This is a genomic window from Acetobacter orleanensis (assembly GCF_001581005.1).
GTDB lineage: Bacteria > Pseudomonadota > Alphaproteobacteria > Acetobacterales > Acetobacteraceae > Acetobacter > Acetobacter orleanensis.
This window is the reverse complement of sequence record NZ_LHZV01000067.1, coordinates 114,028-229,370: the sequence shown is the minus strand read 5'-3', so window position 1 is coordinate 229,370 and position 115,343 is coordinate 114,028. Positions and strand designations below refer to the sequence as shown.

100 protein-coding genes and 1 pseudogene (1 of these 101 running past the window's edge) are annotated in these 115,343 nt (G+C 57.6%); 46 read left to right on the top strand and 55 right to left on the bottom strand.

All coding sequences use genetic code 11. The features are described 5' to 3' along the window. Positions 1-123: 123 nt before the first annotated feature. Together carB and carA are read right to left on the bottom strand one after the other, a co-directional pair. The gene (gene carB / locus AD949_RS12900) at positions 124-3,378 is read right to left on the bottom strand and encodes a carbamoyl-phosphate synthase large subunit (RefSeq protein ID WP_048834641.1); all 3,255 of its coding nucleotides are present in this window, start codon (positions 3,376-3,378) and stop codon (positions 124-126) included. 6 nt (positions 3,379-3,384) lie between these two features. Continuing rightward, a complete protein-coding gene (gene carA, locus AD949_RS12895; RefSeq protein ID WP_048834642.1) occupies positions 3,385-4,809 on the bottom strand; it encodes a glutamine-hydrolyzing carbamoyl-phosphate synthase small subunit in 1,425 nt (474 codons plus the stop codon). Between the two features lie 180 nt (positions 4,810-4,989). On the opposite strand from carA, the gene AD949_RS12890 reads away from it, so the two are divergent. The 8 genes from AD949_RS12890 to AD949_RS12850 all read left to right on the top strand — a co-directional run bounded on the left by AD949_RS12890 (position 4,990) and on the right by AD949_RS12850 (position 13,214). After that, positions 4,990-5,445 (top strand): GatB/YqeY domain-containing protein, encoded by a 456-nt coding sequence (locus tag AD949_RS12890; protein WP_048834643.1) that lies wholly within the window; start codon positions 4,990-4,992, stop codon positions 5,443-5,445. 357 nt (positions 5,446-5,802) lie between these two features. After that, complete coding sequence (dnaG, locus tag AD949_RS12880; RefSeq protein ID WP_048834645.1) at positions 5,803-7,635, top strand: DNA primase; 1,833 nt, start codon at positions 5,803-5,805, stop codon at positions 7,633-7,635. A gap of 157 nt (positions 7,636-7,792) precedes the next feature. Further along, on the top strand, positions 7,793-9,775 hold the full coding sequence (rpoD, locus tag AD949_RS12875; RefSeq protein ID WP_048834646.1) for an RNA polymerase sigma factor RpoD: 1,983 nt from the start codon (positions 7,793-7,795) through the stop codon (positions 9,773-9,775). After that, entirely contained in the window at positions 9,765-10,349 is a 585-nt protein-coding gene (locus tag AD949_RS12870; protein WP_048834647.1) for a GNAT family N-acetyltransferase, read from the top strand. Before rpoD ends, AD949_RS12870 begins: the two co-directional genes overlap by 11 nt. 156 nt (positions 10,350-10,505) lie before the next feature. After that, positions 10,506-10,982 (top strand): 30S ribosomal protein S6, encoded by a 477-nt coding sequence (gene rpsF, locus AD949_RS12865; RefSeq protein ID WP_048834648.1) that lies wholly within the window; start codon positions 10,506-10,508, stop codon positions 10,980-10,982. Between the two features lie 5 nt (positions 10,983-10,987). Continuing rightward, positions 10,988-11,263 carry a 30S ribosomal protein S18 gene (gene rpsR, locus AD949_RS12860; RefSeq protein WP_048834649.1) on the top strand — a complete coding sequence of 92 codons (276 nt, stop codon included), beginning with the start codon at positions 10,988-10,990 and terminating at the stop codon, positions 11,261-11,263. Positions 11,264-11,273: 10 nt separating this feature from the next. Beyond that, positions 11,274-11,873 carry a 50S ribosomal protein L9 gene (gene rplI / locus AD949_RS12855; RefSeq protein WP_048834650.1) on the top strand — a complete coding sequence of 200 codons (600 nt, stop codon included), beginning with the start codon at positions 11,274-11,276 and terminating at the stop codon, positions 11,871-11,873. A 123-nt stretch (positions 11,874-11,996) separates the two neighbouring features. After that, positions 11,997-13,214 (top strand): SAM-dependent methyltransferase, encoded by a 1,218-nt coding sequence (locus AD949_RS12850; RefSeq protein WP_048834651.1) that lies wholly within the window; start codon positions 11,997-11,999, stop codon positions 13,212-13,214. A gap of 80 nt (positions 13,215-13,294) precedes the next feature. Here the strand turns inward: AD949_RS12850 and AD949_RS12845 are convergent, their stop codons facing one another. The 9 genes from AD949_RS12845 to cysG all read right to left on the bottom strand — a co-directional run bounded on the left by AD949_RS12845 (position 13,295) and on the right by cysG (position 25,851). After that, positions 13,295-14,173: a prohibitin family protein gene (locus AD949_RS12845; protein ID WP_158319944.1), complete on the bottom strand. Its 879-nt coding sequence runs from the start codon at positions 14,171-14,173 to the stop codon at positions 13,295-13,297. Positions 14,174-14,298: 125 nt separating this feature from the next. Beyond that, the gene (gene rsmA / locus AD949_RS12840) at positions 14,299-15,159 is read right to left on the bottom strand and encodes a 16S rRNA (adenine(1518)-N(6)/adenine(1519)-N(6))-dimethyltransferase RsmA (protein ID WP_048834653.1); all 861 of its coding nucleotides are present in this window, start codon (positions 15,157-15,159) and stop codon (positions 14,299-14,301) included. Further along, on the bottom strand, positions 15,156-16,505 hold the full coding sequence (locus AD949_RS12835) for a peptidylprolyl isomerase (RefSeq protein WP_048834722.1): 1,350 nt from the start codon (positions 16,503-16,505) through the stop codon (positions 15,156-15,158). The genes rsmA and AD949_RS12835 overlap by 4 nt, the downstream gene beginning before the upstream one ends. 80 nt (positions 16,506-16,585) lie before the next feature. Then, complete coding sequence (locus AD949_RS12830; RefSeq protein WP_174766743.1) at positions 16,586-18,913, bottom strand: LPS-assembly protein LptD; 2,328 nt, start codon at positions 18,911-18,913, stop codon at positions 16,586-16,588. Positions 18,914-18,919: 6 nt separating this feature from the next. Beyond that, complete coding sequence (gene lptG, locus AD949_RS12825; RefSeq protein ID WP_048834654.1) at positions 18,920-20,032, bottom strand: LPS export ABC transporter permease LptG; 1,113 nt, start codon at positions 20,030-20,032, stop codon at positions 18,920-18,922. Between the two features lie 17 nt (positions 20,033-20,049). Further along, a complete protein-coding gene (gene lptF, locus AD949_RS12820; RefSeq protein ID WP_048834655.1) occupies positions 20,050-21,195 on the bottom strand; it encodes an LPS export ABC transporter permease LptF in 1,146 nt (381 codons plus the stop codon). Positions 21,196-21,371: 176 nt separating this feature from the next. Beyond that, positions 21,372-22,199, bottom strand: coding sequence for an aldo/keto reductase (locus tag AD949_RS12815; protein WP_048834724.1), 828 nt, complete (start codon positions 22,197-22,199; stop codon positions 21,372-21,374). 140 nt (positions 22,200-22,339) lie between these two features. Continuing rightward, on the bottom strand, positions 22,340-24,010 hold the full coding sequence (locus AD949_RS12810) for a porin family protein (RefSeq protein WP_048834656.1): 1,671 nt from the start codon (positions 24,008-24,010) through the stop codon (positions 22,340-22,342). A 440-nt stretch (positions 24,011-24,450) separates the two neighbouring features. Further along, a complete protein-coding gene (cysG, locus tag AD949_RS12805) occupies positions 24,451-25,851 on the bottom strand; it encodes a siroheme synthase CysG (protein ID WP_048834725.1) in 1,401 nt (466 codons plus the stop codon). A 235-nt stretch (positions 25,852-26,086) separates the two neighbouring features. Here cysG and AD949_RS12800 point away from each other — a divergent pair, with 235 nt between their 5' ends. Beyond that, positions 26,087-27,907 carry an ABC transporter ATP-binding protein gene (locus AD949_RS12800; protein ID WP_048834657.1) on the top strand — a complete coding sequence of 607 codons (1,821 nt, stop codon included), beginning with the start codon at positions 26,087-26,089 and terminating at the stop codon, positions 27,905-27,907. Then, the gene (locus tag AD949_RS12795) at positions 27,894-28,586 is read left to right on the top strand and encodes a GntR family transcriptional regulator (RefSeq protein WP_096430243.1); all 693 of its coding nucleotides are present in this window, start codon (positions 27,894-27,896) and stop codon (positions 28,584-28,586) included. The genes AD949_RS12800 and AD949_RS12795 overlap by 14 nt, the downstream gene beginning before the upstream one ends. 84 nt (positions 28,587-28,670) lie before the next feature. Here the strand turns inward: AD949_RS12795 and minE are convergent, their stop codons facing one another. The 3 genes and pseudogenes from minE to minC all read right to left on the bottom strand — a co-directional run bounded on the left by minE (position 28,671) and on the right by minC (position 30,632). Next, positions 28,671-28,982, bottom strand: coding sequence for a cell division topological specificity factor MinE (gene minE, locus AD949_RS12790; protein WP_048834658.1), 312 nt, complete (start codon positions 28,980-28,982; stop codon positions 28,671-28,673). Beyond that, positions 28,979-29,794: a septum site-determining protein MinD gene (minD, locus tag AD949_RS12785; RefSeq protein WP_048834659.1), complete on the bottom strand. Its 816-nt coding sequence runs from the start codon at positions 29,792-29,794 to the stop codon at positions 28,979-28,981. Before minD ends, minE begins: the two co-directional genes overlap by 4 nt. Positions 29,795-29,934: 140 nt before the next feature. Continuing rightward, positions 29,935-30,632, bottom strand: a pseudogene (gene minC, locus AD949_RS12780) (septum site-determining protein MinC). A 188-nt stretch (positions 30,633-30,820) separates the two neighbouring features. Here minC and AD949_RS12775 point away from each other — a divergent pair. Then, positions 30,821-31,489: a glutathione S-transferase family protein gene (locus tag AD949_RS12775; protein WP_048834727.1), complete on the top strand. Its 669-nt coding sequence runs from the start codon at positions 30,821-30,823 to the stop codon at positions 31,487-31,489. A gap of 5 nt (positions 31,490-31,494) precedes the next feature. Further along, complete coding sequence (locus AD949_RS12770; RefSeq protein WP_048834660.1) at positions 31,495-32,721, top strand: BaiN/RdsA family NAD(P)/FAD-dependent oxidoreductase; 1,227 nt, start codon at positions 31,495-31,497, stop codon at positions 32,719-32,721. A gap of 233 nt (positions 32,722-32,954) precedes the next feature. Here AD949_RS12770 and rsmI read toward each other — a convergent pair whose 3' ends face one another. Continuing rightward, entirely contained in the window at positions 32,955-33,959 is a 1,005-nt protein-coding gene (gene rsmI / locus AD949_RS12765; RefSeq protein ID WP_048834728.1) for a 16S rRNA (cytidine(1402)-2'-O)-methyltransferase, read from the bottom strand. Here rsmI and AD949_RS12760 point away from each other — a divergent pair. After that, a complete protein-coding gene (locus AD949_RS12760) occupies positions 33,947-35,368 on the top strand; it encodes a penicillin-binding protein activator (RefSeq protein WP_048834729.1) in 1,422 nt (473 codons plus the stop codon). The genes rsmI and AD949_RS12760 overlap by 13 nt on opposite strands. Before the next feature lie 198 nt (positions 35,369-35,566). After that, positions 35,567-36,040, top strand: a complete 474-nt coding sequence (locus tag AD949_RS12755) for a hypothetical protein (RefSeq protein ID WP_244463267.1) — start codon at positions 35,567-35,569, stop codon at positions 36,038-36,040. Between the two features lie 14 nt (positions 36,041-36,054). On the opposite strand, the gene AD949_RS12750 is transcribed toward AD949_RS12755, so the two are convergent. The 3 genes from AD949_RS12750 to AD949_RS12740 form a co-directional block, all read right to left on the bottom strand. Next, positions 36,055-37,665 (bottom strand): tetratricopeptide repeat protein, encoded by a 1,611-nt coding sequence (locus tag AD949_RS12750; protein ID WP_048834661.1) that lies wholly within the window; start codon positions 37,663-37,665, stop codon positions 36,055-36,057. Between the two features lie 119 nt (positions 37,666-37,784). Further along, positions 37,785-38,375, bottom strand: coding sequence for a CarD family transcriptional regulator (locus AD949_RS12745; protein WP_043552352.1), 591 nt, complete (start codon positions 38,373-38,375; stop codon positions 37,785-37,787). A 92-nt stretch (positions 38,376-38,467) separates the two neighbouring features. Continuing rightward, positions 38,468-39,343 (bottom strand): bestrophin family protein, encoded by an 876-nt coding sequence (locus AD949_RS12740; protein ID WP_048834662.1) that lies wholly within the window; start codon positions 39,341-39,343, stop codon positions 38,468-38,470. 317 nt (positions 39,344-39,660) lie between these two features. On the opposite strand from AD949_RS12740, the gene fghA reads away from it, so the two are divergent. The 4 genes from fghA to AD949_RS12720 all read left to right on the top strand — a co-directional run bounded on the left by fghA (position 39,661) and on the right by AD949_RS12720 (position 43,298). Beyond that, the gene (fghA, locus tag AD949_RS12735; RefSeq protein WP_048834663.1) at positions 39,661-40,524 is read left to right on the top strand and encodes an S-formylglutathione hydrolase; all 864 of its coding nucleotides are present in this window, start codon (positions 39,661-39,663) and stop codon (positions 40,522-40,524) included. A gap of 192 nt (positions 40,525-40,716) precedes the next feature. Continuing rightward, positions 40,717-41,598 (top strand): AraC family transcriptional regulator, encoded by an 882-nt coding sequence (locus tag AD949_RS12730; RefSeq protein ID WP_174766742.1) that lies wholly within the window; start codon positions 40,717-40,719, stop codon positions 41,596-41,598. Between the two features lie 204 nt (positions 41,599-41,802). After that, positions 41,803-42,801, top strand: a complete 999-nt coding sequence (locus AD949_RS12725; RefSeq protein WP_209421622.1) for an alpha/beta hydrolase — start codon at positions 41,803-41,805, stop codon at positions 42,799-42,801. A gap of 146 nt (positions 42,802-42,947) precedes the next feature. Then, positions 42,948-43,298, top strand: coding sequence for a protease inhibitor I42 family protein (locus tag AD949_RS12720; RefSeq protein WP_052944499.1), 351 nt, complete (start codon positions 42,948-42,950; stop codon positions 43,296-43,298). 372 nt (positions 43,299-43,670) lie between these two features. Here the strand turns inward: AD949_RS12720 and AD949_RS12715 are convergent, their stop codons facing one another. Then, positions 43,671-44,129: a MarR family winged helix-turn-helix transcriptional regulator gene (locus tag AD949_RS12715; RefSeq protein WP_048834664.1), complete on the bottom strand. Its 459-nt coding sequence runs from the start codon at positions 44,127-44,129 to the stop codon at positions 43,671-43,673. A gap of 47 nt (positions 44,130-44,176) precedes the next feature. Here AD949_RS12715 and AD949_RS12710 point away from each other — a divergent pair, with 47 nt between their 5' ends. Next, positions 44,177-44,617, top strand: coding sequence for a hypothetical protein (locus AD949_RS12710; protein WP_244463268.1), 441 nt, complete (start codon positions 44,177-44,179; stop codon positions 44,615-44,617). A gap of 147 nt (positions 44,618-44,764) precedes the next feature. On the opposite strand, the gene AD949_RS12705 is transcribed toward AD949_RS12710, so the two are convergent. From AD949_RS12705 to AD949_RS12695, 3 genes are read right to left on the bottom strand one after another with little or no spacing between them, the layout of a single operon-like run. Then, on the bottom strand, positions 44,765-45,388 hold the full coding sequence (locus AD949_RS12705) for a YdcF family protein (protein ID WP_048834665.1): 624 nt from the start codon (positions 45,386-45,388) through the stop codon (positions 44,765-44,767). Beyond that, complete coding sequence (locus AD949_RS12700) at positions 45,385-46,335, bottom strand: cell division protein FtsX (protein ID WP_048834666.1); 951 nt, start codon at positions 46,333-46,335, stop codon at positions 45,385-45,387. The genes AD949_RS12705 and AD949_RS12700 overlap by 4 nt, the downstream gene beginning before the upstream one ends. Before the next feature lie 3 nt (positions 46,336-46,338). Beyond that, a complete protein-coding gene (locus AD949_RS12695; RefSeq protein ID WP_048834667.1) occupies positions 46,339-47,010 on the bottom strand; it encodes a cell division ATP-binding protein FtsE in 672 nt (223 codons plus the stop codon). Between the two features lie 391 nt (positions 47,011-47,401). On the opposite strand from AD949_RS12695, the gene AD949_RS14190 reads away from it, so the two are divergent. Next, positions 47,402-47,563 carry a hypothetical protein gene (locus AD949_RS14190; protein WP_156475933.1) on the top strand — a complete coding sequence of 54 codons (162 nt, stop codon included), beginning with the start codon at positions 47,402-47,404 and terminating at the stop codon, positions 47,561-47,563. Positions 47,564-47,622: 59 nt separating this feature from the next. Here the strand turns inward: AD949_RS14190 and AD949_RS12690 are convergent, their stop codons facing one another. Continuing rightward, positions 47,623-48,036, bottom strand: coding sequence for a hypothetical protein (locus AD949_RS12690; protein ID WP_052944500.1), 414 nt, complete (start codon positions 48,034-48,036; stop codon positions 47,623-47,625). Positions 48,037-48,422: 386 nt separating this feature from the next. On the opposite strand from AD949_RS12690, the gene AD949_RS12685 reads away from it, so the two are divergent. The 5 genes from AD949_RS12685 to AD949_RS12665 all read left to right on the top strand — a co-directional run bounded on the left by AD949_RS12685 (position 48,423) and on the right by AD949_RS12665 (position 54,609). Further along, on the top strand, positions 48,423-50,207 hold the full coding sequence (locus AD949_RS12685) for an ATP-binding protein (protein ID WP_082064560.1): 1,785 nt from the start codon (positions 48,423-48,425) through the stop codon (positions 50,205-50,207). Beyond that, complete coding sequence (locus AD949_RS12680) at positions 50,197-52,194, top strand: response regulator (RefSeq protein ID WP_048834668.1); 1,998 nt, start codon at positions 50,197-50,199, stop codon at positions 52,192-52,194. The genes AD949_RS12685 and AD949_RS12680 overlap by 11 nt, the downstream gene beginning before the upstream one ends. Before the next feature lie 62 nt (positions 52,195-52,256). Further along, the gene (gene hslV / locus AD949_RS12675) at positions 52,257-52,862 is read left to right on the top strand and encodes an ATP-dependent protease subunit HslV (protein WP_048834669.1); all 606 of its coding nucleotides are present in this window, start codon (positions 52,257-52,259) and stop codon (positions 52,860-52,862) included. Further along, positions 52,862-54,175 (top strand): ATP-dependent protease ATPase subunit HslU, encoded by a 1,314-nt coding sequence (gene hslU / locus AD949_RS12670; protein WP_048834670.1) that lies wholly within the window; start codon positions 52,862-52,864, stop codon positions 54,173-54,175. Before hslV ends, hslU begins: the two co-directional genes overlap by 1 nt. After that, positions 54,175-54,609: a SufE family protein gene (locus AD949_RS12665; protein WP_048834671.1), complete on the top strand. Its 435-nt coding sequence runs from the start codon at positions 54,175-54,177 to the stop codon at positions 54,607-54,609. The genes hslU and AD949_RS12665 overlap by 1 nt, the downstream gene beginning before the upstream one ends. Before the next feature lie 431 nt (positions 54,610-55,040). Here AD949_RS12665 and AD949_RS12660 read toward each other — a convergent pair whose 3' ends face one another. The 5 genes from AD949_RS12660 to AD949_RS12640 form a co-directional block, all read right to left on the bottom strand. Further along, the gene (locus AD949_RS12660) at positions 55,041-56,393 is read right to left on the bottom strand and encodes a DUF2142 domain-containing protein (protein WP_082064562.1); all 1,353 of its coding nucleotides are present in this window, start codon (positions 56,391-56,393) and stop codon (positions 55,041-55,043) included. Between the two features lie 439 nt (positions 56,394-56,832). Next, complete coding sequence (locus tag AD949_RS12655; RefSeq protein WP_048834673.1) at positions 56,833-59,157, bottom strand: xanthine dehydrogenase family protein molybdopterin-binding subunit; 2,325 nt, start codon at positions 59,155-59,157, stop codon at positions 56,833-56,835. After that, positions 59,150-59,623, bottom strand: coding sequence for a (2Fe-2S)-binding protein (locus AD949_RS12650; protein WP_048834674.1), 474 nt, complete (start codon positions 59,621-59,623; stop codon positions 59,150-59,152). The genes AD949_RS12655 and AD949_RS12650 overlap by 8 nt, the downstream gene beginning before the upstream one ends. Positions 59,624-59,643: 20 nt before the next feature. Then, positions 59,644-60,975 carry a cytochrome c gene (locus AD949_RS12645; protein ID WP_048834675.1) on the bottom strand — a complete coding sequence of 444 codons (1,332 nt, stop codon included), beginning with the start codon at positions 60,973-60,975 and terminating at the stop codon, positions 59,644-59,646. A gap of 413 nt (positions 60,976-61,388) precedes the next feature. Continuing rightward, the gene (locus AD949_RS12640; RefSeq protein ID WP_048834737.1) at positions 61,389-62,861 is read right to left on the bottom strand and encodes a mannitol dehydrogenase family protein; all 1,473 of its coding nucleotides are present in this window, start codon (positions 62,859-62,861) and stop codon (positions 61,389-61,391) included. Between the two features lie 412 nt (positions 62,862-63,273). Here AD949_RS12640 and rpmI point away from each other — a divergent pair, with 412 nt between their 5' ends. The 5 genes from rpmI (at position 63,274) to pstS (ending at position 68,630) form a co-directional block, all read left to right on the top strand. Then, a complete protein-coding gene (rpmI, locus tag AD949_RS12635; RefSeq protein ID WP_006557067.1) occupies positions 63,274-63,477 on the top strand; it encodes a 50S ribosomal protein L35 in 204 nt (67 codons plus the stop codon). 14 nt (positions 63,478-63,491) lie between these two features. After that, positions 63,492-63,851, top strand: a complete 360-nt coding sequence (rplT, locus tag AD949_RS12630) for a 50S ribosomal protein L20 (protein ID WP_025825489.1) — start codon at positions 63,492-63,494, stop codon at positions 63,849-63,851. A gap of 148 nt (positions 63,852-63,999) precedes the next feature. Further along, positions 64,000-65,070 carry a phenylalanine--tRNA ligase subunit alpha gene (pheS, locus tag AD949_RS12625; RefSeq protein WP_048834676.1) on the top strand — a complete coding sequence of 357 codons (1,071 nt, stop codon included), beginning with the start codon at positions 64,000-64,002 and terminating at the stop codon, positions 65,068-65,070. Between the two features lie 3 nt (positions 65,071-65,073). After that, complete coding sequence (pheT, locus tag AD949_RS12620; protein WP_048834677.1) at positions 65,074-67,533, top strand: phenylalanine--tRNA ligase subunit beta; 2,460 nt, start codon at positions 65,074-65,076, stop codon at positions 67,531-67,533. A 44-nt stretch (positions 67,534-67,577) separates the two neighbouring features. Continuing rightward, positions 67,578-68,630: a phosphate ABC transporter substrate-binding protein PstS gene (gene pstS, locus AD949_RS12615; protein ID WP_052944501.1), complete on the top strand. Its 1,053-nt coding sequence runs from the start codon at positions 67,578-67,580 to the stop codon at positions 68,628-68,630. Positions 68,631-69,050: 420 nt separating this feature from the next. On the opposite strand, the gene AD949_RS12610 is transcribed toward pstS, so the two are convergent. From AD949_RS12610 to fumC, 4 genes are all read right to left on the bottom strand, one after another. Then, positions 69,051-70,706 (bottom strand): ABC transporter substrate-binding protein, encoded by a 1,656-nt coding sequence (locus AD949_RS12610; protein ID WP_048834739.1) that lies wholly within the window; start codon positions 70,704-70,706, stop codon positions 69,051-69,053. Positions 70,707-70,803: 97 nt separating this feature from the next. Further along, positions 70,804-70,968 carry a hypothetical protein gene (locus AD949_RS14185; protein ID WP_156475932.1) on the bottom strand — a complete coding sequence of 55 codons (165 nt, stop codon included), beginning with the start codon at positions 70,966-70,968 and terminating at the stop codon, positions 70,804-70,806. Positions 70,969-70,981: 13 nt separating this feature from the next. Next, positions 70,982-71,155 (bottom strand): hypothetical protein, encoded by a 174-nt coding sequence (locus AD949_RS14180; RefSeq protein ID WP_156475931.1) that lies wholly within the window; start codon positions 71,153-71,155, stop codon positions 70,982-70,984. Positions 71,156-71,201: 46 nt separating this feature from the next. Beyond that, positions 71,202-72,650, bottom strand: coding sequence for a class II fumarate hydratase (fumC, locus tag AD949_RS12600; protein WP_048834679.1), 1,449 nt, complete (start codon positions 72,648-72,650; stop codon positions 71,202-71,204). Between the two features lie 301 nt (positions 72,651-72,951). Between fumC and AD949_RS12595 the strand changes: the two genes are divergently transcribed. Continuing rightward, the gene (locus AD949_RS12595) at positions 72,952-75,609 is read left to right on the top strand and encodes a cation:proton antiporter (protein WP_048834680.1); all 2,658 of its coding nucleotides are present in this window, start codon (positions 72,952-72,954) and stop codon (positions 75,607-75,609) included. A gap of 551 nt (positions 75,610-76,160) precedes the next feature. Further along, the gene (locus AD949_RS12590; RefSeq protein WP_082064563.1) at positions 76,161-78,173 is read left to right on the top strand and encodes a Hint domain-containing protein; all 2,013 of its coding nucleotides are present in this window, start codon (positions 76,161-76,163) and stop codon (positions 78,171-78,173) included. 242 nt (positions 78,174-78,415) lie between these two features. On the opposite strand, the gene AD949_RS12585 is transcribed toward AD949_RS12590, so the two are convergent. After that, on the bottom strand, positions 78,416-78,952 hold the full coding sequence (locus AD949_RS12585; RefSeq protein WP_048834681.1) for an HdeD family acid-resistance protein: 537 nt from the start codon (positions 78,950-78,952) through the stop codon (positions 78,416-78,418). A gap of 368 nt (positions 78,953-79,320) precedes the next feature. Between AD949_RS12585 and rpsD the strand changes: the two genes are divergently transcribed. After that, positions 79,321-79,938, top strand: coding sequence for a 30S ribosomal protein S4 (gene rpsD / locus AD949_RS12580; protein WP_048834682.1), 618 nt, complete (start codon positions 79,321-79,323; stop codon positions 79,936-79,938). Positions 79,939-80,039: 101 nt separating this feature from the next. Beyond that, positions 80,040-81,587, top strand: a complete 1,548-nt coding sequence (locus AD949_RS12575; RefSeq protein ID WP_048834683.1) for a peptide chain release factor 3 — start codon at positions 80,040-80,042, stop codon at positions 81,585-81,587. Positions 81,588-81,656: 69 nt separating this feature from the next. On the opposite strand, the gene AD949_RS12570 is transcribed toward AD949_RS12575, so the two are convergent. The 6 genes from AD949_RS12570 to AD949_RS12545 all read right to left on the bottom strand — a co-directional run bounded on the left by AD949_RS12570 (position 81,657) and on the right by AD949_RS12545 (position 89,813). After that, complete coding sequence (locus tag AD949_RS12570) at positions 81,657-82,922, bottom strand: MFS transporter (RefSeq protein ID WP_244463269.1); 1,266 nt, start codon at positions 82,920-82,922, stop codon at positions 81,657-81,659. Beyond that, positions 82,859-83,575, bottom strand: coding sequence for an NUDIX hydrolase (locus tag AD949_RS12565; RefSeq protein WP_048834685.1), 717 nt, complete (start codon positions 83,573-83,575; stop codon positions 82,859-82,861). The genes AD949_RS12570 and AD949_RS12565 overlap by 64 nt, the downstream gene beginning before the upstream one ends. A 120-nt stretch (positions 83,576-83,695) precedes the next feature. Beyond that, positions 83,696-84,727 carry an isocitrate/isopropylmalate dehydrogenase family protein gene (locus AD949_RS12560; protein WP_048834686.1) on the bottom strand — a complete coding sequence of 344 codons (1,032 nt, stop codon included), beginning with the start codon at positions 84,725-84,727 and terminating at the stop codon, positions 83,696-83,698. Between the two features lie 95 nt (positions 84,728-84,822). Next, the gene (locus tag AD949_RS12555) at positions 84,823-86,601 is read right to left on the bottom strand and encodes an aminopeptidase P family protein (protein WP_048834687.1); all 1,779 of its coding nucleotides are present in this window, start codon (positions 86,599-86,601) and stop codon (positions 84,823-84,825) included. A 78-nt stretch (positions 86,602-86,679) separates the two neighbouring features. Beyond that, positions 86,680-87,591, bottom strand: coding sequence for a 50S ribosomal protein L11 methyltransferase (locus AD949_RS12550; RefSeq protein ID WP_048834688.1), 912 nt, complete (start codon positions 87,589-87,591; stop codon positions 86,680-86,682). Further along, entirely contained in the window at positions 87,591-89,813 is a 2,223-nt protein-coding gene (locus tag AD949_RS12545) for an ATP-dependent helicase (RefSeq protein WP_048834689.1), read from the bottom strand. Before AD949_RS12545 ends, AD949_RS12550 begins: the two co-directional genes overlap by 1 nt. A gap of 54 nt (positions 89,814-89,867) precedes the next feature. On the opposite strand from AD949_RS12545, the gene AD949_RS12540 reads away from it, so the two are divergent. Together AD949_RS12540 and AD949_RS12535 are read left to right on the top strand one after the other, a co-directional pair. After that, a complete protein-coding gene (locus AD949_RS12540; protein WP_052944502.1) occupies positions 89,868-90,647 on the top strand; it encodes a JAB domain-containing protein in 780 nt (259 codons plus the stop codon). 50 nt (positions 90,648-90,697) lie between these two features. Then, positions 90,698-91,411, top strand: coding sequence for a JAB domain-containing protein (locus tag AD949_RS12535; protein ID WP_082064571.1), 714 nt, complete (start codon positions 90,698-90,700; stop codon positions 91,409-91,411). 100 nt (positions 91,412-91,511) lie between these two features. Here the strand turns inward: AD949_RS12535 and AD949_RS12530 are convergent, their stop codons facing one another. The 3 genes from AD949_RS12530 to AD949_RS12520 are packed head-to-tail and all read right to left on the bottom strand — an operon-like array spanning position 91,512 to position 93,462. Beyond that, positions 91,512-92,684, bottom strand: a complete 1,173-nt coding sequence (locus AD949_RS12530; protein WP_048834690.1) for a 5-(carboxyamino)imidazole ribonucleotide synthase — start codon at positions 92,682-92,684, stop codon at positions 91,512-91,514. Further along, positions 92,684-93,223 (bottom strand): 5-(carboxyamino)imidazole ribonucleotide mutase, encoded by a 540-nt coding sequence (purE, locus tag AD949_RS12525; RefSeq protein WP_082064572.1) that lies wholly within the window; start codon positions 93,221-93,223, stop codon positions 92,684-92,686. Before purE ends, AD949_RS12530 begins: the two co-directional genes overlap by 1 nt. Positions 93,224-93,255: 32 nt before the next feature. Continuing rightward, complete coding sequence (locus AD949_RS12520) at positions 93,256-93,462, bottom strand: DUF465 domain-containing protein (RefSeq protein ID WP_048834691.1); 207 nt, start codon at positions 93,460-93,462, stop codon at positions 93,256-93,258. A gap of 235 nt (positions 93,463-93,697) precedes the next feature. Between AD949_RS12520 and AD949_RS13885 the strand changes: the two genes are divergently transcribed. Next, entirely contained in the window at positions 93,698-93,862 is a 165-nt protein-coding gene (locus tag AD949_RS13885; RefSeq protein ID WP_082064564.1) for a YdcH family protein, read from the top strand. A 148-nt stretch (positions 93,863-94,010) separates the two neighbouring features. On the opposite strand, the gene AD949_RS12515 is transcribed toward AD949_RS13885, so the two are convergent. The 3 genes from AD949_RS12515 to rpmE all read right to left on the bottom strand — a co-directional run bounded on the left by AD949_RS12515 (position 94,011) and on the right by rpmE (position 95,775). Further along, a complete protein-coding gene (locus tag AD949_RS12515) occupies positions 94,011-94,610 on the bottom strand; it encodes a DUF1013 domain-containing protein (RefSeq protein WP_048834692.1) in 600 nt (199 codons plus the stop codon). 209 nt (positions 94,611-94,819) lie between these two features. After that, positions 94,820-95,347 carry an Hsp20 family protein gene (locus tag AD949_RS12510; protein ID WP_048834693.1) on the bottom strand — a complete coding sequence of 176 codons (528 nt, stop codon included), beginning with the start codon at positions 95,345-95,347 and terminating at the stop codon, positions 94,820-94,822. Positions 95,348-95,544: 197 nt separating this feature from the next. Continuing rightward, on the bottom strand, positions 95,545-95,775 hold the full coding sequence (gene rpmE / locus AD949_RS12505) for a 50S ribosomal protein L31 (RefSeq protein ID WP_048834694.1): 231 nt from the start codon (positions 95,773-95,775) through the stop codon (positions 95,545-95,547). Positions 95,776-96,047: 272 nt separating this feature from the next. On the opposite strand from rpmE, the gene mscL reads away from it, so the two are divergent. Beyond that, entirely contained in the window at positions 96,048-96,518 is a 471-nt protein-coding gene (gene mscL, locus AD949_RS12500) for a large conductance mechanosensitive channel protein MscL (RefSeq protein WP_048834695.1), read from the top strand. Positions 96,519-96,603: 85 nt separating this feature from the next. Next, entirely contained in the window at positions 96,604-96,969 is a 366-nt protein-coding gene (locus AD949_RS12495) for a hypothetical protein (protein ID WP_048834696.1), read from the top strand. A gap of 87 nt (positions 96,970-97,056) precedes the next feature. Here the strand turns inward: AD949_RS12495 and secF are convergent, their stop codons facing one another. Together secF and secD are read right to left on the bottom strand one after the other, a co-directional pair. Further along, on the bottom strand, positions 97,057-98,001 hold the full coding sequence (gene secF, locus AD949_RS12490; protein ID WP_048834697.1) for a protein translocase subunit SecF: 945 nt from the start codon (positions 97,999-98,001) through the stop codon (positions 97,057-97,059). Positions 98,002-98,013: 12 nt separating this feature from the next. Beyond that, complete coding sequence (gene secD, locus AD949_RS12485; protein WP_174766748.1) at positions 98,014-99,579, bottom strand: protein translocase subunit SecD; 1,566 nt, start codon at positions 99,577-99,579, stop codon at positions 98,014-98,016. A gap of 606 nt (positions 99,580-100,185) precedes the next feature. Between secD and AD949_RS12475 the strand changes: the two genes are divergently transcribed. The 3 genes from AD949_RS12475 (at position 100,186) to AD949_RS12465 (ending at position 104,407) form a co-directional block, all read left to right on the top strand. Next, positions 100,186-101,166: a Gfo/Idh/MocA family protein gene (locus AD949_RS12475; RefSeq protein WP_048834700.1), complete on the top strand. Its 981-nt coding sequence runs from the start codon at positions 100,186-100,188 to the stop codon at positions 101,164-101,166. Between the two features lie 224 nt (positions 101,167-101,390). After that, positions 101,391-103,331, top strand: a complete 1,941-nt coding sequence (locus tag AD949_RS12470) for a ribonucleoside-diphosphate reductase subunit alpha (RefSeq protein WP_048834701.1) — start codon at positions 101,391-101,393, stop codon at positions 103,329-103,331. A gap of 59 nt (positions 103,332-103,390) precedes the next feature. Continuing rightward, entirely contained in the window at positions 103,391-104,407 is a 1,017-nt protein-coding gene (locus tag AD949_RS12465) for a ribonucleotide-diphosphate reductase subunit beta (RefSeq protein ID WP_048834702.1), read from the top strand. Between the two features lie 166 nt (positions 104,408-104,573). Here the strand turns inward: AD949_RS12465 and AD949_RS12460 are convergent, their stop codons facing one another. After that, the gene (locus AD949_RS12460; protein ID WP_048834703.1) at positions 104,574-105,311 is read right to left on the bottom strand and encodes a tRNA1(Val) (adenine(37)-N6)-methyltransferase; all 738 of its coding nucleotides are present in this window, start codon (positions 105,309-105,311) and stop codon (positions 104,574-104,576) included. Between the two features lie 117 nt (positions 105,312-105,428). On the opposite strand from AD949_RS12460, the gene AD949_RS12455 reads away from it, so the two are divergent. Then, a complete protein-coding gene (locus AD949_RS12455) occupies positions 105,429-106,499 on the top strand; it encodes a polyprenyl synthetase family protein (RefSeq protein WP_048834704.1) in 1,071 nt (356 codons plus the stop codon). Positions 106,500-106,697: 198 nt separating this feature from the next. Here the strand turns inward: AD949_RS12455 and AD949_RS12450 are convergent, their stop codons facing one another. Continuing rightward, complete coding sequence (locus AD949_RS12450) at positions 106,698-107,531, bottom strand: glutamate racemase (RefSeq protein WP_048834705.1); 834 nt, start codon at positions 107,529-107,531, stop codon at positions 106,698-106,700. Positions 107,532-107,543: 12 nt separating this feature from the next. Continuing rightward, positions 107,544-108,305, bottom strand: a complete 762-nt coding sequence (locus AD949_RS12445) for an orotate phosphoribosyltransferase (RefSeq protein WP_048834706.1) — start codon at positions 108,303-108,305, stop codon at positions 107,544-107,546. Positions 108,306-108,407: 102 nt separating this feature from the next. On the opposite strand from AD949_RS12445, the gene AD949_RS12440 reads away from it, so the two are divergent. Beyond that, a complete protein-coding gene (locus tag AD949_RS12440; RefSeq protein WP_048834707.1) occupies positions 108,408-109,331 on the top strand; it encodes an ELM1/GtrOC1 family putative glycosyltransferase in 924 nt (307 codons plus the stop codon). Between the two features lie 135 nt (positions 109,332-109,466). After that, the gene (locus AD949_RS13880; RefSeq protein WP_082064566.1) at positions 109,467-109,712 is read left to right on the top strand and encodes a hypothetical protein; all 246 of its coding nucleotides are present in this window, start codon (positions 109,467-109,469) and stop codon (positions 109,710-109,712) included. Between the two features lie 277 nt (positions 109,713-109,989). Here AD949_RS13880 and gltA read toward each other — a convergent pair whose 3' ends face one another. The 4 genes from gltA to AD949_RS12420 form a co-directional block, all read right to left on the bottom strand. Next, positions 109,990-111,300: a citrate synthase gene (gltA, locus tag AD949_RS12435; protein ID WP_048834708.1), complete on the bottom strand. Its 1,311-nt coding sequence runs from the start codon at positions 111,298-111,300 to the stop codon at positions 109,990-109,992. A 163-nt stretch (positions 111,301-111,463) separates the two neighbouring features. Continuing rightward, on the bottom strand, positions 111,464-111,991 hold the full coding sequence (locus AD949_RS12430) for a SixA phosphatase family protein (protein WP_048834709.1): 528 nt from the start codon (positions 111,989-111,991) through the stop codon (positions 111,464-111,466). After that, on the bottom strand, positions 111,988-112,305 hold the full coding sequence (locus AD949_RS12425) for a chorismate mutase (protein ID WP_174766740.1): 318 nt from the start codon (positions 112,303-112,305) through the stop codon (positions 111,988-111,990). Before AD949_RS12425 ends, AD949_RS12430 begins: the two co-directional genes overlap by 4 nt. Positions 112,306-112,363: 58 nt before the next feature. Continuing rightward, entirely contained in the window at positions 112,364-113,110 is a 747-nt protein-coding gene (locus AD949_RS12420) for a metallophosphoesterase (RefSeq protein WP_048834711.1), read from the bottom strand. Between the two features lie 266 nt (positions 113,111-113,376). Between AD949_RS12420 and AD949_RS12415 the strand changes: the two genes are divergently transcribed. After that, positions 113,377-114,894 carry a succinate CoA transferase gene (locus tag AD949_RS12415; protein ID WP_048834712.1) on the top strand — a complete coding sequence of 506 codons (1,518 nt, stop codon included), beginning with the start codon at positions 113,377-113,379 and terminating at the stop codon, positions 114,892-114,894. 56 nt (positions 114,895-114,950) lie between these two features. On the opposite strand, the gene AD949_RS12410 is transcribed toward AD949_RS12415, so the two are convergent. Next, positions 114,951-115,343, bottom strand: partial view of a hypothetical protein gene (locus tag AD949_RS12410; protein WP_048834713.1) — the 3' portion only. The gene runs 369 nt beyond the window's last position; the window shows 393 of its 762 coding nt (coding positions 370-762); the start codon falls outside the window, past its right edge; its stop codon occupies positions 114,951-114,953.

Sequence of the window (115,343 nt, the reverse complement as noted above, 5' to 3'; positions counted from 1 at the left end):
TCTGCCGGACGATCAGACCGGCATGGAAGTTACAAAAAACACGGGTACAGGCGGCCAAGCCTTTCGGCATGGTCGCTTGCCCCGTGGAACGTGGAAGGCAGACCGGACAGTCAGCCGCCCTGTTCAGAACGATCCACTAAAGTATGACTGAAGTGGCGCAACTTCAAGCGGTCCTTCACGCATTGCCGCAATTGCGTAGGTTGCGGCGCGCGCGCCCGCCATGGTGGTGTAGTGCGGAATGCCCAGCACGAGGGCCGAGCGGCGGATGTCAAAACTGTCCGCCACGGACTGCGCGCCACGGGCGGTGTTGATGACCATCTGCACTTCACCGGAGCGGATGGCGTCCACACAATGCGGGCGGCCTTCCAGCACCTTGTTGACCACATCAACCTCAATCCCGGCATCGCGCAGCTTTTTGGCTGTGCCGCGCGTGGCCAGAATTTTCAGGCCCATGCTGGCCAACTGGCGGCCAAGGGCGGGGAGATGCGCCTTGTCACTCTCCCGCACGGACAGAAAGACCGTGCCGGACGTGGGCAGGCGCACACCCGCGCCAAGCTGGGATTTGGCAAAGGCGCGCTCAAAAGAGGTATCCAACCCCATGACCTCACCCGTGGAGCGCATTTCCGGCCCCAGAATGATGTCCACTTCCGCAAAGCGGTTGAAGGGGAAAACGGCTTCCTTCACCGCGACATGCGGCACCACAGCGCGGTCATCCAGATTGAAGCTGGCGAGCTTGGCTCCGGCCATGACGCGCGCGCCGATTTTGGCCACCGGAACACCCGTGGCCTTCGCCACGAACGGTACGGTGCGGGAGGCACGGGGGTTGACCTCAAGGACGAAGATTTCCTGATCCTTGATGGCGTATTGCACGTTCATCAGCCCGACAATGCCTAGCTCACGCGCCATGGCTTCGGTCTGGGCTTTCAGCTCCGTTACAATGGCGGGGGAGAGCGTATAAGGCGGCAGAGCGCAGGCGCTGTCACCCGAATGGATGCCCGCTTCCTCAATATGTTCCATTACCCCGGCCACATAAACATCCGTGCCGTCTGCAATGCAGTCCACGTCCGCCTCGATGGCTTCGTTCAGGTAATGGTCAATCAGCACCGGGCCGGAGGCGATGTCATGCCCGGCAAGCTGAAGTGCTCCGCGCATGTAGCGCTGGAGACCGGCGCGGTCATACACGATTTCCATGGCCCGACCGCCCAGAACATAGGACGGACGCACCACAACCGGGTAGCCGATACGTTCCGCAATATCCTCAGCTTCCGCCGGGGAGCGTGCAATGCCATTATCCGGCTGGCGCAGGCCGAGCTTGTGCAGCAGCGCCTGAAAGCGTTCACGGTCTTCCGCGCGGTCAATGGCGTCCGCCGGGGTGCCCAGAAGCGGGATACCGGCATTTTCCAGCGCGCGGGATAGCTTAAGCGGCGTCTGGCCGCCGTACTGCACGATGCAGCCTTTGACAGTGCCGTTCTGCTGCTCCTTGCGGATCAGCGCGACGACATCTTCCGCCGTCAGCGGCTCAAAATACAGGCGGTCGGAGGTGTCATAATCCGTGGAGACCGTCTCCGGGTTGCAGTTGACCATAATGGTCTCAAACCCGGCTTCCCGCAGTGCGTAGGCGGCGTGAACACAGCAGTAATCGAACTCGATGCCCTGACCGATCCGGTTAGGGCCACCGCCGAGAATGATGATCTTCTCGCGGTCGGTCGGGTTGGATTCACAGGCTGGTGGCGCAAACACCCCTTCATAGGTGGAATACATATAGGGCGTGCTGGAGGCGAACTCACCCGCGCAGGTATCAATGCGCTTATAGACGGCATTGACGCCTACCTGATGGCGCAGGGCGGCAACTTCCTCTTCCTGCGTGCCAGACAGACGGGCAAGCTGGATGTCAGAAAAGCCCATGGCTTTCAGGCGGCGCAGGCCTTGGGCGTCACGCGGCAGGCCATGGTTCTGGATGGCGCGTTCCGCGTGAACAATTTTTTCCAACTCCCGCAGGAACCACGGTTCAAACCGGCAGGCCTCGTTGACATCCTCAACGGACAGACCAGAACGGAGTGCCTGAGCGGCCATCAGAATCCGTTCGGGGCGCGGCTGGGAGAGGGCTGCGCGGAAGGCATCTTCCCCGCCGTCACCGGGCACTTCCACCGGGTCCAGCCCATGCAGGCCGGTTTCCATGGAGCGCAGGCCTTTTTGCAGAGCTTCCGTAAAGGAGCGACCAATGGCCATGGCCTCGCCAACGGACTTCATGGAGGTGGAGAGCAGGGCAGGCGCGCCGGGGAATTTTTCAAACGTAAAGCGCGGAATTTTGACAACCACATAGTCAATGGTCGGCTCGAAGGACGCCGGGGTGGATCCGGTAATGTCGTTCTTCAGCTCATCCAGCGTGTAGCCCACAGCCAGCTTGGCGGCGATCTTGGCAATCGGGAAGCCGGTCGCCTTGGACGCCAGCGCAGAGGAGCGGGACACGCGGGGGTTCATTTCAATCACCACCATGCGCCCGTCTGCCGGGTTCACGCCGAACTGCACGTTCGAGCCCCCCGTTTCCACGCCAATGGCGCGCAGGCAGGCAATGGAGGCGTCCCGCATCCGCTGGAATTCTTTGTCCGTCAGCGTCAGGGAGGGGGCGACTGTGATGGAGTCCCCGGTATGCACACCCATCGGGTCAATATTTTCAATGGAGCAGACGATAATGCAGTTGTCCGCCGTATCGCGCACAACTTCCATTTCATACTCTTTCCACCCGAGCAGAGATTCTTCAATCAGCACTTCCGTGGTGGGGGAGGCATCCAGACCGGAGGCCACAATCTGCTCAAACTCTTCCCGGTTATAGGCAATGCCGCCGCCGGAGCCACCCATGGTGAAGGAGGGGCGGATGATGGTGGGGAAGCCGATTTTCTTGAACGCTTCCCGCGCTTCTTCCATCGTGTGAGCAATGAAGCTGCGGGGGCTTTCAATGCCGATGGCATCCATGGCTTCCCGGAATTTCTGACGGTCTTCCGCGCGGTCAATCACGTCGGCCTTCGCGCCAATCAGTTCCACGCCATGCTTTTGCAGGAAGCCGGAGGCATCCAGCGCCATGGCAGTATTGAGAGCCGTCTGGCCGCCCATGGTGGGCAGAATGGCGTCGGGCTTTTCCTTGAGAATGATGCGCTCAACAAAATCCGGCGTAATGGGCTCCACATAGGTGGCGTCCGCAAGGCCGGGGTCCGTCATAATGGTGGCGGGGTTGGAGTTCACCAGAATGACCCGGTAGCCTTCTTCCCGCAGAGCCTTGCAGGCTTGTGCGCCGGAATAGTCGAACTCGCAGGCCTGCCCGATGACAATGGGACCAGCGCCAATAATCAGGATGGAGCGGATATCTGTCCGTTTTGGCATGATGCGTTAGTCCTTGCTGCCGTGCGCATCAATCAGCGCGACAAACCGTTCAAAAAGATAGAAGCTGTCAGACGGGCCGGGGCTGGCTTCCGGGTGATACTGCACGGAAAAGGCTGGGAAGCGATCAGACGCCAGACCTTCATTGGAGCCATCAAACAGGCTGACATGCGTAACGTGCGCGTCCGCCGGAAGACTGTCCGCATCCACGGCAAAACCGTGGTTCTGGCTGGTGATTTCCACGCGGCCTGTAGCCAGATCCTTCACCGGCTGGTTCGCGCCGCGATGGCCACGGGCCAGCTTGTAGGTTCTGCCCCCCAGAGCAAGGGCCAGAAGCTGGTGGCCAAGGCAGATGCCAAACAGCGGCAGGCCAGCGTTCAGCACACCCTGAATGGCGGGCACGGCGTACTCTGCCGTGGCTGCCGGGTCTCCGGGGCCGTTGGACAGGAACACACCGGCTGGCTTGAGGGCGAGAATCTCGTCCGCTGTCGCCGTGGCGGGCACAACTGTTACGTCACAGCCTGCCGCAACCAGACAGCGGAGGATATTGCGTTTCGCGCCGTAATCCACCGCCACAACCCTGCGGCGGTTTTCCGGGGCAGGGCGGGTGGTTTTCGGCCATTCCCACACGCTCTCGCTCCATGTGTAAGGGGCTTTGCAGGTGACGGCCTTTGCCAGATCCATCCCTTCCAGCCCCGGCCATGCACGGGTGGCGTCCAGCAGGGCGGCCAGATCAAACTGCCCGTTTTGCGGGAAATACAGGGCCGCCGTCTGTGCGCCGTGGTCGCGGATTTTCAGGGTGAGGGAGCGCGTATCAACGCCCGCAATGCCCGGAATACCCTGCGCTTTCAGCCATGCATCCAGACTTTCCGTGGCGCGCCAGTTGGCCGGCTCCGTCAGGTCTTCCTTGGTAACAAGGCCGAGGGCTGCGCTGCGCTGGGCTTCATCATCTTCGGGCGTGGTGCCGACATTCCCGATGTGTGGGAAGGTGAAGGTGATGATCTGGCCTGCAAAGGAGGGGTCCGTCAGCGTTTCCTGATAGCCGGTCATGCCGGTGGAAAAGCAGATTTCGCCAAGAGCAGGCGTCTGCGTGAAGGCACCAAAGCCTTTCCCCCACAGAATGCTTCCGTCTGCAAGAACAAGGGCGGCGGTTGCGCCGTCCGGGCGGGCGTCGGGCATGGGTATTCCTGTTATGCTGCCTCCCGGCACCGGGGAGGATGGGGCAAGAGGGGATGGGTCAGGAGATGTGGGGCTTGCGGGGTCCAGATCTGTCAGCGAAAGACCTGTGGCCCGGGCTATGACGGGCCAGTGGCGGGACGGAATGGCCTGAGCCTGCCGCCATTTGCGGATGGCTTCTGTGCCAACGCCGGTCAGGCGGGCAGTTGCGTCCGGCCCGCCAAGTCGGGCAATGATGGTATCGATTGAAATAGGCATAAGGTAAGACTGTGCCTCCCGTGTAGGGTTTCTAGCAGTCTGCGGAACGGGTGGGAAGAAATTTCCCACTGCGCTATGCTGGTTTTGGTGTGGGGTGGGAAATTTCTTCCCATCTGATGATTTTATGCCACGCTTCCGCCGTGTGGCCTCTGACAGACATGATATGGAGTAGGAGTGGTTATGTCCCTGCGTGAACGCCTGATGGCTGATCTCAAGACGGCAATGAAAGCCGGAGAAAGTGCGCGTGTGGGCACGATCCGCATGATAACGGCCAAACTCAAGGATGTTGAGATTGCGGGCCGCGCCAAGGGCGGTGAAGGGCTGAGTGAGGAAGAGGGTCTGTCCGCGCTGCGCGGCATGATCAAGACCCGCACCGATTCGGTCACCCTCTATCGGGATGCCGCTCGCCCGGAACTGGCTGAAAAGGAAGAAGCGGAAATCGAGGTAATCCGTGGTTACCTGCCGCCGGAAATGGATGATGCCGCACTGGAAGCCGCTGTGAAAGACGCCGTGGCCGCCACGGGGGCGGAAACCATGAAGGACATGGGCAAGGTCATGGCTGCGCTGAAAGCCAAATTCGGGGCCGGGCTTGATATGGGCCGCGCCAATGCGGTGGTGAAGGCCAGCCTGAGTTGAGAGGCTGTTTTTAAAAGCCACAGTTTTAATAGTCTCGGCCACCCCGTATTTCTGAATTTCTGAGGTGGTGGCATCCGGCTAATTACCAGCGTGTGTTGGCCGGATGCTGGGATAGGGCGTCCCTGTTTCCGGGTTTTTGGCTTTCGGATGGTGTCTCTGTCAAAAGACCTTGCGTATGTGGGGGCGCACAGCGGGCTGCGAAATTTTTTTATCAGTCCGGCGGGCATGATCCGTTTCTGAAGTCAGCCCGCCTGTCCAGTAAAAAACGGGAAACCATCGGGCGTGTCCTGTGTGCGCAGGCTATGCGGCGCGCCGGAGGCTGGTGCACGGTCTGAGGCAAAATGATAACAGGCCGATATGGCAATTGAGTCAGGCTTTCTGGATGAACTGCGTGCCCGCACACCGCTGTTTTCAGTGGTGGGGCGGCGCGTCAAGCTCGCCCGCTCGGGACGGAACTGGAAAGGGTGCTGCCCTTTCCATGGGGAAAAAACACCCTCTTTTTACGTCTATGACGATCACTTCCATTGCTTTGGCTGCGGTGTGCATGGGGATGTTATCTCCTTTGTCATGCAGATGGAGGGAAAAAGCTTTCCGGAGGCAGTGGAAGAGCTGGCCTCTGCGGCGGGGCTGGATGTGCCCAAAGACACCCGGCGTTCTCAGGAAGAGGTGGCGCATACCCGTTCTCTGGGAGATGTGCTGGATCTCGTGCAGGAAATCTGGGCCGCCGCCCTTTACACCTCAGCCGGTCGCGCCGGGCTGGACTACCTACTGGGGCGCGGGTTGACGCATGACACCATCCGGTCTTTCGGGCTGGGCTGGGCCGGAGATGGGCGTGGGAGTCTGACGACGGCGCTGGCGGCCAAAGGGGTCACGCCGCACATGATGGCGGAAGCCGGGCTGATGCGGCTGGATGAGGATGGTCAGCCTAAGGGTGAACTGTTCTGGGGGCGCGTGACCTTCCCGATTCGGGACCGGAAAGGGCGTCTGGTGTCCTTCGGCGGGCGTATTCTGGGCGATGGTCAGCCCAAATATCTGAATGGGCCGGAAACAGCACTGTTTTCCAAGCGTCGCCTGTTGTTCGGGCTGGACAGGGCGCGGGCGGCGGTGCGGGCGCCCCGGCCAAAAGGCGCGCCTGTGACCGATTTGGTGGTGGTTGAGGGCTATATGGACGTCATCGCCCTGCATCAGGCTGGATTTGGTGGTGCGGTGGCCCCGCTGGGCACAGCTCTGACACCGGAGCAGCTTGATGTTCTGTGGCAGGTCGATCGTGCGCCGGTACTGTGTTTTGATGGCGATTCCGCAGGGCGTCGGGCTGCGGCGCGCGCGGCGGAAACGGCTCTGCCGTTACTGAAGGACGAGCGTTCGCTGCGCCTCTGCTTGCTGCCGGACGGGGAAGACCCGGACAGTCTGGTGCGCACACGTGGTGCGCAGGCGGTGGCGGATCTGTTTGCCTCGGCCAGCCCGCTTTCCGATGTGTTGTTTGACCTGCTGGCCGGAGGGATCAGCAATCCGGGGCCGGAGGAACGGGCCGCCTTGCGGCGCAAGCTGGTGGAAGCGGCTGCGTTGATACCGGAAAAGACACTGGGCGCGGAATATCGCTCCACGTTGCTGGACCGGTTTTTTGAAACCTTCCGGCGGAAAAAAGGTGCGGGCTTTGGTGGCAAGCCGTCTTTGGGTGGGGGGGGTAGTAGCCGCGTTCCGCAGAACACTCAGTCTTCCCACGTGGACCCTGTCCGGGAGCGGCAGCGTATCCTGCTGGCCCTCCTGCTGCGTTACCCCGAGCTTGTACAGGAGGCAGAGGAGGCCCTCTGCCGACTGAGCTTACCAGATGATTATTCCGATCTGCGGGCCATGCTGCTGGACCTGTCCGCTGAGGGTCTGCTGCCGGAAGATGGCAAGACGCTGCTGGACGTATTGGCCGGGCGGGAGGAGGAGGCTCTGGCGCATTCTGTGCTCACAGAAGGTCCTTTGCCGTTGAATCTGGAAGAAAAAGATACGTCACTGGCTGTGGCCATAAGAACACAATGGTGGCATTTTTACGGATTGCTGAATTTTGGCCAGTTTCAAAAAGAAGTGGAACAAGAGGTTGCGCGTTTCGCACAGGATGGGGCAGATATGGCGGAATGGAAGCGGCTACAGCCAAGACTAGAAGCTTTGGCTGCGTTGAGGCGTGGGGAGACGGGCGAGTGATTTTCAGGCGGCGTGGGGGAATGTTCGCCCCGCGTTCCCCTTGACTTAGGGGGCAGTATATCCCACGTCCTGCCCGCCCTGAGAAACTGAACAATTTGTGTTGAGCTGGTCGTTCTGCATCTTGTCAGAATGCAGGCGGGGGAGGAGCAGGTCAGGCATGGCGACAAAGACAGCATCGGGTAACGGAGCGCACTCAGCGGAACAGGATGGTGACACCACCACTCTGGATACGCAGTCTACAGCGGTCAAAAAACTGGTCGCGAAGGGGCGTGAGCGCGGATACATCACGTTTGACGAGCTGAATGCCGTGCTGCCTCAGGACAAGATGTCCTCCGAGCAGATTGAGGACATCATGGCGATGCTGTCCGAAATGGGGATTCAGGTTGTCGAGAACGAAGAGAACGACGACTCCGAAACCCAGAAAGCAGACAAGGCTGAGGACGAAGAGGCCGAGGACGAGGTCGAAGAGTCTGAAACCGAGACTGTATCTGGAAATGTGAACGCAGAAAATCTCGGCCGCACGGATGACCCCGTGCGTATGTATCTGCGCGAAATGGGCACGGTGGAACTGCTCTCCCGTGAGGGCGAGATTGCCATTGCCAAGCGCATTGAGGCTGGCCGAGATGAAATGATCGGCGGCTTGTGTGAAAGCCCGCTGACCTTCCGCGCTATCATCTCTTGGCACGAGAAGATCCGCACCAATGAAATGCTGCTGCGTGACATTGTGGATCTGGAAGCCATGCAGGCTGCCACGAACCCGATGGGGGTGGATGGCACTGGTGATGCGTTTGAAAATGCCGAAGGCGAGGGTGAAGACGCCGACGAACCGGAAAACGAAGCCGAGGGAGAGGTTGAGGGAGAGGGCAGCGGTCTGTCTCTCTCCGCGCTGGAAGAAAAGCTGAAACCGGAAATTCTCGCGCATTTTGAAGAAATTGAGCCGCTATACGAAAAGCTGCGCAAGCTTCAGGTCAAGCGCATTGATGTGCTGACCACTGGTGAGGAAGTGCTTGATAAGTCCGAGCAGGTTTATGCTGCTCTGCGTGACGAACTGGTGGGCAAGGTTGAGCAGGTGCATCTGCACAATAACCGGATTGAAGATCTGGTTATCCAGCTCAAGGAATTGTTCCGCACGCTGAACGTGCTGGAAGGCCGGATGCTACGTCTGGCGGAAAGCTGCCGCGTCTCACGCGAAGATTTTCTGATTAAATATCGTGGGCGTGAGCTGGACCCGGCATGGATGGAAATGGTTTCCGCTCTGCCGGGGAAATCTTGGAAGAACTTTGTCGCCAAACATTCGGACGCTGTGATCGCCCTGCGTAATCAGGTGGCGGAACTGGCGCAGGATACGGGGCTGCCGATCGGTGAGTTCCGCCGCGTTTACGCCACCGTGGCACGTGGTGAGCGGGATTCCGCGCGCGCCAAGAAGGAAATGATCGAGGCCAATCTGCGTCTGGTGATTTCCATTGCCAAGAAATATACCAACCGTGGTCTGCAATTCCTTGACCTGATTCAGGAAGGCAATATCGGCCTGATGAAGGCCGTGGATAAATTTGAATATCGCCGTGGCTACAAATTCTCCACCTATGCGACATGGTGGATCCGGCAGGCCATTACCCGCTCCATTGCGGATCAGGCACGGACCATCCGTATCCCGGTCCACATGATTGAAACCATCAACAAGCTGGTGCGCACGTCGCGCCAGATGTTGCATGAAATTGGGCGGGAACCGGCACCGGAAGAACTGGCTGAAAAGCTGGGTATGCCGCTGGAAAAAGTACGCAAAGTGCTCAAAATCGCCAAAGAGCCGATTTCTCTGGAAACCCCGATCGGGGATGAGGAAGACAGCCATCTGGGTGACTTCATTGAGGATAAGACGGCCATCATTCCGCTGGATGCCGCTATTCAGACCAACCTGCGTGAAGCCACGACCCGCGTTCTGGCCTCGCTCACCCCGCGTGAAGAGCGCGTACTGCGGATGCGCTTTGGTATTGGCATGAATACGGACCACACGCTGGAAGAAGTTGGCCAGCAGTTTAACGTGACCCGTGAACGTATCCGTCAGATTGAAGCCAAGGCTCTGCGCAAGCTCAAGCACCCCAGCCGCAGCCGCAAGCTTCGGTCCTTTCTGGATGATAACTGAGGTTCGCATCCGGGAGGCTGAGCCTGCCACACGCATGAAGGTGGATGTCACCTTCATGCGCATGCTCCGGGCTCCGCAGGGTAAGCCACTTACCCTGCCGGAAGGCTGGTCCATTGAGACCAATGTGCGGCCCGATGTGCCCACATACCGCATGTTGCAGGACAGGGTGGGGCGGCCTTATTGCTGGTGGATGCGTCAGGCTAAGTCTGACCGCGCCTTGGCTAATTTTCTGGAAAATGCACCCGCCAGTATTGCCCTGCTGAAGCAGGGTGAGGCTGTTCGCGGGTTTTATGAACTCGACCTCGCCAACCCGCAGGATATCAATTTGTCCTATTTCGGGCTGTTCCCGGATACTGTGGGGCATGGGGTAGGGCGCGCCTTTCTGGATAACGCTCTGCGGCACGCATGGTCCTTTGGGCCGCTGTGTGTGCGGGTGAATACCTGCACGGCGGATCACCCACGTGCTTTACCGCTTTATAAGCAGATGGGCTTTGAGCCTGTCAGCACGGTGGAAGAGGTGTGGGACGTACCGGACAGGCTTGGTCTGACGATTCCTGAGAGATTTCTGGCCTGACCCCTTGCCTTCGGGCTGAAAATGTGGTTGACACGCCATCTTCCCTGCCGGGTGCGCGGCATCGCTCCGGCTATACCCATTGCTCTGCCTGTGCAGGGCGCTGTTTGCCGGAACGGTCTGGCGCAGTCGGGTTGATACGATCCGAAGGGAGTACCCATGCCACTTTACGAGACCGTGCTTATTGCACGTAATGATATTTCCCAGCAGCAGGTTGATGCCATCATTGATGGTGTGATTGCTCAGGTCGAAGCTGATGGCGGTTCCGTCAAAAAGCGCGAATACTGGGGTCTGCGCACGCTCGCTTACCGTATCAAGAAAAACCGCAAGGGCCATTACGTCCTTCTGGGTCTTGAAATGAAAGCCGAGATGCTCAAGGAAATCGAGCGTCAGCTCTCCATCAATGAAGACGTTCTGCGCCTGCTGGCGCTGCGCGTTGAAGAAATTGATGAAGCACCGTCCCCCGTTCTGTCCCGCAAGGGTGATGACCGTGGCGAACGCGGTGGTTTCCGTGGCCCGAAGCCGGCCGGACGCTTTGAAAGCGGCCGTGGCGGCCGTCGTTCTTCCGAAGATCGTGAAGAATATCGCGCCCGTGATGAAAAGCCGGCTGAATTTGCCGACAGCGAAGCGGAGTGAGCAGCATGTCTGAAGCGACCGAAATCAATCCCGCCGCACGCCGCCCCGCAGTTGGTGCTCGTCGTCCGTTCTACCGTCGTCGTAAATCCTGCCCGTTCTCCGGCCCGAATGCGCCGAAGATCGACTATAAGGATGTACGTCTGCTGAGCCGTTTCCTGTCCGAACGGGGCAAGATCGTGCCGAGCCGTATTACGGCGGTTTCCGCAAAGAAGCAGCGTGAGCTGGCGCAGGCTATCAAGCGCGCCCGCTTCCTTGCTCTGCTTCCCTACGTGATGAGCTGAGAGGGCGATCATGGCTGCTACAGAAGTAATTCTGCTTCAGCGCGTTGAACATCTGGGTCAGATGGGCGATGTGGTGAAGGTTCGTCCGGGTTATGCCCGTAACTTCCTGCTGCCGCAGGGCAAGGCTATTCGTGCAAACGAAGCCAACCGTTCACGGTTTGACCGTGAACGCGCCCAGCTTGAGGCACAGAACATCAAACGTCGTGAAGAAGCCGAGCGTCTCTCCGAGCGCATGGACGGTCTGGCTGTTGTGCTGATCCGTCAGGCTGGTGACAGCGGCAGCCTCTATGGCTCCGTGTCCACCCGGGACGTTGCTCAGATCGTGACAGAAGCTGGTTTCACCATCTCCCGTCAGCAGGTCTTCCTCGCTCATCCGATCAAGTCTCTTGGTCTGTATGAAGTCAAGGTTGCTCTGCATCCGGAAGTTGTGGTGCCGGTTATCGTCAACGTCGCCCGTTCTGCTGAAGAAGCTGAGCGTCAGGCACGCGGTGAAGCCGTGAGCATTGAAGCAGAAGCAGAAATGGCTGGGGATGACGCCGTGATTGAAGGCGAAATTGTCGCCGACGATGCGGAAGCACCGGCAGCGGAAGAAAACAAAACCGACGCATAATCGTCGTCTTTTTTTCTCCATGCTTTAAAAAGGGTCCGGAAAATATTTCCGGGCCCTTTTTTTGTGTTTTATTATTTTGTGCTTTATTATCAGGTGTTTTCATGGCCATGACGGAGTAAGTGCATGAACCGCATTCTGGACCAGATATTACGGCACTTTATTTCTTCGGGCCGATTGCATGTTGCTTGGCCCGACGGAAGCCTGACGCACTACAGCGGCAGTAAGCCGGGGCCGGAAGCGGGTATGAAGCTGCTGGATAATGCCAGCGCACGGGCTCTGGCAATGAATCCCGGCCTTGGCTTTGGGGAAGGCTACATGAACGGCGGTATCCAGCCAATGGACTGCACGCTGTATCAGTTGCTGGACCTGCTGATGCTTAATGCCATGTCTCCCGGCCATTTGCCGGAACAGATTGCCAGCACGGTCCGTTATGTCTGCCGGAACTGGATTCAGTTCAATCCCGTCAAGCGGTCCCGCCAGAATGTCGCGCATCACTATGATCTGGACAGCCGTTTGTATGACCTGTTTCTGGACAAGGACCGGCAATATTCCTGCGCGTATTTCCGCCGAGGGGATGAAACACTGGATGAGGCGCAGGAAGCCAAGAAAAAGCATATTGCCGCCAAGCTTTTGCTGACTAAACCGGGGCTGGAAGTGCTGGATATTGGCTGCGGCTGGGGCGGCATGGCCCTCACGCTGGCGCGGGATTACGGGGCTATTGTGACCGGCATTACGCTTTCAGAAGAGCAACTGACTATTGCCCGCCGCCGTGCGCAGGAAGAAGGGCTTGAAGGACGTGTGCGCTTTGAAATGCTGGATTACCGGAATCTGACGCGGAAATTTGACCGAATTGTTTCCGTCGGCATGTTCGAGCATGTGGGTGTGCATCATTATCATCAGTTTTTTGAGGTGCTTAAAAATAGCCTGACGGATGACGGGGTTGCCCTGCTGCATTCCATTGGCCGTAATGATGGTCCCGGCACCACTAATCCATGGATTAACAAATACATCTTCCCCGGTGGTTACTCACCGTCCCTGAGTGAAACATTTGCCGCCGTGGAGCGGTCTGGCCTGTGGGTGACAGATTGTGAAATCCTGCGCCTGCATTACGCGAAAACCATTGCGCTCTGGCGGGAGCGGTTTGCCGCCAACCGTGCCAAGGCCGTGGCACTGTATGATGAACGGTTTGCGCGCATGTTCGAGTTCTATCTGGATGCCGCGGAGCTTTCGTTCCGTGTACAGGGGCACATGAACTTCCAGATGCAGATGACCCGCTCGATTGATGCTGTGCCGCTCACGCGGGATTATATGGCGGAAGCGGAAGGTCCGGCGTCTAACTGATAAAAAAAGCCCTGCCGGGTGAGTTCCCGGCAGGGCTTGGTGTTGATGGTTCGGCTGTTTCAGAGCGTAACCATATTGATCTATTTTTCCTGTAGCATCGCATTGCCGATGAACGGCAGAGGCGCGCCCGCACTGAGATAGACGGGCATTGTCCCATTCCACCGATCGAGCGCTTTTTGCTGAAGAAGTGTTGAGGTCAGCGATTGTGAAACAACACTATTCGCCTTTGCCTGCGCCTGCGATGTCACCAGAAGCGCCTGAGCCTGCCCCTGAGCGGTTGCAATGGCGGCGTCGGCCTGTGCTCTGGCCTGCACAACCTGCTGTTGTGCCGAAATCTGGGTTTGCTGGAGAGTATATTGCGCCTGCAAAGCCTGTTGCTGCGCGACCTGTTTGGCTTCAATAGCTTGAGAATAGGCGTGAGAAAACGCGAAGTTCGCGGTGTTTACGGCTTCAATATTCAGGTGATAGGGCAAGAGGGATTTGATGATCAGATCTTTGATCTGCTCATCTACGATATCTCTTTTTGTAATGAGTTCCTCGGCATTGTAATTGGCCGTAATGGCTTTGACGTCATTCGAGACGGTTGGCCCGATAATGCGGTGCCCAAGCGTTTCGAGAGTGCGGAAATCCCGGTAGAACCCCGGAGCATCCGCTGGCGCGATATGGAACGTGACAGAAACGGTTGTGTGGACATCCTGTAGGTCGTGCGTTGCAGCCCGTTCTTCCGACGCCATGGTCTGGGGTTGGGTCGAAACAGGTATAATCCGTTGATAAACCGGCATGGCAAAATGCAGGCCGGGCTCAAGCGCTACGGGCTGTACGGAGCCAAAATTGAGGCGGATGCCACAATATCCTGAGGCAATCTGGTAAAATGGGTTGATAAACAACAGGGTGATCAAGCCAATGACCACGATCCCGGCCCATTTGATACTGACCGTTGGAAGGAATGGGATTTTCACAAAACACTCCATAATAATCTGAGCGATAATACCCTGATTAATTGCAGAATGGTTCTGATTTTGGAATGGAGAGTTATCTTGTCATAAAGTGCCCGACCCGGCTCACAGGTCGGGGCGAGAGCAGGTCAGGCCTTAGCGTTTGATTTCTGGCCTTCGGCGGACACAGCCAGATGAGCACGGGCGAGGTTGTCAAACTCTGCAATCGTCAGCGTTTCAGCGCGCCGTGTGCCGTCAATGCCCGTTTCGGCTAGAAGCCGTTCGCCGTGCAGGCCTTTCAGGGAGCCACGGAGCATTTTTCGGCGTTGCCCAAAGGCCGCGGCCGTAACCCGTTCCATGGCTTTGAACAGGGCAGGGGTTGGCTGGTCAGCGTGCGGGGTTATGCTGACAACAGCAGACCAGACTGCGGGCGGGGGAGAAAAGGCCCCCGGCGGCAATTTCATCACAATGGCACATTGCGCGCACCATTGTGCCAGAACACCCAGCCGCCCGTAATGGGAGGAGTCCGGCTGCGCGCAGATTCGCTCGACAACCTCAAGCTGGAACATCAGCGTCAGGCGTTCCCACGCATTGCCCTGACGCAACCAACCCACCAGCAGAGGGGTCGCAACATTATAGGGCAGGTTGGCAACAATATGCCGCGGCGCAGGGCACAGGGTTGTCAGGTCCTGCTTGAGCGCGTCCGCTTCCACCAGTTTCAGACGATCCGGATAAAAAGCCATGAGTTCCCGGATAATCTCTGCGGCGCGCGGGTCCACTTCCACAGCGGTAACGGAGGCTGCCTTCGTGCTGAGAAGTGAGCGCGTCAGACCACCGGGGCCGGGACCCACTTCCACCACATGCCGCCCGTCCAGCGTGCCTGCCAAGGCGGCAATGCGGCCGGTAATATCCGGGTCCAGCAGGAAGTGCTGACCAAGCGCCTTACGAGCATCCAGCCCGTGGCGGCTGATAACGTCTTTTAAGCTTTCAAGGCCGACAGGAGAGGTCATACGCCCTTCAGCTTGATACGCATGTCGATCATGGCTTTGCGGTGCAGGTCACTATCCAACTGGCGGGCGGTCTGTTCCACACGCTCGTTCATCAACTGGTCCGCAATTTCGCTGGGGGAGCGGTCAGCAAAGTTCTTTTCTTTTTTGGAGCAGACCATGATCAGGTCTATCCCATCCGTTGAAACCAGCGGGCGGGAGACTTTGTTGAGCGGCAGGCCCTCCAGCAGGGAGCGCATCTGCGGATTCATGCGTTCCAACTGCAATTCACCGGGGTCAGAAGGGCGCTTTTCCCCGTTCTGCTGGTTAATGGCCGCAACAGCCTCACAGGAATTGACAGTCTGCGCGATTTTGACAGCTTTTTGCAGGGTCTGCTGCTGCTGGGGCGTGACATGTTCCGGGTTAAGGGGGGCATCAAACGGCAGGAAAGCCTGACGAATGGTAATGACATGCCCCGGCTGATGGCCGATAACCCGCTTGCCATTGACCGTAATAATCACAAAACCACCGGGCACCTTGATGGGATTGGAAATAGCGCCCGCACCAACAGGCATCTGTTTAACCATGCTGATCACAGCCGGGTCCAACTCATCTTCCTGCACCCAGCCCATGGAACCCCCATCCAGCGCGGTTTGGCTCTGGGAGAACTGGGCCGCGACAATGGGGAAGGGCGCGCCCTTGCGCAGTTCCTGAATAATCGTGTTGGTAAAGGAGAGCTCATCTTCCGAGTGGCGGGGGTCTTCCACTTTCACGAAAATTTCGCTCAGATTATATTCTGTCCGGCCATCCTGCCGTTTCAACGCATCTTCACGCTGGGCAATTTCCTTGGCGGAAACGCGGCCACGCGCACCCAATTCCTGCCGCAGCACTTGCACCCAGCCAATCTGGACACGGATCTGGTCGATCAGTGTTGTCAGCGAGACACCGTCCTGCGCCAGCCGATCACGCAGGGCGTTTTGCGGCATACCGTTGCGACGCTCAATGCCAGCAATGGCGGCGGCAATCTGTTCTGGCGGCGTGTTGATATGGCGGGAGAGGATTTCCTGTGTGCGCAGGCGTTCATCAATCAACTGCCGGATAATCTGCGGGCGCAGACGGTCCATCAGTTCACCGCTCACAGGCAGACCTGTTGAGAGAGCAAACAGCTTGCCACGATTTTCGACATCCCGCGTCGTCAGCGGAATGCTGTTGACGACGGCAATAATCGTGTCATCCGGACGAGGCTTTTTGTCTGCGGCAGAGGCAGCGGTTGTGGCGTCACGGTGTCCACTATGAGGGGCCGCGTGAGCAACAGGGCCCAGTGTCAGAGCCGTGAGGGAGCAGGCCAGAGTAAGAGAGCGCAGACGCATGCAGGTCAGTCTTTCAGCTTTCCGCCGGAGAACAGGAACAAGAATGAATACCGGAGATGACTGGTTTTTCAAAGCCGCGATCATTTGAGACCAAACGCTCCCAGCGTTTTGAAGCTGACAGTGAACAGATAGGTCGAGTTACGCTGCTGGCCACCAATGGAGGTGTATTGTTTGAGATACATGAAATCAAGGCCGAAGCAGTCATTGCTATACCCGATATCTCCACCCAGAGAGACAAACTCCTTGCGCGCCAGACTGCGGCGGGCAAAACCGGACAGGTGCCAGTTGGCCCAGTCGGTCGAGAAACCGCCGCTCAGCTCGCTCGTGCGCGCATAGTAAAGCTGTGTGGGGCCGGAGGAACGATAATCGGTAGCGTAATAATAGTAAGGCGTAACCGGTTCATAAATATAGCCGCCGCGAATGCGGAAATGCGGCACCCCGGCACTGAACAGCGCATCCCCGAAGTCAAATTTTGACGTGTAGGGGTTCAGGCGCATACGGGCTGTGAAGTCAAAATACTGGTTGGGCGCAACGCGCGCGCGGGCGACGATATCCGACACATGATGATCCAGCCCCGAATAGGGAATGCGGTCATGCGTGATATGTTCCTGAAAGCTGCTGCCTGCCAGCAGGTCGACTTCATGCCCGTCCCATGTCCAGTTGGCATGAACTCCCACGTTGGCGCGCAGGCCGCCATCTAACCTGTCCGTGCCCTGATAGCGGTTAAGTGAGAACAGGGTTGAGTCCGTGAACTCGTAAGCCAAACTGTCTTCGTTCGGGATGTTGTCGTTTATGCCAGCCCCGGAATTGGGAGCGTAAATGGCCTGAACGATGGGCTCGAGAATCTGCGTACCATGACCATGCTCAAACGTGCGGATGAACGGCCAGTTGGTTTTGAGCGCGATGGTCGGCAGAACCTGTCCGCTGACAGCGGTGATGCCGGTTTTATAGAAATTGGGCTGCTGGTAGAGCTTGCGCGCCCGATAGACCATGGAATCCAGATGCAGGGTCAGCAGGAATTTCTGGCCCAGACGGTTGGTGAACGGGCGGTCCCAGTTCAGTGCAAGCTGGCCGCGCATGTCGGACGTACCGTTTTGACGCCGCACGTTGAAGTCGGTGGTGGAAACACCAAATCGACCACCCCATGCGTCAGGCTGGCCGAGGAAGCTGTAGGTATAGCGCGGCAGCACAAACGGCAGGTCCGAGTTGCGGATAACACCTTGGTTCAGGCCCTGATAATATTGGGCATCGATTCGGCTATAAGCGCCTGTTCCAAAGCCTTCCAGATAGGCGTTGGAGTTCAGGGTGTCCGAGCCGTAGCCCTGCACACGGTAGTCGCGCATGTAGTCTGCGGATGTTGCCAGATTGACGTTGGCCCCAGCACGCCAGTGCTTGTTGATGGAGAACTGGCCATTGGCAAAAATATAGCCCTGCATGCCATGGCCGTTGCCTCGTCCAACCGGCTCCCCAAAGTTGTTGGTGTAGCTGTCGGAGCGGTGGGTATCATAGGCAATCCCCCCCTGCACATTCAGCATGCCGAAGTTGAAGAGCTTTCTGTACTGCGCGCTAAGCTGTGGCCCGGTCTTGGACGAGAATAGTGCCTGCACAGTGACGTCCGAACTATCGTCCAGCACCCAGTAATAGGGGATAGTCACATAGGTGCCCAGATAGCGGTCATGCGGGGTGATGCCGGGCATGAGAAAGCCGCTATGCCGTTTGGAGGACGGGTCCGTCATGGAAAAATAGGGCAGATAGAGCACCGGGATACCGAGGATATCGATAAATGTATCCCTGAAATCAATCCGCTCATGTTCCAGATCCTGCGTGGCGTCATAAGCGCGGAACTGCCAGAACGGCGCGCGGGTCTTGTCTTTTTGGCAGATTTCGCACGCCGTATAGACCGCACGGCTCATGACGTTCACCTTACCACCCGTGCGGCGCATGCCGTTGGCGGCAAGCTTTGCATTTTCTGGCAGGCGCGCGTGGACATGCAGCATGATGCCGTCTCGCATATTGCCCGTCAGTTCCGCATAATTGGCGTACATGACCGAGCCGTCCGGCTGGATGGTGGCCACGTTGCCACGGGCAGCGACAATGCCGGTATCCCGGTCATAAACAATTTTGTCAGCCCGCAGAACGTGGTCGCCCTGCCAGACCTGCACGTTGCCGGTCCATGTAACGGTGTTGGCGTGGTCATCATAGTCCACGCTGTCGGCTTGAAAGGTTGCCGGTTCATCCGGCGAGGTCTTGCTGCCGGTATTCAGGTGCATGGGCTGAGGCCTGAACTGGGCATGCGCCGCCTTGGGCGGTGCGACCAGAATGCACGCGGTCATGCCGCCCAGCGCCGTAGCGGTGGCAAGCATACCCCGGCGGTGCAGAAGCCGGATGCGGGAAGGCCGAGAGGCCACGGTCAATCAGCCATCCTCCAGATGAAGAAGCAGGGAAATAGCGAGGCAAAGTCCGGCAACCGTAGGTGCCCACGCCGCCAGAACAGGGGGAAGGGCACCGGAGTTACCAAACTGCTCCGCAACTTTTGATACTGTGAAAAGCAGAAATCCCGCCGCAACGCCAGACCCGATCATCTGGGCCACACCGCCGCGCCGTGTAGGACGCATGGAAAAGCCTGCTGCCACCAGTGCCATTGTGCCCGCTAGCATAGGCAGAGCGAGCAGAGACTGGAAGTGAATCCGGTGCCGGATGGAAGAAAATCCAGAGCGATCCAGCAGTGCGATAAAGCTGGGGAGAGCCCAGACCGAGAGCGTTTCAGGCGAGGAAAAACTTTCCTGCACACGCGCGACGGTCAAATCGGTTGGCAGATTCATCTGCCCGATAGGGTGAAGAAGTTCGTTGGGGCGAACAGTCTGGGCGTTTTCCAGCTCCCAGATGTGGTCTCCCAGTATGCCGTCCGGGGATTCGATTCGCATTACGAGCTTGGCGTCACGGTCCAGCCGGAAGACGCTGACATCATGAATGTGGAGAACACCCGCCTTTAACTCCACCCCGCGCGCATGCAGAATAGCGACCCCTTTAGGGTCATACTGGCTATCGGCCTGCCGCAGCCACAGTGAGCCGCTGGACAGGCTGAGCGGGCCGCCGCCAGTGCGTAGATAGCGCTGGTCCAACTCTTCCGCCCGCCGATACATGGAGGAGGAAAGCGGGGAGATAAGTGTGGTGGCAATTCCGCCAATTAGCATGGCGCAGGCCAGCGGACCGGCCAGAAACTGCCATGCGGATATACCCGCGGCACGGGCGACAATCAGTTCCGAGGAACGTGTCAGCCGCCAGAAGCAGATAATCCCGCCGAGCAGGATGCCAAAGGGCAGGATTTCCACAGCAAAATAAGGAACGTGCAGGGCTGCGATTTCCGTCACCACGTTGGTGGAAACGTCAGGCCGGGTCGCAACGCGGCGTAACAGGTCGATAAAATCGAACAGACAGACAATGCCAGTCAGGGACGCAATCATGGCCAGCACGGAAAAAACAAACTGGCGCGCGATGTAGAGTGAGAGCGTAACGGAGACAACCATAAGCGGTGTGTTCTTCCTCAAACCGTGCGGGTGGCGGACCGCTGGCGCAGTTCCGGCACAAACAGGATGGCCGCACACACCAGACCGGGCAACAGGGCCACCAGCGGAATGAGCGGAATAAGCGCCATGTTCCGGCTGGCGAGATTTTGCAGCAGCAGGTTGATGGCCAAGAGCCCCACCACGCTCAGGACTGCGGCCAGCGGGCGCTTGATGTTGCCATGCCGCGAGAACACCCCGCGCAGCACGGCAAACAGGCCGACCATAGCGAAGGAGAAGCAGGTGAGCGGGGAGGTCAGCCTGCGCCAGCCTTCCACCTTGAACTTGCCCGTGTCACGCGGAGCTACTTCCTTGGGGTCCGGGTTCAGCAATTCATGCAGGGACATTTCAGCCGCATCGCGGAAGTGGGCATCTTCCTGATGCGTGGAGGACAGGTCCATGGAATCCTGTTGGAACACCAGCATGTCCAGACGTCCGGTTTTATGGTCAATCACCTGACGCGAGCCGTCATACAGAATAACGCGCGGGGTATCGTTAACAATCATCATGGTGCCGCGATTGGCCAGAATGGTGGCGCGGCTGTTTGGCTGGCGGTCATCTTCCACCACAATGCCGTGCAGGGTGCCGTCATGGCTCCGCTCACGGATATAAACCGTCATCACATCAGACACTTTGGTGAAGACGCCTTCCTGCAACATGAAGGCGGCCATCTTGTTGCGGATCTGAAATTCAAACTGCCGGAAATGATGGTAGGAAACCGGCACAATCCACAGGTTGAGCAGAAAACCGACGATTGTCGCCATCAGGGCGCAACTCAGGCCGGGTCGGGCCAGAGCGATAGGGGAAAGCCCTGCGGCGCGCATAACGGTGAGTTCACGGTCCCCTGCCAGCCGTTGATAAACAAACAGGCTTACGACAAAGGTGGTAATGGGCAGCACGACCGCGACGAATGAGGGAATGAGCAGGCTTGTCAGTTCAATAAAGACCCGTAGCGACAGGCCGCGATCCACCACCAGAGACACAAATCGAAGGGATTGCATCAGCCAGATCAGTGCTGCCAGCCCCCCAGTAGAGGCCAGCAGCGCTATCAGAAGCTGGTGAAACACGTATCGATCCAGTGTGGAGATACGGGCTTTCAGCCGGGATGGAAGTGAACGGACGATCATATCTGTCTTATCTACCCCCTCCCTCTCTCAGAGCAACACCCCTCTGTTCAGAATAATAGGGCGGATGGGGGAGGATGTATCCGGCATAAGGCTTTATGAGGGCAGAAGCTCTCAAGACACGTCAGATTATGCCGCTCCGGCTGGCGGAAAAATGCCAGCCGGACGTATTTTAAAAATTATTCTTCGACATGTGTATCCGGGTCACCGCCTAGACGGTTTCCGGCTTCCAGCTTGGCGATGGCCGAGAGGTCACTCTCATCCAGCGTGAAGTTGAAAATATCAAGGTTGGCGCGCATCCGGTCCGGATTGCTGGATTTGGGGATGGGGATAACGTCGTTCTGGGCAAACCAGCGCAGGGCGATCTGGGCTGGGGTGCGGTTATGCTTTTCCGCCAGTTCCACAAGCACAGGGTTGTCCATCAGGCCTTTGCCCAGCGGGCTCCATCCTTCTGTCAGAATACCGTGCTGCGCGTTGACGCGGCGCATATCGGCCTGCTGGAAATCCGCATGAATTTCAATCTGGTTGACGGCAGGCACGACGCCTGTTTCCTGAATGAGACGGTCTAGATGCGCGGGCTTGAAGTTGGAGACGCCGATGGAGCGGATTTTGCCGTCCTTCTGCGCGGCAATCATCGCCTTCCAGCTTTCAACATACAGGTCTTTGCCCGGCAGCGGCCAGTGGATGAGGTAGAGGTCCACATAGTCCACATTCAGCCGTTGCAGGCTGCCATCCAGCCCCTTCAGGGCTGCATCATACCCCTGATCGGCCCCACGGAGCTTGGTGGTGAGAAAGATGTCTTTTCTTTCAACATCAGACTCTTGTAGCGCATGGCCTACACCGGTTTCGTTGCCGTAACTGGCGGCGGTATCAATCAGGCGATACCCGGTGAGCAGGGCAGCCTGCACGGCAGCTTCAACCTCCTGATCATTCATCGGGTATGTGCCAAACCCCATAGCGGGGATTTTGTGACCGTCATTGAGGGTAAGAAGCGGGGCTGAGGGCATAGTTGCGCAATCCTTGAGGGTTATCAGAAGATTGGATGTGCTCAGTCGGCCATCAGGCAGCACAAAGGCCTGATGGCAAAGCACGGCTCCCTTTTTCAACGCTTCGGGGACGAAAAAGGTTCGAAAAAAACCGTCCTGCGTTAGAACAGAAGGATAACACCGCCAGATGCAGTGTTGTCGCTTTCCTTGTTCGGGCCGTGAGCCGCGGATTCCGTATGGGCATATTCGGCGACAAGGTTCAGCCAGTCGGTCAGGCTGTAGAAGGCCGCCCCTACTTCAGACTGATTGCGGCGGACGAGCAGTGGGCTGTCTTCCCCCGCAGCCTGATAGAGATTACTCACACCATAACTGCCGACCAGCTTGAACTTCTTGGTGAAGTTATACATGGCCTGCACGTAATAGCCTTCCGATGCCCGTTTGCGGCCATTATTGGCAACGCCATCAAAGAACAGGCCGGTGGTGCCAAGACCGCTGCCCCGGTAATAATAGGCAACGCCCTGAAAGCCTTTGTAGGTAATCTTGGTGCCAATTTCCCCAGCTTCCACCATGGCGCTCCGTCGGCTGCTGGCCTCAAGATCAGGACTGGTGAGCGCCTGTTGATGCTGCACGAGGAAGCTGGCCCAGATACGGGCCTGAACGCCGCCGCCAATCGTGAAATCATACGTGCCCTTGCCCTGCACCATGGGGGAGGAATGTTGGGAGGAGGAGGCAGAGAGCGGACGGCCTGACGCATCTCCCCCGGCAAAATTGAACTCATCCAGCGGCTGGAAGACGCCAACCGACCCCTGTAGGCCGTGATAGGTGGGAGAAACGTAGGAAATCTGCGGAATCCAGTCCGCATAGACATAGCCTACGCCGATACGGCCCAGCGAGGTGTTGCCCGGTGCCGCGTTGCTGCCGGTTGAGCCGACACTGAGCAGGGTGGCGTCGTTCAGAATGGCGTCGCTGCCGAAAATGGCGAGGTCTCGGCCAAACTTGAAAGTGCCGACCTCTTTGGTGCCAACGGTCACGTAAACCTGACGCAGATCGATCCCGGCGGTGCCAAGTCCGACTGGGCTACCGCCAGTATTGGCGTTAAACGCGCCGTTTTTGGCGTTGTCCACGCCCGGATACATGCCGAGCACGGCGGACATATCAATGCCAGACTGCGTGGTGCTGAGCTTGAGGATAAAGCCTGCGGGCAGCAGGCCGTTACGTACGGAGGAGGAGTCAAAACCGCTGGAACCCGAGGACACGCCGCCCGCAACCGGGCGACCGCCAGCCGGACTGTTATAGGTGTAAAACCCATTCACAAAGCCGGAGAAATTAATGTCGATCGGCCCGGCTTTGAAGGTCAGCCCCTTGCCGGGAACATATTTGGCAACACGGACAATGCTGTTGCTGTTCAGGGCCTCGTTGGTGGAGCGCATTGCGTCCTGCGCGGAGCGGGCGCTGGCTTCGGCGCGGTCAGCGGCCAGTTCCGCACGGCTGGAGGCCGCGCCCGGATCAAACCGGATTCCGTCTTCATACCCTGAATTAAGCGCATGACCGGCCTGCGCGGCGTGGCGCGCACCGGCAGCACTCGCCGTGCGGACAGGGTGTGCGGTGGCGCGGGAGGCGGGCGCGGCGTGAGACGCGGCAGACGCCGTATGGCTGAGATGCTTGGCCAGAAGCGTATCATGCTCGTGTTTGGTCAGGCTGCCTTTAAGCTGCAGGATGTCCAGCAGGTCACTATAATCGTCAGCCAGAGCAGAGGGGGCAGTCATGAATGGCGTACAGGCAATAGATGTTGCCATAACAGGTAGAAGTAGTGCCCGTTTTTTCGATGCCATAAAAATCCGCTCCCTCACGTCGTTTGCTATCTCTGAGAGATTGGCCTCCCTTCCGTCAACACCCTCTAGTGAGGGCTTTTTTGCGTTCCGAATGGTCTGGAGGGCTTGAAGCCCGAGGATGCAACGCGCGGCCAAAAGGCTCAGACTGTTTGGAGGCCTCGGATTTTTGAGGGGGCTCTCATGCACACCAAGCGGAGAGTATTTTGCTGAAATAGGAGGTTTTTTCTTTGTTATCAGGCCGTTACAATATTTTATTCCAGACCCGGAAAGGAATCTAAGTCGATATAAATGTCGGACAGAGGCACACCTTCACCCGCTTCTGGCGGAGGGGAGCTATACCGGAATAAGGGTTGCCGTGTATGTGCGAATGAAAACCTCCTGATGTTATAACGAAAAACGCTCAGAGAATACTGCTAGAAATCACGAAATTGTTATGTCTCTTATGGTGCGGGCTGCACCCGATGCCGCACAACTTCGCCAATAATAATTAGGGCTGGGCTGGTCACTTTTTCCGCAATAGCCTGTGCGGGCAGGGTAGAAAGCGTGCCGGTTATGACCCGCTGCTGCGGCGTGGTGCCGCGTTCCACGAGGGCCGCTGGCCATTCCGCGGGCAGACCATGGGCGATAAGCTGTGAGCAGAGCTGCGGCAGCATGATCAGGCCCATATAGATCACCACGGTCTGGCTGCGCAGGGCAATGGTTTCCCATGCCAGATCAAGCATCCCATCGGCTTTGGCGTGGCCGGTTATAAACAGACAGGCTTGCGCGCAATCCCGGTGGGTAAGGGGAATCCCGGCATAAGCCGCGCAGCCATTGGCGGCGGAAATACCGGGGATAATACGGAAGGGCACCCCGGCCTGCGTGAGTGTTTCAATCTCCTCCCCGCCACGACCGAAAATGAAGGGATCTCCGCCTTTCAGGCGCAACACACGCTCGCCGGCTTTGGCGCGGCGGACGAGTTCAGCATTGATCCCCTCCTGCGGGAGTGTGTGGCGGCTGCGTTGCTTGCCCACAAAAATCAGCTCGGCATCGCGCCGCACATAATTGAGAATGTCTGGGCCGATCAAACTGTCATACAAAACGGTATCCGCATCCTGCATCAGGCGCAGGGCGGCGAGGGTCAGCAAATTCGGGTCTCCGGGGCCAGCGCCCACCAGCCAGACTTCGCCCTGCCGGGTGTGGCCGTCCAGCAGCGTGTCCAGTTCCCGCTTTGCCGCGTCTGTCTGCCCACTCATGGCGAGAGCACTGCCAGCGCCATCCAAAAATCGTTCCCACACCTGCCTTCTGTCGGATGGGTCTGGCAGGCGTTCCCGGAGTGGTTGGCGGGCATTCTGCATGAATTCCGCCAGCAGATGCAGGCCAGCAGGCAGGATTTCTTCAATTTTGGCGCGCAGGCGGCGGGCAAGCACCGGGGCCGCGCCCCCTGTGGATACGGCGACCTGAACCGCGCCCCGCGTGCTGAGTGCGGGGGTAATAAAGCTGGAATTGCCGGGGTCATCCACCGCGCAGACCGGCACGTTCGCTTGCTGACATAAGGCGGCCAGAGCACGGTTCAGCGTGGTGTCGTTCGTGGCGAGATAGACCAGACGGCAACCGGACAAGCGGCTTTGCATGTTTTCCGCTGAAGCCCGGCAGGGCACATGCGTCAGAACATCGTCTTCTGCTAGACGCTGCAATTCCGGGCACAGAGTTGGGGAGAGAAGTTCAATCCGCGCGCCGGTCGGCACCAGAAGCCGCACCTTGTTGGCGGCAATATTCCCACCGCCAATAACAAGGACACGCGCCCCGTCGAGGCGCAGCATGATGGGAAACCAACTGGTTTTTTCAGAAGACGACTGCATAATATCCTCAGCAAGCAATCTTGTGTGCGGGGCGCAAGGACGGGAACGCGCCGGGCGCACAAAAAAGCTTTTTACTCTTTGTGCCGTTTCATAGCGTGTTGCCATGATAGCGCCGTCTTCCCAAGAGACAGCACACAGAAAAATGGAGCCATGCAGGCTCCCGCAGAGCATAGAGGGCAGAATGGCAGGAACCGTCACACACGCTGACGCACGGCACACGCAGGCGGACATAAGGATGTCAGAGTCAGGCATCGGGGAGAAGGACCAGACCAGCGTGGTGCCAGACCGTGACCTGCATGTTTACGCCGGGCGACCTCTGGCGTTTCTGCTGCGCTATATGCGCAACCGGATGATGGCGCATGTCATGGTTTTCGGCTCGGTCGGGCTGGCTATTGGCTGTGCGGTTCTGTCCTCCTACGCTATCCGGCATCTGGTGGATGTCATGACGGCCACAGCGCATGATGGCCCTGTGCAGGCTGTCTGGATGGCGGTGGCCGTTCTGGCGGGCCTGATTGCTCTGGACAATCTGGGTTGGCGGATTGCAGGCTGGTTTGCGTCCCGCACCTTTATTGAAATGACAGGTGACATCCGGCGTGATCTGTTCCGGTTTTTGACCGGCCATTCCCCCGCCTATTTCGCCGAGCGGATGCCGACCTCTCTCGCTGCGCGGATCGCGACAGCAGGCAATGTCTGCTTCACCATTGAAAATCTTCTGGCATGGAGCGTGTTGCCGCCTGCGCTGCATGTGCTGCTTTCTGTCACGCTTATGCTTACGGTCAGTTGGCTGATGGGCGGCGTGACCGTGATTCTGGCGGCCGCATTATGTTTGTTGATGTTCCGTCTGGCGGTCCGTGGACGGAAACTGCACGGGGACTATGCCGCCGCTGCTGCCGGGCTTGAGGGTGAAACGCTGGATGTAATGGGGAATATCGCTCTGGTGCGGGCCTTTGGGATGCGCCGACAAGAGTTGATGCGCTTCAACACCATGGCGGGCAAGGAAATGGGCCAGCGGCTGCGCTCCCAACGCTACATGGAAAAGCTGCGGATGCTGCATGGCGCTCTGACGGCGTTGCTGACAGTGGGGCTGCTTTTCTGGACCGTTATGCTCTGGCAGTATGGCAAGGCAAGCGTGGGGGAGGTGGTCATGGTCATCACCCTTGGTTTTGCCATCCTCTACGGCACGCGGGATCTGGCGTTGGCTCTGGTGGAGACTGTCCAGTATAACGCCCGACTTTCTGAGGTTCTCTCAGCGCTGCTGGTGCCGCATGATATGCCGGACAAGGAGGACGCAGTGCCGCACCCCGGCCCGGTACGGGGCGAGATTGTGTTTGAAAATGTCGGCTTTGCGTATCCGGGCGCGGGCAATGTGCTGGATGGCTTTAACCTGCTTATTGCCGCAGGGACGCGGGTTGGGCTGGTCGGGCGTTCTGGCTCTGGCAAGAGTACGGTTCTGGCCCTCTTGCAACGGCTGCGGTTTGTGCAGGCCGGCCGTATTCTGATTGATGGGGAAGATATTTGCAGCCTGACGGATGACGGCCTGCGCGCCTGCCTTTCCATTGTGCCGCAGGATGTGTCTCTGCTGCACCGGACTGTGCTGGAGAATATTCGCTATGGTCGGCCAGAGGCGACGGATGACGCCGTACGGGCCGCAGCGGAAGCCGCAGGCTGTGCGGAGTTTATTGAAGCCATGCCCGAAGGATTTCAGACACTGGTGGGAGATCGCGGGGTGAAGCTCTCTGGCGGCCAGCGGCAACGCATTGCCATTGCCCGCGCGTTTTTACGCAATGCGCCCATCCTGATTCTGGATGAAGCGACCAGTGCGCTGGATACGGAAAGTGAAGCGCATGTGCAAAAGGCGCTGGAACGGCTAATGGTAGGGCGTACGGTCATTGCCGTAGCCCATCGCCTTTCAACATTGCGGAACTTTGATAGAATTGTTGTCATGCAGAACGGCAGGATTGTGGAGGATGGTGCTCCCGCCCTGCTGGAGCAGCAGGATGGCCCGTATAAACATTTTCTGAACCAGCAGGTAACCCATACGAATGATGTTGCATGATGATGCGCCCGCTCTGGATACTGATCGTCCGGGGGCAGCCAAAGGGGCTCTTGCCGCTTACGCTTATCAGCAGATCAGAGAACGACTGATTTTTAGTGAATATAAGGGCGGGGAGCGGCTGGTGCTGCGCCCGCTGGCGGCGTCTCTCAAGCTGAGCCCGACGCCGGTGCGGGAAGCGCTCCTGCGCCTTGTATCGGAACAGGCGCTTGAACTGGACGAGCGCAATACGGCGCGCGTCCCAGAACTCTCGCGCGAGATTTTTCAGGAGGTCCACCCCCTGCGTGCGGATCTGGAAGAGCGGCTGACACGGAACGTCGCAACGCGGATCACGCCAGAACAGATTGCCGAACTGGAAGCCTGCCACCAGTCTTTTGTTGAGGGATATCTGGCGGGCGATCCGCATCGCTCCGCCGTGGGAAATGCGGCGTTTCACAGTGCGATTGCGGGTTTTTCCAGCATGAGCATTACCGCTGGCATCATGCAGCGCCTATGGGCGCGGATTGGTCCGTTTTATGCTGGAACCAATGGTCTACCGCCAGCCAACCCTGTGGAAGAAAACCATCCGCACATGCGGGTGCTAGCGGCTTTTCGCGCGCAGGATGCGGAGGCCGCTGTGGCAGCAATCAGGCAGGATTTTGTGCAAGCCCGCACATGGCTGGAGCCGCTTCTGCCAGCCTGAACTGCTCTGGGTTTCCGGGCAAAGAAAAACCCGGTCCGCTACCAGAGCGGGCCGGGTTTCTTTATGCCGATCTTACCAGACCCGTCAGGCTTTTTTAGCCTGTGGTGCGGCAACGGTGGGCTTTGCGCCCGGTGCTACGTCCGTCAGGCCGGGTACTTCCACGTCAATTTCCAACGTGGAGCAATGAGCCCCACGGTCCAGCTTGATCTGGACCTTGTCCTGATCCACAGCGACGTGCCGTTTGATGACCTCCATAATTTCCCGGTGTAGTTGGGCCAGCAGGTCATCCTTGCCGTCCCCGCCGGAAATCCGTTCATGAGCTAGGAGGATTTGCAAGCGGTCCCGTGCGACAGGCGCGGAGGAGCGGCGCTTGAACATGTTGGAGAGGAAGGTCATGAGACTCTCCGTTTAAACAGCCAGTCAAACAGGCCTTTACGTTCCGTGGGAATGGTGACTTCCAGCTTCTCGCCAGCTAGACGGCGCGCAGCATCCATATAGGCGCGGGCGGCGGCACTTTCAGGCTCAGCTATCGTAACCGGGGCTCCCACGTTTGAGGCCCGCAGCACGTCGCCGCTTTCAGGGATAATACCCAGAAGCGGAATGGAGAGGATTTCCAGCACGTCGTCTGTCCCCAGCATATCGCCACGGGAGGCGCGCTGCGGGTCATACCGGGTGAGGAGCAGGTGCTTTTCCAGCTTCTCACCTTTTTTGGCTTTTTCCGTCGTGCTGTCCAGCATGCCGATAATGCGGTCACTGTCACGCACGGAAGAGACTTCCGGGTTGGTGACAATCACGGCCATATCCGCGTGATACATCGCCATCTGTGCGCCGCGCTCAATTCCGGCTGGGCTATCACAGATCACCCAGTCAAACTTCTTGCGCAGTTCCTCAATCACCTTGGCGACACCCTCAGATGTCAGGGCGTCCTTATCCCGCGTCTGGGAGGCGGGCAGCAGGGAGAGGGACGGGACGCGCTTATCCTTGATAAGCGCCTGCGCCAGATTGGCATCGCCCTGAATAACGTTGATCAGGTCAAACACCACGCGGCGTTCCGCGCCCATTACCAGATCAAGGTTCCGCAGGCCGACATCGAAATCAACCAGCACAACGCTTTGGCCGTTTTGTGCCAGCGCTGCGCCTAAGGCTGCGGTGGTGGTGGTCTTGCCCACGCCACCCTTGCCGGACGTGACGACCAGAACCTTTGACATCCGTGTTATTCCTCTTTGGTCTTAAAGCTGCTTTGCCATCATATCAGCGTGACAGCCATGCATGGAAAGCACCTTACAATTTGTCGTCAAAAATGAAACGCAGAATATTGGTTTCAGACGAATTCTTTTGCGCGAAAGAGTTACGCGAGAGGAAGAAAGGTGAGTGTTTCCCCAGAAAGCGCAACCTGAGCCGGTTTACTTGTGTGCTCGGCATCCATTTCTTCCGCTGTTGCGTAGAAACCGTCAATCGCCACCAGTTCCGCTTCCAGCGCACGGGTGAAAATGCGGGCGTCCGCATTGCCGCCAATACCCGCAATGGCCCGCCCGCGCAGGGGGCCATAAATATGGATGGACCCACCAGCCGAGACTTCCGCGCCGGAGGCCACGGACCCAAGAATGATGACATCCCCATCCGGCCAGACAACCTGCTGGCCAGAGCGGACAGGGGTTTCAAGAATAAGCGTGCGCGAGCCGGGGGGGCTGGCACATCATCTTCCGGAATATCCATTTCCGCAGAAGCGCGGCCGCCTGCAAAACTTTCCGGCCACTCCCACGCCGCCAGCGCAGGCCAGTTGCGGTCTCCGCCCTCAATGCCAATCACGCGGATGCCACGGTCCTTTAGGGCAGAGAGCAGGCCCGCCAGATGTTCTGTTTCGGCATCCAGCATGCCGAGGTCGAGAATGATGGGCTTGCCAGCAAAGAACCCGGCGGAGCGGGTAATCTGGTGGTCCAGCGCGCTCAGCCAGTCTTCCAAAGGGGCTTCCGGCGTAAGCGTGAGGGCTAGAAAGGAGCGGCCGGAAATACGGATGCGGGGCAGGGGAGATGTCGTGGCGGACAAGGACGTAGGTTCTCGCTAACGTAGGATCGGGCAGGTAAAGATCAGCAAAAGATCAGCACTGGTACACGCTGTAAGGGCGGTCTGTCGAGCATCTGTGCAGGCAATGCAGGGGCTGTGTGCGTATTTTGATGCGCGCAGGCCCGATTACCCTCTGGCGCGTTGGCAGACAATGTCATAAATCTTTTCGCATGCGCACCCTGTATCATCTCCCCCTCTCCCCTTACTGCCGGAAAATCCGGCTTGTGCTGGGTGAAAAACGTCTGCCGTTTGAAGCCATTGTGGAACGGGTGTGGGAAGAACGCCCGGAGTTCCATGCCATGAACCCGGCGGGTGAAGTGCCGGTACTGGTGGAAGATAACGGGCTGGTTGTGCCGGATTCCTCAGTGATCTGCGAGTATCTGGAAGAAGCCTATTCCGATACGCCGCTGCTGGGCCGCACACTGGCAGAGCGCGTGGAAGTGCGCCGTCTGGTGGCGTGGTTTGATCAGAGCTTTGCGCGGGATGTCTCCCGCCGCTTTATTGGTGAGCGGGTGATGAAGCGCATTAGTGGCCGAGGCAACCCGGATGGCACTGTGCTGCGCGAAGGTTATGCGGCCATGAAGCCGTATATGAAATACATCAATTTTCTGGCGGAAAATCGCAACTGGCTGGCTGGCAATTTCCTGTCTCTGGCGGATTTTACGGCGGCGGCCCACCTCTCCAGCCTCGATTTTATTGGCGATATTGACTGGTCCAAGGCGCCGGCGGTGCGGGACTGGTACGCCCGCATGAAATCCCGCCCCTGTTTCCGGCCTCTGCTGGGGGATCGCGTTTCCGGCATTACGCCGCCGGACTATTACGCCAATCTGGATTTCTGAAGCGCGTGGCGTTTCATACTGGCGGCGAGGCCTCCCGTCGCTCGCCCGATGTGCTGATTATTGGTGCTGGCGCTGCCGGACTGATGGCAGCCTTTACCGCGGCCCGACGTGGGCGGCGGGTTGTGGTGCTGGACCATGCGCCGGAAGTTGGGCGTAAAATCCTGATTTCTGGTGGTGGGCGCTGCAATTTTACCAATACAGAAATGCGCGCCGAACGCTTTATTTCTCAAAATAGACATTTCGCCCGCTCGGCCTTGAGCCGTTACACACCATCGCAGTTTCTGGAATTACTCGCGGCCCATAAAATTCCTTGGCATGAGAAAAAGCTGGGGCAGTTGTTCTGCGATAATTCCGCGCGGGATATTGTGCAGATGCTGCTGGCGGAATGTGCTGCCGCGCATGTGACCATTCTGACGGATGTGCGCATTACAGAGGTCACAAAGCCGCAGGATTTCCGGGTGCAGACATCGGCCGGGACTTTCACCAGCAAGGCACTCGTGCTGGCCACGGGTGGTCTGTCTATTCCCAAGCTGGGCGCAACCAGCTTCAGCTATAATATAGCGCGGTATTTTGGTCTGTCAGTTATCTCTCCGGAGCCTGCTCTGGTGCCGCTGGTGTTTGGCAAGCCTGAGGAAAGCTGGGTGCAGTCACTGGCCGGGGTTTCTCTGCCAGTGCGGGCGTCCTGCGGGAAAACGGGCTTTGATGAAGCGTTGCTGTTCACGCATCGCGGGCTGTCCGGCCCCGCGCTGTTGCAGATTTCGTCTTATTGGGAGGCGAACCAGCCAGTGCGAATTGATCTGCTGCCGGGGCAGGACATGACGGCGCATCTGGCCGCACTGAAAAAAGCCAAAAGCCAGATGAAAGGCCCGGCAGCGTTAAGCCGCTGGCTGCCGCATCGTCTGGCGCAGGAACTGGCGCGCCAGAGCGCACCGGAAGAGCGCCCTGTGGTGGAATGGTCGGACCGCACGCTCCGTGCTCTGGGGGAGCGGATCCATCGGCTGGATTTGCACCCCACCGGCACGGAAGGTTTCGCCAAAGCGGAAGTCACGCGCGGTGGGGTTGATACGCGCAAGCTGTCATCCAAAACCATGGAAGCGCAGACTGTCCCTAATCTCTATGTGATTGGGGAAGCCGTGGACGTAACCGGCTGGCTCGGTGGCTATAATTTCCACTGGGCATGGGCGAGCGGGTACGTCGCAGGGGAAGCGCTTGGGGAAAGTGCTGCGGCCTGATGTCTGTCAGGCCGTGCCGGTCTTGATCTTCTGGTGTTCTCAATAAAAAACCAGTCAGATTTCGTCTTTTTCGTGCTCTGATAAGCTGTTTGACGAAAACTGAAAAAGCGGTTCGGGCTTAAAGAGCAAGAGCAAGAGCAAGAGCAAGAGCAAGAGCAAGTGACTGGATGGCGTGTGTTCTGCCCGCAGATTTCGGAAAGCTCCTTATTTACAGAGAACTTTCCGGTTAGTCTTTAGTCTGCGCTTTTCTTCTGCTCAGCGGCCAGTTCCAGTGCGCGCGCATAGACCGTGCGGCGGGGGAGGCCGATGGCAGTGGCGGCGAGGGCTGCTGCATCTTTCACAGAATGTGTGCTGAGCAGGGTGCGGAGGGTGGTGTCCAGATCATCCTTGCTGCTTTCCTCGGCTTCAGCCGGGCCGAGGAGTAGGGTGATTTCGCCACGCGGTGGCGTTTCAGCGTAGAAGGCCGCGAGGGTGCCGACTGGCCCGCGTTTGACTTCCTCAAAGCGTTTTGTCAGTTCCCGCGCGACGGCGCAGGCGCGGCTTTCTCCAAAAATCTCGGTCATGTCGGCCAGAGTTTCGGCCAGACGGTGTGGGGCTTCATGCCAGATCAGGGTGGCGCTCAGGCCCGCCCGTTCTGCTGCGCGGAGTTGGGCGAAGGCTTCTTTGCGGGCGGCGGAACGCGGCGGCGGGAAGCCGATAAACATAAAAGGATGCGGCGGCAGGCCGGAAAGCACCAGAGCCGTCAGCGCGGCATTGGGGCCGGGAATGACGGTGAGCGGGAGATCCGCCTCAATCACCGCCTGCACCAGCCGGAAGCCGGGGTCGGACATCAGCGGCATACCAGCGTCGGACACCAGCGCCATGCGGGTGCCATTCTGCATCCGTTCGATCAGGGCGGGAACGCGCTGGCGTTCATTATGTTCATGCAGGGCTTCGGTGCGGGTGGAGATGTTCCGGTCAGACAGCAGGCGGGCTGTCATACGGGTGTCTTCACACAGAATAAGGTCCGCATCTGAGAGGGCTTCAGCGCCACGAAGGCTGAAGTCGCCCAGATTTCCTATGGGTGTGGCAACAAGAGTGAGGCCAGCGGCACCGCTGGAGGAAGAGCCGGAGGAAGAGCCAGAGGAAGAGAAGGCATGACGCGGCGCCTTTCCTTCGCTATGGAGAGGATCAGTCCGGCCATTAGCTTCATCAGGCCGGTTGTTTGCGGAGGACGATCTGGATGATGACGCGCACATATTCTTTCCTGTCAAAGGCCTCCACGCGAGGTCTGGCTGGAAATGGCGCAGGACGCAAGACCGGAATGGTGGTTTTAGGCGCAGTCGGTCTGGCAATGGCCGGATGTGCGGACCAGTCCGGCACGGGAACACTGCCTGCACCCACCGAGCCCAAGGCGGCCACCAGCCATAAAATTGGCGTTCTGCTCCCGCTGACGGGGCCAAATGCGGCCCTCGGGCATGAACTTCTGGCCGGGGCGCAACTCGCCCTTGCGGAAAACGGCACGGCCTCCACACCGGGGCAGACGTCTGCCCTGCAAATGGATGTGCATGATACCGCAGCCGCTGGCGGTGCCTCCGCTGCCGCAACGGCGGCGGCGCAAGCTGGCGACGGTATTATTCTCGGCCCGCTGACGGCGGTGGATACGGCTGCCGCAGCCTCCGCCGCGCAGGCTGCCAGCCTGCCGGTTCTGGCCTTTACCAGTGATGTCAATCAGGCCCGCGATGGTGTGTGGGTGATGGGTATCACGCCGGAAGATCAGGTTGAGCGACTAGTTGCCACGGCGCGGAAGGAAGGGCGGCAGCGCTTTGCGGCGTTCCTGCCGGATAACCCCCTCGGCCATGCGCTGGGTAATGGTTTGCTGGCTTCCTGCCGTGATCAAGGCCTGTCAACACCAGCCATTGTTTATCATACCTCATCGCCTGCCAGCATTACGCAGATGATGCGGGAGTTGTCTTCCTACGACACGCGCCGGGCTGATGCGCAGCCGGGCGGCAACGCAACCGCTTCAGCCAGCACACCTGCGACCACCGCTGACGGGACTGGAACTGCCCCGGAGAAAGACCTGCCTTCCGATCTGGCGGCGGCCCTCAAGGACGGGTCTGACAAGCCTGCTGCGGTTTCCGCCGATGGCGCGACCCAAACCTCTGCGACGCAGAAACTGTCCCCGCCGCCGTTTGATGCGCTGCTGCTGGGGGATACCGGCCTCGGCCTGAAAAACGTGATTGGTGCGCTTGCCGAAAGTCATGTGTCTTCAGACTCTGTGCGGATTATGGGGCCGGGCCTGTGGGCTGCTTTTGCAACCAAGCTGGGTGCGCTGAAAGGCGCGTGGTATGCCGCGCCGGACCCGTCTTCCCGCCAGAGTTTTGTCACGCGCTTTATGGCACGTAACCACCATATGCCACGCCCGCTGGCTGATCTGTCCTATGATGCCGCGACCGTTGCAACCACGGTTGCCCACGCGACATCCAAGGGCTACCCGACGAGTGCGCTCACTCGTCAGGAGGGGTTTGCCGGGGTGGATGGTCCGTTTACGCTGCTGCCGGATGGCCGGACCCGCCGTGCGCTTGGCGTGTTTGAAGTTCTGGGGAATGGCGGCGGTGCGAAGCTGCTGGTGCCTGCCACAACAAAAGCCGCCGTTTCCGGCTAAACGTTCCCGCGAGGCAGGCTCGTTCTGGATGGGGAAGTGCCTGCCTCGCTTGTCGTATTCTGGTGTAGGGCAGCATGACAGGGAGTGCATGCTGACGGCCTGCGTTGCTTTGCGCGGCACTCCGTCATGCGTGTTTTGACATCGCCCCCCGGCCTTGTAAGCTTTTCCTGAAATCAGGGGCTGAAAAGGTGTGCTGCGATGTTTCCCATTTTCTCCGGCCGGTCAGGCAGGATTGCCATGCTCTCCTTCACCATTGTGCTGTTAGGCGGCTGTGTCAGCCCTGCCGAACGCATTGCCAATAAGGAAGACCATCTGGCGGCTGCGGGGTTTGCGTTTCGCCCGGCGGATACGGCTCAACGGCAAGCAATGCTCAACAAACTGCCGCCGCATCGTTTTGTGCGTCGTGTGCATGGGGATCAGGTTTTCTATGTCTATGCAGACCCGACAATTTGCGACTGTCTGTACGTAGGTGACCAGAAAGCCTATGGCGCGTATCAGCAGTACCGGCAGCAACAGGCTATTGCGGATGAGCAGCAGGAAGCGGCTCAGGATTATCAGGACGCCTCATGGAACTGGGGCGGCTGGGGCATGATGGGGCCCGGCTGGACGGGCTGGAACCCGGCATGGGGCAACTGGGACCCCGGGATGGGGTATTACGGGTACGGCTGGTAAAACGTGCGGGCGGCTTACGCGCGGTAAGCCGCCATTGTGCGGAGGCGGTGCGCTACTTTCTGCACAACATCATCCCATCTACGGGGTGTGGTCTGGCGGACAATATGCATGGCCGGGTACCACAGGCTGGTGCTCTGGCCGTGCAGCCAGCGCCAGCAATTATCATACCGATCCATCATGATAACCGGCTTGCCCAATGCTCCGGCCAGATGCACGGATGAGGTATCGACCGACACAATCACGTCCAGAGACATCATGAGGGCGGCGGTATCATCCATGGTGTGGAGATCATCCGTGGGGTCATACAGTGTCATGTCCCGTGGCGGGTCCAGCATCTGGTCTGCGTAGGGGCCTTTTTGCAGGCTGATGAGGTTGATGCCGGGAATAAAGCTGAGTGGTTCCAGCGTTTGCAGGCTCATGGAGCGTCTGCGGTCCACCATATGCGGGCCAATCAGGTTGGGGCGCGGCGCGCCACCCCAGATCAGCCCGATGTTCAACTTATGGTTGTCAGGTAGGAGTTTGGCAAACGCCTGCACTTTCTCCGGGTCAGCTTTCAGATACGGGACAGGCGCGCCCATGGCGTCTGGCGTAGCGGCAAAAGCGCGGGGCAGGCTGATAAAGGGGCAATGCCAGTCATAGGGTGGCACATCGCCCCCGACCTGCACGGTGCCCACGCCCTCAATCCGCTGGCAGAGGGCTTCCAGCGTATCCGGCACCCACAGGTGAACATACGCACCTCGGCGGACCAGCGGTTCCACATAGCGCAGATACATCAGCGTATCGCCCAGACCTTCTTCCTGTGTTACCAGAATACGCTGGCCTGTCAGGTCCGTATCCGGGCCGAGGGATGGCAACAGGCGGTCCTGCGGCAGGCTGCTATGGCCGGGGAGCTGGAGCCGCCATTCATGCTCGGCCCAGCCTTGCGCGTAGCGTCCCGCCTTGAGCAGGGTGATGGAGTGATTCAGGCGGATCTGCGCATCGGTCGGGCGATAGAAAATGGCGCGGCGGTAGGCATCCAGAGCCTCTTCAAACCGGCCTTCTCCCGCCAGAATACAGCCCATGTTGGAGAGGCTGCCTGCGTGGTCCGGGTTTTCAGCCAGAACGCCTTCCAGCACAGTCAGGGCTTCCGCCATATCACCGCGCTCTGTCAGCGCCATGGCCAGAAGGTTATAGGAATAGGTGGCGTTGGGCCGCAGAGTAATGGACTGGCGGAGGGTCTCAACGGCGTCGTCAAACAGGCCCATCTGCGTCAGCACGCTGCCCAGCACGTCATAAATCCGTGCGTCTTGCGGGGTTAGGGCAAGTGCTGCGCGGCAGGCGGCAATAGCCGCTGGCCTGCGGTCAAGTGCCGCCATGATGTCGCTCAGGTCCTGCAACGGATGCACGGCTGTTGGTGTATCCTGCGCGACACGGCAGAGAATTTCTGCTGCCTGTTCCGGCTTTCCGATTCCAGCCAGACAAAAGGCGCGCAGAAGTTCGACCGATTTTTCCCCGCTGCCAGCATGGGGGGCAAGGGCATGCAGCGTGGTTTCAAAGTGCCCGGCTTTGATTTCACTCAGCGCCCGGCGCAGAGTAGCAGAATCAGGGGCCGCGGAAGGTGCGGGGGAGGAAGCTTTGCGCGTCATAGGCTCTATCTCTACATGGCCTCATGCAAGCCTGAAAAGGAAAACAGGCCCGGTTAACAAAAAACCCGGTCAGGCACAGGGCCGAACCGGGTTTTTGCATCTGTTCCAGACTGGAAAACTCAGGCGGCTTTCATGACAGCCGTGAGGGAGTCCAGAACTTCTGTGGGGTCTTTTTTCTCAAGAACAGCGACTTCCGCCACAAACCGTTCCTGAGCAGCTTCAAACAGCTTCCGTTCACTAAAGCTGCCGTCCAGACTGTCCACATTGCGGCGCAGGTCACGCAGCACTTCGGCAATCTGGACCAGATCACCCGAGTTGATCTTTTCCTGATAGGCCACGGCGCGGCGGGCCCACATGCCTTTGCTGACATGCGGCTTGCCTTTGATAATGGCCATGGCTTTATCCACAATCTCGCGCGAGACGATTTTGCGCAGACCGGCCTTGCGGGCCTTGGTAAGCGGGATGCGCAGGGTCATCTGATTGCCGGGGAAGGAAATCTGAATCACTTCCAGCTTGGTTCCGGCAATCTCGTCAACACCGATGCGATCTACGCGGCCCACGCCATGGGCGGCATAGACAATGGCATCGCCTTCTTGGAAGGGGTCGTCATCTTTAATTTTGGTTTTGGCCTGCGCTGCGGTTGTTGCGGCGGCAGTGCGTGCCATTGCGTCTGTCACGCCGCCTTTCGGAGTTGTTCTGAATGTGCTCATAACCAAACCTTATACCACAATTTCAGTAGTCTGTCTTCCAAAACGGCAGACAGACTCCGTATGGCAGCCCATAGGGAAGATGAAGCTGGGTATCAGGGCTGAATGCCATCCACTGCGGTAATGGGGGGTGGCACCGGGCGCCCTGTGGGCTGGACCACATCAATCTCAATCGTGCGGGCCATGGTCGCCATGGGCAGCGCATGAGGTGTGTCGGCAAATGGCTCTTGCAGGTCATTCGCACTTTTATCAAGTACCAGAAACAGAATACCCACGAGGGACGAGCCAAGAGGGGTAATCCATTCCAGAGTCTGGACCATGGAAAGCGGCAGAACAATGCAGAACACGTTTACCAGCGCACGGGGCAGGGCGGAAAACTGCATGGGTAGGGGCGTGTTACGAATGCGCTCAAGCCCGCCCTGCGCATTGGCAAGGTCCGACAGGATACGGTCAATCTGACCATGGACCGCGCCATCAATGCCCTTTTTGGCGACTTCATCACTCACACCCAGTCCAAGCTGGTAGAGAATGGCGTTGGGCTGGTTGCGCCAGCCAGCAATGGCACGGGCCATCTCTGGCGGAAGCAGGCGGTTGACGTCTGCGGAAACATCCACATTCCCCAGTGCGCCGCGCAGGGCATACGGGTAGGCCGCCATGGCCAGCATCAGATCTGGCCGGTCCTTGAGCAAGGACCCAACTTGCCGCCCGAAGGAGCGGCTGTTGTTGGTAATGGCCCCCCACAGGGTACGGGCCTCCCACCAGCGGGCATAGGCGCTATTGCTGCGAAAGCCCATGAAAAGGGCGAGGGCCGAGCCAATAAGGGAGGTGGGCAGGCTGGGCTGCTCCATCCATTCCTGATGAAAGACCTGAAACAGGATGACGACGATGAAATCCCAAGCTGTCATAAGCATAATGACGCCGAAAATTTCTTTACCGATGATGCGCAGGCCGATCCTCTGGTCAACGATCATCCCTTAAATCTCCGTTCTGTGTGATGTCCGAGCCGTGGCCAGACGGTAAAATCGAGAGAGCTAAACAGCGTAGAAGCCCAAGGGTTTCTTCGCGTGCAATGCTGTGTCGCGTTGGGCGGGAGGATAGCACGCCCCGGCAGCGATGTGGGATGGCCCTGCCTGCGATTTTAAAAAAAATATTATAATTCACTTTTGGCATGTTTGAGATGCGTGCTCTGGCTTGCCGGAGAGAAAGCAGCCTATCCTGAGTCCACATGGCTAAACGCCAGAAGCGAGCCAGTTTCCCAGTTTCTGGACGATGAAGGAAAGACAGGCGGATGACATCTTCCTCTATGCTGAAAACCAGATCGGAACATCTCTGCCACGGTGGCCGAGTTGGTTTTTATAGCCATCCGTCTGAAGCGTTGGGGCTGGAAGCCCGCTTTGCCGTGTTTGTGCCGCCGGGTGTCACCGCCGCGCGGCCTGCGCCAGTGGTGCATGTTCTGGCGGGCCTGACCTGCACGGAAGAAACATTTTTTATCAAAGCCCATGCTCTGGCCGAAGCGGCTCGGCTGGGGCTGGCTCTGGTGGCGACAGATACGTCTCCGCGCGGCGCAAATGTGCCGGGGGAGGAAGAAAGCTGGGATTTTGGCACAGGCGCCGGGTTCTATCTGGATGCAACGCAGGCTCCATGGAGCCGCCATTATCGCATGGGCAGCTATATCGCGCGGGAACTGCCTGCGGTGACAGAGCAACTTTTTCCGCTGGATGGCGCGCGGCGTGGCATCATGGGCCATTCCATGGGTGGGCATGGCGCGTTGGTGCATGCGTTGCATGCGCCAGAGTTCTGGAAATCTGTCTCAGCCTTCGCGCCGATAGCCCACCCGTCAGCAGTGCCGTGGGGCGAGAAGGCTTTTACGGGATATCTGGGGCCAGATCGCCAGACATGGCGGGCGCATGATGCGGTCTGCCTGCTGGAAGATGGCTACCGTCATCCGACCGATATCCTGATTGATCAGGGTGAGGCCGACCAGTTTCTGGAACGCGAACTGAAACCGGATCTACTGGAAGACGCAGCCTGCAAGGCTGGACAATCCCTCCGTATCCGCCGCCACGCCGGATATGATCATTCTTACTGGTTTGTGCAGAGCTTTGCCGCAGACCATATCCGGCACCATGCTGAGGTGTTGGGTCGGGTGTGATGAGACGCTGAGAGGCAAAACCGAGAGGGCGTTTTTGCCTCAACCCGGCCGCTCCCCCTCTATATTAGGCTCATTAACAACTAGCAGTTGCTAAGCCAAAGCGTATCTCGTGACCTCATATAGAATCGCAAGATCGGTCGAGCGGTCTTTATGGCGATGTGTCTAGATACCGTCACTACGATGGAGCCGATAGTGACGCGAGTACTTCAAACCTACCATGCCAGAATGCAGCGAGCGCTTGATCATGTCGACAGGCATCTGGATGATCAACTGGACCTCGAAACGCTCAGTGAGGTCGCTGCGTTCTCAAAGTTCCATTTTCATCGTCAGTTCACGGCGATTTTCGGTCTTTCAGTGCATCGTTACATTCAGCTGAGCCGCATGAAGCGCGCTTCGTTTCGGTTGGCCTATCGTGAAGACCAGAGCGTCACGGAGATCGCCATGGATGCTGGTTACAGCACACCTGACGCTTTTGCCCGCGCCTTCCGGAAACGGTTTGGGCAGTCGCCGTCGTCATTCCGAAAATCTCCTGATTGGGAACCGTGGCTTACGGCCTTCGGACCTTTCATCACTGCGAGGAATAAGCTCATGCAACGAGTTTTCAATACAACTGATGTGACCATTAAAGAGGTGCCACCCATTCGGGTGGCGATCATGGAGCATCGCGGGCCTCCAGCCACAATCGGGACGACTATTCAACGCTTCATCAGATGGCGAAAGGCGGTCGGGCTTGTGCCGCGGAATAGCAAGACGTTCAATATATTCCGGTGTGACCCGCGGACCACAAAACCGAGCGATTACAGGCTGGATTTATGCGTCGAGACTGAGCGGGTCTTCGAAGCAGGCAATGAGGACATTGCGTCCAGCACCATTCCGGGCGGGAGATGTGCCGTCTTGCGGGTCGTAGGTCATACCGACGATCTGGAAACCGCTGCTCTTTATCTCTACCGCGATTGGCTCCCGCAAAGCGGGGAGGAAGCCCGTGACTTTCCACTCTACTGCCAGCGTATCGCATTTTTTCCAGAGGTGCCCGAGCACGAAGCGGTTGTAGACCTTTTTCTGCCGCTCAGATAAAAAATTGGAATAGCCGCCCGCATTTTCGGGAATGGAGCAGATAGGCGGTAGTCGCCTCCTGAAACTTGCGAGCGTTCGTGACGTGTCCTTGAGGCAATAAGAACGAATTCAGGCAGGAAGCTGGTCAATGCGAACGAGTGTCTCGTCACCGCGTTGATGGTCCTGACTGCATGAGCAGATCAACAATTGTTGGAGTATGGGCTAATGGACCTGCGTTTTTACGCGAAAAGTGGTCTTGTGGTGGTAGCAGGGGGCGCTTCAGTCACCCTCGGATTGGCAATTCTAGCGCGGCGCCAGCGCATGAGTAAGTCACTTCTTGCGACAAAGATGCTGCTTGGTCTTAAGGCTAAGTCGTTCGCTGATGCAGGTAAATTGTATAGAGACGTTCATACGCGTTCATACCCGCAGGAGGCTCCACTCTCACGGGCGCTGCGCCAACGCTGTCAGGTAAAAGAATGGACATATGCGAACCAGAAGGTGGTAACTCTTATCCCCCGAAAAGGCCGCACTAATCTGCATATTCTTTATTTGCATGGTGGCGCGTACATCCATCCTTTGATCGATGCACATTGGCGTATTATACGCGCGCTCATTGATGCAACGGGCGCAAGTGTCACTATCCCTTTCTACGCGCTTGCTCCTGAATCTGACCACATTCCCGGAACGACTCTTGTCGATGCTGTCTATGATCATATCGTAACAAGCTACCCCAATGAGCGGATTATTGTGGCTGGTGATAGCGCCGGGGGGAATTTTGCACTCTCATTAGCTCTTCGTCGCCGAGACGCGGGATTATCGCTTCCCCATCATCTGATTTTGTTTTCTCCATGGCTTGATCTGATGTTGCGTGATGAGAGAATGAGAGACTTGGAAAATAGCGATGTTATTTTGAGCATTGATGGATTGCGTGAATGCGGCAAGTGGTGGGCGGGCAAGACTGATCCTGCCTCACCGTATATGAGTCCTTTGTATGCTGACATTACCGGACTGCCCGCGATGACTTTGTTCCAAGGTGCTCAGGACGTTTTTGTAGTGGATGCCAGAACGTTTGCCAAATCTGCAAAGGCTCTGTGCAAATATCACGAATATCCCGGTGCTTTTCACGTCTTTATGGGAGCGACCTTTACACCAGAAGCTAAGGACGTTTTTCGACATATACGAGCACGGGTTAATGCCTTACGTGAACCATTACGAGATGGCTAAGGCAGCAACTCTGCTCTCCAGTGTGAGTTTTCTGGCCATGACACTACCAATGGGTTATAGTTTTGATGTGGGTGGAAAGTAATTTTTTACTCTTCTGTCTATAGGGTTAATAGATATTCACCTAAAAAATTAATGGAGTACAATAAATGAAGAAATTAATTGTTTTTCTGGCAATCATGATCCCGAACATTGCCTTTGCGGATGATGGGGCTATTACCTCAAAGGTTAATGATACATTTAATTTTGAACTCAAGAGCAATCCATCAACGGGTTATGGCTGGATGATAAAAAAAATTCCAGATAATGTCGTGTTGTTTTCGATGTCTTATATTCCATCTAAAGATTGCGAAAATGGAATGGCTGGCTGTGGAGGCGTAGAGAGATTTTATTTTAAATCAATCAAGGCAGGAAGCGGCAAGATTGAATTAAAATATGGAAGAGCATTTGAAAGCCTCCCTAAAGAATCAACATTTAAATATGTGAATGTCACAAAATAAGATTCAGTCTGTCGTTTCTTGCCGTCAGATGAAAATTGCTGGAAGGCGTGGCCGATTTTGAAAGAAAAGTCACGGCCACGACCGTCTGGCACCGTCTCCAGACGCTGAGTTATGCCGCTGTGTTCCGACAGTTCATATGTAGCCTTAGAGGCTTTTAATCCGGCATAGCGCCCTGAGCGACGATGCCAGTTCAACGCGACACTCGGTCGCCTGCTGAATGATCTGTCCAGTGGGCAGGTTTCTGCCCGGTCCTCCTTGTCTGTCGGCGCGACGTGCTGGCCGGAAGATGTTTCAGAGAGGCAGAACCGCCATGGGGAGCTTCGCTCCGTTCTTTGCGCGATGACCGACATTCAGCCTTCCCCCAATAAATCATCATTCATCATCTGTCAGACCGCTGATGACCTGTCGAAGCAGATCAAGGAGTTGTTCACCGTCCTCTGTCGATAAATGAAGACGGCTTTTGGTATTGATTGACGCGACAGCCGCAGCAATGTCTGGCAGTTTTTTTTCGGCTGAAGAGGTCAGCGAGATCAATGTGCTGCGCCGATCATTTGGGTCTGCGCTGCGCTGGATCAGTCCGTCCCGTTCCATACGTGAGAGGGTCTTGGCCATAGTGGATTGCTCTACTGCGGCAAGGCGCACCAGTTCACGCTGCGGTTGAGGCTCCCCATCCGCAAGGGCGAAAAACACAGGGAGTTGTCCAGACGTGAGACCAAAGGGGCGCAGGGCATCGTCCATCTCGCGCGCGAAGAGCCGAGCTGCCCAGTTGACCATATAACCAAGGGAATGGTCTCGAGAGCGCCATTTATATGGCTTGCTATTGTTATTCATGGCTAGCTATATAAATCCTGTGGTTCCATTCACGCAAGGACAGTTCAATGCAAAGGCTTCTTTACCGTATCCATCCGCTGGCAGGAGGCTTGGCCATTCTATGCATAGCCAGTTTTATGGTCAGCACCATCATTGCGGAACTATCCGGAAATTTTCAAACTATTGCAGCCACTAAACATGCTATCGTCTGGGGGTTGCTTGTTCTTGTCCCTTGTCTCGCTTTTACGGGTTTATCTGGTTACCAGATAGCTGGAAAAAAGCCGCAAGGTTTAGCACTCACGAAATTCAAGCGTATGCGCGTTATCGGAATTAACGGACTTTGCATCCTTGTTCCCTGTGCATTTTTTCTTGCATTCCGGGTCTCTGACTTAAAATTCGATTGGTTGTTTTATAGCGTCCAGTTTCTTGAACTCGTGACAGGGTCAATCAATTTACTGTTTCTTGGAATGAATTTTCGCGACGGACTACGCATGTCCCGGTCGCGATAAAAACAAGATGGATGTCTTTGTGTCGCTATATCCGGGCTGATCCCAGCAATGAGATTAGCCTGATTGTGATGTCAGGAGTTTATCGTGGTCGATTCAGAACATGATATTCTGATCCCTCCTTACCGGCCCTGACCCAGTTTCTTTCACCTAACCTGTGACACGCACCGGGGTATGTTCAAATCCGGCCAATGCACCAAGCCATTTTGCAAATTCGCGCAGAAGGAGGTGCAGGGTGGAGGGCTCGAAAGGGTGAGCCAGCGCAGGTGGAATAACCGGGTAAGGGTAGAGGGTCACGCCCGGTAGTGTGCGGCGTAATTCCACCAGAGCGCGGCGCATGTGGTATCCCGCCGTTACAACGGTAAGGGTATGGATATGGTTGTCCGCTACCCATGCTGCGGTCTCGCTGGCATTTTCAATGGTGGAGCGGGCCAGATAACCTAGCGTGATGCGGTCTTTCACACTGTCAGGAAGGTGGGGCGGCAGGAGGTCCTGCTGCGTGGCTTGTGGGTCCACTCCTGAAATCAGCAGTTTATCGCCCCTATTTTGCATGAGCAGTCGTAAAGATGTGTCCACACGGCCTTGGCCGCCTGTCAGTGCGACAATGCCATCGGTATGCGGCATTGTGTCGGGTGCTGGGCGGAGCGCATCATAAACAAACCATCCAAACGCGCCGCAGAGTGCCAGACCGGCTAGCAGCCCCCATTTCAACGCCCAGAGAATAAAGCGGGCGAGACGGGATGGGCGAGGGGAACGGATAGCCTCACGCCTCATGGCATCCGTCGCAGCCAGATACGGACCATAACCTGCGTGGTCGCCCAGCCAATAAAGGCGGCGACAAAGGGGAGGGCTGCAAGGCCTGTCAGCATGTCTCCCGGTAGCAGGTCCGGCAGAGTGCGCCAGTCCGGCATGGCGGGAGTGGCGGCCTGAAGCGTGGAGGCTGAAAAGGGGGCTGCCATTCTGAACAGCAGCAGAAGCGGTGCCATGGCCAGCAACGTGCCAAGCAGACCGCCACCAAGAGCCAGACCGCCGGTGCGACCCGCAAAACGCCCGGCAATGTAGCTGTCAGTCGCACCCAGACCATGCAGGATTTCAATAATATCGCGCCGGGTGGAGAGGCCCGCTTTTGTGGCCAGCGCCGTAATCATGGTGGCAATACCCCCCACAGTGACGAGGGCAAGCGCCGCACACGCCAGCAGACTCTGGGCCAGAGCGCGCAGGCGGGTGCTCCACTCCGCATTATGTTCCACGACCGTGCCGGGAACGTGAGTATCAAGCGTCTTTTCCAGATCAGTCGGGGCTTCCTGCCCTTCGGCCAGCCGTACCTCAATGACAGCGGGGAGGGGAAGCGCGGTTTTGCCCGCATCTCCAAGCCATGGAGTGAGCAGGCGGGCGAGTTCTTCCTGCGTCAGACGATGAACCTGTGTTCCGACAGGAAGTGTTGCGAGGTCTGCCAGAACGGCATCGGCCCGGCTTTTCTGCGCGTTTTTCTCGGCTTTGGCGGTTCCGGCCAAGGGCTGGTCCGGGTCCGAGACCTGAATGGTGAGCAGTTGCGCGGCCCCGCCCGCCCAGCGGGAGGACAATGTGCGGGCTCCTGTGGCTCCTGTCAGCGTAAGGGCGGCCAGAAAGCTCATCATGGCGACCAGAATAAACAGGCTTCTGTCTGGCAGCGCTTCGGAAAGGGAGAGGCCGTCTTTACGGCCAGAAAAGGGAAGGGCCACGGCTCAGGTTCCGTCCTGCACAAGGCGGCCGCGTTCCAGCACCAGTGCCGGACGGGGCAGGCGGCGGACCAGTGCCTCATTATGGGTGGCAACAATGACCGTGGTGCCCATGCTGCTCAGTTCACTGAACATATCCAGCAGTTTGTGGGCCTGCGGTTCCTCCAGCGCATTGGTCGGCTCATCGGCCAGAATCAGGCCGGGGCGATGCACAATGGCGCGGGCAATGGCGGTTCTCTGCTGCTCACCACCGGACAGGCGGGAGGCGCGGGCATCAAGCCTGTCGCCAAGACCAACCCATTTCAGAATGGCCTGAACCTCATCCGTAATCTCATCCTCCGGCCTATATTGCAGGCGCAGGGGGAGGGCGACGTTATCAGCCACGGACAGCCCCGGCATGAGCCGGAAATTCTGATGCACCATGCCGATTCTCTGCCGCAGGCGGACCAGAACAGAGCGGGGTGTCTGGGCTGTAACGTCCTTGTCCAGCAGGCATAGCGTGCCGTCGGAGGGAAGGTTTTCCACATGCAGCAGGCTGAGCAGGCTGGTTTTGCCTGCGCCGGATGGCCCGAGCAGCCAACGAAAGCCTCCCTGCGGAACGCTGAAGGACAGGTTGGAGAGCACGGGCGCGTTTGCCTTACGCTCCCTGCGCCATGAGACATTGCTAAGACGAATCATGAGGGCAGCACGGGTCTGCCGGTGGGCAGCAGGCAGGAAGGGCGGGGCTTTCGCATAAATCTGAGTGTAACGGAGGGAGGGCTGTGCTGTCGATCAGAAGCAGCAGGACGAGCGCCGGGAATGCCCCAAAATCTGGACGGGTGGTGTCAAAAAACACACATAATCCGTTGTGTGAGATTGGAGGATGGGTAAGTCCCGCTCAGGCGTCATCAAAAGAAGAAGGCGATGCGCGCTTTAAGGCGAGGGCTCGCCTGCTCGTTTCGATTCGAGTTTTGAAGCAAATCAGGATTTAATGCGGTAGGTTGCGGTCAGGGTGGCCGAGCGGCAAGGCATGACTGTAACTTGTGTTTTCGCAGGGCCAACTGCCCAACCAATCAGGAGCAAGGTGCTTATGGTAAATTTGCGAGAGCGAATGCTGACAGAGGCCTTCTGGCGGTGGGCATGGGGTGCCAGTCTGGCGTTGGCTCTGCTGGTGCTAGCGGGTATCTGCTATAATTGGGACGAGATTGTGCGGGTCTGGCCCGCTGCGGCCCGGCTGCATCTGCCGGGCTAAAGGTTGCCGCCCATCAGGTTAAAGATGGGCGTTGCGGTGCGGCAAAACCCCGCGCTTTCTTACATGTTGCGTCCGGCCAGTGTTGCCAGAGTGGCGCCAGCAGCGGCCAGACCCATCAGCAAAATGCCGTCCCAGATCATGCCGCTGGCTGTCAGCGTATGGCCCGCCAGTGTAATCTGTTCCGGGATGGCTGCGGCCACATTGGCAATCGCGTCCCGTGCCTGTGGGTCAGCCGAGGCACTGACGTGCGAGACCGCGCCAATCAGAACAGGCAGCGCCTTCCACGCAACACCGGCAATCAGCAGCAGCGGGGCAAAGAGTTCAGCAAGCTGCTGTATGAAATAGAACGCAAAATAGCAGAGGGACCATACGCCCGCGCGGGCGAGCTTCAGCCCGATTGGGGTGGACGCTTGCGTAGTGGACAAAAAAGACAGGGGCCGATGAGCGTCAGCCTGATTGCGGGTGTGGTCCATGAGTGTGGTATTTCCTCAGCCAGTAAAAGCAGGATGCCGCATGTCTGGAAACCAGCAGGCGCGCACAGATTGGACTGGATTATACACAAGAGCCTTCCGAGCACACACCAGCTTCCTGCAAAAGACGGGCACCGTGGCTTTCAGGTGATAGGTCTCCCGTAACGTCCGGGCAGAGAAGACTATTTTCTGGCTCTGGTAACGCATTCGCGAGCAGACGGGCTCATCGGGATTTGGTTAGATCAGTCACGCCATGAACGCGTAGCCTTTGTGGTCGTCAGGCATGGGCGTGATGTAGATGAAGATAACAGCAGAAAGCAGGACACCTGAAAACGTCCTGAAAGCGTGATGTACGCTCCAGAACAACAGGTGTGGGACACAGGATTGAGATGACCGTTCGTTCGGGTAACATTTTACTGATAGGGCTGAACGGAACGGGGGCTGAAGAATTTTCCGTCCTGCTGAGCCAACGTGGCTTGCAGGTGGCACATGCGGCCAGTGGTCGCGAGGCGTTCACGGGGTTTGAAGCCCATTTGCCAGACCTGCTGGTGGTGCCCGCGACCTTGCCGGATATGTCTGCGGCTCAACTGTGCCAGCGGTTACGGCTGAACGCCGTCACGCGTGGAATTCCTGTGCTGGTGCTGGTTGAAACACAGGATGCGGAGCAGGAACGCTTAATTCTGGAGCAGGGGGCGGATGCCTGCCTGAGCCGCAAGACAGACCCTGCTTTCCTGATGTTCCGTATCTGCGCGCTGCTGCGGGAATATGATGAAGAGCCCCTCTCTCGCACGGGCGGAACATTCCGCCAGCCTTGCGTGGCGGTGGTGACGGCTCCGGGCGGTTTGCTGTGGTCATGGCACGGCGGAGGCCATGAGACACAGCCTGTCCTACTGGACCTTTTACAGCGCAACGGGGCCAGTGTTTTGCTGGTTGATGACCCGACTGATTTTAACATGACAAACTGGCCTGCTGGAAAGGATCAACCGGATTGTCTGGTGGTTGATCTCGGGTGCCCGGTGTTTGACGGGCTTTCTTTTGCCCGCACGGTGGTGGCGCTCCGCCGCCGGACGCGGCAGTGCGTGCGTGTGCTGGGTATGGTGGATGCTGGCCAGCTTTCCGGCCAGATGGCGACACTGGCCTTTAGTGCCGGGGTGGATGATCTGGTCGATGCGGATATTGCCCCCGGCCTGCTGGGGGCGCGTGTGGGGAGCCTTGTGCGCCGCAAGATGGTGCAGGACGAAACCCGGCGCGAAGAAACACATATTGAAAGTGCCCGAGCCCGTATGGCGCTGGCAGATGCTCTGCGGCGCGTGAATGCAGACCTTGCCGCCGCCAACCGCAAGCTGATTGAGGCGCAGGCCAAGCTGGTACAGTCCGCCAAAATGGCGTCTCTGGGGGAACTGGCAGCGGGCATTGCGCATGAGTTCAATAACCCGCTGGCGTTTGTTCTGGCGCATGAAAACACGGTAAACCGCAGCATTACGTCCGCGCTGAACGCCGTGCGGGCGGGGGATCAGGCAACAGCCGAGCAGGCATTGGCCAAGAGTAGTGAACGTCTGGCGGCCTCGCTGGTCGGGCTTTCCCGCATGCGGGATCTGGTTGTCAGCCTGCGTCGGTTTTCTCGGCTGGAAGAGGGGGAGTTTGCGCGTCTGGATGTGCCAGAGGCAATCAAGATGGTGCTGACCCTGCTTGCCCCCAAACTGGGACAGACTATTCGTGTTGTCTGTGCGCTGGATGCACCGCCGGACCTGTTCTGTCAGGCGGCTCTGGTTAATCAGGTTGTCATGAATATTGTCAGCAACGCTGCCGATGCCATTATAGAAAAGCAGCATGAGCAAGAGGTTGCCGGGCATCAGGCCGAGGGGGAAGACCGGATTGAAATTACCTCCTCGCTGGAGCCTGCCACGTCCCACACCGGACAGGATTACGTGATCAGGATCAGTGATACCGGGCCGGGCGTGCCGAAAGATCTTCAGGAACGCGTTTTTGAACCATTTTTTACAACAAAACCTGTAGGCTCAGGGACTGGTCTGGGTTTGGCGACAGCTTATGGCGTTGTTCAGGCCCATGACGGGAGTATTGTTGTGACAGATGCGCGTGAAAGTGGCGGTGCCTGCTTTACGCTGCGCGTGCCCTACCGGGCTGAAGAGGAAAGGCGGACACATGCTGCCTGAACCCAATAAGCGGTCTGTTGTTCTGGTTGTGGATGATGAACCGGAGATACTGGTCGCCCTGACTGATCTGCTGGAAGAAACGTATGACGTTCTTTCAGCTTCTTCGGGTGAGCGCGGATTGGCCCTTTTGCAGGACCATGCGGACGTAGCGGTGATCGTGTCCGACCAGCGGATGCCGGGCATGACGGGGGATGTTTTTCTGGCGCGCGCCAGAGATATTTCCGCTGCTGGGGCCATTCTGCTGACGGGCTATGCGGATATCGCCGCGGTGGAAGCGGCTTTGAATCAGGGCCAGATTTCCTTTTTTGCGTACAAGCCGTGGGATGATGAAACGCTGCTGTCCATGGTCGCGCAGGCGGCATCGCGCTACCATCTGGAGCGGGAACTGCAATGTGAACAGCTCCTGCTGCGTGGTCTGCTGGATAACCTGCCGTTTGGTCTGGGGTTCAAGGAGCAGTCCGGTCGTTTTATCCGCCTGAATAACCAGATGGCGGAGCAGTTCGGGCGGAGTGTGGAGGCCTGCATTGGCCACACGGAAGAAGAACTGGTGGATACCACCCGTCTGGAAAGCCTGAAAGAGGCGCAGAGCGCTCTGGACTCCTCCGGGCGGGATCAGCAGGTCTTGCAGATTAAAGGGCAGGATGGGCAAGCCCGCTGGCATGATCTGACACGTGTGCGGCTGGATGGTGCGCCGGGTGGTGCTGTGTCTGGCTGTGTCTCCGGGCTTGAAAACTATTCCATCCTGATAGACCGGGATGTGACGGACCTTCTGGCTATGGAGCAGCGGCTGCGTCAGGCCGAAAAAATGCAGGCCATCGGCACGCTGGCGGGCGGCATTGCGCATGATTTCAATAACCTGCTGACGGCTATTCTGGGTTCTCTGGAACTAGTGATGGATCTGGAGCCGCCCAAAGACCCGGGCGTGTCCCGCCTGTTCCATAATGCGCTGGAAGCCGCGCGGCGCGGGGGCGCGCTGACACAGAAACTTCTGGATTTCAGCAGGCCGCGCCATCTGGTGTGCCAGCAGGTTGATTTGCGGAGCCTGATGGCGTCCCTGCAAAGCTTTATGTCTCAGGGCAAGGTGCCGGATGAAATTCAGGCGGTGCTTGGGGCTCCGCCCGTAACCCCCAGCAGTCGCATTAGCACGGTGCAGTTTGATATTCCGCAGACATCACTCCCCGTTGTGTGGACGGATGCCACGCAACTGGAACTGGCGGTGTTCAACCTGTGCGTCAACGCTCTGGATGCGCAGCCGGAGGGTGGGGCGACCACAGTTTCCGTCCGTCAGGCTGTTCGGCCTCTCGGCTTGGCAGGCAACGCTGCCCACGGGGATGTTTGGGTCGTGGTGCAGGTGATGGACCGTGGCGTGGGGATGACGGAAGAAATACAGGCCCGTATTTTTGACCCGTTCTTTACCACCAAGGGGATCGGGCAGGGGACGGGGCTTGGCCTGTCCATGATCTACGGTTTTATCAGCCATTGCGGTGGAGAAGTGCGGGTGGAGAGCGTGCCCGGCGGTGGCACGTCCATTGAACTCTGGCTGCCTGCCATGGCGGAAGACCGCGCGACAGTGGCGTCCATAACCCCTGTAAAAACGATGCCGATCGCACCGCCGCCCAAGCTCCAGCCCGTCGAGCATGGCGAGACCATTCTGGTGGTGGATGATGAACCCGGTGTCCGGGCTGTTACCGCCGGTTTTCTCCGCCGGGCCGGATATAATGTGCTGGAATCCGCCAGCGGTGCGGAAGCATTGAGTGTCATTGCCGAAAAGCCAGAGATTGCACTGGTGGTCATGGACGTGATGATGCCGGGTATGAATGGGGATGAAGTGGCCCGCCGTCTGCACACTGTGCGACCGGAACTGCCGGTGCTGTTTGTGACCGGCTATGCCGATTTCGCAATGTTACCCGAAGGAGTTACGGTTTTGCATAAACCCTACACGCGGGATGCCCTGCTGGGGGATGTCAGGGCCTTGCTGGTCGCATAACCACGGCTTTCCTGTCGGCTGGCCTCTTGTGCTGGCCGCAGGAACGCTTATTTCTTGTGACTATGCAAAGCTTTCATTCAGCCACCTCCTCGCATGACCCCGTCGGCTGGCACGGGACAACAATCCTCTGTGTCCGGCGCGGCCCGACTGTAGCCATGGCCGGGGATGGTCAGGTCACGCTTGGCCAGACCGTTATCAAAGGCAACGCGCGCAAAGTGCGGCGTATCGGTCCATCCGGCTCCATTCTGGCCGGGTTTGCCGGGGCTACGGCGGACGCCTTCACCCTGCTTGAGCGGCTGGAAGCCAAGCTGGAACGCTACCCTAACCAGCTTGAGCGGGCCTGTGTAGAATTGGCTAAAGACTGGCGGACAGACCGTTATTTGCGCCGTCTGGAAGCCATGATGGCTGTGGCCGATGCTCAACATTCCTATACGCTGACAGGCAATGGTGACGTGCTGGAGCCGGACGACGGTATTATCGCCATTGGTTCTGGGGGTAACTTCGCTCTGTCTGCTGCGCGGGCGTTGCTGACGGTTGATGGGCTGGATGCGGAGGATATTGTCAGGCGGTCCATGAAAGTGGCCGGGGATATCTGCGTTTATACCAATCATTCTGTCAGGGTTGAAACGCTGACGACTACTCCTTCAACCGATGAGGTTTCTTCCTGATGGACGCACCGACGTTTTCTCCGAGGGAAATTGTCTCGGAGCTTGATCGTTTTATTATCGGGCAGGCGGATGCCAAGCGTGCTGTCGCCATTGCGCTCCGCAACCGCTGGCGGCGGGCGCAGTTGGCCGAAGGGCTGCGTGAAGAAGTTGTGCCCAAAAACATCCTGATGATTGGCCCGACCGGCTGCGGTAAAACCGAAATTGCCCGCAGACTGGCAAAGCTCGCGCAGGCGCCGTTTTTGAAAGTGGAGGCCACCAAGTTTACGGAAGTCGGCTATGTGGGGCGCGATGTAGAAAGCATTGTGCGCGACTTGGTGGAAGCGTCCATCACCATGCTGCGGGACGTTAAACGCAAGGACGTAGCAACCCGCGCCGCACAGGCGGCGGAAGACCGTCTGGTGGAAGCGCTGGTCGGCGCGAGTGCTTCGGCAGAGACCAAAAACAAGTTCCGCGCTATGCTGCGGGATGGTCAGCTTGAAGAGAAGGACATCGATATCGCCGTGGTGGAAGCCGCTCCCGCTGGCGGTGGTGAGATGCCGGGGATGGTGCCCGGTCAGGTCATCAATTTTAGCGAGATGATGAAAAACTTCATGAGCAAGACGCCTCAGCAGCGCCGCCTGAAAGTGGCCGCCGCGCGGGAGTATCTGGAGCGTGAAGAAGCGGACAAGATGCTGGATAATGAGGCGCTGACGCGGGAAGCTGTCGCCCACGCGCAGGAAAACGGTATTGTCTTTCTGGATGAGATCGACAAAGTTTGCGGGCGCGCGGCCGATGGTGGCGGGCGGAGCGGCGATGTCTCGCGCGAAGGCGTACAGCGTGACCTGTTACCGCTGATTGAAGGCACCACGGTTTCCACCAAATATGGGCCTGTGAAAACCGACCATATTCTATTTATTGCCTCGGGCGCGTTCCATCTGGCCAAACCGTCTGACCTGCTGCCGGAATTGCAGGGCCGTCTGCCTATCCGGGTTGAACTCCAGCCGCTGACCCGTGAGGATTTACGTCATATTCTGACAGACCCTGAACATTCTCTGCTCAAGCAATATACAGCCCTGCTCAGCACGGAAAATGTGACCCTGACCTTCTCTGACGGCGCGGTAGAAGCCTTGGCCGAACTGGCTGCGGATATTAATGACCGTGTGGAAAATATCGGCGCCCGACGTTTAGCCACGGTGCTGGAAAAGCTGCTGGAGGAAATTTCCTTCACAGCATCTGACCGGAAAGGCGAGGTTATTCACGTTGAAGCCTCTCTGGTTCAGAAAAAAGTTGCTCCTCTGGCCCGCAAGGGTGATCTCAGCCGGTTTATTCTGTAATGAACGCACCTTTTGTTTTGCCGGAGGAAGACACAGCTTCCGAAGCGATTGACGCTATCCGTGAGGAACTCGAGGTTTTTGATGACTGGATGGAACGCTACCAGTACATCATAGAAATGGGCCGTAAACTGCCGCCCTTTCCGCCGGAATGGTGCAATGACGAACACCGCGTACCCGGTTGCCAGAGCCAAGTGTGGCTGGAAGCACGGGAAGACGGCGGCAAGCTTTACTTTGCGGGGCTTTCCGATGCTGCCATTGTTTGCGGGTTGGTGGCCCTGCTGCTGCGTGTCTATTCAGGGCGATCCCGTGAGGAAATCATGGCCACAGACCCGCATTTCCTGCGGGATTTAGGGCTGGTGCAGGCGTTGTCCACCAATCGGGGTAACGGGGTGGAAGCCATGGCGCGGGCGATCCGGTTGGCTGCTGCCCGATAGGTGTGTCACGGGATGGACGTTATGTCAAAATTAGCACAATGAAATTGCAATTTTTTTGACATCTGAAGCGGCAATGGCGGTGACTGAAAAAGAGCATTGCCCGCTATCTGCTTGCAGAATGACGAGCCTCCCTTTTTGTTGCCACTCCAAAGGAGAATTTCCAGTTTTTGTGGTTTAAGGTTGATGGAGATGGCAAGGGTCTCGAAGGCATTCCTCGAGCCCCTTGTCTGGCGCCTGATCCGGTGTTCTGCTAGCCCGTTGGGAATGTAGACGCACCGTATTGTAGTCCTGCCGCCAGCCAGTCAGACTCTGGCAAATCTGTTAAAACTGGGGATGCCCTGTGCAATCGTAATGGCCTCATTATAGCATAGAATTAGAATAACAATATTTTGGTCTGTAAGATCTATACAATCACGATGTATAAAATTACCTTACCAATATCTCTGGGAAAGAGTTTTACATAAGACGATATAACAGAACAGCATAAAAACAAATATAAGAGAGTTTATAGCAACGTCAGTTAAAACAATTTGGACCGCTTTCAGTTGGGAATTATCTGGTTCTTCGTATTTTTTAAATATAAATGGGCAAAGTGTGCCAAGCATCAGAATGGGCAAAAAATATCTGCCTTGTACACCTTCGACGATGTCTTTTCCAACAGGTGTCCATGTAGCATAAAGAGCTGCAAAAATACAGAATAAAGAGATGGTCGTAATTAGAAGAAAACCAGTCAAGCGTAAAAAATACTCTTCACGTATTTTGAATCGGCAAAAGTATAAGAATGACGTGGAAAAAGTAATAATTAGAAATGTGTAGGAAATTATGTATGTCATTAATGTGAATGGTGTATCTAACCACCCGAGTACGCCAATGATTTGAGTTATAAAGCCCTGCCAGTTTATTTTTAGTGTATTGCAAACAGCCCATAAAAATTGTCCTGGATGATGGAGGCCAAATACAACCTGTTGCGCCGCAGAAACACCTGGTGGTGCTAGTTTTGTCATAACGGGACGCAGTCCAAAAAATATCCATATGGAAAAAACACTCAAACCACTGCAACAACTCGTAATAATAAGTCTAATATTCTGCCTGTTTACCAATAGAACTGGTGTAAACACCATCATGAGATAGGGAGTTTTCGCGGCGGCTACGCAGCCAAAGGCGATACCTGCTCCAGAGGCGAGAAGAAATTGTTTCCAACTTGGCATCGTCAGCAAACAGCGGAGAAAGCACCCAATACCCAAGCTTGTAAGTGCTAACATCATGCCATCTTGAGAGCATGAGGCCATGAGGCTTATATTCATGGGTAATAGTAGGATAGAGAGCATAAAAATGCTGATTTCTGGAATGAGAAATAGTGCAAGCGCACTTATTGCTACATTGGCAAGTAAATTTCCAACTCTGGCTAAGTAAAATGTACCTAATATGCTGGAATGTAGAAAGCGTCCCCATAAAATGCCGCTAGCTGCCCCTAAATATGAACTGGGGGGATAAAGAACCGTACTAAAGCCTACAAATACTGTCTCTGACGACCAAGGCACAGTCATGGCCTGGGTTATCATATTCGGGGTTACTTTTTCCTGCGGTGCAGACTTTAATTTATCAAATGAAGCTGTCACGATCGGTACAGATTGTGGTAACATACCACCACTTTCCAGTGGAGAGCGTCGAATACCTACCAATCCACCATTAGCAATTTGCATCGCACGCATAAAATGATTTGGCTCATCTGCGACCTGAAAGGGTGGCGTCAGAATAATGCAGAAGAAGCCAGTTACGAGCATAAACAGGATGTATAAGCTTGTTAGGATACCCCTGCGTGATATGCAGGATGGAACTAATAAAATTTTGGCTTTCAAGAAGCAGGATTCCAAGCTGAGGTGATGGATGGAAGAGAGTAATTTCCTTTCTGTCTCGATACCATTAGTTTTTAGATGCTGTCTATGCTCAGAACTTCCTTTTGACCCGAAGGTCTATCGCTGGGCTTGAAGAGCGTTTTTATGACTGAGCAGGCGGCTTTTAAATCAGCTTCTTAGATTCAGGAGTAGAGTGAAAAACCTCAGAAAGTGGCTATCAACATTCGACTTTGGGCCAGAAATAAGTTTTGCGAAGCGTCATGACACGGTTCCCGTAATTCCTCTGTCGGGCACCAAAAAACCGGCGGCTGAAAACAGCGCGCCGGTTTTTTTGGAGTGACTTTATGGCTTCAGGAAAAAGCCTGCGTTAGGCCGACTTTTTCTCGGAAAGGCCTTTCAGAACATCCGCCGGGCGGATGGGCTGATGGCGCAGACGCACACCCACGGCGTTAAATACACCGTTGGCAATGGCTGCGCCGATGGTCGTCACACCCGGTTCACCCAGACCCATGGGTTTTTCCGTGCTGGCCACAAATTCGATATCCATTTCGGGAATGTCGGTAATGCGGAGCGGGGTGTAGGTGTTCAGGTTACGGTCCCGCACGTTGCCGTTTTCAATTTCGGTGTTCTCAAACAGCGCCATGCTCAGGCCCCACAGAGCACCGCCTTCCGTCTGGGCCATGGCGCCATCCGGGTCAATAATGGTTCCGGCATCCAGAACCAGCCAGATTTTCTGGCAGGTGACAGCACCGGTTTTGCGGTCCACATGCACCTGCACAGCCCCAGCGGTCCATGTCGGCATGGCGCGTTCCTGCCCGAAGGTGGTGGCAATGCCGATGGCCGTATCAGGCGGCAGTTGGACTTTACCGTAGCCGCATTTCTCGACGAGACGCTTGAGCACATTGGCCTGCCGCTTAGCACCGCCGACGGAATCCGGTGCCGAGCCTGCATTGCGCCCTTTGGCGGTCAGCAGGGAGAGGCGGAAATCCACCGGGTCATGCCCGAGTTCATGCGCCAGTTCATCCACAAAGGCTTCATGTGCCCATGGCGTCCAGCCGGAGCTAACGGAGCGCAGCCAGCCGGGGCGGAAGGTCGCGTCTGCCAGATCATTATCCAGCGCGCGGACCCGCATGGGGCCGACATCGTACCAGTGGTCAGCGCCTGCAATGGCGAACTGATCGTATGGTTTACCATCATCGCCTTTTGCCATGAAGGCCGAAGCCATCACGCGGGTCGGCCAGCCTGCGGAGGCATGGTGCTGCCAGCCTTTGAGGTTTTTCTGGTCGTCCAGCGCCACGCGCACCGTCTGGATGGATGGGGAGCGGAAGGAGTCAAACTGCATATCATCTGAACGGGTCAGAATCAGTTTGACCGGCTTGCCGTCCATCGCCTTGGACAGCAGCGCCGCGGGCACCGCGTAGTCACCATTCAGGCGTCGGCCAAAGCCGCCGCCCAGCATGTAGCTGCGCATCACAACGTCGGTTTCTTTAACCTGCAACGCCTTGGCAATAACCGGTAGGAACAGGGATTGCCACTGGTTACCGCAATGGATTTCCCATTTGCCGTCCTGCAAGCGGGCCACAGCGTTCATCGGCTCAAGCTGATAATGCAGCACGGAGGCGCAGGTGTAAGTGCGTTCAAAAACCTGTTTGGCAGCGGAGAAGGCTTCATCCACGCCGTTATCATTGAACACGCAGGTGCCGCCGGTTTTGTCCGCAATCTGCTTGCGGCCATGCTCGATAATGTCTTTTTCCGAGACATTGGCCGTCTTGCCCGGTGTCCACGTGACCTTCAGCGCGTCAGTTGCGCGAATGGCTGCGGGGTAGGTGGAAGCAATAACAGCAACCCAGCCCGGAACAGTCTCGGACGGATCTTCCAGAACGATGTAGCGGAGATAGCCTTTGACCTTTTTGGCCTCACTATCATCCACGGACACAACTTTGGAGCCATAGCGCGTGGGCGGTAGTTTGGGCCGCGCATACACCATACCGTCCAACTTGGCGTCGATACCATAAATGGCGGCACCCGTGGTTTTGGACGGAATGTCCAGAGCCTTGACCTCTTTGCCAATCAGGCGGCGCTCAGAGGCGTGTTTAAGCGGCAGCTTTGCCATCTCATCCGGGGAGAAGGACCGAGTGGGGCGGGCGTGGCTGACAATGTCCCCAAAGGAGACGGAGCGGCTGCCTGCAACCACCCGGCCATTGCGCGCAATGCAGTTGGCGGGGGAAGTGCCGAGCAGTTTAGCACCTTCTTCCACCAGCACGGTGCGGGCGGCGGCCCCGGCCTGACGGAAGACATCCCATGTCATCCATACGGACCATGAACCACCCGTGACCATCAGGCCCCATTTCGGGTCTGTATCCACATAGGTAATGCGGACTTTGTCCCAGTCGGCTTCCATTTCGTCCGCAATAATGCGGGCGAGGGCGGTGCCGACATGCTGGCCCATTTCCGCGCGGATGATGTTCACGTTCACCACGCCATCTTGGCCGATAGAGCACCAGATCGTGGGTTCAAACGCGCCATTGCCGGGCATGCTGGCGTTCTGCGGGTAAGTCTGGGCTGCACCCGCTTCCCGCGCGAAACCGAACATGAAGGCTGAGCCAAGACCTGTCAGCAGTACGCCGCGGCGGGTGGGGCCACGCCCTGCCTCACGGTCCTGCCGGGCTGCAATGCGTTCAAGTTTACCCATTAGACTTCTCCTCACGCAGGGCGGCAGCGGCTTTTTTGATAGCCTTGCGAATGCGGATATAGGTCATGCAGCGGCACAGGCTGCCGCCCATCACGCCATCAATTTCCTCATCCGTCGGGTCCGGATAGTCTTTCAGCAAGCTTGCGGCCTGCATGATCTGGCCGGACTGGCAGTAACCGCACTGCGGAACCTGAATGTCCCGCCATGCCACCTGCACAGGGTGCTCACCCTCGGGGTGCAGCCCTTCAATGGTGGTGATTTCAGCACCTTCAATGGAGCTGACCGGCGTAATGCAGGAGCGGGTGGCGCGGCCCCCCACATGCACGGTGCACGCACCGCACTGGCCCACACCACAGCCAAATTTTGTGCCTGTCTGGTCCAGCTCATCACGCAGGGCCCAGAGCAGGGGGGTATCTTCCGGCACATCGACGGAAACGTCACGGCCATTGAGTTTGAACTTAATCATGAGTGGCTCCGTGTGCCGCCTTAGTGAGAAGAATTAACGGGAATGGTTTTAACGGTCTTGCGAATGTCCGCAGCTTTCTTCTCAAGGTCTGTCCAAGGCGGCAGCGTGGTGCGGGTGCGGCGCAGATAGGCGGCAATGCGGGCCATATCTGTGTCGGACAGAGCGTTATAGAAACTGGGCATTGCAATGCCGGACTGACCTTCTTCCGCAGTCAGACCGTGCAGCATGACCTGATACAGGTTGGTCGGCTCATCCAGCCACAGGGCGTTGTTCAGCGCCAGTTCCGGGCGGCCTAGCACGGGCATGGGGGCGGCGTTGTAATGGCAGGCACCACATGCGCCCTGATACAGGCGGGCATCCGCGTCCAGCGTGTTCGGGCCGATCAGATCTTTTTTGGACTCTTCCATAGCGTGGGCAAGAGCGGCCTTGTCATGGCCCTGACGTTCCGCCGCGTGGTCCACATCCGCAAAGTAATGCGCAAGGGCATGGACGTCGTATTCCGGCACCTGAGAGAGGAAGCGGTGCGGGATGGGGGACATCGGGCCACCAGCCGGGCCGTGCAGCGGGGCTACGCCAAAGCGCAGATACTGGTACAGCTCGTCTTCCGTCCATGTGGTCGGGGTGGGGTTCTTGTCGTTCAGCGGGGGGGCAATCCATGCATCAACAACTGCGCCGTCATACATAGAGCCTTTCTTTTCCGCGCCCATCAGGTTGCGGGGCGTGTGGCAGGCGCCGCAATGGGCATTGCCTTCGGCCAGATAGGCACCACGGTTCCACAGTGCGTCATGGCTGGGGTCGGGCTTGTAGACGCCGGGGGTGAAGAACATCAGCTTCCAGCCAGCCTGAAAAATACGCAGGCTGAGGGGGAAGGGCAGCTCATTCGGGCGGCGGGCCATATGCACGGCGGGGCGTGTCATCAGGAAGGCATACAGATCAGAAATATCCTGATCCGTCATTTTGGTGAAATGATCATACGGGAAAGCCGGGATCAGATGCACACCCTGACGGGAGACGCCATAACGCAGGGAGCGGCGCAGAGCCTCTTCCGACCACGCGCCAATGCCCATTTCAGGGTCGGGGGTAATGTTGGAGGAATAGATGGCTCCAAACGGGGTTTCCATCTTGTAATCCCCCGCCAGTTCCGGGCCGCCGCCGTTATCTGTGCGGGTATGGCACTCCGCGCAATAGCCTTCTGCCGCGACAATGCGGCCGCGTTCAATCTGTTCGGCTGAAAAGCTGCTAGCTTTCGGCGGTTCTATTGTGGCGATCGGCGGATACCACGCGTAATACAGAAACCCGAGCCCACCTAGGACACCAGCCCCGACAGCTCCTGCTAAGAGACGTTTAATCACTCTACCCCCAATTCCTGTGCATACGACAGCCAGCCGAAGCTGAAAGACTGAACATATCCAGCTTTCCCCTTCGGGAGGTCCGGGGACCTGCCGTCTGAAGGTCTGTTATTTTATAGTGGACGAAACTTATCTGGATTTGGCCCGCAAATAAACGCATAGGTTTTCGCTGGAAGCGATTAAATCTGAATAAGATTTATTTGAAACACGAGAATGTTATAAAAAACGGCTAATTTCTTTCTTGACTATGTTTTCTTCAATATAGACAGGGCTTCTTTTGCATGAAAGGCATGCGTCCATGGCGTAATGAAATCCCTCTTTCGACGCAGTATCTCGCTTGATTCTAGGATGAGACCCTGCGTCTGAAAGAAAATGGCCGCAAAAACAGAGCAGAAAACGTGCCTGTTATATCAGTTTTACAGGTCCAGTTGCTGAAGTGTTGCGCGCGCCCCGTGTGTGCGGAGGCTGCTGCGCAGTGTGACGACATCTTTCACAAAAGCAGGATACTGCTCCAGACCCCAGCCTGCAAAGACGGGCATGGTCAGTCCTGCGGCCAGATCGTCCTGCAAAGCCAGTGCTCTGGCATGCTCCGGCAGGCCGGGCTCGGAAAGCGTATAAGGTTTTTTGCTTTCGGTTTCTCCGCGCAGATATTCCAGAAAGCAGGCAATGCCAAAGGCGATGCGCCGATGGTCAGCGTTCGCTTTCAGCACACCTTTGACAGTATCAGCCCAGAAAACCGGCAACTTGGAAGCACTGTCTGACGCAATGCGCAGAAGCTGGTCGCCAACAGCCGCGTTGCGGAAGCGATGCAGCACCTGATGGGCGTAGTCATGCAGAGAAACGCCTTGGGGTGGCGTTATAAATGGCGCGGCATCCTGTGCTAGAAACTGCTCCAGCAGCGTGACTAAGGCCGCATCTCCCATGGCATGGGGCACGGTGTCATAATCCATCAGCAGGCCGGGCAGGGCGAGCATGGAGTGGGATGCATTGAGCATTCGCAATTTTACTTGCTCATAAGGGCCGACATCATCGGTGAATTCCACACCGACAGCCTCCAGTTCCGGGCGGCCCGCGCAGAAGTTGTCCTCAATAACCCATTGCGTAAAGTCTTCCGCAAAGAGCGGCATCTGGTCGGCAATGCCGCTCATATCATCCAGCCGGATGGTGTCCGCCTCGGTCACGGATGGGGTGATGCGGTCGACCATGGTGGAGGGAAACGTCACGTTTTTTCTGATCCACGCACCCAGAGCCGGGTCCCGCGCCTCTGCAAATGCGCAAAAAGCGGTGCGGGCAATGCTGCCATTGTCACGCAGGTTGTCACAGGTCAGCACGGTAAAGGGGCCGGTGCCGTTATCACGGCGCAGGCGCAGGGCTTCCGTTACCAGTCCGAACGCTGTTTCTGGCACCGGGCGTTTCAGGTCTTCGGCAATGGCGGGGTCTTTCAGCATAAATTTGCCGCTGGCATCCACATAATAGCCGCCTTCCGTAATTGTCAGGCTGACAATTTTAATGGCGGGGTCGGCCAGACGTCGGATGGTGGCGGTGCGGTCCTTCGCGGCTTGTATATAATCCGTGATAGCTCCCAGAACGCGGGTTGTGTGCGTATTGTCAGGTGCGAACTCGGTTAAGGTATAGAGGCAATCCTGCTCGGCCATGATCGTCGCCCGACGGGTTTCCCGCGCATTGTCGCGCAGGCCGATGCCGACAATGGCCCAGTTCTGCTGGCCGGGGCGCGCCAGAACCCGATCAAGATACAGCGCCTGATGTGCCCGGTGAAAATTGCCGACCGCCAGATGAGCAATGCCCGGTGTGGTTTTGCTGCGGTCATATGCAGGAACGAGCACCTGCGGGGGGAGTTGGTTGAGCGTTGTGTTGGAAAGGGCAATCATGGAAATCGGCATACCTTGTTCTGGTGTCAGATCAGGTCCGGTGCAGGCAGAAAAACGTTTAACCACAGCCTCTTGAACGGCTGTGCTGCACGCGGTTTTCAAGTATCAGAATAAAGCGCAGGAGAGCGGCTGGTTGCCCGCGTGAAGCAAGAGGGGGCGTGTCCTGCGCGCTTTTGCCGTGCTGTGCAGCCGAGGCTGCGGTGGAATAGGACGCACACGGCAAAAGTCTGACTTCGGGCAAGCCTATCATGGATAGGTTGAAAAATCCCGGATAGATGCGGCTTGAAACTCTCAACACTTTCCGTTATGTGAGCGGCTTCGTTACACGCGTCCGGGCTTGTGGGGCATGCCCGGCCGTGTTTTGCCGCTCTGGTGACAGAGGGGCGCGGTTCGAGCTTTCAGGAGTAAAGAAATGCCCAAGATGAAGACCAAGTCGTCGGTCAAAAAGCGGTTCAAAATCACCGCGACCGGCAAGGTGCTCTCAGGTCCGTGCGGTAAACGTCACGGCATGATCAAGCGTCCGCAGAAAATGAAGCGCACCAACCGTGGCGCACAGGTGATGACACCGCAGGACGGTCGTACCGTCAAGCAGTGGGCACCCTACGGGCTGGTTTGAGGAGCATCTGAGATATGGCACGTGTAAAACGCGGTGTAACAACCCACGCCCGTCACAAAAAAGTTCTGGACATGTCCAAGGGCTTTCGTGGTCGGTCTTCTACAAACTACCGTATTGCTCTGGAACGGCTTGAAAAGTCTCTCCAGTACGCATACCGCGACCGCCGGAACAAAAAGCGCGAATTCCGCGCTCTGTGGATCCAGCGTATCAATGCTGCTGTGCGTGAGCACGGCCTGACCTACAGCCGTTTCATCAACGGGCTGGACAAGGCTGGCATTGAAATCGACCGTAAAGTTCTGGCCGCCATCGCTTTTGATGACGCCGCAACGTTTGCGGAAATCGTGAAGAAAGCTCAGGCCGCTCTGGCTGCCTGAGGCTTCTGGCCGATTTGCCCTGAAAAAGGCCGTCCGCAAGGGCGGCCTTTTTTGTTCTGGTGGTCTGCTTTTTCCGGTTGAGGGGTTTTCTCGGCGCGGCGGAGCGGCTATCCGCCTGAGAGCATTTTCCCCTCTCGTGTGAGGTTTCATGAGCGACGATCTTGAGATTCTCCGGCAGGACGTCCTGTCGGAACTGGCCGGTGCGGCTGATATGCGGGCATGGGATGCCGTGCGTGTGGGCACGCTTGGTAAATCAGGCCGCCTGACAGCGTTGCTCAAGGCGCTGGGGAAAATGGCCCCGGATGAGCGCAAGGCGCGCGGCGTGGCGCTAAACCGCCTGCGGGATGACCTGACCCGGGCGGTTGAAGACCGTGGGCAGGCGCTAGAAGCCGCGGCTCTTGAGGCCCGTCTGGTGGCCGAGCGCGTGGATGTCAGTCTGCCGCCGCCGGTCACGGTGCAGGGTTCCATTCACCCCATCAGCCGCGCTGTGGAGGAAATGACCGCCATTTTCGGGTCCATGGGCTTTAGCGTTGCGGAAGGGCCGGATATCGAGACGGACTGGCACAACTTCTCCGCCCTGAATACGCCGGACCATCACCCCGCCCGGACCGATCATGACACCTTCTATCTGCCGCCCGTGCCGGGGCTGGACGTGGCGCGTGTGCTGCGCACCCAGACATCCGGCGTGCAGATCCGCACGATGCTCAGCCAGAAGCCACCCATCCGCGTGATCTGCCCCGGCCGCACCTACCGCGCCGACCATGATGCGACCCATTCGCCCATGTTCCACCAGTGCGAAGGTCTGGTGGTCGGGCAGGGTATTACGCTGGGGCATCTCAAGGGCTGTCTGATCGAGTTCCTGCGGGTGTTTTTTGACAAACCCGACCTCCCGGTACGCTTCCGCTCCTCCTACTTCCCGTTTACTGAACCGTCCATGGAAGTGGATATCGGCTGGTCTCGCCGTACGGGTGAGATCGGTGGTGGGGAAGACTGGCTGGAAGTGCTGGGTTCGGGCATGATTCATGCCCGCGTTCTGGCCAACTGTGGTCTGGACCCGCGTGAATGGCAGGGTTTTGCCTTCGGGATGGGGATTGAACGCCTGACCATGCTGAAAAATGGTATTCCGGACCTGCGTTCGTTTTATGAGAGTGATATTCGCTGGCTGCGTCATTACGGGTCTGACCCGCTTGCGCCCGCACTGCTGCACGAAGGGGTGTAAGACATGAAATTTACGCTTTCATGGCTGTATGACCATCTGGAAACGTCCGCTACACTTGCGGAAATCTGCGCTGCTCTGAACCAGATTGGCCTTGAGGTCGAAGGGGTGGAAAACCCCGGTGCAGCACTGGAGCCGTTCCTGACCGGGCGTATTCTGGAAGCCACCCAGCACCCGAATGCGGACCGTCTTCAGGTCTGCCGTGTGGATGCCGGACCGGGCCTGAATAATGTGCAGGTTGTGTGTGGCGCGCCCAACGCTCGCGCCGGACTGGCCGTGATTTTTGCAAAGCCGGGCACCTACGTGCCGGGGCTGGATATTACCATCAAGGCTGGCAAGATTCGTGGGGAAGAAAGCGGCGGGATGCTGTGCTCCCTGCGTGAGCTGGGTCTGGGGGAAGAAAGCAGCGGCATTGCGGAACTGCCGGAGGATACGTTTCCCGGCCAGTCCTATGCTGATTTTGCCGGGTTGGATGATGCGGTGATTGAAATCGCCATTACTCCCAACCGGGGGGATGCGTTGAGTGTGCGCGGTATTGCGCGTGATCTCGCTGCGGCCGGTCTGGGCACCCTGCGCCCATGGATGGCCGAAGCGGTAGAAGGGACGTTTGACTCACCCGTCATGTGGGAAAACGCTTATCTGGAAGCCTGCCCGTGGGTGCTGGGCCGGACGGTGCGCGGTGTGAAAAATGGCCCCAGCCCGGAATGGCTGCGGCGCAAGCTGGAAAGCGTAGGTCTGAGGTCTATTTCCACGTTGGTGGATATTACCAATTACTTCTGCTTTGATCTTGGCCGCCCGCTGCATGTTTTTGATATTAAAAAACTTTCTGGAAACCGCCTGACCCTGTGTCGCGGGGCTGGGGAGACATTCAAGGCACTTGATGGGCAGGATTATACGGTCTCGCCAGAAGATTGCGTGATTACCGATGCCAATGGTGTGCAGTCCGTGGCTGGCATCATGGGTGGTGAGGCGTCTGGCGCGGATGAAGGCACCACGGATGTGTTCGTGGAGTGTGCGCTGTTTGACCCCGTGCATATTGCGCTGAGCTGCCGTCGCCTCGGGTTGTCTTCTGATTCCAGCTATCGCTTCGAGCGCGGTGTGGACCCGGCCTTGCCTGTTGCGGCTATGGAAGCAGCCACCCGCATGATTATTGATCTGTGCGGTGGTGAGGCCAGTGAGGTTGTCTCTGCTGGGGAACAGCCCGCATGGCAGCGGGAAGCGACCCTGCGGTTTAGCCGCCTGCGGGACCTTGGTGGTCTGGACGTGCCGGCGCAGGAAAGCGTGGCGCTGCTGGAAAAACTTGGGTTTGAGGTGCAGGAGCGGACGGATACGCATGTTCGCGCTAGCGTGCCCTCATGGCGCAATGATATTGCCCAGAAGCCCATTCTGGCACAGGGGCGCGATCTGCCAGTCGATCAGGCTGCGCGCGCTGCGGAAGGCGTTGAGCAGATTGAAGCCGAGAGTGATCTGGTGGAAGAAGTGCTGCGCCTGAAAGGGCTGGGCACCGTGCCGCCTGTGCCGTTGCCGCCTGTCAGCGTGGTGCCGGGTGTGGCTCTCACGCCGCGTCAGGCGCGTGCGGCGCGTGCCCGTCGGGTGATGGCTGCGCGTGGGCTGGTGGAAACGGTCGGGTTCTCCTTTGTCTCGCATGAGGACGCGCTGCGGTTTGGCGGTGCGCCCGATAGCCTGCGTCTGCTCAACCCCATTGCGTCTGATCTGGACCAGATGCGCCCCACCCCCATGGTCAATCTGGTTGCGGCCAGCCAGCGGAATGCCGCGCGGGGCTGGGCGGATATTGGTCTGTTTGAAATCGGGGCCGGGTTCTCGGAAGATGGACAGCAGCAGATTGCCGCCGGTCTCCGTGCTGGGCATACGCCGCGCTATCCGGGGCAGGCCAGCACAGGTGTGTCTCTCTGGGCCGCCAAGGCCGATGCGCTGGAATTGCTGATCCAGCTTGGCGTAGCGGTTGAAGGGCTGAGCACCACGCCGGATGCGCCGTCCTGGTACCATCCGGGCCGCTCCGGTACGCTGCGGCAGGGGCCGAAAATGGTGCTGGGGTATTTTGGGGAACTGCATCCCTCCCTGTTGCAAGCGGAAGGGATTGACGTGCCGGTTGTCGGGTTTGAAATCCTGCTTGATGCCGTGCCAGACCCAAAACGGCGCAAGAAAGCCGCGCCCGAGCTTTCTGCCTTCCAGCCTGTGCGGCGTGACTTTGCGTTTGTCGTGGCGCGCGATGTGCCGGGTGAAAAACTGCTGAAAGCAGTGAAAGGCGCGGACCGTACCCTTGTGGCCGATGTCAGCCTGTTTGACCTGTATGAAGGCCAGCATGTGCCGGAAGGCTATCGCTCCATGGGGGTGGAAGTGACCTTACAGCCCGTGGAGAAAAGCCTGACGGATGCGGAACTGGAGGCTGTTTCCGAGCGTATTGTTGCCGCAGTCACCAAGGCAACGGGAGCAACCCTGCGCTGAGGCGCAGGGTGACAGGACGGAACCGGTAACGGAGCGCAGAGATCATGACACATCGCGCAACACGCCTGCAAAAGGGCGCACGGCTGGCCCTGCTCTCAACCGCGCTGCTTGTGTGCGGCGCGCAGAGCCTGCACGCGGAAGAAATTACCGGGGCGGGCTCCAGTTTTGCAGCCCCTCTTTATCAGGCGTGGTCCGCGGCCTCATCTGAAAGCACCGGGGTGCGGGTGAACTATCAGACCATAGGCTCCGGTGCGGGGCAGAATATGGTTCTGGCGGGCACGGTGGATTTTGGCGCATCCGATGCCCCGATGGCCCCGGACAAGCTGCAAGCCGGGCATCTGATGCAGTTTCCCACCAGCATTGGCGGCATTGTTGTGATCGTCAACGTGCCGGGTGTGCCGGACGGTGCTTTGCAGCTGACAGGCCCGGTGCTGGCTGGGCTGTATGATGGGAGCATCAGCGCGTGGAATGACCCGCGTATTGCCGCTCTTAATCCGGGTTTGACGTTGCCGGATCTGTCCGTGGCGCCGATGCATCGGGCGGACGGCTCGGGCACAACATTTGTTTTTACGGATTATCTGGGGCGGGTTTCTCCCGCATGGCGTTCTTCCATTGGGCGCGGGACATCGGTTGACTGGCCTGCCGGGTCTGGCACGCGTGGGAATGACGGTATTGCGTCTTACGTGGCCAACACAGAAGGCAGCATAGGCTACGTGGAATATGCCTACGCTGAACGCAACCATCTGCCGATGGTGCAGCTACAGAACAAGGCTGGCGAGTTTGTCACAGCGTCCGCAGAAAGCTTCGCCAAAGCGGCGGATGCTGCTCAGTGGGACGATAAAACTCTGACCGCAGCACTTTCTGATAGTAGCGGCGCGGGAGCATGGCCCATTGTGACCACGACCTATGTTCTGGTGCCGGAGCATTCCGCCGGGACCGCGCATGGTCAGGCTGTCAGAACATTTTTCCGCTGGGGGCTGACAAATGGGGAAGCCGCCAGCCGTAAGCTGGACTACGTGCCTATTCCGGCGCGCGTGCGTGGCATGGCGCTTGGTGCGCTAGACAAGCTGACACACAAAGAAGCACCAAACGAGTAAACGGCGCGGGCTTTATGCTGCCTGTGTTGAAAAAACTTCCGGATAGAAGAATGGGTGGGCAGTTATTCTGTCCGCCCTTTTTTATTGTCTTTGGGGTCTCTCGATAAACGCGCGCAGATGTTGCTTTGGAGAAGGCGCGTAATTGTCGTCCCTGTGCGGATCTGAAAGCCGCAGGTGTGACAGGTAGCGCGTTGTTCTCACGAGTTGCGGTGTTACAGAGCCGTTTGGAAGGGGGCTGCGCTGATTGGTCAGTGCATAAAACCGAATGCTTTTTATCGGGTGGGGAGGGTTTTGCGCACGATATGCAGGGTCATCCCGGTGTTGTCCCGGCTTTCATCCACAGATTCTGTGGATAAAGAGCATCAAGGCGTAAAGCATGGGATCTGTCAGGTCTGGCGCAGAGTTATGCACACCGGCGTGTTAACGAAGCCAGACCTGTGAGAAAAAGAGTTTATTGACCTGAGTATAAAAGAAATTTTTCAGGCGCGGTGAGGTGATGATGACATCATCTTTTTCAATCACCGGGGCGGCTGGAGCCTGCTCCATGACCAACTGATCGGCCTCGCGCCAGAGCGCGTCGGTTTGCTCTCGGGTAAGGGAAACATCGGTTTTGGCGCGGTCCATAAGGGCTTGAATGCGCTTGTTACAAAAGCCGGGAATGTTGATGGAACTGTCCGAATTAGGATGAAAATTCTCGCAGCCCAGTAGATCGTCCAGAAAATTGGAGGGCGAGGGATAATCCGCTGACCAGTCTTTTAAGGCAATCTGCACATGATTGCCGGAGTTCTGCATGTAATTGAACGCCATGGAACTGCTGAGCGGGCGCAGGGTGGCCTGATACCCAATGCTTTGCAGCATATCCCGCAGCCATGTGCCCATGGCGTAATCTATGCTCGTATTTGCTGTAACCAAAGTGACATGCTGGCCAGCCGTGCCACTTTCCCGCACCAGCGCCCGCGCTTTTTCCAGATCCGGCGCAGACCAGCGTGCCGCCGGAGACATGGGAGACGCGCCGCGTGTGTAGAGGCATGTATCGGACGAGACCGGGAGCGAGGACGGCAACATCCCGCAGAGCGGGCGGGCAATGCCGGGGCCACCATATAGAATGACCATGGCTTTGCGGTTGAGCGCGTAGTTAACGGCCTGCCGGGCCTTAAGCTGGTTGAACGGCGGCAAATTGACATTCATGGGGATGAAATACATCGCCGGATGTGGTGCCACATGGGTCTGCGCGGTAAAGCGGCTGCCCAGTTCCCCCAGCCTGTCCATGGGGATGGTGTCGGCCATCCAGTCATACTGGCCATTTTCAACAGCCGTTACGGCGGCTTCATCCGGGATGCCGAAGCTGTAGTCTATGCGGTCCGGATACCCGTCTGGCTGGGCCTGCATGTCCCATGTCCGGAAAAAGGGGTTGCGGTCCAGATGCAGAAATTTGTTCGGGTCATAGGAGGTAAGGCGATAGGGGCCCGTGCCGGGGGCAGGCGTGTTGCCAATGTCATGATCCGGCGTATCAGCAGGCAGAATGACGGCATGCGTGAAGGCCAGCTTTTGCAGGAACTCGGTATCAGGTCGGGTCAGATGAAAGGTGATGGTGCGGTGCGCCGGGTCATCCGAGAGCCCGTCTTTTAAGGTGCAGGTGGCAGGGCTTTGCAGGCAGGCGTCTGCTCCCGCAATGGCGGAATAAAAGGAGCCCGCGGTGGGTGAGCCAACGCGGAAAATACGCCGGAAGGAAGCCACGACATCGGCGGTGGTCAGCGGCTTGCCGTTGGAAAAATGGATGTCCGGCCGGAGGGTGAACACATAGGTTCGTCCGCCATCCTGCGGGACCGGGAGCGCCTCAGCCAGATCGGCTACAACATCATTACCGCGTGGGCCTGTAGTTTTGCGGAATGTGGTCAGGCCATCATATACCACGGCATAAAGATTGATATATTTGGCGGTGTAATTGATCTGCGGGTCCAGCGTGCCGCCCGAGGCTGCGGCAACCAGCTTTAATGTGCCACCGCGATGGGCCGCCAGTATCTCCGGCGTCGGGTCAATGGCGGTTTGCGCGACCGCCGTGACTGCCGTGGCCATGCTGGCCGTCAGGATGAGGTTAGCAAATACAGGCCGGGAGAAAGAGTAATGCACGCCCCGGTGCAGCAGCGTACGCAAGGCGTGCATTCTTTTTCCTTTAAGAGGGCTGCGGGGCTGGCGCGTTATTCGCCGCAGGCTGACCAGCCTGACCCGACTGCTGCTCCATAAGGTGAGAGAAGTTGCTGTAAATCGAACTGACCAGAAAAATGCCCAGAACGAGCGTGGCGATCACAATGCCAAGCCGCAAGAGTTTACCGTCCATATCCTGCGGTCCTTCAGTTCTGCGTGTTCGGGGGAGGGCGGTACCAGTTGGGTCCACGCTGCCCGTGGTGGTTTCTGGGGTGGTAATAATGCTGGGAATGGTCATCCGCGCAGGCCGCCAGCCCCAGCAGACTGAGCAGACAGAGGCCGGCTACTGCACGGCGTGCGGGGGAGAAAAAACGTTTCATCAGACAACCATACCGGGATTTGAGAGGAGACGAAAGAGAAGGACTATCAGGCTCCGGCCACGCCGTCACCCACCATATCCAGCGGGTTAACAAGCTTGTCAAAAGCCTCACCATCCAGATAGCCGGACTGCACGGCCGCTTCCCGCAGGCTGAGATTTTGCTCGGTGGCCAGATGCGCGATATGCGCCGCCTTATCATACCCGATGGCAGGGTTGAGAGCCGTCACCAGCATGACAGAGCCGTTCACATACTGCGCAAGGCGTGCGTCATTCAGTTCTGTTCCCTCAACGGAAAAAACTCTGAAATTATGGCAGCCATCGGCCAGAATACGGATGCTGTGCAGGCAGTTGGCGAGAATAACCGGGCGCATGACATTCAGGTTGAGTTGCCCCTGACTGGCGGCAAACCCAACCGTGGTGTCATTGCCCAGAACCTGCGTTGCAATCATCACCATGGCTTCACACTGGGTCGGGTTGACCTTGCCGGGCATGATGGAGGAGCCGGGCTCGTTTTCAGGCAGATGCAACTCGCCTAGGCCGCAACGCGGGCCGGAGGCCAGAAACCGCATATCATTAGCAATTTTCAGGAGTGGCACGGCCAGCCCTCGGAGGGCGGCGGAGGCCCGGACCATAGCATCCAGCCCGCTGAGGGCCGCGAATTTATTGGGGGCGGTTATAAACGGGCGGCCTGTCAGTTCGGCAATTTTGCTGGCGATGGCTTTGCTGAACCCTGCGGGGGCGTTCAGCCCGGTGCCCACGGCGGTGCCACCAGCGGCCAGTTCAAACAGGCCTTCCCTTGCTGTGCGGAGGTTGGCCAGCGCATCTTCCAGCATACAGGCCCAGCCGGACCATTCCTGCCCGACGGTGAGTGGCACGGCGTCCTGAAGGTGTGTGCGGCCAATTTTGACAACATTCATCCACTGCTCAGCTTTTGTCTGGAGACTGTCGCACAGAGCCTCCACCGACGGGATCAGCCGGTTTTCTATTTCCAGCAGTGTGACGATATGCATGGCGGTAGGGAAGGAATCATTGCTCGACTGCCCCATATTCACATCATCATTGGGGTGTACCGGACTCTTGGACCCAACCTCACCCCCCGCAAGCTGGATGGCCCGGTTGGCGATAACCTCATTCAGATTCATGTTGGTCTGGGTGCCGGAGCCTGTCTGCCAGACGTAGAGTGGGAAATGTGCGTCCAGCTTGCCTGCGCAGATTTCACCCGCCACGCGGCCGATCAGGTCTGCTTTCCATTGCGGCATCCGCCCATCCGCCGCATTCACCAGTGCCGCTGCTTTCTTCACAATGGCGTAGGCATGGCAGAGGGGCAGGGGCATGTGGTCTTCCCCAATGGAGAAATGCACGAGGCTGCGCTGCGTTTGCGCCCCCCAGTATTTGTCCGCCGGTACTTTGATCTCACCCATGGAATCCCGCTCCATGCGAAATCCTGTGGCTTTCAGGCCAACTGGGCAGTCTGTAATATGGGGTGATGTGCTCATGATCCGCCTCCCGAGTGTTCACGCAGTCCTCGTGCTGTGGGGTGAGGTCTGGCGCCCTTCTTCCAATATGGGGTGTGGCATAGCTGCCGCATGTCAGAATAAAGTCACATTGCAGCGAGGCCCGGTGCGGGCCACAGCCTGTCCGCACCGTAGGAAACGCGCGGGATGAGGTAGGTTTTCAGGCAGGGAGTGTGTTAAAAGACACGCACATTCTGGAACGTCTGCCTTTCTGGTGCCTTATCGCCATGCAACAGAAAGGTATCTGAGTGCGGAATATTATGGCTGGAGGAGCAAAGAGGGTATGGCGGTAACTGGTCTGGCTGCGGTACTGCTTGCCATTGCTCTTCTTCTTGTCATAGTCAGCACGGTTCAGCCCATTGCCCGCAGGCTGGAACTTTCCGAGACGGTTCTGCTGGCGATTGTCGGCATTATTATCGGGAGTCTGGCGGACTTTGCCCTCCGCACCACGCATACCACCGCGCTGAATGGCATTGCGGAAACGCTGCTGGATTTCCCAATCAACAGTGAAGCGTTCCTGCTGATCTTCCTGCCTGTGCTGGTTTTTCAGGGCGCGCTGGCCATTGATGTCCGACGTCTGGCGCATGAGGCCGCCACGGTGTTGCTGCTGGCTGTGGTAGCTGTGGTGGTGTCCACCGGAGCCATCGGGCTCGCGCTACTGCCTTTTGCGCAGATGCCACTGGTTGTCTGCCTTCTGCTTGGCTCGATTGTGGCGACTACTGATCCGTCCGCCGTGGCCGGGATTTTCCGCGATATTGGGGCCGCCACTCGTCTGACGCGTCTGGTGGAAGGCGAAGCTCTGCTGAATGACGCCGCGGCCATTTCCATCTTCTCCATCCTGCTGCCATCCGTCACGTTGCATCATGCCATTCATCCGGGTGAGGCGATCATCTCGTTTGTGATCTCTTTCGTCGGCGCACTGATTGTCGGCGTCATGTTTGGTCAGATGACTTTGATGATGATTACGGCGCTCAGCGGGTCAGCCGCGGCGGAAATCACCCTGACCGTGGCGCTGCCTTATGTGGCCTATATTGTGTCCGATGAGTTTCTCGGGGTTTCCGGTGTGGTGGCGACGGCTGCCGCCGGGTTGACCATGTCGGTTTACGGACCATCGACCGTGCGGCCGCAGACATGGCTGTTCCTCAACCAGCTCTGGCAGCAGCTTGTGTTCTGGGCGGGGTCTTTGGTGTTCGTGCTGGCCTCCATGCTGGTGCCGCATCTGCTGGTGGGCATGACCCGCTGGGACTGCGTGCTGATCCTGATTGCCAGCGTGGCCGGGCTGGTGGCGCGTGGGGCCGTGGTGTTTGGCCTGTTGCCGTTCCTCGCCATGACCAAGTTAGCTCCGCCTGTGCCAACCCCCTTTAAGGTCACCATGGTCTGGGGTGGGCTGCGTGGGGCCATTACGCTGGCGCTGGCGCTGGCGGTTACGGAAAACGAGCGTGTCTCCACGCCCGTTGCGCATTTTATCGGTATTCTCGCGACAGGCTTTGTGCTGATTACGCTGCTGCTGAACGGCACCACGCTGCGGTCTCTCGTTCTGTTCCTCAAGCTCGATAAACTCTCCCCTATTGATGAAGCCATGCGGCATCAGGTGCTAAGCATCGGTCTGGAAAATGTGAAGGAGCGGTCTGAAAAGCTGGCGGATGAACTCGGCTTTTCGACCGATGCAACCGGCACTGTTATTGAGCAGGTGGATCGCCGCGCGCATGAAGAGCAGGGTGCCAACACGTTTGATACGGCTTTGGGGGATACGCAGCGTGTGAATCTGGCCCTGATTACCATTGCCAGTCAGGAACGCTCCGTTCTGCTGGATCTGTTTCGTATTCAGGGGCTGTCCCGCCGGGTGATGGAAACGCTGCTGCGTTCTTCCGAGGCGGCCATTGACGGTGCTCGGCTGGAAGGGCGGTTGGGCTATGTGCGCGCGCTACGTAGGCGGCTTAGTCCTTCTCTACGCTTTAAGGTTGCCCAGTGGATTCACAAACATCTGCGCATCGACCGGCCTTTGATGCTGTGTATGGCGGAGCGGTTTGAAATGCTGATGGTGGCGCATTTTGTCTCCATCTCGCTGACGCGTTTTATGAGTGAGCGGCTTGAACCCACACTGGGCAGCCGCATTGGGGAGGTTGTGGCGGAAGTGCTTCAGCGCCAGCGCAAGCTGCTGGATGAGGCGCTGGAAACCCTGCGTCTGCATTACCATGGCTATTCAGAAGCACTGGAAAATCGGATTTTCCGGCAGATCGTACTGCGGCTGGAAGGGGAGGAGTATGACTCCCTGCTGGCGGAATCCCTGATCAGTGATGAACTGAACCGTGAGCTTCTGAAAGAACTGGAACGCCGCCGCCACCGGCTGGACAAGCCGCTGAGTTTTGACCTGCGCAGCGGGATTGAAAGCCGCCTGAAAAATGCAGCCGTGTTCCGTGGTCTGCCCAATGCGGAATTGCATGATCTGGCAACCACCACATCGCTGCGGTTTGTCGCACCACAGGAGTTGATCTGCCGCCGTGGGCGCAAGATCCGTAATATCTATTTCATTAGTGCGGGTCTGGCGGAATCTCACGTAGCCGAGCGGGATATCCTGTATGATGCCGGAGATCTGATTGGCGCTCTCTCCGCCATTAAGAATGAACGATGCCCGGCCAATATCCGTGCTGTGCAGTTTGGGCATTTCATGGTGATCAGCGCCTCACGCTTCCGCCGTCTGGTGGAAGAATATCCGCTGGTGCTGGAAAATATTGAGAAGCTGCGCCGCAAGCGCGAAGACGGTGAGCGGGCCATCAAGCTGGTGCCCGGCGCCAAGCCCGCCGAGACGGAAGGCGAACGCCCCGGTGTAGCCGCCCGAGCGCTGCTGCAGTTGGAGAGTAAGCTGCCCGTACAGCCTCCTCAGGTGACAGGCTCTGAGGGGGAGACAGCACAAACGGATGAACCGTCTCCTTCAAAATAAACCGTCCTGACAGTTCCCTCTTTTTTCTCACTGCATGCCAGCAGGAGTTGGTAAGAGGGGGGGCTCTATACATGTACAGGTGCTAGGGAGATTTTTTATCGGAAAATAAAGTCAGGCTGCCTGTCTGTAATCATTTGCATAAGAGAGAATAGATCAAATGCACAGTATGCTAGACCGTTTAAGAGGGATTCTCGCATGGTTTGAGTAGATTTGAGTCTCTCATGCTGTTTTTGCATTCAAAACATTCTGAAAGTGTGATTCGCATTTTTGGAGAGGGTCCTCTGAAACTCCCAGAGCCTGTCTCACTATATGGACAGAATCTTGTCTGAAGCCGGAGGGCGTAGAGTGAGATTTGATCCGCTCTAACAGGCTGAAAAGGCAGTAAAGTTTTTTGAAAAATTCTGAATTATGCAAAACAACAGGAGTGTCTTATTTTTGATAATCTATGTTTCTCTTGCATTAACAATACTGTGAGCGTAGTTACATTAACGTCTAATTAACGATTCGCAGGCTAGTAATCTGTGCTTGCGTAATTCAGGAGTTATGAAAAAATGACTGATACGACGACCAATCAGGATAACAGCGTAACCATTGTCTCGGACAAAACGGGACCGACAACGACAACATATCCAGCTTTGGATGGGTTCAAACTCAATCCAATTTACTCAGCAACTCGAACAATCGTTACCTCAAATGGATTGACTTACACAGTAACGAATCATAATTATACGGCTTTAGGAATACCTACGTCCAATACTTATGACGTAAAAATTTCAGATTCTAGTGGAAATATTATATTAAATCAGAATAATATTAATAGAGGTCTTAATATCCTCAATATTATTCAGATTGCTGCGAGCGGGGATGTTATTGCAGGATCAGCGGATTCTGCCGTTTTAATTAATCTGGCTAGCATCGGGACTTATGTCAGCCTTCCCGGAGCGACAGGTAATTTTGTTATTGGTGCCGGAGCAGCAACAGCCAATACTTATTACATTGGTGGCACGACAGCCATTAGTGGTCTTGCCAATATTATTACAGGCTCAACAATCAATGTGATTGGCGGTACGGCGACGCTTTCAGGGAATAGCGGTGCGTCTCTTATTGATGCGCTAAGCGGCTCTACCATTAATATCGAGCATGGCGGCACATTTAATACAGGGGATGCGCTTGCCAGTATTCTGAGTGGGACGACAATCAATTTTGGTGACGGTGGTGGTACGCTGATCATTAATGGCGGTGGAACTCTTATAAATATCGCTGGATCATCCATTAATAACTACGATCCTTCCAAAGATACCATAGAACTGAAAGGTACTACGACGCCTGTCTATCAGTATAACATTTCAGGTAATGGTAATGCCCGTACGATCATACTTTATGATAAAGATGGGCATGCACTTGCAGAATATTCTGCAAATCTGGCAAACGGCGTAGAACTGAAAAACGGAAATTACTACGTTTCTAGCACAAATAATCCGCTTGAAATTAGCTATTCTGGTAGCAATACTTATATTGGCGCCTGCTTCCTTGCCGGAAGCATGATTCGCACCACAAAGGGTGATATCGCAGTCGAAGATGTTCGTGTTGGTGATGACGTCATCGCCTTCGACTGGCAGAACAAGACAGACAGCGTGCGCTCTGTCGTCTGGGTTGGAAAAGCTCATGTTAACGTTCGGCAGGGGCTTCCTGATGATGAGGCCGGATATCCTGTCCGTGTTCTGAAGAACGCGATTGCTGATGGCGTGCCTTACAAGGACATGCTGATTACTGCTGAGCATTGCCTGTTCTTCAATGGTGCATTTGTCCCGGCGCGCATGTTGGTGAATGGCGTTTCCATTTTTTATGACAAGTCGATCACATCCTATGAGTATTACCATGTGGAAACCGAGCAGCATTCCGTCATTACGGCGGATGGCATGCTGACCGAGAGCTATCTGGATACCGGAAACCGCATGTCTTTCCGGCAGGACGGGAAGGTTGTCACGCTGCGCGGCGCGGCGAAAAACTGGGATAAGGATTCCAGCGCGCCGCTGTGTGTCGAGCGCGCTTTTGTGGAGCCTCTGTTCCGGTCGCTGGAATGGCGTGCAAACAGTGTTGCTGGAAGCCGGAAGGCAGAAAAGGGACCGGAACTGACCCGTGATCCGGATCTGCATCTGGTTCTGGCATCAGGAGCCATCGTTCGCCCGATACAGAAATACAGCTTCATGCTGCCGCCCGGCACACAATCTGTGCGGATTGTCTCTCGTGCCAGCCGTCCGTCAGACACAATTGGCCCGTTTGTGGATGATCGCCGGATGATGGGTGTTTCCATTGGGGATATCCGCCTGCTGTGTGCACGGGATCAGCTTATGATTACGTCTCACCTTCAGGAGGAAAAACCTGCCGGCTGGTATGCAGGGGATGAAGACGGATGTGCGTGGACTAACGGCAATGCCGAACTGTCTCTTGAGGGGCTTCTGAAGCCGGGTGTCATGGGGCTTCTTTATCTGAATGTCCGCGCAACCGGTCCTTATCTTATCAGTGCAGACAAGGATGAAGGCACAATCGTGCAATCTGCTTAAAAAATCTGAATACTTTATGCGGGCTCTGCTTTCCGGCAGGGCCTGTTTTTTTGCTGTCCGGCCTTTGGCGCTTTCAGAGAGACCTCGTTACAAGTTACATTGACCCGGCTATAGCCAGATCAACAGTATTCTCTGCGGTTCAGTAAAGCGTTTCTGAAATTGCGTGTCCCTCACTGGGCAAAAAAAAAAGGCACTCCGGCTTGATCCGAAGTGCCTTTTAGACGCTCGATGGGGCGTCGGTTTTAGAAGCGGCTGGTATTGGACTGCCGCAGAGCCAGACCAAGCTGGAGCCAGCCGATGCCGCTGGTAATCAGTTCAACCCCCACAAATGTGCCAATCAGCCACAGGCCGGACCATGGGAGGGTGAAATACAGGCATAGCCCGACTGTCAGGCTGATCAGCCCGCCTGCCAGCACAATGCCCCAGCCCGGCAGGCTGCGATACTGGATGGCCAGAATGGTTCGCATAATACCCACAACAATAAAGCAGGCCGCGGCAAACAGAGTGATCATCACGGAGCCAGCGGCGGGTTCTTCAATAATCATGCCGCCCGCCACAATATACAGCACGCCGAACAGCACGGAAAACAGCACGCCACCCCAGTCCCGCACGGCAAAGGCATGAGCAACCTGAAAAGCACCGGCAATAATCAGCAGCATGCCGATAAAAATTGTGCTGGCCAGCGTGACGGAAATGGCATCAACGCAGGCAATAAAGCCCAGCGCAACCAGCACCGCGCCCAGAGCGACGAAAAGCGCCCATTTTTTAGAGGATGGCATGGTTGTTTGTCCTTGTTTCTGTGAAGTGCTTCTGAAAATCAGTGAATAATCTAAGGTACAGGCGGCGCAAATACTATCTGTAAAGAAGGATTGTTTTCTGCGCAGAGCAAAAGAGAGGACCCGTGTGGTCCGACCTGTATGGTGGGACTAGACACGCGGCCCGAGTTGACAGATGGCGGCTCTTTCCGTAATGGCTGCACCCATTGCCGGGAATGCGGACAGGACGGCCGATGTAGGTGGACAGATGCTCCCGCCTGCCGGTGATACGGACTGCGCCCGCTCCGATCCACGAGGGACGGAGACTACCGGCACCATGATGAGGCACAGAGTATGGTGCTTCACGCAGACAGAGAAGAGAAGAGCGCCTTATGAGCAAGCGCCTCGAGAGCAAATATAAGATTAACCGCCGTCTTGGCGTTAACCTGTGGGGCCGTGCGAAGTCTCCGGTTAACCGTCGTGAATACGGCCCGGGTCAGCATGGTCAGCGCCGTAAAGGCAAGCCGTCTGACTATTCTGTCCAGCTGATGGCAAAGCAGAAGCTGAAAGGTTACTACGGTAACATCAGCGAAAAGCAGTTCCGTCGCTACTATCAGGAAGCCGTACGTCGTAAGGGCGATACGTCTGAAAACCTGATCAACCTGCTTGAGCGTCGTCTGGATGCGGTGATCTACCGCATGAAATTCGCCATCACGCCGTTCGCAGCACGTCAGTTCATCAGCCATGGCCACATTCTGGTTAATGGCCGCAAGGTGAATATTCCGTCATTCCTCGTGCGGGATGGTGACGTGATTGAAGTGCGTGAAAAATCCAAGCAGCTGGCAATCGTTCTGGATGCAGCCCAGACGGGTGAGCGCGACGTTCCAGAATACATGGACGTTGATCACCGCCAGATGAAGGGCACGTTCGTCCGTGGTCCGAAGTTCGCTGATGTGCCGTATCCGGTGCAGATGGAACCGAATCTCGTGGTCGAATACTACTCTCGTTAATCGGCGCTTCGGCCCGATTTGTGCAGCGCCGGGTGGAGGGTACCCTCTCCATCCGGCGTTTGCCGTTTTAATCTCTCCCTTTTCCAGCCGGATTGCCTGTTATGTCTGAAACGCTCGCAACTGACCTCAGCACGGAAATTGCCCGCCGCCGTACGTTTGCGATCATCTCGCATCCGGATGCTGGTAAAACCACGCTGACGGAACGCATCCTGCGGGCAGGTGGGGCTATTCAGTTGGCTGGGAACGTGCGGGCCAAGGGGGAGCGGCGGCGCACCCGGTCTGACTGGATGTCCATTGAGCGTGACCGTGGGATTTCCGTGGTCAGTTCGGTCATGACGTTTGACTATGGCGGGTGCATTTTCAACCTGCTGGACACGCCGGGCCATGAGGACTTCTCCGAAGATACGTATCGCACCCTGACAGCGGTGGACTCTGCCGTGATGGTGATTGACGCCGCCAAAGGTATTGAGGACCGGACACGCAAGCTGTTTGAAATCTGCCGTCTGCGCGATATCCCGATTGTCACTTTCATCAACAAGATGGACCGTGAGGCGCAGGACCCGTTTGCGCTGCTGGATGAAATTGCATCTGCCCTTGCGCTGGATACGTCTCCGGCTACATGGCCGATTGGTCGTGCTGCGGGGTTTGTTGGCACGTATGACTTGCGGACCAAGGAAGTGCATACGCAGGAAAAACTACCTCAGTCCGACCCACGCATGGTGCAGCTTTCGGAAGAGCTGGAACTGGCGGAAGGTGTTTTGCCGCCGTTTGACCGGGAATCCTTTGACGCCGGGCATCTGACTCCCGTTTTCTTCGGGAGTGCGATGAAGGAAATCGGCGTGATCGACCTTCTGGACGCGCTGGTCGCCTTTGGGCCGTCTCCGCGCGATCAGGTCGCGGAAAGCCGCACGGTCAAGGCTGATGAAGCCGAGATGACGGCTCTTGTCTTTAAAATTCAGGCCAATATGGACCCCAATCACCGGGACCGTATCGCGTTTGCGCGGATTTGCTCGGGCAAGCTCACACGCGGGATGCGTCTGCGCCACAGCCGCACGGGCAAAAATTTTGCCGTGCATACGCCGCAGTTCTTTTTTGCGCGGGACCGCCAGTTGGCGGAAGAAGCCTATGCGGGTGATGTGGTGGGTATTCCCAACCACGGCACGCTGCGGATTGGCGATACGCTGACAGAAAATGAGGACCTGAAATTTACCGGCGTGCCACATTTTGCCCCGGAAATCCTGCGTCGTGTCCGGCTGAATGACGCGATGAAGGCGAAGAAGCTGAAACAGGCGCTGACCCAGCTTGCGGAAGAAGGGGTGGTGCAGCTCTTCAAACCACAGGATGGCGCGCAGCCGATTGTTGGTGTGGTAGGAACGCTCCAGCTTGACGTGCTTCAGGCCCGCCTGAAGGCGGAGTATGGCGTGGAAATCGGGTTTGATGCCGTGCAGTTCTCGCTAGCGCGCTGGGTCACCGGCTCCCGTGAGAAAATTGAAGCCTTTTCCATGGCAAACCGTTCCGCCATGGCGGATGATCTGGATGATGATCCGGTCTTCCTTGCGACGTCCTCTTTTATGATGCGCCGCACGCAGGAGCAGAACCCGGATATCACCTTCCATGATATCAAGCAGATTGGGCTTGAGATTAAATAAGCACGCTTAGAGTTTGACTTGGTAAACTGCTTTGATTGATCAGGCGATTTTGCCTGATCAAAGGATGCTTTAGGATCGCTTTTCCGTCAGACAGACGAGAAAAGCGAGTGCAGGGAACGCGGCTCCCAGTGCAGATGCTAAGGGCCAGCCTCCGTGTGCGTAAGCCCAACTGCCTAAAGCCGATCCTGCCGCGCCACCGAGGAAGAAAATGGCCATATAAAGCGCGTTGAGGCGCCCGCGGCTTTCTGCGGGCAGCATAAACAGCGCACGTTGCCCCAACACCAGATTAGCGGTCACGCCAAAGTCAATTACCACGCCCGCCAGTGTCAGCACGCTGGTGAAAATAGACTGTGGCATCACGGCGCTTGCCAGAAAGGCGAGGCAGACCAGAGCCATGGCGGCAAGGGTTGCAGGCCATGTCCAGCCTTTGTCGGCAATATGTCCGGCAATGGGGGCCGCAATGGCACCAGCAACACCCACAAAAGCAAAAAGTGCAATCTGCCCCTGAGAAAACAGAAAGGGTGGGCTTGCTAGAAGTAGAGGTGTAACGGTCCAGAACAGGCTGAAAGAGCCAAACAGGCAGGCATGATAAAACGCGCGCCGTTGCAGAACTTGAGTGGTGAGCAGAAGTGTCACCATGGAACGGAGTAGAGCGCCGTAATGGCTCTGGGTGGTGGGGCTACGCTCGGGCAGAACGCGCTGAAGCACAATGGATAGCACCAGCATCAGTCCGGCAGAGATTAGAAAAATAGTATGCCATGACGAAAATTGGGTGACGAAACTTGAGACAGGGCGGGACAGCATAATGCCCAGCATCAGTCCGCTCATCACTTTGCCAACCACGCGCCCTCGGGTGGCTTCCGGGGCAAGAGTGGCGGCGAGAGGCACCAGAATTTGCACCGCAACGGACAAAACGCCCACGAGCCCGATAGCAAACAGGAAGGGCAGTGGCTGGTGTGAAAAAGGAAGAACCAGAAGCGCCAGCATGACGAACCGTGTCATCCACACAATCAGGCTACGATTTTCAAGCAAATCGGCTAGAGGGACAATCAGCAGCAGACCGAGGCAGTAGCCAATCTGTGTGACAGTCACAATCAGGCCGGATTGGCCTTCCGACATGGAGAGTGTGGCGCTGATCGGCCCAGCGAGCGGCTGCGCATAATAGAGATTAGCGACAATCAACCCGCAGGCGGCCGCAATCACTCTGATCAGGTTAGGGCTGGGGCCAGAATGATGCGCATCGTTCTGGTGGGTAGCAGGTCGCTTGCTTGTCATGGCTGGGTGGCGGCCAGCAGGGCGCGGGACGTAGGGAGCAGGTCCGGGCGGTTCAGCCACTGTTCAACATCCGTAGGGGGAACAAGGGCGAGTTGGTCATATTCCTGATTAGCGGCCTGTTTCCATACTATTTCAACGTCTCTGAAAGAAAGCGGAGTGCGCATGGGAATACCAATATCCAGAATACGTGTGCGCGGATGGCGGGCGATAAGCTGCGGTGCCCCAATGGTCAGGTTTTCTGCTTTTAGTCCGAGTTCTTCCTCGGCTTCAGCCATGAGTTGTTCGGCTAAATTGACCTCTGGGCTATCGCCACGTCGTTCAATGCTGCCTGCGGGCGGGCTTTGCCAGAAATTGCCTTGATATAAAGATGAAGGATGCCGACGGCCCAAAACATAGCCTTGAGGTGTTTCCAGAAGGCCGATTACGGCAAGCGGTTGCAGGCGTAACTGCGGAAAAAGAGCCGGATTTTTCATTTGTGCCAGAACAGAGCGGTAATCTGTCCAGTGGCCGGAAATGTCCGTGCGGGTTACGCGGTCTGCTGAAAAAACACAGCCGTTAAAAAGGGACGGGGTCTTCCGGCAGGCTTCTGCCCAGATGCGGGTTATTTCAGCGTCTATTCCGGCAGTACGGTACGGTGTGTGATCCGTGACCGAGACGGTGCAGGTGGGAGCAAGCCGGAGCAGGGGCCAATGGCCGGAAAAGCTGGGTATCATAAAGGCATGATACGCGCGGCTGGGGCGCCTGTGTAAAGCGCTGCTGTTGAAAAAAACCAGAAAGAGCCCACAAAAAAACGGGAGGCGGATAAACCGCGCTCCCGTTTTTTGGAGGATGGATCAGACCAGCTGCTGTTTAAGAGCGGCGGTGAGATCTTTCGTTGAGGCGTTGCCGCCGAGGTCTTTGGTGCGGACGGTGCCTTCCGTGATGACCTTTTTGATGGCGTGATCAATACGGTCTGCCAGATCCTGACGGCCAACATGCTGGAGCATCATGACAGCAGCCAGCAGCAGGGCCAGCGGGTTGGCAATACCCTGTCCGGCGATGTCGGGAGCAGAGCCGTGCACGGCTTCAAACACAGCAGCTTTTTCACCGATGTTTGCGCCCGGAGCCATACCCAGACCGCCAACAAGGCCAGCCGTGAGGTCAGACAGGATGTCACCAAACAGGTTGGTGGTGACAATCACATCAAACTGCCACGGGTTGATGACGAGCTGCATGGCGCAGGCATCGACAATCCGCTCGTTAAAGGCAATGCGGCCCTTATATTCTTCAGCAACCTTGCGGCCTTCTTCAAGGAACAGGCCGGTCAGCAGCTTGAGGATGTTGGCTTTATGGACAATCGTGACCGTCTTGCGGTTGTTTTTGACGGCATAGTCAAAAGCAAACTTCACAATACGGCGGCACTCGGCGCGGGAGTTGAAGCCGGTGCTCAGAGCGATGCCCTTGGGGTCGTCCCCAACCGGAACATAATGTTCCATGGCAGCGTAGTAGCCTTCAAGATTTTCACGGAACAGAACCAGATCAATCTTGTCGAACCGGCCACCGGGAACAATGGTCTTGGTGGGGCGCAGGTTGGCGAACAGCCCGAATTCCTGACGCAGCGTGACGTTGATGGATTTGAAGCCGCCACCAACCGGGGTCGTCAGCGGGCCTTTCAGAGCAAGACCAGTGCGACGAATGCTTTCAATGGTCTGTTTGGGGAGCGGGTCATTAACCGCATCCACCCCGGCCATGCCGGCAAGCTGGGGGTCCCATGCAAACGGGGCACCAACGGCGTCAAGAAGTTCGGTAACCGACTCTACGATCTCAGGGCCGATCCCATCACCGGCGATAAGAGTAGCGGGGATGGTTTTGCTGTTTGTCGTCATTCTGTAAGCTCCCAATCACTTCGCAACTTTTCTGCCCGTCTTCGGTCGGGCAGGCGATTCCCAATTGCGTGACCAGTTGGCCGAAAGCCGTTCTCTCACGCTCTCTTGAGCGGCGCACAAGCCGTTTTCAGCCAGTTTCTGGCCGAATCTGGCAGATGCGGGCCGATCTGCTCCATGATTTGCGCATGGTAGGCATCCAGAATCAGGCAGTCTTCTTCGCCTAAAAAAGCGGTGTCGATCAGCCTGCGGTCAAACGGCGCGAGGGTCAGCGTTTCAAACACGTAGCCCGGACGGTTTTCTCCTGCTTTCTCCTGTACCAGCACAAGGGTTTCCAGCCGGATGCCATAAGCGCCCGGCTCATAATAGCCGGGTTCGTTGGAGAGAATCATGCCCTCCTGCACCGTGATGGTGGACGGATTTTTGGAAATACGCGCGGGCCCCTCGTGCACGGAGAGGAAGCTGCCCACGCCGTGGCCGGTGCCGTGGTCATAATCGAGCCCCGCCTGCCACAGATCATACCGCGCCAGCGCATCAAGCGCGTGGCCTGTGGTGCCAGTGGGGAAGCGCGCGTGGCCAAGGCGCAGATTGCCTTTGAGAACGCGCGTGAACGTTTCCATCAGGCGGGCAGGCGGTGCGTCCGGGCCGGTCCAGACGGTGCGGGTCACATCGGTTGTGCCTTCCGGATACTGGCCGCCGCTGTCAATCAGATAGACTTCATTGGCCTTGAGGGGCCGGTCACTCTCCGGGGTGACACGGTAATGAATAACCGCACCGTTCGGCCCCGCACCAGAAATGGCGGGGAAGGATTCGCCGCGATAGTCCGCGCCCTCGGCCCGGAAGGCGTTCAGTCTGGTGGCGGCCTGAAGTTCCGTGGTGCCACGGGCGTCTTCCGTTTCCAGCCAGTGCAGGAAGCGGCACAGGGCAACGCCGTCTTTCAAATGTGCCTTGCGGGCACCGTCCTGCTCGGTTGGATTTTTGCGGGCTTTGGGCAGTTGGCACGGGTCCGGGCTTTCCTGCACGGTGGCACCATGGCGTGTCAGGGTTTGTGTGAACCAGACAGCATTGCTGGCTGGGTCCACGCCCACGGTCTTACCGCTGAGTGTGGCCAGAACAGCGTCAAGGATTTCCGGCTCGTGCACGCGGACGTCCGGCCCGAGCCACGCCTGCACATCTGCCGGAAGTTTGCTGGCTTGGAGGAAGAGATCGACCGAGGCATCGGCATGCAGCACGGCAAAGGCCAGAACAACAGGGGTGCAGGGGATATCCGTGCCACGGATGTTCAGCAACCACGCGATGGAGGCCGAATCGCTCAGGATAGCGGCGGCCTGTCCAGCCTCCGCTAGCGCCTTGCCCAGACGGGTGCGTTTGTCCGCAGAGGATTCACCTGCATAGGTCAGCGGATGGACGGTGGCGGGGGCTGACGGGAAAGCCGGACGATCCGTCCACAGCATATCTGTCAGGTTCCCGTTTGTGGGGACCAGAGAGAGTCCGTCCAGCGTGGTGAAAGGCCGCAGTTCCGCGCTGCTCATGATACGGGCGTCATATCCGATACGGGCGTTGCGCGGGGCCTTGCTGGCCAGCCATGTGCTGGGGGGTGTCTGGTAAATATGCTGCCGTTCCCAGCAGGAGCCATCCACCTGCTGGTCCATCTGCGTGATATAGCGCCCATCCGAGAACACGGCGGCGCTCTCGGCCAGCACCAGCGCTATGCCTGCGCTGCCGCTAAAGCCTGTCAGCCATTCCAGACGGTCCGCGCAGGCGGGTGTGTATTCGCCCAGAAACTCGTCACTATGGGGAATAATCAGCCCGTCCAGCCCGTTCTGTTGCAGGAGGGCGCGCAGAGCGGCAAGGCGGGTGGCGGAAGCTGACGGCATGGCGGACCTCAGAGTGATGTCTCAAAACAAAACAGACGGAATAAAAAAGCCTGCATGGTGGGGCCATGCAGGCGCGTTTCAGGATTTTACTGCGTAAGGGCGGCGCAGGACCAGTGTGGCCCAGTCACCTTCTGTAAAAGTGTGCTCCAGCACCAGCCCAAGCCTGCGATGCGCGGCCAGAACCATGTGAATCTGGGTGCGGAGCAGGCCCGCTAGAATAACCGTACCGCCGGGGGCCAAATTATGGGCCAGATCCTTGGCCATCAGGCACAGCGGGCGGGCGAGGATGTTGGCGAACACCAGATCATAGGGGGCCTTGTGGCGGATTTCTGGCGTTCTCCAGCCATTGCCCAGACGGCAGGTGAGCATGTGGCCCAGCCCGTTCCGTTCCGCATTTTGTGCGGCCACGCGGACAGACCATGGCTCAATATCCACTGCCAGAACTTTTTTATGCAGCAGAGCCGCCGCTGCCATGGCCAGAATGCCGGAGCCGCAGCCAAGGTCCAGAATGCGGCGTGGTTTGCGGTAGGCAATCCGCTCCAGCGCCCGTAGACAGCCACGGGTAGAGCCATGCTCGCCCGAACCAAAGGCCACGCCGGCATCCAGCGTGAGCGCAATGCGCGTGGGGTGTTTCACGTCCGGCAGATGTGTGCCGCGGATGACAAAGCGTTGCCCGACATCCTGCTCAGGGAACGATTCATACGTGCGGGCCAGCCAGCCTTCGGCCTCTGTGGCGTCGCGTTCCAGCGGGGCGTTCACACCGCTGGTCAGGTGCGCCAGTACGAGGGCCGCGGCCAGTTCATCCTCCCGGTGTCCGGCGTCTTTCACACCTTCCACGCGCCAGAGCGTGCCTTCCGGGTTGGCTTCAAAAATACCAACTGTGGTGCAGACGCTGCCAATCGCGTTTTCATAGGCTTCTACGGCGGATTCCGGAACGGTGACCGCAACCGTTTCCAGAGCGGTGGCATGACGACGGGGAGCAACGGCCATTAAAGTTTCTCTAAAAAGGAGGTGAGGAGATGTTTGATGCCAAGACCTTCAAACGCGACATCAACATGATGGTGATCGGCTGAGACAATAATGCCTTCCCCAAAGCGCGGGTGGCGCACGCGCTCGCCCAACTGGAAAGACGGGGTGTTTCCGGCCAGCGGATCCCGGCGTCTACGGGCGACCAATGGCGCGCCCCCGACAAAGACAGAGTCGGACAGGTGCCGGGCGCGGTGGGAGGCATCACGCTCTTCCTGCCGGATAACGTGCTCGTCTGGCAGTTCATCCAGAAAGCGGCTGGGGATGGAATCCTGCCAGTTGGCGTAAACGCGCCGCCGGGCCGCATGGAAAATCATGGCGTGTTTGCGCGCACGGGTAATGCCCACATAGGCAAGCCGACGCTCTTCCTCCAGCCCGGAATTACCGCCTTCATCCAGCGTGCGCTGGGAGGGGAAAACTCCTTCCTCCCAACCGGGTAGAAAGACCACATCGAACTCCAGCCCCTTGGCCCCGTGCAGGGTCATGAGCGAGATGCGGGCATCACCGGCGTTTTCGTCATGCTCCATGACCAGCGCCACATGCTCAAGAAATTCCCCCAGCGTGCCGAAATCGGCCAGAGCGCGGACCAGCTCCTTCAGGTTTTCCAGCCGACCCGGCGCTTCCGGCGAGGTATCGGCCTGCCACATAGCCAGATAGCCACTGGCTTCCAGCAGATGTTCCACGGCCACCACGTGGCCTTCCCGCGCCAGAATATCGCGCGTGGTATCTAGCGCGTTCACCAACTCCTGAACCTGATCCCCCACTTTCCCTTTCAGCACTTTTTCCGCCAGCAGGGTGCGGGTGGCGGTGGTCAGGGGAACCTGATGGCTGCGGGCGGCGGCATGGAGTTTCTGCACACCGGCAGGCCCCATGCCGCGCTTGGGAGTGTTGAGGATGCGTTCAAAGGCCAGATCATCCGCAGGCTGGCTGAGCACACGCATATAGGCCAGAGCATCCCGGATTTCGGCGCGTTCATAAAACCGGACGCCGCCCACAATGCGGTAGGGCACGCCGCTCTGCACGAGCTTTTCTTCAAAGGCTCGGGTCTGGAAACCGGCCCGGACAAGAATGGCCATTTCCGCCAGAGAATGGCCGTCACGCTGCATTTTTTCGGCCATGGCGCAGACATCACGCGCTTCATGGTCGGAATCACTCACGCCGACAACGAGCACTTTTTCGCCGTCAGAATCCTCGCGCCCGGAGCGAAGGGTTTTGCCCAGCCGTTCATCATTATGGGCAATCAGACCCGCCGCAGCGCCCAGAATATGCCGGGTGGAGCGGTAATTGCGTTCCAGCCGGACAATATGCGCACCGGGGAAATCCTTTTCAAACCGCAGGATATTGCCCACCTGCGCGCCACGCCAGGAATAGATGGACTGATCATCATCCCCCACGCAGCAGATATTGGCGGGCTCGCCGGGGCGCAGGGCGAGCAGCCGCAGCCAGAGATACTGGACCGTGTTGGTATCCTGATATTCATCCACCAGAATATAGCGGAACAGGCGCTGATACTGCGCCTGCACATCGGGCCGCGTACGCAGGATTTCGGTGACATGGAGCATCAGGTCTCCAAAGTCACAGGCATTGAGTTGGATCAGCCGTTCCTGATAGGCCCGATAGATGGCGCGGCAATGGCCATCGGCAAAGTCGGAATCTTCAGAATCCGTTACGCGCTCGGGTGTCAGGCCGCGATCTTTCCAGCGTTGAATAACGCCTAGAATACCGGGGGCGGGCCAGCGTTTGGTGTCAATCTGGAAGGGCGCGATAATCTGTTTGAGCAAGCGGAGCTGGTCGTCCGTATCCAGAATGGTGAAGCTGCTTGTCAGCCCCACATAGTCCGCATGACGGCGCAGCATCCGTGCGCACAACGCATGAAAGGTGCCCAGCCACAGCCCTTCCGCAGGGTTGCCCAGCAGTAGGGAAACGCGCTCCCGCATTTCCTTGGCGGCTTTGTTGGTGAAGGTCACAGCCAGAATCTGCCAAGGTTTGGCACGGTTTGTCAGCAGAATATGGGCAAAGCGCGTGGTCAGCACGCGTGTTTTGCCAGTACCGGCTCCAGCCAGAACCAGCAGGGGGCCATCCGTTGTTTCAATCGCGGCGCGTTGTTCAGGGTTCAGACGTGCGAGATAGGACTCGCCTTGGCCCGAGGATGATGAAAAAAGCGCGGAGGAGGGGTGTTCGGACATATTCACTCCGCCCTTATATCGTCTTGAAAGCCTGAGGCCAATCGGAGCAGTGGCATGGTGTCCTCCGAAAATGGAGAAAGACCGAACAGTTTTGACAGTATGGAGGCGGAGTCTTTTCCCTCCACCGGGCCTATGGGGCACCGGCAACGGATGCGTGCGCGGGTGCTGAGTGCGGGAGTGTCCTCCCTCGCGGATTACGAAGTGCTCGAAATGTTGCTTTTTCCGGGCATACCCCGGCGGGATACTAAGCCTTTGGCCAAGGCGTTGATCAACCAGTTCGGGTCTCTGGCGGCCGTGCTGGAAGCCCCGGCGGAGGCCCTGAAAGCCGCGGGAGCCACGCGGGGAAACGTGGCGTTGCTGGGGCTGGTGCCGCTGGCGGCTGACCGTCTGGCCACACCGGAAGAACCTGTGCGGCCAGACCTTGGAAGCTGGGACAAACTGCTGGCCTATTGCTCCGCGCATCTGGCAATGGCTGTGGCGGGTTCCCTGCATGTGCTGTTTCTGGACAGCCGCAACCAGTTGCTAGCCGATGAAGTAGTGAGAACGGAAGAGCCTCCAGCTTGTGGAGGGGAATCTGAGGTTGGGGCCATTCCCGTGCAGCAGGTTGTGGCGACAATCTTGCAGCGCGCACTCGCCCTGCATGCCTGTTCATTGATTACTGTAAGAGTGGCCGCAGCGGATGTACAGCCGGACCGCCAGCTTCTGCATGATGGCACACTCGTACAGGCCCTTTTGCAGGCAGCGCCTTTGCTGGCCGTGACCATGCATGACCATGTGGTGTTGAAAGGCCGCCGCTGGCGCAGTTTTCGGCATCTGGAGCAGCAGGCATGGTGAGCCGGTTGCCGAAAGGGAAAGGCAGACCGCCGAGATCGGAATTGGCGGATATGGCTGGGTTCAAATTTCAGGGCAAGGCGCTGGAGACTTTGTCGCCCTTGTCGGATTTACCATTTTTGTCAGGCTTGGCAGATGCTGGACTGTCAGTAAGCGTTCCAGACGACCATAAAATCCTCACGCAACTGGTAACACTTGTGGCCCCTCGGCACCCGTCTGCGGAAGTCTTGGCGGCGTCTCTGCTGCGCCAGTTTGGGTCTCTGGCCGCACTTTTATCCGCGCCAGATCAGGTCATGCAGGAGGCTGTAGGGCAGACACCAGCCCTGCGTGTCACGCTACGCCTTGTGCAGGAAGCCGCTGTGCGCCTGCACAAGGCGCGGTTGAAGCGCGCGGGTGTGTTGGCAAACAGGACACAGCTAAAGGCGTATCTGAGTGCCATGCTGGCGCATGAGCGGATTGAGCAGGTGCGGGTGTTGTTTCTGGATGCGGCACACCGGCTTCTGGCCGATGAAATGCTCGGGCGCGGCACGGTGGACCATACGCCGATCTACCCTAGAGAAGTGATGCGGCGCGCGCTGGAGCTTGAAGCGCGTATTCTCGTGCTTGTTCACAATCACCCAAGCGGAGACCCGTCTCCCTCGCAGGACGATATCCTCATGACACAACGGATCACACAGGCCGCCAGCCTTCTGGGCATGACGGTGTGGGACCATGTGATTATCGGCAGTGGTCGGCTGTTCAGCCTGAAGGAAGAAGGGTTTTTCTGAGGCGGTGAGTTATGCGCCGCGTCCTTCCTGCTCAGTGCCTTGTATTCCAGCTTTGTCCGTCAGTCTGTCAATCTGCCTGCCTGCCTGCCTGTCTTGTTCGTCAGTCTTGTGTGCCAGCCTTATCTGCCAGCGGGCCAAGGGCATCCTGAACGCCCAGTGCGCCGGGCAGGCTGCCATAGGGGAACAGAATGTTGACGTGCCCCATCTTGCGGCCCACATGGGCTTCCGTCTTGCCATACAGATGCGGGATATGCCCCGGTGTAGCGATAATGTCAGGCCACAGGGCCATATCGTCCGGGCCAACCAGATTTTTCATGACAGCATCTGAATGGCGCAGGGCCGGGGGCAGGGGCAGACCGGCCACGGCGCGGATATGCATGTCAAACTGGTCCGCCGGGCAGGCATCCATGGTCCAGTGGCCGGAATTATGCGGGCGCGGGGCAATTTCATTCACCAGCAGGTTGCCTGCGCGGTCAATGAACATTTCCACGCCCATAATGCCGATAAGGTCGAGTTTTTCCGCAATGGCGGTCGCAAGCGTTTGTGCCCGCTGCGCTGTTTCTTCCTGCACCGGAGCGGGAGCCAGCGTGAGGTCCAGAATACCTTCCCGGTGGTAATTAAGGCCGGGCGCGAAACAGCGCGTTGTGCCGTCCGTGCCGCGCGCAACCATCACGCTGATTTCGCACGCGAAATCCACCATGCCTTCCGCTACCAGCGGGTGGGGCGCAAGGGAGGCAAAGGCGTCTTCCAGTTGGGAGGCCTCATACACCCGGACCTGCCCTTTGCCGTCATAGCCGTTGCGAGTGGTTTTCAGGATAAAGGGATAGCCAAGTGTTTCAGCCGCCGCGTGCAGGGAGACCGTGTCGGTAACCGCCATCCACGGAGCCAGCGGAATATCGGCCTCTGCAAGAAAGGTCTTTTCCGCAAGCCGGTCCTGACTGATGCGCAGAATGGCACCAGATGGACGCACCGGGCAGTGCTGGGCCAGACAATCCAGCGCATCAGCACTGATATTTTCAAACTCGAAAGTGACAACATCCACAGCGCGCGCAAACGCTTCCAGTGCCTTATGGTCATCATACGCGCCCAGAGTGACCTGATGGGCGACCTGCGCCGCGGGTCCTTCAGCATCCTGCGTTAGAATATGGGCGCGAAAGCCGAGTTTTGCCGCAGCAACAGCGGACATGCGGCCAAGTTGCCCACCACCGACAATGCCGATGACGGCGTTAGGGGCAAGCGCGGAAGACGGTGAACGGGGAGAGGAAGAGGGCATCAGTCGTTTTCAGAAATCGGGGTATTGGCAACGGACGCAGTTTGTAGCGCCCGCCATGTGTCCAGCTTTGCGGCCAGTTCAGGGTCCTGCAATGCCAGAATGGACGTGGCCAGAAGGGCGGCGTTCTTGGCGCCGGAGGCCCCAATTGCCAGAGTGCCGACAGGCACGCCACCGGGCATCTGCACAATAGAGAGCAGGCTGTCCATGCCTTTGAGGGCGCGGGATTCTACGGGCACACCCAGCACGGGCAGGCGGGTCCATGCCGCGCACATGCCGGGAAGATGGGCGGCTCCGCCTGCGCCCGCAATAATGACGGACAGGCCACGGCCCGCAGCATTTTTGGCATACTCGGCCAGCCGGTCTGGCGTGCGGTGGGCGGAGACAATCAGTGTCTCATGGGGAATGTCCATTTCCGTCAGGATGGCATCCGCGTGGCGCATGGTCTCCCAGTCCGACTGGCTGCCCATGATAATGCCGACCTTCGGCGCAAGGCTGGCGTCCTGAGTGGGGGCGGTAGGCTGGGGGGCAGTTTCGCTCACGATGATGCTGGGTCCGGTCTGTGGAAAAATGGTCACGCAATATCGTCGGGGATCAGTTCGCTTTCAAGCCGTGTAATCCGATCTCGGAGCAGTAATTTGCGTTTTTTCAGCCTTTGGAGCTGCAACTGGTCTGTCAGGACCGTACCATCGGTCAGTCGGGAGATGATGGTATCAAGATCACGATGTTCACTGCGGAGTTCATGGAGCTGGCCGAGGAGTGAATCGCGGTCTTTCAGCATTTTAGTCCCTCTCCTGCGTGGCATATGGACTCTGTGTGAACGAGGTTTTTTCAGAGTCTGCCAAGTTTGCAGTCTCTAGTTTTGCGCATGCGTGAGACGGAGGCCAGCGGCAAAAGAAGAAAAATTAGATCTGCACTTAAATCATACCTAGCGTGCGCGAAATGTGAAAAAAACATGAAAAAACACGCGGGGAGTGCGTTACCGTGGGACGTCATCAACCGAATGGAGGCAGTCAATGACCTACCAGTCTAGGATTGAGAGTCTGAAATCCCGCCACTCACGGATCGATAAAAAGATCTCATCAGAAGGCGGACGACCCAGACCGGATGAACGTGTTTTGATGTGTCTCAAATTGCAGAAGCTGCGCCTCAAGGAAGAAATTGAGCGCCTGTCTACCTGACAGAAGACCGTCTCTCTGAGCCCCGGCAGAATGATGCGGGCAGAGGAGGCTTAAGTGTTTCTCTCACCAGAGAGGAAATTTTTAAAACAGCCAGAAACTGGCCAGATAAGGCACTGGCGGACATAAAGTTCGCCAGTGCCGTGGGGAATTACTCTTCCCCGCCTGCTGCTTCATGTTCCATCAGATCCATCGGCGGCGGCTGCGGAATTTCCTGCCCGTCGCGCTCAAGACGTGTTGTGGCCGCCGTCACGGCGGCGTTCAGGTCCGTCTGGCTGCACAGGCCGATGGTCACTGGGTCACGCGGTTTGATGTTGGGCGTGTTCCAGTGCTGCTTGTCACGCACTTTGGCAATGGTGTCCTTCGTGGTGCCCAGCAATTTGACAATTTGCAGGTCATTCAACTGCGGGAAGTTGCGCAGCAGGAAGGCAATACCATCCGGACGGTCATGCCGTTTCGCTACCGGCGTATAGCGCGCGCCTTTGGAGCGACGCTTGACGGGGTTATTCGTTGCCAGAATTTTCAGCCGGGCGTCAGGGTTAGCTTCGCAGCGGGTTATTTCTTCCTGCTTGAGCTGGTGGTTGGCAACAGGATCATACCCGACAATCCCCTGAGCAACCTCACCATCGGCAATAGCCTGCACTTCCAGCGGGTGCATGCCGCAGAACTCGGCAATCTGAGTAAAGCTCAGGGCGGTTTTTTCAATCAGCCACACTGCGGTGGCCTTGGGCATCAGCGGTAAGGTCGTCATTGCTTCCATCCTGTCGTCGGTCGGCGCTTGCGCAGGCACCGGAGAAACTGACGGTCCGGAAACCTTTCCGAAGGCCCGCGTGCCTGCCGGCGCGCATCTGTGGCGACGATATGGGGGGAGCGTCCCCCACAGGTCAAGCGACAAATGAACTCTTAGAAAAAAGGAGGAACCGAAGCTCCTCCTTTTTTACACTTTCAAGCGGGGTCTGATTATGCCGCCACAGCTGAAGGCTGAGCGTCAGCCAGTGGATGCGGGCTGATCTGCTCCGGTGTAGGCGCGCCGGTTTGGGTTGTGAGACCGCTCTGTAAGCCACTCTGCATCCCAGACTGTACGGGAATGCGGCGTGGTTTGAGGGCTTCAGGCACAATTTGCCGCACAGCAATGCGCAGCAGGCCGTTATTCATATCAGCACTGGTGACTTCCACATGGTCCGCCAGCGCGAAGCGCCGTTCAAAAGCGCGCCGCGCGATCCCGCGATACAGAATTTCCCCTTCATTCTGCGGGTCATTCACACGGCCGGAGACGATCAGCGTATTGTCCTGTACAACCAGTTCAATATCGTCCGGGCCAAATCCGGCAATGGCCATAGTCAGGGCGTAGCTGTCACTCCCGGTTTTGGCGATGTCGTAGGGCGGGTAGCTCGGGGTGGCTGCACTCCGGGCTGCGGTGTCCATCACCTGTGCTAGGCGGTCAAAGCCAATCGCGGTGCGGAAAAGCGGTGCAAAATCGTAACTCATGGTTAAAAAACCTCCTCGTTCAGCAAGGTCTTGCCACAGGATTGCCCCCGGTCTGGCGGGCGTGCTGTGGCAGGGCAAAACAAGAGGAAAACCCCATTTTCGGGCATTTTCCTCTAGGCTAAACGTGGAAAACCCCGCCTCCTGATTCAAGAGGCGGGGTTCCGTATTTTTTAACTGATCGGATAAAAAAGGGTAGATCAGCCTTTTGAGCGCGTGCCGATACCAGCAAAGCGCTTGTTGAACTTTGCGACCTGACCCCCGGTGTCCATCATGCGCTGTACACCTGTCCATGCCGGGTGGGACTTTGTGTCCACGTCCAGACGGAGCGTGTCACCAGCTTTGCCTGCGCAGGAGCGGGTTTTGTATTCGGTGCCATCGGTCATGACGATGGTGATTTCGTGGTAGTCAGGGTGAATGCCGGGTTTCATGTGTTGCGTCTTTCCGTTCAAAAGGCTGTCCCGATACCGACCGGGCTATGCGTGCGAGTGCGTATAGCCGTCTGTGCCAGTGGGATCAACAACTCTATGCGGCTTTCTGTCCGGTTTTTGCGGGCTGTAGGCCGGAAAAACGTGTCTGTGTTGCTCTAACACTGTCGTCTCGAAAGAAAAATCAGCGAATCGAAATGGTTTCACTTGTTAAAAAGGGTTCATGATGGATACAGACAGCAGACATTTTGTTTTCGAAAAGGATAAAGCGACTTATGGCTGATCTTAAATCTGACATTAAATCTCACATGCATACACCCGGCTGGGTAGGCGAATTCCGCGCCTTTATCATGCGTGGTAATGTTGTTGATCTGGCGGTCGGTGTCATCATCGGTGCAGCCTTCACGGCAATTGTGAACAGTCTGGTAAAAGATGTTTTCAACCCGCTGCTGGGTCTGGTTATTGGCGGTATTGATTTCTCCAACCTCTTCCTCACTCTGAAGGGGCCGCATCTGGCAACACTGGCGGAAGCCCAGAAAGCCGGCGCCGTGACATTGAACATCGGCCTGTTCCTGAATGCAGTCATTCAGTTCCTGATCATGGCGATGGTCATTTTCTGGTTTGTTAAAGTGCTGAGCCGCCTGCAGAAGCAGGGCACCCCCGAGCCGGAAGCGCCTCCTGCTCCGACCAAGACGGAAATTCTGCTTGAGCAGATTCGGGACGAACTGGCTGCCCGTAAAGTCTAAGACTGACTGACTAGCCTGACCCTCAGCGTTCTGCTGGGCGCTGGGGAGATTTACCGGAAAGACAGATATGGGGTAGGCTCGTCGCATGACGCGCTCCCCCTCTGGATTTCCGGTTTTTTTTCGCCTGCTGGCAGGGTTTGCCAGCCTCGCGGCGTTGGCTGGCTGCCAGTCTGCCCCCGGTGCGGTGCAAATAAACCCAACCCCACACACATTGATTTATAGCTACGTGATTGCCAGCGGCATGGCGCGAGGGCAGGTCATGTCCGGGCGTGTGCCTCCGGCGCGCCTTGTGCAAATTGTCAATGCGGACCGGGCGGCATTGGCGGCCATTGTCTATGCCGAATATAATCCCTCCAGCGCCGGGATTAAAAATGCGGGGCAGGCGATGGAGAATTTTCTGGCGGTCATTGAACCGCCCGACTCTTCGCCGACCTCTGTCGTCCGGCGTTAGAGCCGTCCTGCAATCAGGCCCAATCGGCTTGAGTGCAGAAATAAAAAAGCGTTCCGACCGGGAAGGTGCGGAACGCTTTTTGCGTTTTCAGGCGCTTTTGTGCGGAGCCGGTGGTCTGGCGTCCCGCTTCAGGCGCCCCTCGCCCATAAAGAGCAGGAGTGGGGCTGCGATAAAGATGGACGAGGATGTGCCCACCACAATCCCGAACAGCATGGTCCATGCAAAGCCGGACAGGGTAGAGCCACCAAACAGGGCCAATGGCAGGGAGGCCAGAAAGACTGTGCAGGAGGTGCCCAGTGTCCGGTTCAGGGTTTCGTTGATCGACAGATCAATCAACTCCCGCAGCGGCATCGTGCGGTATTTGCGCAGGTTTTCACGCACACGGTCATACACCACCACTTTATCGTTGGTGGAGTAGCCCAGAATGGTGAGAATGGCGGCAACCATCACCAGATCGAACTCAAAGCCGGTAATAACCAGAAAACCCATGGTTTTGGTCAGGTCCAGCACCAGCGTGATCACGGCGCTGAGGGCGAACTCCCACTCAAACCGGAACCAGATATAGCCCAGAATCATCGCAAGGCTCAGGCCGAGAGCCAGCATCCCGTTGCGGAACAGTTCGGACGAGACCGATGCGCCAACGGCATCAGCGCGCAGAACAGTTGTGCCCGGCTGGGCTTCCGCTACGGCATGGCGGACAGTGTCCACAATGGCGTTGGTCTGCTGCTCATCGCCAGCGTCAAGGCGGATCAGCACGTCATCCGGTGCACCGAAGGCCTGAATGGAGGCGTGGGTGACGTTATGCGCGGCCAGTGCGCTGCGCAGTTTGGCGAAATCAGCGGGGCCGGAAGTTTTGGCCTCCACCACAATACCGCCCCGGAAATCCAGCCCCAGTGTCAGGCCGGGGTGCAGGAACAGGACCACGGAGAGCAGAGAGAGTGCTGCGGAGACAATCAGCCCCGCATAGCGCCCGCGCATGAAGTTGATGTGAGTATCCTTGCGCACAAAACGCAGGAGAGGACGTCCAAACATAAGCGCCTCGTCTCAGACCGGCAGGCTGGTCGGGCGCGTGCGCGCATACCAGCGGACCATAAGCAGTCGGGAAAGAAGAAGGGTCGTGAACAGGGTGGTCACGATCCCGATGGTGATGGTCAGCGCAAAGCCACGCACAGGGCCGGTGCCGAACACAAACAGCATGACGTGGGCCAACAGGGCTGTGGCGTTACTGTCCACAATGGTGGAGGTTGCACGCTCAAACCCGGCCTGCATTGCCGCCAGAGGCGTGCGCCCACGGGCCACTTCTTCCCGGATGCGTTCATTGATCAGGATATTGGCGTCCACCGCCATGCCCAGTGTCAGCAACATCCCGGCCATACCCGGCAGGGTCAGTGTTGCTTCAAACAGGGACAGGATGGCCACCATCAGCACAAGGTTGGCCAGCAGGGCGATGTTCGCATACCAGCCAAAGCGGCCATAAAACAGCGCCATGAACAGGATAACGAACACAAAGCCTGCCGCCAGACTGAGTATGCCAGCCCGGATGGAATCGGCACCAAGAGACGGGCCAATGGTGCGCTGCTCCATCACGCTTAGCGGGGCGGGGAGCGCGCCTGCGCGGAGCATCAGGGCGAGGTCCGTTGCTTTCTGGGCATCAAACCCGCCGGTAATCTGCCCGCTACCGCCGGTAATGGGGGAGCGGATGACCGGCGCTTCAATCACCTTGTTGTCCAGCACAATGGCGAAGCGACGCCCGACATTGGCCTGCGTTATGGTGGAGAAGGCGTGGGTGCCGATGGAATCGAAGGAGAACGTCACAGCCCATTCGCCGCTCTGGGAATCAATCACAGCGCCTGCGTTGGTCAGGTCCGTGCCGTCCACATCCACATGGTCATAAACCGGCAGCGGCGGGCCTTCACCTTCGGTCGCCATCGGCAGAAGGCTGACGCCGGGAGGCGCTGCCGTGGCGTGCATGGGGTTGGGGTCCACCAGCCGGAAGGTCATTTTCGCGGTGGTGCCCAGCAGGGTCTTGATGCGCTCAGGGTCACTCACGCCGGGGAGTTCAACCACAATGCGGTCATCACCCTGACGGGTAATTTCTGGGTCCACCGCGCCAGTGGCGTCAATGCGGCGGCGCACAATCTCGATGGACTGCGTCACAGCTTCACGCGCGCGGGCTTTCAGCGCTTCCGGTGAGAGGGTGAGGATAATGCTGCCATTATCCTGTTTTTTCACCGTGAATTCGTTGGGGACGACGCGCGGCAGCTTGTTGAGGGCTGCGAGGTCGGTGTCCGTTTCAGACGCATCACGCGGCATGAAAGAGACCGTGCTGGCATCCGCATTGGTCGTGATGTTGCGGTAGCCAAGCTGGGATTTCAGCAGCGTTTCCCGCGTGCTGTCCGCAAGGGTCTGCAATCTGTCATGCGTCAGGCTTTTTAGGTCCACCTGCATAAGGAGGTAGGACCCGCCGCGCAGATCCAGCCCCAGATGAATCTGGCGCCAGGGCATGGAGGGAAACGGGTTGCGCAGACCATTGGGCAGGCAGAGCAGCAGCCCTAAAAGGCACACACCCAGTACCGAGGCCAGTTTGAGGCGGCTGTAATACATTCTCACCTGATCGATCGATTTTTGTCGCCCGGACCATGCCGCTCCCTTGCGTGTGATGCAACACTCCACAGACATTTGCTGCGTCCGTGTGGGGGATTCGGTGGCAGGACGTGGCGGGGTTGCATCACATTCTGGACTGTTCTTCCGTCTTGCGGAAGGGGCGACAGGGGCACTGGTGATGGGAATTACCGGAGTCGGCGGATAAGAAAAAATTGATGGCTTTTTTGCGGACTGCCACGGTCGTGCGGCGGATATTGACGATTGAGATATCAGAATACGGTGAGGGATGGCGTATCCGGCCTGTGAGACTATTTCAGATGGCCAGAGCAGAGATCCGGCGTGCGGTGTGTGCGCCGGAAAGTGTTATCTTTTTGCCCCCATGCCATCATAGTGTCACTATGAAGCGGCCCGTTCAGAGACAGATACAGTACGGCAGAGCACGGCTTGGACGCGTTTTGAAAACAGGTCTGTAATAAGACTTGCGGGAAGAACATAAAAAGAACAGAAAGATCCACGCGGCTAGGCAGGTAGGCGCGGCTTTGGGATTTTGGCATGAGCCTGCTACCGCTGGCCGGAAAGCCATAAGGCACAGGGTCAGGAAGGTCAGAAAAGATGGACAAGATTTTGCGGGTTGGGGTGATCGGCGCCGGGCATTTCGGGCGGTATCATACCCTTAAGATAAAAGAGGTCGCCCGCGAGACGCTTGTTGGTTTGTTTGACCCGGATGCAAAGCGCGCGGCAGACGTGGCCAAGGAAGCCGGGTGCGCCGTGATGGGCTCCGTTGAAGAATTACTGGCCGCGTGTGACGCCGTGATTGTGGCCGCTCCCGCAGAATATCATTTTGAACTGGCGGCGGAGGCCCTGCGCGCGGGCAAGCATGTGCTGGTGGAAAAGCCGGTGGCGGCAACGCTGGCGCAGGCTGATGAACTGATCACGTTGGCGGAGCAGAGCGGGCTGGTGTGTCAGGTCGGGCATCTGCTGCGCTATTCCGCTGAGCATGAGGCCATTACAAAAAGAATTACCCGGCCCCTTTATATTGAGGCCACCCGCATTGCCCCCTTCAAGCCGCGCGGCACGGATGTATCCGTTATTCTTGATCTGATGATTCATGATCTGGATCTGGTGCTGGCTATTGTGGATAGCCCCATTGCGCAGGTGGATGCGCTGGGGGCGGCTGTCAGTTCCGAGTATGAAGACATTGCCAACGCCCGTGTCCGTTTTGAAAATGGCTGTGTGGCGACCATCACAGCCAGTCGGATTTCCTTAAAGACAGAACGGCGGATGCGGCTGTTTTCTGAAGAAGGTTATCTGTCAGCGGATTTCGGCAAGCGGGAACTGACCATGATTGGCCGGGAGAAAGGCTTGCCGCTACCCGGCACGGGTGGTTTTCGCCGGGAAGCTATTTCATGGAAAGATCATGATTCTCTGTTTGCGGAGCATGAGGCCTTTGTGGCCTCCTGTCTGGACAACGCCCCGGTGAAGGTGGACGCCCGCGCCGGACGGCGGGCTTTGGCGGCTGCTCTGGCTGTGGCGGATGGAATTGCCGATTCACGACGCCGGATGGAGATGTCCGGCCTTATTCACGCAGGCTGAAAAAGTTCGATTGGCTGAAACAATTTATGATCAGCCAAAAACTCCATCTTTTCAAACACAAGCCCTTTTTAAAGGTTTGAGGCTAAAAAAAACACTAGATATAGGGGAGTATATGTCGCATGAACGCGACATATGGTGAGGTGCGAGAGCGCGGGGCAGAGGCCCATGCGCCTCCGTGCCTCCAGACCAGATCACGTAAATGCATAAACCCGGAGCAAGTCACCATGAGTCTGATCGACGTTCAGGAAAATGAGAGCCGTCGTTCTGTGTCTGGCTCCGTGGGCGAAGCGGATTTGTTCGAACCCGGCAAGCTGGAAGACATGGTGCAGTTGCCCGGACACCATCAGGTGCGGGTGGATCGCTCGCGTGATGCGCTGCTGACACCGTTTGGCAAGGCCACGCTGGATAACCGCTACCTGTTGCCCGATGAGAGCTATCAGGATCTCTTCGGGCGCGTGGCCTCCTACTACGGCGCGGATGCCGGGCACGCGCAGCGCATTTATGACTATATGAGCCAGCACTGGTTCATGCCTGCAACGCCGGTCCTATCCAACGGCGGCACCACGCGCGGCCTGCCGATTTCCTGCTTCCTGAATGAAGCCAGTGACAGTCTGGACGGCATTGTTGACCTCTGGAACGAAAATGTCTGGCTGGCCAGCAAGGGCGGCGGCATTGGCTCCTACTGGGGCAACCTGCGGTCCATTGGCGAGAATGTTGGCCGGAACGGTAAAACATCCGGCGTTATCCCGTTCATCCGGGTGATGGACAGCCTAACGCTGGCTATCAGTCAGGGCTCCCTGCGTCGCGGTTCCGCTGCGGTGTATCTGCCGGTCTGGCACCCGGAAATTGAAGAATTCGTGGAAATCCGTCGCCCCACAGGCGGAGACCCTAACCGTAAGGCACTCAACCTGCATCATGGTGTGCTGGTGTCTGATGCGTTTATGCGCGCTGTGGAAGCGGGCGAGGAATGGGGGCTGCTGTCCCCACGGGACAATTCCGTTATCCGCAAGGTGTCGGCCCGTGCGCTTTGGATCCGTATCCTCACGGCCCGGATGGAGCAGGGTGAGCCCTATATTGTCTATTCCGACCATGTGAATAACGCCCGGCCTGAACACCACAAGCTGGCGGGGCTTGAGGTCAAAACCTCCAATCTGTGCTCGGAAATCACGCTGCCGACCGGCATTGATCACCACGGTAAGCAGCGGACCGCTGTGTGCTGCCTGTCTTCCCTGAATCTCGAGACATGGGACCAGTGGCATGACAAGCCGCAGTTTATTGAAGACGTCATGCTCTTTCTGGACAACGTGTTGCAGGACTTTATTGACCGCGCACCGCCGGAAATGAAGAAGGCCGCCTATGCGGCCTCGCGCGAGCGGTCCGTGGGCTTGGGCGTTATGGGCTTCCACTCCTTCCTACAGGCCAGAAACGTACCGTTTGAAGGCGTTGTGGCCAAAGTCTGGAACCGCAAGGTATTCAAGCATATTCGTGAGCAGGCCGATGCGGCGTCCCGCAAGCTGGCTGACCTGCGTGGAGCCTGCCCGGATGCTGAGGAATATGGCATCAAGGAACGCTTTTCCAACAAGATGGCAATCGCGCCCACGGCGTCCATTTCCATTATTGCGGGCAATGCCAGCCCCGGCATTGAACCGATTGCGGCCAATGTGTTCCTGCAGAAAACACTGTCCGGCTCCTTTACGGTGCGTAATCGCCACCTTCAGGCGCTTCTGAAAGAAAAAGGGCAGGATACGGATGAAATCTGGTCCTTCATCACCCTGAACAAAGGCAGCGTGCAGGAACTGGACTTCCTGACCCAGCAGGAGAAGGACGTCTTCAAGACGGCCTTTGAACTGGATCAGCGCTGGATTGTGGAACATGCGGCCGACCGCCAGCCTTATGTCTGTCAGGCGCAGTCGGTCAATCTGTTCCTGCCCGCTGATGTGCATAAGCGCGATCTGCACCAGATCCACCACATGGCGTGGAAGAAGGGGCTGAAGTCTCTGTATTACTGCCGGTCCCTGTCCATCCAGCGCGCGGACACGGTCAGCAATGTGCTGACGAAGGAAGGGGTTCTGGCGGCGGAAGCCGCCATGCGGGCCGGTGCCGCCGCACCCGAGGCTCCGGCGACCAACGGGAGCAATTATGATGAATGTCTGGCGTGCCAGTAAGTCTGCATAAACTCTCGTAACCTGATGATTTTAAAACTTTCCGTTGTAAGGATAGTCTCATGAGCGAAACACCTGCCGGACCGGGCGAACAGGAACAGCATTTCGACCTGCTGACCGCGAACCCCGTGTATAAGCCCTTTCGCTATCCGTGGGCGTATGATGCATGGCTGACGCAGCAGCGCGTCCACTGGCTGCCGGAAGAAGTTCCGCTGGCGGATGACGTGAAAGACTGGCACCGCGTGCTGAATGACAGCGAGCGGAACCTTGTGACGCAGATTTTCCGGTTCTTCACCCAGTCTGACGTTGAGGTGAATAACTGCTACATGAAGCATTACAGCCGCGTTTTCAAACCGACTGAAGTGCTGATGATGCTCTCGGCGTTTTCCAACATCGAGACCATCCACATCGCGGCTTATAGCTATCTGCTCGATACGCTGGGTATGCCCGAGGCTGAATATTCCGCATTCCTTAAGTATAAGGAAATGAAGGATAAATATGATTACATGCAGGCGTTCTCTGTAGACAGCAAGCATGAAATCGCCAAGACGTTGGCGGCCTTTGGGGCCTTTACGGAAGGACTCCAGCTCTTTGCGTCCTTCGCTATTCTGCTGAACTTCCCCCGCTTTAATAAGCTGAAGGGCATGGGGCAGATTGTCTCATGGTCCGTGCGGGATGAAACACTGCACTGCCTGTCCGTTATTCGTCTCTTCCGTGAGTTTATCCATGAAAACCCGGAAATCTGGACGGATGCGTTCCAGCAGGAACTGCGTGAAATCTGCGCGACCATTGTTGAGCATGAAGAAGCCTTTATCGACCTCGCCTTTGAAATGGGCGCGGTTGAAGGGCTGAACGCGGAGCAGGTGAAAACCTACATCCACTTCATTGCTGATCGTCGTCTGATCCAGTTGGGTCTGGACCCGCTCTATAACACCACGACCAACCCGCTGCCGTGGCTGGACGACATGCTGAACGCGGTAGAGCACACCAATTTCTTCGAAAACCGCTCGACCGAATATAGCCGCGCTTCCACCACAGGGACGTGGGAAGAAGCGTTTGAGGCGTCTGTCTTCGAGTAAAGCTGTTCTGGTGCTGAAGATTTCTCTCCGGCCTGTGTTCTCCTATAGAGCACGCCGGAGAGAGGCTCCGCGTAGATTATCAGAGATGCGGGGGCAGCAGAGTACAGGCCGTAAAACCTGAGCGGCAGTCCCTAGCCAGTTTCAGTCCGGTCGCATGACCTGCCTTTTATAAGCCGGGCAGCGGCGCCCCATCTTCCAGCACCGCGCGTGTTTGCGCTGTAAAGCGCCCATCTTCTTCATGTAAAATCATACCGACTAGCAGGCGGGCGGGGCTCCTTACCCCATAGCGTGCCTGTAGCAGAAGGATACGTGCCTCTCGGCCTGCTTTGGGCCAGAAGGGGTAAGTGGTCACGCCACCAAAGCCACTGTCCGCCAGTTGCGCTATGGCGGCGGCCATCAGGCTGGCAGGGAGTGCCAGCGTCAGGCTGCCTTTATGTCGGAGGATGCGCGAGCTGCCGCGTATCCAGAGTTTTAGAGTATCTGGCTCGGCCCGACGGGCGAGGTCTCGGCGCTCTATGGGAGATGCGGTGCCGTCCGGTGCATGCCAAGGCGGATTCGCAAAGCAGTGGTCAAACGGGCCATCTGGCAGCGTGTCTGGAAAGCGGGCGTTAAGAATGGTCAGCCCGTCCCGTGCGTTGGCGTTCAGATTCTGGCGTGCCAGTTCTGCTGTCTCATTATTCTGCTCAACGCCGGTGCCTGTCAGCCCTGCTATGCGCTGGCTCAAGCACAGTAGCCCAGCACCCGCCCCACACCCAATTTCCACCACGCGTTGCGGCGCGCGGGCGGGAATGGCGGCAGCCATAAGCACAGGCTCTAGGCCGGTTCTGTAGCCTGTCTGAAACTGGGCGTAAGCAATACGGCCGCCGAGAAGAGTGTCATGAGAAAGGTCTAAAAAATGGGCCATAAACGGGTCTTGATAAAAAGTGTCTGGCAGTCTTGAAGCGGTTGAAGCTTGACCGTTTTTCTGGTGCCCCGCATATGGTTGGGCGTCAACTCATCCCATGGCTGGGGGAAATAGCGTTTGAGTGTTGCAGTTAGTCTGCCAGAATCTGGCGGGGCCACAAGCCAGGATGGATCTAGTGTTTCTGTGAGTAAACCGGGAGAAGCGGGCTTAAAAGCCCTGGCCGATTACCTCGCGCAGGATATGCGCGCCTGTAATCAGGTTATTGTTGCACGGATGCAGAGCCCGGTTGCGCTGATCCCGCAGCTTGCGGCGCATCTTGTCGCCGCAGGGGGCAAGCGGCTGAGACCGTTGCTGACTCTGGCTGCGGCCCGACTCTGCGGGTATGATGATCAGGACGGCAAGCTGCGGCATGTGGAAATTGCAGCCTGTGTCGAATTTATTCACACCGCCACGCTGCTGCATGATGATGTGGTGGATGAAAGCCAGCTCCGCCGTGGGCTTGCTAGCGCCAATGCCATTTTTGGCAACAAGGCCTCCGTGCTGGTGGGGGATTTTCTGTTCGCCCGGGCGTTCCAGATTCTCACTGCCGATGCCTCGCTGGATGTAATGGCGATTCTGTCCGCCGCCTCCGCCACGCTGGCGGAAGGCGAGGTCATGCAGATGACCACGCAGAACGATCTCTCTACCTCGGTCGATCAGTATTTGCAGGTGATCTATGGCAAAACCGCGGCACTTTTTGCCGCCGCGTGTGAAGCTGGGGCCGTGATCGGTGAGCCCGCGCCAGAACTGCGTGAGGCTCTGCGAGTCTATGGCGCTAATCTGGGCATGGCCTTCCAGTTGGTGGATGATGCGCTGGATTATGCGGCAGATCAGGCTGTGCTGGGCAAGGAAGTGGGGGATGATTTCCGTGAGGGAAAAGTCACCCTGCCGGTTCTGGCCGCTTATGAGGCCGGGAGCGAGGAAGACCGCGTTTTCTGGCGTCGTGTGATTGAGGATTCTGAGCAGCAGCCGGAAGATCTGGAAAAGGCTCTCAAGTTGATTGCACAGACAGACGCGATTGGTGCGACCTTGCGCAAGGCGGAAGACTATGCCGCCAAAGCGCGGGACGCACTTTTGGTGTTCCCGGATTGTGAAATCCGGTCTCTGCTGATTGAAACAGCCAGCTATTCAGCCAGCCGCGAGCGCTGAAGCGCGTTCCAACAGAGTATTTTTTAAAGGGTGGCCTTCGGGCCGCCTTTTTTTATGATCTTACCTGTCATGGGAGAGGTGTCTCTATAAAGAGGTGACGCTTCGCAGAAATACGGCGTGCAGAACGTCCGTGTCTGTTTTCCGCACTGCGCCAACGGCGATCCTCTCAGCAATAAGGATTAGGTAAGTGTAGCCAACTTATGGGGCAGGCTGGTCCCATAGTGTTATCGCGTCAAAGCCATAAGGGGGCAGGGCTTTGATGAGTGCAGCACTGTCTGGCGGTGTGGCCGTGAACCAAGCGCGGGCAGGTTCTGGCAAGGGGGGGCAGGCTGGTAGCGTGCTCAGAATTGTCGCGGTGTGGCGGGCGACGGCTTCCGCCGGGTCCAACCATGTAATGCCGGGCGGTGAGACAGCGCGAAGCTGCTCCAGCACAAAGGTATAGTGCGTGCAGCCCAACCCCACCGTATCAAGCTGTGCGGAACAGTCCCGTGTAAACAGCCCGTCTATTTCAGCGCGTATCACCTCATCAGGCACCGCATATCCCCGGAACACCTTTTCTGCGCAGGCGGCAAGGCCGGGGGCTGCATGGGCAATCAGGGTGCTGTCCGGCGCATAGAGGGTTTGTAATCTATTGAGGTACGGGCGCGTGCTGGTCGCACGGGTGGCCAAAAGGCCGATTACATGGGTTTTTGTGGTGCGGGCGGCCCAGCGGATAGGGGGCACGCAGCCAATAAACGGCATATCCGGGCACGCCGCGCGCAGGGCCTCTAGCGCCAGTGTGCTGGCGGTGTTGCAGGCAACAACCACGGCCTGCGGACGGAGCCGCTGAATGGCGGCGGAAAGCAGGGAGACAATCCGGTCCGTGAGAAACGCATCATCCTGCTCGCCGTAAGGAAAAACCGCCGTATCCGCCAGATAGCTGACAGAGGTAGCGGGGCAGAGTGCACGAATCGCCCGGACAATTCCCAAGCCGCCAATTCCGGAATCGAAAGCCAGAATATGGCGGGGGTCAGAAAAAGCCGGGCGGGTCATAGAGTCTTACACTCAGGCAGGCTTGTCTTTGTTCGCTTTAAAGGCAGCCGCTTCTTCCAGACTGCCAACGCCACCGTGGCGGGCGGACCATGCAGCCGGATTTTCAAGAAAACGCCGCACTTCTGCCGCAGCCTCTTCCGAGAAGTAAGGACGTGTTGAGCAGGCTTCCAGCACATCCCACCATGTGCACAGTGCGTGCAGGGAGATGTTCATGTTTGTCAGAGACTGGTGAGCCCCCGGGAAAACCCCGTAATAGAAGATGACAAAGGCATGATTGATCAGCGCACCGGCATCGCGCAGCGCATTGGCGAAAGCAACCTTGGAGGCCCCATCCGTGGTAAGGTCTTCCACCAGCAGGGTGCGCATGTTCTCGGGCACATCGCCTTCAATCTGGGCGTTACGGCCAAAGCCTTTGGGCTTTTTGCGTACGTACGCCATGGGCAGCATCATGCGGTCCGCCATCCATGCGGCGAAGGGAATCCCTGCGGTTTCCCCACCCACAACGGCATCAATGCTCTCATACCCGACATGACGGCCAATTTTTTCCACGCCCAGTTCCATGATCTTGGCGCGGGCGCGGGGGAAGAAGATGATGCGCCGGCAGTCAATATAGACCGGGGATTTCCAGCCGGATGTCAGCGTATAGGGCTCTTCCGGACGAAAATTGATGGCTTTGATTTCCAGCAGCAGACGTGCCGTGCACAGGGCCGCATCGCGATCCCAGTCGCTGGTTTCGCCGGTGGGGGGGGCGACCATGTTTGCGGGTGACGTCATGAAGCGCTTCCTTGATAATGGCGGTTGGAATTTGCTTTGGCATAGCCCCCGACGGCGTGAAAATCTATGCTTCATCGCAGTCTTGCCTGCTGGAATGAGAAAATGACCTTCTCTGTAACAAAGTTGGCGCCTGTCTGGGTGGTGGAGAGCAGCTTTGGGCCGGACCCGGGGCCTGCCTACGTGCTGGCATCCCGCCTCGGGTGCCTCTTCCGGCGGGTGCGGACGGAAATGCTCGCACTCGATTCGTTTCTGGAAGAGCGGCGGGAACCGGGACTGATTCTCACATCCGGGTGGCGCTCGGGTTATGCTGCTTTAAAAGCTGGGCGCCGGGCCGGGTGTCCGGTCGTGTGGTGTGTGCGGCAGGAAGGTCGCTCCGCGCCAATGTTGCGCTCCCTGCCGTTTGATCTTGTGGTCGCGCCATCCCCCGCCGCTCCGACAGCCAAGTTTTGCCCGACACTCGGCCCGATGACGATTATCTCTCCTGCGATGCTGGCTCGGGCGGGGAAAGCTTGGCAGGAGCGGCTGGAGCATCTGCCGCACCCCCGTGTGACTGTGGTTGTGGGTGAAAACGCCTATCGCACGCAGGAAGAAGCCTTGCTGCATGGAAAGAAGCTGGCAGGGCTGGTGAACCGGCAAGGAGGCTCGGTGCTGCTTGTCGTGCGGGATGACCGTAAGTCAGACCTGACGGATGCCTTCATTACCGGACTTTCAGAGACATTTCTGTTGGTCTGGCGGCAGGGCGAACCTGATGAGGAACCTCTTGTGGGTTTTATGGCGTGTTCGGACTGTGTGGTTATAGGCGGTGGAGACGGCACGTTGCTGACCGAAGCCTGCGTGGCGGATCTTCCGGTTTTTCTGATGGAGCGGGAGCAGGATTTGCGCGGTGTGCGCGGGCGTGTCGCGCGCCGACTGATAGAAGACGGTCATTTACGGGTTTTGACGGATAATTTCTCTGCATGGCCACGGCCTGTGCTGGATGAGGCCGGACGTGTGGCTGCTATTTTGCGTAGTCGATGGTCTCTATAGGCTCGTAGGCTCTAGGAACCGGCTATGTAAAAACTTGTGATCAGATGAGGCGCTCTGAGAGCGTATTCCGCCTTGCATCCTTGTAAGAATTGGCGTCTAATCACCGCAGTTGAGAATGATTGTTAATCAAGGATAATGCCGGTGGGTGTTGAACTAAGTCGGATCGCACGTAAATGCGAGCGAGCTGTCGTCACGGCGTATCAGGAATTGCGTGAAGTCGGCACAGAGGATGTGACTGCTTTTCATGCGTGCACAACCCTGTATCGCATTCATCACCCTGAAGCGTCTTTAAACGAAGCTCGCCGTCTGGTCTCCGAATGGATTGACCATCACGTTGTGCGAGAGTCCAAAGCACCAACCAAAGGGTGTGACTGCGACTGATCTGCTTAATAGGGCAGTCTAGGCGTTACAAAAGCAGGCCGTAAAAGAGCCAGATCGGGGTGCCCGGTCTGGTTTTTTTTGTGTGGAAAATATATACAAGCTGGAAAGTTTCTCTAAGAAAATAATTGTAACGTTATGTTTTCAAAGGAATTTGGCTTGGCTTGGCTTGGCGGTTGCAAGCGTAACGTAACGCGCCCACTCCTGCGCCTGCCAAGCATCCCGCTTTTCAGGCCCAAGAGTGGGCTGACGTTTTTAAGAAGTAAGACTCTGTCGAGCCTTACCGTTTATCGACAGCGACAAAATCTCTCTGCGCTGCGCCGGTATAAAGCTGACGGGGGCGGCTGATGCGCTGGCCCGGTTCTTCGATCATTTCTTTCCACTGGCTGACCCAGCCGGTGGTGCGGGCTACGGCAAACAGCACGGTGAACATGCTGGTGGGAATGCCCATGGCTTTCAGAATGATGCCTGAGTAGAAATCGACATTCGGATAGAGTTTGCGCTGCACGAAGTAATCGTCATTGATGGCGATTTTTTCCAGCTCAATAGCCAGATCCAGCAGCGGATCATCCTTAATGCCAAGCTCGCCCAGCACTTCATGGCAGGTTTTCTGCATGATCTTGGCGCGTGGGTCGAAGTTTTTATAAACGCGGTGGCCAAAGCCCATCAGCTTTACGCCGCTGGTTTTGTCTTTCACCTTGGCGATGAAGTCAGGGATGTTTTCCTTGCTGCCAATGGCGGCCAGCATTTTCAGAACGGCTTCGTTCGCGCCGCCGTGAGCGGGTCCCCAGAGGGCTGCGATCCCTGCGGAGATACAGGCAAACGGGTTGGCACCTGTGGAGCCTGCCATCCGCACGGTGGAGGTGGAGGCGTTCTGCTCATGGTCTGCGTGCAGGATCAGGATCCGATTCATGGCGCGGGCCAGAACAGGGTTGACCTTGTAGGGTTCAGACTCGCGGGCGAACATCATGGCGAGCAGGTTTTCCGCGTAGTTCAGGTCATTGCGCGGATAGATGAAGGCTTCGCCCTGCGTGTATTTGTAGGCCCATGCCGCAATGGTCGGGATTTTGGCAATCAGACGCATGGCGGCCAGTTCACGATTCGCCTTGATCGCGATGTCGTTGGCATCCGGATAGAATGCGGAGAGCGCGCCAACCGTGCCACACAGAATGGCCATGGGGTGCGCATCACGCCGGAAACCGTTGAAGAAATTCCGGATCTGCTCATGCAGCAGCGTGTGATTGGTCAGGGTGTTGGAGAATGTCTCAAAATCACCCTTGTTTGGCAGTTCCCCATTCAGGAGCAGATAAATAACTTCCTCATAGGAAGCGTGTTCTGCAAGCTGGGCAATGGGATAGCCGCGATGGAGCAGGACGCCCTTATCGCCATCAATAAAGGTGATTTTGCTGGAGCACGAGGCTGTCTCGCCGTAGCCGGGGTCATAAGTGAAGACGCCCATATCAGCCGGAAGCTTGCGGATATCGACGACATCTGGCCCGAGGGTGCCAGAAAGGACTGGCAGAGTCGCCGTCCGCCCACCGAGCGATATGGTTGCGTCGGACCGCTGACCTTCGTTCTGCGATGCGCTCATGATGTTTCCTTCTGCATTATAATGCCGCTGCCTGACAGGCTGACTGACTGGCGGCCTGCTGTCTGACTGTTCTCACCGATCCAGAAAGAAACAGGAAGAAGGCGGACGATAAACCGCGCGTTATCAAAAGGGGTGATGCTTGGAAAACTGCGCTTTCCTGCCCTCAGGGTCGCGCGAATGTGTCTAAAGTCAGGCTTGTTGCATCGCATTGCGCCCAGCCTGTGTCCTCTTCAGCACTTTCTGAACCCCACATGTGGAAGACGGCAAGCGAGGCCGTTGCGAATCCCGCCTCCAGCGCATCCGCCTGACTATCCAGCCAACGGGCCAGCGCGGAGATGCCGGGGTTATGCCCCACCAGCAGCAGAGTGCGGGCTTCCACTGAGGCTTGCCGAATGCAGGCAAGCAGGGCGGAGGGCGGCGCTTCATAAATGTCCGGGCAGAACCGGGTGGGCAGAACGGGCGGTGGTTGGAAAGGCTCCAGAGCCGCCAAGGTTTCCCGCGTGCGGCGGGCTGGGCTGCATAGAACAAGGTCCGGCGCCAGAGCGTTGGCGCGGAGCCATGCGCCACAGCGGCTTGCGGCCATTCGTCCTTCTGCTGTCAGTGCGCGGGCCAGATCGGCCTGCTCGCTAAAATCACCGCCCGGAGGGCCTGCGGCTTCGGCATGCCGGAGCAGAAGGAGGCGGCGCGTCACTTTACAGTCGACTCGGAAGACTGTTTTGCAATCGCTTCATGGTGGCGAATAACTTCATGGATAATGAAGTTCAGAAACTTCTCGGCAAAGTCCGGGTCCAGATGGGCGTCTTCAGCCAACGTGCGCAGGCGGGCAATCTGCCGGGCTTCTCTGGCCGGGTCGGCTGGCGGCATGTCGTAACGCGCCTTGAGCGCGCCCACGGCTTTTGTGCAGCGGAACCGTTCCGCCAGCATGGCGACAAGGGCTGCATCGATATTGTCAATGCTGCGGCGGAGGTCCAGCAGGGCGGCGGTGGGAGAGGGCTGGTCAGTCACGGTTTGCACAATTCTCTGTTTCTATCTGGCATGGTGAGGGAGCGCTGTGTGTACAAGACTATGACACAGCAGGCGCAGATTCTTCCATAAAGTTAGCCGGGACATCCAGCCATGCCAGATGGCCGCCTTTGCCTGCCCCGGTATCTGTAAAAATGGCCTGCCCCCCGGCGCGGCCCGGAATGGTCAACGGGCAGCCGTTGGTGGAGCGCTGGTCATGCCCGCAATAGACCGTATAGCCGGTGGGAATATGGTTGACCCAGTTCAGGCACCGTTCAGGAAAGCCATCTTTCTGCATTCTGCTGGTTGTTTCTCCAAACAGCGCGCGGGAGAGCAGAAAAGTTACCCGACCGAGGGCGGGTGGGGGTGGCTCCATCAGCATCCGCACATCAAATGCGCCATGCACAAACAGCATCCGGCCCAGCCCCAGCCATGCGGGAGCGGCGTCCAGCATCTCTAGCGCAAAACCCAGTACATCCGCGTTTTCCGGGAGGTGGAGTTGCGCCATTGTGGCTTCCAGCGGCGGGTCCGGGCGGAGTTTTTTGCCCAGCAGGGCACGGCCCAGCTTGCGGTCATGATTACCGATGAGAAACAGGCCGCGCCCTTCCTGCATCACATCATGCATCAACCGTAACACGCCTGCGCTGTCCGGCCCGTAATCTACAAGGTCACCAAGCTGGATAATAAAGCGGTCCGTAGCCACGGCATGGCGGAACGCCTGCAAATCTCCATGCACGTCTCCCACAACGCGGAGTCCTTTCCGCATTGCCGCTTTCACGTTTCCGTCAGGGAAGAGGCCTGTGTGCATCTGCTGTTATCCACCTTTCTCCTCACCATGTAGGCGCCACAGGCGGACACAGGGAAGGGAGCAACGGTAATTTTTTACGGACGGCTGTTTTGTGCACAAGCATGTGACGCGCCACGCCCGTCATTTTCTGCCTACGTTACGCATATCATCCGGCCGCCAAGGTGTGTCGGTGGGAAGGAGTGGTGCAATGGGATATAGAGCGCTTCGTACCCGTTTGATCCGCTTCGCGTCGGAACTGAAATAATAAAGAACAGGAAGGCCTCTCAATGAAAGAGCGCATTCGTAATGTTGCCCTGCGTAGCAAAGTCTGTTCAGCGGAAAACGCTGCTGAACTTATCCGTCCGGGTGCCGTCGTCGGTGCCAGTGGTTTTACGGGCGCAGGGTACCCCAAAGCCGTGCCAGAAGCGCTGGCCGGGCTCATGGAGCAGGCCCATACACGGGGTGAGGACTATCGCATCAGCCTGATTACCGGCGCATCCACCGGCCCGCAGTTGGATGGCGTGCTGGCAAAGGCGAATGGTGTTTCCTTCCGCTCACCGTTTAATACCGACGCCGCGATGCGTGACCGCATCAATAATGATGAGACAGAGTATTTCGACAACCACCTTGGTCAGGTTGCCGGGCGGGCTGTGCAGGGCAATTACGGCAAGTTTGATATTGCTCTGGTTGAAGCCGTAGCCATTACGGAAGATGGCGGCATTGTTCCGACATCATCCGTGGGTAACTCCCAGACCTTCCTCGATATTGCCGAAAAGGTGATTATCGAAGTGAATGACTGGCAGAATCCGGGGCTGGAAGGCATTCACGATATTTGGGACGGCAATGTGAGCGGCATCCCACCGCGTGACATTATTCCCATCCGTAAGGCAGACGACCGCATTGGCGGCAACGCCCTGCGCGTGAACCCGGACAAGATTGTCGCGATTGTTAAGTCGAACGACAGAGACCGTAACGCGCCGTTCGCTGCTCCGGATGAAAGCGCGCGCGCTATTGCCGGGCATCTGCTTGATTTCTTCAGCCATGAAGTCAAAGAGAAGCGTCTTCCGCCGTCTCTGCTGCCTTTGCAGTCAGGCGTTGGCAACGTGGCAAACGCCGTGCTGGAAGGGCTGAATGAAGGCCCGTTTGAAAATCTGGTTGGCTTTAGTGAGGTCATTCAGGACGGTATGCTGGCCATGCTGGATTCTGGCCGGATGCGTGTGGCATCTGCTACGTCGTTCTCTCTCAGCCCGGATGCGGCGGAAGAGATCAACAACCGCATGGACTTCTTCCGCACCAAGATCATTCTGCGCCAGCAGGATGTGAGCAACAGCCCCGGTGTAATCCGTCGTCTCGGCTGTATCGCCATGAACGGCATGATTGAGGCCGACATTTACGGCAACGTGAACTCCACGCGCGTCATGGGATCCAAAATGATGAACGGGATTGGCGGGTCCGGCGATTTTGCCCGGAGTTCCTACCTGTCCATCTTCCTGTCTCCCTCCACAGCCAAGGGCGGCAAGATTTCCGCCATTGTGCCGATGGCGGCGCATGTGGACCATATCATGCAGGACACGCAGATTTTCGTGACGGAACGTGGTCTGGCTGACCTGCGTGGGCTTTCACCCGTGCAGCGTGCGCAGAAGATCATCTCCAACTGCGCGCACCCGGACTACCAGCCGATGTTGCAGGATTACTTTGACCGTGCCCGCAAAGAGTCCTTTGGCAAGCACACGCCACACCTGTTGCAGGAAGCTCTGTCCTGGCACCAGCGGTTTGTGGAAACGGGAAGTATGCTCCCGGCCTGAAAAAGCCAGATTAAAAAACCGGATTGCGGCAGCGTCTCTCTAGCTGCCGCGCCGGATTAGCTGTCCCGGGCGAGAGTCGCTTGGGGCAGTGTTCCGGTTTGCGGTGTCACAACAATATCAACCGGGTGTTCAGCCAGAAACTCGTCTGGCTGGAAATTGGCCGTAATCGGATTTTCCGTAATCACGGCTTCCGCATCACGGTGCACCAGCGAGAACAGATCAGGCGCCGCGTTGGGGGATAGATAGGCGGCATAAGGGTGCTGCCCCGCCATGCGATGCGCCGCATAAGCCTCCCGCATGGAGTGAACGGGGATAGCGACCAGCATGGACGGGTCGGCCTGCAAGGCGACTTCCGTTGTTTCCTTGCTGGATGGTACCAGCACCACGCGGTCCCGCATTCTGGCTTTGCGCACCAGCAGAGCGACATCTGCCGGATTGGTATTGTTCAG

What these genes read in the sequence shown, in the direction of transcription:
- carB (WP_048834641.1), bottom strand. Translation starts at nt 3,378, where the DNA reads ATGCCAAAACGGACAGATATCCGCTCCATCCTGATTATTGGCGCTGGT.
- carA (WP_048834642.1), bottom strand. Translation starts at nt 4,809, where the DNA reads ATGCCTATTTCAATCGATACCATCATTGCCCGACTTGGCGGGCCGGAC.
- AD949_RS12890 (WP_048834643.1), top strand. Translation starts at nt 4,990, where the DNA reads ATGTCCCTGCGTGAACGCCTGATGGCTGATCTCAAGACGGCAATGAAA.
- dnaG (WP_048834645.1), top strand. Translation starts at nt 5,803, where the DNA reads ATGGCAATTGAGTCAGGCTTTCTGGATGAACTGCGTGCCCGCACACCG.
- rpoD (WP_048834646.1), top strand. Translation starts at nt 7,793, where the DNA reads ATGGCGACAAAGACAGCATCGGGTAACGGAGCGCACTCAGCGGAACAG.
- AD949_RS12870 (WP_048834647.1), top strand. Translation starts at nt 9,765, where the DNA reads ATGATAACTGAGGTTCGCATCCGGGAGGCTGAGCCTGCCACACGCATG.
- rpsF (WP_048834648.1), top strand. Translation starts at nt 10,506, where the DNA reads ATGCCACTTTACGAGACCGTGCTTATTGCACGTAATGATATTTCCCAG.
- rpsR (WP_048834649.1), top strand. Translation starts at nt 10,988, where the DNA reads ATGTCTGAAGCGACCGAAATCAATCCCGCCGCACGCCGCCCCGCAGTT.
- rplI (WP_048834650.1), top strand. Translation starts at nt 11,274, where the DNA reads ATGGCTGCTACAGAAGTAATTCTGCTTCAGCGCGTTGAACATCTGGGT.
- AD949_RS12850 (WP_048834651.1), top strand. Translation starts at nt 11,997, where the DNA reads ATGAACCGCATTCTGGACCAGATATTACGGCACTTTATTTCTTCGGGC.
- rsmA (WP_048834653.1), bottom strand. Translation starts at nt 15,159, where the DNA reads ATGACCTCTCCTGTCGGCCTTGAAAGCTTAAAAGACGTTATCAGCCGC.
- AD949_RS12835 (WP_048834722.1), bottom strand. Translation starts at nt 16,505, where the DNA reads ATGCGTCTGCGCTCTCTTACTCTGGCCTGCTCCCTCACGGCTCTGACA.
- lptG (WP_048834654.1), bottom strand. Translation starts at nt 20,032, where the DNA reads ATGGTTGTCTCCGTTACGCTCTCACTCTACATCGCGCGCCAGTTTGTT.
- lptF (WP_048834655.1), bottom strand. Translation starts at nt 21,195, where the DNA reads ATGATCGTCCGTTCACTTCCATCCCGGCTGAAAGCCCGTATCTCCACA.
- AD949_RS12815 (WP_048834724.1), bottom strand. Translation starts at nt 22,199, where the DNA reads ATGCCCTCAGCCCCGCTTCTTACCCTCAATGACGGTCACAAAATCCCC.
- AD949_RS12810 (WP_048834656.1), bottom strand. Translation starts at nt 24,010, where the DNA reads ATGGCATCGAAAAAACGGGCACTACTTCTACCTGTTATGGCAACATCT.
- cysG (WP_048834725.1), bottom strand. Translation starts at nt 25,851, where the DNA reads ATGCAGTCGTCTTCTGAAAAAACCAGTTGGTTTCCCATCATGCTGCGC.
- AD949_RS12800 (WP_048834657.1), top strand. Translation starts at nt 26,087, where the DNA reads ATGTCAGAGTCAGGCATCGGGGAGAAGGACCAGACCAGCGTGGTGCCA.
- AD949_RS12795 (WP_096430243.1), top strand. Translation starts at nt 27,894, where the DNA reads ATGATGTTGCATGATGATGCGCCCGCTCTGGATACTGATCGTCCGGGG.
- minE (WP_048834658.1), bottom strand. Translation starts at nt 28,982, where the DNA reads ATGACCTTCCTCTCCAACATGTTCAAGCGCCGCTCCTCCGCGCCTGTC.
- minD (WP_048834659.1), bottom strand. Translation starts at nt 29,794, where the DNA reads ATGTCAAAGGTTCTGGTCGTCACGTCCGGCAAGGGTGGCGTGGGCAAG.
- AD949_RS12775 (WP_048834727.1), top strand. Translation starts at nt 30,821, where the DNA reads ATGCGCACCCTGTATCATCTCCCCCTCTCCCCTTACTGCCGGAAAATC.
- AD949_RS12760 (WP_048834729.1), top strand. Translation starts at nt 33,947, where the DNA reads ATGACGCGCACATATTCTTTCCTGTCAAAGGCCTCCACGCGAGGTCTG.
- rsmI (WP_048834728.1), bottom strand. Translation starts at nt 33,959, where the DNA reads ATGTGCGCGTCATCATCCAGATCGTCCTCCGCAAACAACCGGCCTGAT.
- AD949_RS12755 (WP_244463267.1), top strand. Translation starts at nt 35,567, where the DNA reads ATGTTTCCCATTTTCTCCGGCCGGTCAGGCAGGATTGCCATGCTCTCC.
- AD949_RS12750 (WP_048834661.1), bottom strand. Translation starts at nt 37,665, where the DNA reads ATGACGCGCAAAGCTTCCTCCCCCGCACCTTCCGCGGCCCCTGATTCT.
- AD949_RS12745 (WP_043552352.1), bottom strand. Translation starts at nt 38,375, where the DNA reads ATGAGCACATTCAGAACAACTCCGAAAGGCGGCGTGACAGACGCAATG.
- AD949_RS12740 (WP_048834662.1), bottom strand. Translation starts at nt 39,343, where the DNA reads ATGATCGTTGACCAGAGGATCGGCCTGCGCATCATCGGTAAAGAAATT.
- fghA (WP_048834663.1), top strand. Translation starts at nt 39,661, where the DNA reads ATGACATCTTCCTCTATGCTGAAAACCAGATCGGAACATCTCTGCCAC.
- AD949_RS12725 (WP_209421622.1), top strand. Translation starts at nt 41,803, where the DNA reads ATGGACCTGCGTTTTTACGCGAAAAGTGGTCTTGTGGTGGTAGCAGGG.
- AD949_RS12720 (WP_052944499.1), top strand. Translation starts at nt 42,948, where the DNA reads ATGAAGAAATTAATTGTTTTTCTGGCAATCATGATCCCGAACATTGCC.
- AD949_RS12715 (WP_048834664.1), bottom strand. Translation starts at nt 44,129, where the DNA reads ATGAATAACAATAGCAAGCCATATAAATGGCGCTCTCGAGACCATTCC.
- AD949_RS12710 (WP_244463268.1), top strand. Translation starts at nt 44,177, where the DNA reads ATGCAAAGGCTTCTTTACCGTATCCATCCGCTGGCAGGAGGCTTGGCC.
- AD949_RS12705 (WP_048834665.1), bottom strand. Translation starts at nt 45,388, where the DNA reads ATGAGGCGTGAGGCTATCCGTTCCCCTCGCCCATCCCGTCTCGCCCGC.
- AD949_RS12695 (WP_048834667.1), bottom strand. Translation starts at nt 47,010, where the DNA reads ATGATTCGTCTTAGCAATGTCTCATGGCGCAGGGAGCGTAAGGCAAAC.
- AD949_RS14190 (WP_156475933.1), top strand. Translation starts at nt 47,402, where the DNA reads ATGGTAAATTTGCGAGAGCGAATGCTGACAGAGGCCTTCTGGCGGTGG.
- AD949_RS12690 (WP_052944500.1), bottom strand. Translation starts at nt 48,036, where the DNA reads ATGGACCACACCCGCAATCAGGCTGACGCTCATCGGCCCCTGTCTTTT.
- AD949_RS12685 (WP_082064560.1), top strand. Translation starts at nt 48,423, where the DNA reads ATGACCGTTCGTTCGGGTAACATTTTACTGATAGGGCTGAACGGAACG.
- AD949_RS12680 (WP_048834668.1), top strand. Translation starts at nt 50,197, where the DNA reads ATGCTGCCTGAACCCAATAAGCGGTCTGTTGTTCTGGTTGTGGATGAT.
- hslV (WP_048834669.1), top strand. Translation starts at nt 52,257, where the DNA reads ATGCAAAGCTTTCATTCAGCCACCTCCTCGCATGACCCCGTCGGCTGG.
- hslU (WP_048834670.1), top strand. Translation starts at nt 52,862, where the DNA reads ATGGACGCACCGACGTTTTCTCCGAGGGAAATTGTCTCGGAGCTTGAT.
- AD949_RS12665 (WP_048834671.1), top strand. Translation starts at nt 54,175, where the DNA reads ATGAACGCACCTTTTGTTTTGCCGGAGGAAGACACAGCTTCCGAAGCG.
- AD949_RS12660 (WP_082064562.1), bottom strand. Translation starts at nt 56,393, where the DNA reads ATGCTCGTAACTGGCTTCTTCTGCATTATTCTGACGCCACCCTTTCAG.
- AD949_RS12655 (WP_048834673.1), bottom strand. Translation starts at nt 59,157, where the DNA reads ATGGGTAAACTTGAACGCATTGCAGCCCGGCAGGACCGTGAGGCAGGG.
- AD949_RS12650 (WP_048834674.1), bottom strand. Translation starts at nt 59,623, where the DNA reads ATGATTAAGTTCAAACTCAATGGCCGTGACGTTTCCGTCGATGTGCCG.
- AD949_RS12640 (WP_048834737.1), bottom strand. Translation starts at nt 62,861, where the DNA reads ATGATTGCCCTTTCCAACACAACGCTCAACCAACTCCCCCCGCAGGTG.
- rpmI (WP_006557067.1), top strand. Translation starts at nt 63,274, where the DNA reads ATGCCCAAGATGAAGACCAAGTCGTCGGTCAAAAAGCGGTTCAAAATC.
- rplT (WP_025825489.1), top strand. Translation starts at nt 63,492, where the DNA reads ATGGCACGTGTAAAACGCGGTGTAACAACCCACGCCCGTCACAAAAAA.
- pheS (WP_048834676.1), top strand. Translation starts at nt 64,000, where the DNA reads ATGAGCGACGATCTTGAGATTCTCCGGCAGGACGTCCTGTCGGAACTG.
- pheT (WP_048834677.1), top strand. Translation starts at nt 65,074, where the DNA reads ATGAAATTTACGCTTTCATGGCTGTATGACCATCTGGAAACGTCCGCT.
- pstS (WP_052944501.1), top strand. Translation starts at nt 67,578, where the DNA reads ATGACACATCGCGCAACACGCCTGCAAAAGGGCGCACGGCTGGCCCTG.
- AD949_RS12610 (WP_048834739.1), bottom strand. Translation starts at nt 70,706, where the DNA reads ATGGCCACGGCAGTCACGGCGGTCGCGCAAACCGCCATTGACCCGACG.
- AD949_RS14185 (WP_156475932.1), bottom strand. Translation starts at nt 70,968, where the DNA reads ATGGACGGTAAACTCTTGCGGCTTGGCATTGTGATCGCCACGCTCGTT.
- AD949_RS14180 (WP_156475931.1), bottom strand. Translation starts at nt 71,155, where the DNA reads ATGAAACGTTTTTTCTCCCCCGCACGCCGTGCAGTAGCCGGCCTCTGT.
- fumC (WP_048834679.1), bottom strand. Translation starts at nt 72,650, where the DNA reads ATGAGCACATCACCCCATATTACAGACTGCCCAGTTGGCCTGAAAGCC.
- AD949_RS12595 (WP_048834680.1), top strand. Translation starts at nt 72,952, where the DNA reads ATGGCGGTAACTGGTCTGGCTGCGGTACTGCTTGCCATTGCTCTTCTT.
- AD949_RS12590 (WP_082064563.1), top strand. Translation starts at nt 76,161, where the DNA reads ATGACTGATACGACGACCAATCAGGATAACAGCGTAACCATTGTCTCG.
- AD949_RS12585 (WP_048834681.1), bottom strand. Translation starts at nt 78,952, where the DNA reads ATGCCATCCTCTAAAAAATGGGCGCTTTTCGTCGCTCTGGGCGCGGTG.
- rpsD (WP_048834682.1), top strand. Translation starts at nt 79,321, where the DNA reads ATGAGCAAGCGCCTCGAGAGCAAATATAAGATTAACCGCCGTCTTGGC.
- AD949_RS12575 (WP_048834683.1), top strand. Translation starts at nt 80,040, where the DNA reads ATGTCTGAAACGCTCGCAACTGACCTCAGCACGGAAATTGCCCGCCGC.
- AD949_RS12565 (WP_048834685.1), bottom strand. Translation starts at nt 83,575, where the DNA reads ATGATACCCAGCTTTTCCGGCCATTGGCCCCTGCTCCGGCTTGCTCCC.
- AD949_RS12560 (WP_048834686.1), bottom strand. Translation starts at nt 84,727, where the DNA reads ATGACGACAAACAGCAAAACCATCCCCGCTACTCTTATCGCCGGTGAT.
- AD949_RS12555 (WP_048834687.1), bottom strand. Translation starts at nt 86,601, where the DNA reads ATGCCGTCAGCTTCCGCCACCCGCCTTGCCGCTCTGCGCGCCCTCCTG.
- AD949_RS12550 (WP_048834688.1), bottom strand. Translation starts at nt 87,591, where the DNA reads ATGGCCGTTGCTCCCCGTCGTCATGCCACCGCTCTGGAAACGGTTGCG.
- AD949_RS12545 (WP_048834689.1), bottom strand. Translation starts at nt 89,813, where the DNA reads ATGTCCGAACACCCCTCCTCCGCGCTTTTTTCATCATCCTCGGGCCAA.
- AD949_RS12540 (WP_052944502.1), top strand. Translation starts at nt 89,868, where the DNA reads ATGGTGTCCTCCGAAAATGGAGAAAGACCGAACAGTTTTGACAGTATG.
- AD949_RS12535 (WP_082064571.1), top strand. Translation starts at nt 90,698, where the DNA reads ATGGCTGGGTTCAAATTTCAGGGCAAGGCGCTGGAGACTTTGTCGCCC.
- AD949_RS12530 (WP_048834690.1), bottom strand. Translation starts at nt 92,684, where the DNA reads ATGCCCTCTTCCTCTCCCCGTTCACCGTCTTCCGCGCTTGCCCCTAAC.
- AD949_RS12520 (WP_048834691.1), bottom strand. Translation starts at nt 93,462, where the DNA reads ATGCTGAAAGACCGCGATTCACTCCTCGGCCAGCTCCATGAACTCCGC.
- AD949_RS13885 (WP_082064564.1), top strand. Translation starts at nt 93,698, where the DNA reads ATGACCTACCAGTCTAGGATTGAGAGTCTGAAATCCCGCCACTCACGG.
- AD949_RS12515 (WP_048834692.1), bottom strand. Translation starts at nt 94,610, where the DNA reads ATGACGACCTTACCGCTGATGCCCAAGGCCACCGCAGTGTGGCTGATT.
- AD949_RS12510 (WP_048834693.1), bottom strand. Translation starts at nt 95,347, where the DNA reads ATGAGTTACGATTTTGCACCGCTTTTCCGCACCGCGATTGGCTTTGAC.
- rpmE (WP_048834694.1), bottom strand. Translation starts at nt 95,775, where the DNA reads ATGAAACCCGGCATTCACCCTGACTACCACGAAATCACCATCGTCATG.
- mscL (WP_048834695.1), top strand. Translation starts at nt 96,048, where the DNA reads ATGGCTGATCTTAAATCTGACATTAAATCTCACATGCATACACCCGGC.
- AD949_RS12495 (WP_048834696.1), top strand. Translation starts at nt 96,604, where the DNA reads ATGACGCGCTCCCCCTCTGGATTTCCGGTTTTTTTTCGCCTGCTGGCA.
- secF (WP_048834697.1), bottom strand. Translation starts at nt 98,001, where the DNA reads ATGTTTGGACGTCCTCTCCTGCGTTTTGTGCGCAAGGATACTCACATC.
- AD949_RS12475 (WP_048834700.1), top strand. Translation starts at nt 100,186, where the DNA reads ATGGACAAGATTTTGCGGGTTGGGGTGATCGGCGCCGGGCATTTCGGG.
- AD949_RS12470 (WP_048834701.1), top strand. Translation starts at nt 101,391, where the DNA reads ATGAGTCTGATCGACGTTCAGGAAAATGAGAGCCGTCGTTCTGTGTCT.
- AD949_RS12465 (WP_048834702.1), top strand. Translation starts at nt 103,391, where the DNA reads ATGAGCGAAACACCTGCCGGACCGGGCGAACAGGAACAGCATTTCGAC.
- AD949_RS12460 (WP_048834703.1), bottom strand. Translation starts at nt 105,311, where the DNA reads ATGGCCCATTTTTTAGACCTTTCTCATGACACTCTTCTCGGCGGCCGT.
- AD949_RS12450 (WP_048834705.1), bottom strand. Translation starts at nt 107,531, where the DNA reads ATGACCCGCCCGGCTTTTTCTGACCCCCGCCATATTCTGGCTTTCGAT.
- AD949_RS12445 (WP_048834706.1), bottom strand. Translation starts at nt 108,305, where the DNA reads ATGACGTCACCCGCAAACATGGTCGCCCCCCCCACCGGCGAAACCAGC.
- AD949_RS12440 (WP_048834707.1), top strand. Translation starts at nt 108,408, where the DNA reads ATGACCTTCTCTGTAACAAAGTTGGCGCCTGTCTGGGTGGTGGAGAGC.
- AD949_RS13880 (WP_082064566.1), top strand. Translation starts at nt 109,467, where the DNA reads ATGCCGGTGGGTGTTGAACTAAGTCGGATCGCACGTAAATGCGAGCGA.
- gltA (WP_048834708.1), bottom strand. Translation starts at nt 111,300, where the DNA reads ATGAGCGCATCGCAGAACGAAGGTCAGCGGTCCGACGCAACCATATCG.
- AD949_RS12420 (WP_048834711.1), bottom strand. Translation starts at nt 113,110, where the DNA reads ATGCACACAGGCCTCTTCCCTGACGGAAACGTGAAAGCGGCAATGCGG.
- AD949_RS12415 (WP_048834712.1), top strand. Translation starts at nt 113,377, where the DNA reads ATGAAAGAGCGCATTCGTAATGTTGCCCTGCGTAGCAAAGTCTGTTCA.